The sequence below is a fragment of the Vibrio sp. YT-16 genome (assembly GCF_033337405.1).
Classification (GTDB): domain Bacteria; phylum Pseudomonadota; class Gammaproteobacteria; order Enterobacterales; family Vibrionaceae; genus Vibrio; species Vibrio alginolyticus.
The window spans coordinates 57,672-173,014 of record NZ_JAWOQQ010000009.1 but is presented as its reverse complement, the minus strand read 5'-3'; the positions used below and the strand labels follow the sequence as shown (position 1 = coordinate 173,014).

The window sequence follows — 115,343 nt, the reverse complement described above, 5'->3', positions numbered from 1 at the left end:
AACATCCCTGAAGAAAAAGCCAAGCGTCGTCTAACGGACATTATCCGTGCGACGATTCAGGTGACCGGTGTTGAAGCGAACAAAGTTGTACTGAAAGTTCGTGAGAAGCAGAAAGGTCGAAGCCAGTACCAAAAATTAGGTCAGGTATCAGAGACGCTCGAAGTAAACGAGTACGGTGTGAAGCTGATCGTGAACCTTCATGACTACCTAGACACAGGCCTGTTCTTGGATCATAAGATCACTCGTCGTCGTCTTGGCGAAATGGCACAGGGTAAAGATTTCCTTAACTTGTTTGCTTACACTGGTAGTGCAACAGTGCACGCTGCAGTTGGTGGTGCGCGTTCCACTACAACTGTCGATATGTCAAACACCTACTTGAACTGGGCGAAAGACAATATGCAGCTTAATGGCTGTGTAGGGCGCCAACATAAATATGAACAAGCGGACTGTTTGCAATGGCTAGAAAACGCAAAAGGTGAGTACGACTTGATCTTTATTGACCCACCTACGTTCTCTAACTCTAAGCGTATGGAAACATCATTCGATGTACAACGTGACCACATTAAGCTAATGAAGAACCTCAAACGTTTACTGAGAAGTGAAGGCACAATCGTATTTTCAAATAACAAACGTCACTTCAAGATGGATGAAGAATCACTCGCTGAATTGGGTTTGAAGGCTCAGAATATTTCTTCTCAAACGTTACCATTAGATTTTTCGCGTAATAAACAGATTCATAACTGTTGGCTAGTAACGCACGCGTAGTATAAACAAAAGGATTAATACGTGCTGATATTGTATAGCACGGAGGGATGCCATCTTTGTGAGATGGCATTTGCTCTAGTAGACCAAGTCGGTTTGGCCGAGCAAACAGATATCATTGATATTGCGTTCGATGATGTACTATTTTCTCGTTACGGCGTCATAATACCCGTATTAAAATATCAAGATTCTGAGTTGAACTGGCCGTTTGACTTAGAACAACTCACACATTGGTTGGATAATAATGGCATTACTTACCATTCATAACGCACAACTTGCATTTGGTGACCACCCATTGCTAGACAAAGCGGAGTTCGCTCTTCAAGAAAACGAACGCGTTTGTTTAGTTGGTCGTAACGGAGCAGGTAAGTCCACGTTAATGAAAGTGCTTGCCGGCGACATTTTGTTGGATGATGGCAAGATTCAAATAACTCAAGACGTAGTAGTTTCTCGGCTTGAACAAGATCCACCGCGCAATCAAGAGGGTACGGTTTACGAATACGTATCTGGCGGTTTGGCTGAAATCGGCGAACAATTGAAGATCTATCACGATCTTCTCGATCTTGTTGCTCAAGACCCAAGTGAGAAGAACATTAACCGTTTGGCGAAAGTTCAAGAGCAACTTGATCATTCTAACGCTTGGCGCTTTGATGACCGTGTTAAGAACGTACTTGGCGCTTTAAAACTAAGCCCAGAAACCAAACTGACCGATCTATCCGGTGGCTGGCAACGTAAAGCTGCTTTAGCTCGTGCGCTGGTTTGTGATCCTGATGTATTGCTTCTTGATGAACCAACAAACCATCTCGATGTGACAACGATCGAATGGTTAGAGAACTTCTTAAAAGACTTCAAAGGCTCGATCATCTTTATTTCTCACGACCGTGCATTCATCAAGTCGATGGCGACACGCATCGTTGACTTAGATCGCGGTCAATTAGCTTCTTTCCCTGGTAATTACGAACAGTATTTGAATGACAAAGAAGAAATGCTTCGCGTCGAAGAAATGCAAAATGCTGAGTTCGATAAGAAACTAGCGCAGGAAGAAGTGTGGATTCGTCAAGGCATTAAAGCACGTCGTACTCGTAATGAAGGCCGTGTTCGAGCCCTTAAAAAACTTCGTGAAGAGCGTCGTGACCGTCGTGAAGTTCAAGGTAAAGTTAACCTAAACATCGATGATGCTTCTCGTTCAGGTAAGATTGTATTTGAAGCAGAAAATGTATCTTTTGCTTACGAAGGCAAGACAATTGTCGACGACTTTAGCTTTAACATCATGCGTGGTGACCGTATTGCACTTATCGGACCAAATGGCTGCGGTAAGAGTACGGTACTTAAATTGCTACTAGGGCAATTGGAAGCGCAGTCTGGTCGTTTACACTGCGGAACAAAATTAGAAGTCGCGTACTTTGATCAGTACCGAGAGATTTTGGATCCAGAAAAGACAGTGATCGATAACTTAGCGGATGGGAAACAAGAAGTAATGGTTGGGGGACGTCAGCGTCATGCGCTGAGTTATCTTCAAGACTTCTTATTTGCACCTAAGCGCGCCAGAACCCCGGTTAAGGCACTTTCTGGTGGTGAGAAAAACCGATTATTGCTAGCCCGTATCTTGTTGAAACCAAACAACTTACTTATTCTTGATGAACCAACTAACGATTTGGATATCGAAACGTTGGAACTTTTAGAAGAAATGCTTGCCAATTATCAGGGTACATTATTGTTAGTGAGTCACGACCGTGAGTTCGTAGACAACACAGTAACAACCAGCTGGATTTTTGAGGGTAACGGTATAATCGAAGAGTTCGTTGGTGGTTATCATGATGCTAAACAGCAGCGTGACCAAGTTCTTGCTTCGCGCAGTCAGGTTGAAAAACCAACAAAGAAAGAGAAAGTGGTTGAGGAAACTCCCAAAACTACGCAACCTAAGAACAATTCGAAGAAGTTATCGTATAAGCTGCAAAGAGAATTAGAGGCTCTACCAGCTAAACTTGAACAATTAGAGTCGGATATCGAGAGCCTTCAGGAGCAAGTGAACGATCCAGAGTTCTTTGCTAAACCTGTAGAGCAAACTCAGCCGGTATTGGAACAGCTTGCTGCATTAGAGCAGGAGTTGGAAATCGCATTCGAGAGATGGGAAGAACTCGAAGCAATGCAACAGGATAGTTAAGAATTCAATGAATTGTAGTAATAAATTCAAATTGACCGCCATTGCAATGATGGTTGGTACCACAATGAACGCACAGGCGGCATTGTATCAAGTTGTTGAGGTTTCACCTCAGGATCATGGTTCAAACGGTGACTACCAAACGGCTTACGGGGTTGCAATTCAACAGGGCAATGCAGGTACAGATCCTTCAACAGGTTCACCTTTCGCTCTAGGCTGCTTTGATGCAGCAGCAAACTGCACGCCAGAGCAGTTTAAACTTGCAATGGAAACTCGCACTACACCGATTTCAGCGACACAAGCCGTGGATGGGAACAGCTATCGTGAAGAAATCCCATTCGGATTAGACGCTGGCTTTTATTACATCCAAGAACTCAAAGACTTTGAGCGTTACTGTTACAACCAGCTTCGCTATTCCACCTGTGACTCATGGGCTTCAGTAAACTGGACGCCGTGGAATAAAGAACGTAGTAAAGACTTTACTTCTAATGCGTTAGCGTTCATAGAAGAAGATTCTGCTGCTTATAAAAATGAATATAACAATGTTATCAACCAGCTTACCGAGGATGGTGCAGCTGTCGGTAATCAGAGTAAAGTTAGCACAGAAAATACTTCTACATTAGAAACACGAAATACCGTAGTTGCACCAGTAGAGCCAAATATTCTTACTGGCGATGGTGACGCAAGTGTTGTGCAAAGCCATGCTTGGAGCACAGACGGCAATTTTACTGTTGGCAGTGTTTCTCGAACAGCAAGCAATACCAATGGATCTCACCACACATCAAAAGCAGCGATTTGGGATCAAAGCGGAACCGTCAGTGAATTGGCTTGGCCAAGTGGCACATCTAAAGATGGAGAAAGGTTAGCTCAAGGGAGCATGCGTGACCTTGTCACTGATGGAACTACGGTCTATGGCGTAGGTTACAACACTTACAGTGATGATAACTACCTGAATGCGACTGTTTTTGTCGGAACTCTAGAAGCCGAAGGTAGCGTTGAAAACGCAACTTGGAAAAACAAAGTTGTTGTAGGAGCTAGACAGCGCGAGGGTGATGATACGGTTCATACAAACTCACGATTAACCGACGTTAACTCTAATTTTGTTGCTATTGGTGAAGCAAAACGTTCGGGCGGATACTTAATGCCAACGGGCTCTGCTCCGAATCGTCTCTTTATCGTAGATGATGTTCGTAAGGATTCTATTAGCGCTTTTTACCCAACTACTGGCATTTTCTTTAGCGGTGCGGGCGGTAAGATGGGCGGTATCAACTCTTACAATGAAATCGTCGGGCAACTTGATGCAGAAACGACTCGTGAAGACGATGGCAAGCCACGTCGTAAGCGCGGTTTTATCTATCCATATAGCCTAGGTGGCGAGACTAGTGAACGTGCTGCAACATTGTTTAATGGAAAAGCTTGGTTCCTAGACAGTTTGACTAATGGCGGTGATTACTCTGAACAAAACAATCAGTTCCGTATTATCGACGCAACTGATATCAATGATGCAGGTGTGATCTCTGGTACAGCTATGAAATGTGCAGGTGGTTATAGCACAACAGCAAACAATGCGACATGTAGCTCTGAAGAGCAAATTGTAGCAGTCAAACTAGTACCTATTGCTGACGCAACTAAGGACGACATCGTATCTCGAAGCATTGACTCAACGACGACAGAGCGTCAAGGTGCAGGCCTTGGTTGGTTAGCTTTGACCATGCTTGGATTGTTTGGGTTCCGTAGAAAATAGTTAAAAATCGTCAGTAATTTTTAAATCAAGCAGATGCTCACACATTTGAGTCTCTGCTTTTTTTATGCCTTGAGAAATTGCCTACTTTGATCGATTCTTATAAGTGGAGTCATAAAAACTCCATCAAAGTTTCACAATAACAGCTGTACGTTAGTAAATGGACCTGTATGAGGAATTAACTATGAAGAGACAAAAGCGTGATCGCCTAGAACGAGCTCAATCTCAAGGCTACAAAGCTGGGTTGAATGGAAGGTCTCAAGAGGCTTGCCCATATCAACAAGTTGATGCTCGGTCGTATTGGTTAGGTGGTTGGCGTGATGCCAGAGATGAAAGACAATCTGGTCTCTACAAATAAACTCTCCACATACAAAAAGAAGGATTCGAAAGGGCTCTACGGAGCCTTTTCTACATTATAGGGACATAGGGAAGTAGGTTAACACTCGACAACAAAAAGGCTCCTAAATAGGAGCCTTAATAAATCGATTAAAATCGTGATTAGAAGCTTGAAGTGTCTTGGAACAAGCCAACTTTCAAATCTTTTGCTACGTAGATTTCTTTGCCGTCCACACATACACGACCGTCGGCCAAACCCATCACAAGTTTACGGTTTACAACGCGTTTCATGTGGATTTCGTACGTCACTTTTTTCGCTGTTGGCAGGATCTGACCTGTAAACTTCACTTCGCCAACACCCAGAGCACGACCTTTTCCTTTGCCACCAACCCAGCCAAGGAAGAAACCAACAAGTTGCCACATCGCATCAAGGCCAAGACAACCCGGCATTACTGGGTCGCCAGGGAAGTGGCAGTCAAAGAACCACAAATCTGGAGTAATATCCAATTCCGCCAAGATCAAACCTTTACCAAAATCGCCTTCAGTCTCAGACATTTTAGTAACACGATCCATCATTAGCATGTTTGGCGCAGGAAGCTGAGGGTAACCAGGCCCAAACAGTTCGCCTTGGCTAGAAGCAAGTAGATCGTCACGGTTATAAGAATCACGTTTGTTTTGCATTATCAATTACTCCAATTTTTGATAGCTGCATCTTAGTGAACACGTGTACGCTAAACAACTCCGATCAGTACTAGACAAACCAGTTTTTGATGCGCTGCACAATTCCTTCTGGATGCTCATGTCTTTCAAAGTTTTCAATACGTTCCGCTATTTTGCCAATAATGCTATCGTCTTCACCTCTAAAAGGTTTATTCATTACAATCGGAATAGCTTCATCTACGGTAGAAACGGACCAAATATGGAACTCACCATTTTTAATGCTTTCTATTACATCTTTATGTAATGCAAGGTGTTTAAGGTTTGATTTTGGCATCACAACACCTTGATTTCCTGTAAAACCTTGATGTTTACAAACCTGATAAAAGCCTTCAATTTTTTCGTTCAAGCCACCGACGGCTTGCACTCGACCAAACTGATCAACAGCTCCTGTAACAGCAACTTGTTGATTAATTGGAGATTCAGATAAAGCACTCACCAAGCAACAAAGTTCTGCAAGAGATGCGCTGTCACCATCAACTTCACTATAAGACTGTTCAAATACGATGGAGGCAGAGTAAGGCAGTGGTTCATCCAGTTTCAGAGCAGAGCTCAAGAAAGCTTGCATAATCATCATGCCTTTTGCATGTAGATTGCCTCCAAGCTCAGCTTTGCGCTCAACATCGGAAACATCGCCATCACCAAAATGAATTACACAAGATATTCGTGCAGGCTCACCATAGCTGACAGGGTGCCCAGCCATATCAATAACGGTTAGGCCATTGATTTGACCAACTTGTTCCCCAGTTGTCTCAATGATGACTTGTCCATCTAAAATATCGTACACGGCACGCTGAGGAAGGTAAGATTCTCGGTAATACTTGTCGTCAATCGCTTTATCTAACGACTTGTAATCTAATGCGTGACCATCACTGAACTGGCTGGCAAGCGTTAGAAGTTGAGAGTGCCACATTACTCCTAAAGGCAGATAATGTTGATCTTCAGTAAATCTCATACCGGCTAGCAACAATCTTCTAAAACCACATTCAGTTAAGTGAGGCAGCTGATATTGAGAACATATCCAGTTCACTAAACCAAAGTAATCTGTCAAATTCTGCTCTGACAGATGAATATCTTCTTCAACTTCCGTATACATGGCAAAGCCAGAACAGAAGTCTTCATCGATGTATTCTAGCTCTGCTAACTGACTTCTTTCTCCTGTTACAATCAGTTTTACATCATAAGCTTTAGCTTGCGGTACTGAAGTAGGTAAACGAGTAGGGCTTAGGTTCAGTGGCTCGATAAGGTTTTGTTGAATTGCAGACTTTATATTTGGCCAAAGCCCTGGGTTAGCCAAAATTAGATTAGCCGGTACAATTAAGTAACCGTTATCTGCCTGTGAAATTAAACCAGGTTGGAAGGCAATATCACCACTTACATCAACACTGTAACGGTCAAATAAACGTTTGGCATCAAGTGATTCCGAAAAAACTATCGCAGCGTTAGACTGGCTCTGAAGAGCTTTACTGATGAACTCTCTATATACAGAATTATCTACGCAGTTAATGAGTAGTACTCGCGTCAATCCGGAAATTTTTGAAAAACGAGATATCGTTGCCGACATTCTCGGTTGGAGATCAGTAAAAGACTTCTTTGGTAACGAAGGTGCAGACTTTAAAAGTGCTTCGTACTGCTCAAGTGAAGGTGTTACGTCTTGCCAATTAAGTTGGTTCATTAAAATTCATCGTAATTCAATCTTGCCGACATTATAACGAAACGGACTATAACACCCTAGCACCAATTTGGTTTGCTCTCGGCATTCATCTCTCAATGAACAATACTTAGACAAATGAGTGATCAACATCGATACTTCTAAGAGTTTTATTTGCCCAAGTAAACCATCTGGGTTACGCTGTCACTAGGTTATGTTTATGGGTCGGAACAAATGAAATATCAGCAGCTTGAGAATCTAGAATGTGGGTGGAAATGGAAGTATCTCATCAAAAAATGGAAAGATGGTGAAGCGATTACCCGACATATTGATACAAGCGAAGCAGATGCAGCGGTCGCAGAACTAAAACGCCTTGAACACGAGCCTACACTTGTCTTAGCTTGGATAGAAAACCACATGTCAGAAGAGTTAGATAATAAACTCAAGCAGGCTATCCGAGCGAAACGGAAACGTCACTTCAATGCAGAGCAAGTCCATACAAAGAAGAAATCCATTGATTTAGATTACCGAGTTTGGGAAAAGCTTTCTAGTAGAGCGAATGAACTTGGTTGTACGTTATCTGACGCAATTGAATATTTGCTTTCCGAAGCGTCGAGAAGTGAAAAAGCGAGTCAAAAAGTTACCTCAATTAAAGAGGATTTGAGTAAATTGCTATCTAGCTAGGATAGGGAGTGCCAAATGTTATATGTAATCTTAATTGCAGCCATCGTGATCTTTTGGTTGATCGCAGTCGATAGGCCGGTGTTAAAAGTAAAGTTCGATAATGGCCATATTAGTAACGTAAAAGGGCATCTACCTCCTTCTTTCAAACACAACTTACAGGATATTAGTGAGCATAACCCGTTTACTGGTGAAATGAAGGTGTATAGCCAACGAACAGGAATGCGCTTAAGCTTTTCCAAAGGCATTCCCAAAAAAGTTCAACAGAGGATTCGTAACGTTTTTCCGCACCAGGGCTTCAAAGCAAACAAAGGCAAGAAGCGCGCTTAATTACATATCAGTTACTTCATCATGTTAAATGGGACGCAATGTGGCGTCCCATTTTCGTATCTACAGAAAAATTACTTATCATCGAACAATCAACAACATAAACGGACCAAAACGATGAGATACGTTGTAACTTTAATGGTATTGATCTTTGCAAGTAATTCAGTTTTTGCTGACGATTCAGAAACGAACCTGTTGGCTAAAAAGATTAAGACTAAGCTTCAAAAGAAAGTAGACAATAAGTTTGATGGCTATCAAGGTTATTGTGACGTCATGATAGAAATGGAGCACAAAAGTAAAAACGCAGTAATAAAAAGAGTAACCAGCAGTGGTGACCAAAAAGTGTGTAGGTACGTTAAGTCCAACTTGAAGAAAGGAAAACGCTATCGTTACAAATACCCCGAAAAGTACATTCGCCTCCATATAACCACAGGCTTATAAATGTTTCAGAACGCAACTGAGCTCGTGATTTTTGGCAGATTTCGTTGCGGAGCGATTAGAGCGTTTAGCTGATTTTTGCTGTTGTACGAGGCGAGTATGAAAGGCTTTTTTGTTTGGTAGCGCTTAAGTTAGTAATCGTGATGCCATTGAATGGCAAATTCAGTGAGTTGGCCATCATCACCATACATAGATTGATTCAGGTGCTTACGGAAGGACACGCCAGTAAGTCGGGGACTAAGCGCGCATCAATTTTCAATAAGAGATTTGATTTGCTTCGTAAGCATAACCACAAACCAAACTAGCGATTGCAAGTCCACAGGAGCCTCGGTTAAAGCCTCAAAAGCAAACAATGTTGTTAATCTTAGGATGACATTTTAAAGTAGCTAAAACCGGACATTATTGCTTTGAGTTTACACTCCTCTCAGTACGCATTATATGTGTTATGTTAAATTGTGTATTGCCGTACGCTAAATGCTGTCTGAGTATGCTCCTATTCCCCTGCAGATTTTAAATTTAAGGGCCTTACAGTGAGCATTAAACATAATCGTTATTTACCATAAAATACTTAATATAGATCTTAATAATCTATCGATTGTTAAGATCTATATTAACGCCTTTTTACTTATTGAAATGACTGTATAGCTTCAAAGATATCTTGTCTTCTAACTGGCTTGGAAATGAATCCGTCCATCCCTGCATCCAGGCATTTATCTCTATCGCTTTCTAGCGCATGTGCAGTTAACGCTATAATTGGAGTCTTGAGGCCTTTATCTCGAATAAGCCTTGTTGCAGTAATTCCATCCATCACCGGCATCGAGACATCCATGAGAATCAAATCGATTAAATCCTCATTCTCTTCTAAAAATGTTAATGCCTCTGCTCCATGGCTTGCGATATGAACATTATGGCCAAGCTTATTTAAGATAAGCTTTATTACGAACTGATTCGATTCGGTATCTTCTACGACGAGAAGTTCCATTGCTTTTGTCGGTTGATTGGTTTCGATTCTAACTGGACGATTTTGATTACAACGAGTCAAAACTGGAATCGAAATCGTAAAGGTTGAACCAACATGCTCATCACTTTTAACGGCAATCTTGCCACGCATCATTTCAACTAAATGCTTGGTTATTGCGAGCCCCAGTCCTGTACCACCGAAGCGTCTCGTGATGGAACGGTCTCCTTGATGAAATGCCGTAAACAAGTGCTCTTGCTTTGCTTTAGATATACCAATTCCAGTGTCAGATATTGAGATCACAAGTTCAGCATCTTGCTCAGATACAGAAACTTTTACTTCACCTTCGTCTGTAAACTTTATTGCATTCCCTATTAGATTAAACAGGATTTGAGATAACCGCGTGGAGTCAATCCAAAATTGTTTGTCATTAGTGACAGTACAGTTGAGTTTAAATTGGAGATTTTTCTTCTTAGCTATTTGTTTTTGCTGAGAAATGACAAAAGTGACAGTGTCTCTTAAATTAATCCATTGTTCATTGAGCTGAAAGCGACCTGACTCGATTTTAGAGAGATCAAGAATGTCACTGATTATCGCGAGAAGTAACTCTGCAGAGCACTCCATTTGGCTCAAAGCATCAATTTGTTCTTCTGACAAGGTTGATTGCTTCAGTATATCTAGCATTCCAAGAACGGAATTTAAAGGGGTTCTTATTTCATGACTCATCATCGCTAAGAACTCCGACTTAGACCGGTTCGCAAGCTCTGCTTCTTCTCTTGCTTTAGCGAGCTGAGTTGTTCTTACTTCAACGATACGTTGTAACTTCTCTTTGGTCTCGATATCAATGACCGCCCTTTCAATTAAGGGACGAAACCGCCTCAAGGTTTCCTTATTCTCTATGCTAAAGTGCCCTTTCTGAGCTCCAATAAGTAGGATTACGGTTTGCGTTACTTCTGAACGTATACCAGTTAAAACGACCGAGTTTACATGGCTTTTTATAAAGCTGTTTAAGTTAACAAACTCAGCGAGTTTATCTGGCTCGAACAGTAGAATGCATTCACCATTGAGAGCTCTTTGATAGGTGTTACCGTGTAACCAGGATACATTATCAAATACGCTATTAGTTGATATCAATGTCTTGAAGGGATATCGTTCACCATCACGAGTCAGTACAATAAAATCATCGAAGTTGATGTACTTTTTGAGGACATTGTTTAATCCCGTAAATATCTCATGCCGATTCTTTGCCTCACTCATCGCAGATATCGCGGAAAGAATGGCCTTGTTTTCATCGGCGAGTAGTCGTTCTCTTTGTCTAGCCTGCTTTAGCTCAACTAACGCTTCTTGAAGCGCTTCCTGTTGATATATGTCTAAGTATTTATCTTTCATAAGGTTTATGGAATATAGCCGATGAAATCATCAGGTTTCCATGTCCATTCTCACCACCAATAAATCTACCTTGCTCGCCGAAAGTAAAAGGGCAAATAAAAGGCAAATGTTCTAGTTCTTGGTTAATTTGTTCACAAACGCTATTCATGTCTTGCATTAAGTGCAACATGGGACCTGCGCAAAAGATATTTATCACTCCAATTTTTCGAGACTCTTCTAATTTTTGGTTAAAAGCGGCATTGACGACTTTTGCAGCGCGCGCAACGAGATGCTCACGACTTCCTTTCATTAATGTGAGCTCGTCACCCTCTTCTATTCGTGTAAACAACTCGATTCCACCATCTTGCGTCTCACGGATCGGATGGGATAACTTGTAATATGGGCGATCATAGAGATGACCTGCGATCCGCCCTAATGGATAAGCGCTCGAATTTGTAAACAGCATATTATCTTTACCTACTTGGTTATCCTGGTGATTTGTCAACCTTCTATAAACATTGAGCGCAGGTTCGTTATCAATTTCAAGTAAGCATCTATCGTTGGTCTTGGTTGCAACACCTTTGATATTAGTTGGTGTATGTCCAGCGCTAAAAGCGATATCAACAGGTTGAGAGGAGTAAAAGAGAGTTAAGCTTAAACCTGAAGTTTGAGAGCCTTGGGCGGTTATCACAGACCATTTCCCAGCGATGTTATTATCAGCGGCTGAACCACCAATAATTGGAATTAGAGTTCCAAATCTTTCATCTATAGACGCAATGATTGATTCCTCTTGCCCTGGTGTGGCATGAAGTAGAATTAAGTTTGGTACCTCTCCTACACGGTTAGCGCTCTCAAGGGCCATATCCAAAGCCTTGGTGACACTGTCACCTGAGTTATGATTAGAAATACCAGTACCATAAGCATGAGGGCCTGTATCATAAACAGCAAGTGCCGCAATTACTGGGCCTGTATGAAAGCCCTGATCTGTCATTACGGCTTGACATGAACTGGCGCCATGAAAAGGCACACAAGGAAAATGCGCAAGAAACGCTTCTCGAATCAACTCGAAATTGTATTCTTCCGTGTAGTAACACATCACGTAAGACAAGTTCTGTTGTGTCAATTCGGATCTGAGCGTTTTTATCGCTGAGTCTTCATCTTTAATATGAGTAAAAACTGATTGGCAATGCATACGATTTTATAATTGGATATCACTCTGCTGTTATACCATTCCAACCAATTTTCTCTAGGTAAGAAGGTGTTAATTTCATTAATAAGTTACGATTATCTCGTGATAGATCGTATTTATAATTGAACTACAACAATGTTTTCACCTTTTTTAAAGGTGATTTTTTTCGATTCAGGCATGATGTCCCATTCTACTGACTTATGCTTCTCGTTGAGATTGATAAAATTACCAGATTGATTTAGATCAATTTTTAGAGTGCTACTTTCTATCGTTTCGAGCGAAATTCCCATTGAGTCACGATTAATCGTGATTATTTCTCCTTCAATTGTTACATCGCATCGTTCTTTTTGTGAACAGTCAACGCTATTAACACTCTCGTGTGTAAAGGTACGCCAGAAAAATGCGCCTATTAAAACACTGAGCATGATTAAGATTTGTGCAAGTCGCGCCTTTGTTAACTTTTGTGCAGGCATAATTACTAATATCCTTGTTACAAACTTCAAACTTTTTAAATAAAAAATGATTTCCAGAGGTCCAGTAAGGTTACTACCCTGTCATTGAATTGTTAATTCAAGTATAGTGTCACGCTGAAAATGCCACTTTTTATTAAAGTCAGCAATGGAAATAAGGTGATGATAACACTTGAATTCTAGAGTTTACTTGGGTGGTGTTACGACGCAAGTCGTGTTGGAAGTAAAAGTGTAGTTAATTAGAAATTGGAAGCATGCAAATGAGCCAAGTAAAGCAGCTTGAACAAAACTACAACTATACAGTCGTTCGCCAATTTACCCTTGTGACCATTTTATGGGGCATAGTTGGTATGGCTGTTGGTGTTTTGATTGCCGCTCAATTAGTTTGGCCACAGCTAAACTTTGATACGCCGTGGTTGACGTACAGTCGCTTACGTCCACTGCATACTAATGCGGTAATTTTTGCGTTTGGTACCAGTGCTCTGTTCGCAACGTCTTATTATGTTGTACAGCGCACATGTCAAACACGTCTTTTTGGTGGCCCACTCGTTGCCTTCACCTTTTGGGGTTGGCAAGCAATCATCCTGGCAGCAGCCATTACTTTGCCTCTCGGTTTAACATCGGGTAAAGAGTATGCTGAGCTAGAATGGCCTATTGATATCGCAATTGCGCTAGTATGGGTATCATATGCGGTGGTGTTCTTCGGCACACTAGTGAAGCGAAACACGTCACATATTTATGTGGCAAACTGGTTCTTCGGTGCCTTTATTATCACAGTAGCAGTACTTCACATCGTGAACAGCATGGCTATTCCTGTGTCACTTGGTAAATCTTACTCGATTTACTCGGGCGCAGTGGATGCGATGGTTCAGTGGTGGTATGGACACAATGCGGTAGGTTTCCTACTGACCGCTGGTTTCCTAGGTATGATGTACTACTTCGTTCCTAAACAAGCTGAACGTCCTGTTTATTCTTACCGTCTATCTATCGTTCACTTCTGGGCACTTATTTCTCTATATATTTGGGCAGGCCCTCACCACCTTCATTATACAGCGCTACCAGACTGGACTCAGTCTCTAGGTATGGTTATGTCGCTGGTTCTATTTGCTCCTTCTTGGGGTGGTATGATCAACGGTATTATGACGTTATCTGGTGCATGGCATAAGCTTCGTTATGACCCTATCCTACGTTTCCTAATCGTTTCACTGTCGTTCTACGGTATGTCTACCTTTGAAGGCCCGATGATGTCGATTAAGACGGTTAACGCACTTTCTCACTACACAGACTGGACCATTGGTCACGTTCACTCTGGTGCGTTAGGTTGGGTTGCGATGGTTTCTATCGGCTCTGTATATCACTTGGTACCTCGCCTATTTGGCCAAGAGCGTATGTACTCTGTTGGTCTAGTTAATGTGCATTTCTGGCTAGCAACAATCGGTACCGTCCTTTACATCGTTGCGATGTGGATCTCTGGTGTAATGCAAGGTCTTATGTGGCGCGCGGTTAACTCTGACGGTACGCTAACTTACAGTTTTGTTGAATCTGTAGAAGCGTCTTATCCGTTCTACTTTGTACGTTTCCTAGGCGGATTTATCTTCCTATCTGGTATGTTCCTAATGGCATACAACACGTACAAAACGGTAAGTGCACCTAAAGAAAGCCTAAAAGCTATCCCACATCCGGCATAAGGAGATTTAAGAATGAGTAATAATTCTAATAATCGCCATGAAATCTTAGAACGTAATGTCGGTTTGTTGGCTATTTTTATCGTGTTTGCTATCAGTTGGGGTGCTCTTGTAGAGATCACTCCTCTGATTTTCCAAAAGCAAACGACTGAACCTGTAGAAAATCTGCGCGCTTACACTCCTTTGGAGATGGAAGGCCGTGATATCTACATCCGTGAAGGTTGTAACGTCTGTCACAGCCAGATGGTTCGTCCTTTCCGCTCAGAGACTGAACGCTACGGTCACTACTCTGTTGCTGGTGAGAGTGTTTGGGAACACCCATTCCTTTGGGGCTCTAAGCGTACAGGCCCGGATTTAGCTCGTGTTGGTGGTCGTTATTCTGACGAATGGCACCGTGTTCACCTGTTAGATCCTCGTGAGCTTGTACCCGAGTCAAACATGCCAGGTTTCCCATGGCTAGCTGAAAACGTTTTAGACGGTAAGCTAACTCAGAAGAAACTTGAGCTATTTCGTGATCAGTTCGGCGTTCCATACACTGATGAAGAGATCGCGAATTCGGCTAAAGAAGTAGAAGGTAAAACAGAGATGGATGCAATCATCGCTTACCTTCAGTCTCTTGGTCATGCAATGAAGTAAGGGGATCATATGGATTTCGGTACAATTCATAGTATTTATACCGTTGTACTCTTCGCTAGTTTTATTGGCATCGTATGGTGGGCATTTAGTAAAAAGCGTAAAGCACGCTTTGAAGAAGATGCCAACTTGGTGTTTGCTGACGAAGAACAAAAGACCCCTAATAACCAAGGAGTGAAGAAGTAATGACTACATTCTGGAGTCTCTGGATTATCGTGATTACTGTCGGTACGCTAGTAGGCTGTGCGATTCTCCTGACTTGGTGCGCTAAAGATAAAATGGGCGTCGAGGAAGGGGAAGACATGGGCCACGAGTACGATGGTATTCGCGAGCTAAACAACCCTCTACCAAAGTGGTGGACTTACCTGTTTGTAAGCACATTTGTGTTCGCAGCAGTTTACCTTGCCCTATTCCCAGGTCTAGGTAGCTTCAAGGGCTTTTTAAACTGGCAGAGTTCGGCTCAAACCGTTCGCTCACTAGAAGAGTCAAAAGAAGCCATCGCTGCAGCACAAGAGAACAAGCAACTAAACCAATATGCAAAAGAACTGGATGATGCCGACGCTTACTTCGGCGAAGCATTCCGTAAACTTGCGCACAATGACAGTGGTCTACGCCCAATTCCTGAAATTGCGCAAGATCCTGAAGCATTAAAAGTTGGTCAGCGTTTGTTTTTGCAAAACTGTTCTCAATGCCATGGCTCTGATGCACGTGGTCAGAAAGGCTTCCCTAACCTGACTGATGATGCATGGCTATATGGTGGCGAGCCAGCAGCGATCGTTACAACCATCATGCACGGCCGTATTGGTCAAATGCCAGCATGGAAAGATGCCCTTGGTGAGCAAGGTGTTCAAGAAGTTGTAAGTTACACACTTAGTTTATCTGGTCGTAAAGTAAATGCTCGTGAAGCCGCGGCAGGTAAAGCACGCTTCGTAGTGTGTGCAGCTTGTCATGGTACCGATGGTAAGGGTAACCCTGCAGTCGGTGCGCCTGACCTTACAGACCAAGACTGGTTATTTGGTGACTCTCGTGCAGCTGTAACAGAAACCGTAATGAACGGACGCTCAGGCGTAATGCCTGCGTGGAAAGACATTTTGGGTGAAGATAAAGTTCAGCTCGTTGCCTCATATGTCTGGAGTTTAAGTAACTCAGAGAGTAAGTAACTGAGATATTACGTAACATAGCAATAACAGCCCCTTTCATAGGGGCTGTCTTTCCTTTAAATTTAACGCCTTACATTTTTTCATTTAGCTGTTGAGAACTTTTTTATGGTAAAGCCTTGGTATAAACAATTTTGGCCGTGGTTCCTAATCATCCTTCCTCTTACTGTCGTAGTTTGGACTGTGATTACTGTGGTCGTTTTCTCGAACAACTCTGTTTCATTAGTCGCCGAGGATTACTATAAAAAAGGCAAAGGCATTAATATCGACATTAGTAAAATGAATGTCGCTCGTGACCTAGGTCTTAACGCTGAGATTTCCTCTGAAAATAACAATGTTGTGATTGTTTTCGCTAAAGGGAAGCTACCTCATTACCCTGCTCTAACGGCCACTTTCACTCATCGTACTCTTCCTGATCGTGACTTCACAAAGCTTGTAACAGCGGATGCATCTGGTAATTACCGACTAAAAGCTGAGGAATCTATTCAAGGACCATGGTTTGTTGAACTACAACCACACGACAAGCAATGGATGATCCAAGGTAAAGTTGAGTTTCCTGCCTCTTCAACACCGTTAATGAAGTAAGCATATGTGTAAATCCTGTTATCACTGCGGTGAAGATGTACCAGCCAACACGGATTTCAAAGTAGAAATATTGGGTGAAATTCGCGACATGTGTTGTCCGGGCTGCGAAACTGTGGCGCAGACTATTGTCGATAGTGGTCTTGTATCATATTACCAATACCGCACTGCGCCTGCAGAAAAGGCAGATCTAGTACCAGAGCAACTCCAAGCTTTAATTCATTATGACAATGCGGATGTACAATCTGAATTCGTACGAAATCGCGAAAATGTTTCTGAAGTAACCCTTTCTTTGGAAGGCGTTTCATGTGCCGCTTGTGCGTGGTTAATCGAAAAGCAAGTTTCTAATACGGCCGGGTTGGTATCTATCCGTGTTAATACAACCACCAATCGAGCGTTACTAGCCTGGGATAAAACTCAGGTACGGTTAAGCGAGCTCCTTTCCGTTATTCATAAACTTGGTTACAAAGCTGCACCTTTTGAAGCAGATAAGCAAGAAGCCTCTTACCATCGAATGATGAAGCAATATCTATATCGGCTAGGTATTGCAGGTTTAGCAACCATGCAGGTCATGATGCTCGCCGTTGCACTGTATCTCGAAGTCTTTGGTGATTTAGAGCCAGAGTTTAAAAGTTACTTTCGTTGGGTAAGTTTGATTTTTGCTACTCCTGTTTTGCTTTATTCCGCTCTTCCATTTTACTTAAACGCATGGCGCAGTATCAAAGGCCGAACCCTTGGTATGGATGTCCCGGTTTCTATTGCGTTGATCTTTGCCTATGTTGCAAGTTTAGTTGCAACAGTAACTGAACAAGGCGAAGTCTTCTTTGAATCTATCTCGATGTTTACCTTCTTTTTGTTAGTAGGTCGATTCTTAGAGATGCGCGCTCGTCGCAAAGCTGCTGCAGCGAGTGGTAACCTTCTTAAGTTGATTCCGGCAATTGCTACAACGCTGGACGGTGATCAGATACCCGTGAAGACGCTAAAAGTTGGCGTTCGTATTCGCGTTCTACCTGGTGAACATATCCCCGCTGACGGTAAAGTTATTTCAGGCCGTATTCATATTGATGAATCCATGCTAACGGGTGAGTCAGTGCATGTTGTGAAACGAGAAGGCGATATTGTTTATGCGGGAACGCTAAACGGAGACGAATCATTTGAACTTGAGGTAGTAAGCTCAAAGGCCGATTCAATGATTTCTAACATCGTGCGTTTACAAGATGAAGCTCAACACTCCAAACCTAAAATTGCGGAAATTGCAGACATTGTCGCCCGTTACTTTGTTGGTGTGATTCTTATTATCTCTGCTGGTACTTGGTTTTACTGGCATCAAACAAAACCAGATGATGCGTTTTGGATCATGCTGTCTGTGCTAGTCGCTACGTGTCCATGTGCGCTATCTCTGGCCACACCGACCGCACTCACTTGTGCTACCTCTAGAATGGGTAATTTTGGCATTTTACTTCGTAAAGGCCATGTGTTTGAGACACTATGTAAGATCAACCACTTAGTTGTAGATAAAACAGGCACTCTAACGAAAGGTGATATTGAGATCTGTGAAACAAAGATACTTAGTGATCTCCCACAGAAAGATTGTCTATCACTAGCTGCAGCTTTAGAGGCTCATGCAAACCACCCTATCGCTCGTTCTTTTGCAACTTACACCAATGATGACTTTATCGTGTCTGACGTGCAAAACGTGATTGGTTCAGGGATTGAGGGTATGTGGAATGGCAAAATCGTTAAGATAGGTAGTGCTGCTTTTGTTCAAGGCAAAGAAAGTGGTGAAAGCCAGGCGGTCTATCTGTCGGTTGATGGCAAGCATGTCGCTAGCTTTTACTACCGCGACCCTATCCGAAAAGAAAGCAAAGCCTTTATTCAACGTTTTGCTGACGCTGGAATTAAGACAACCCTGCTAACTGGTGATTCTCTCTCAAACGCCCAACCAGTGGCGAATGAAATTGGTATCGATCACATCGTCGCGTCAGCAAAGCCAGAAGATAAGCTTGCATACCTTAAGAGCTTGGACGAAAACAGTATCACTATGATGGTTGGTGATGGAATCAATGACGCGCCGACTCTCGCCGGAGCTCACCTTTCTGTCGCAATGGGCGGTGGTACAGATGTCGCTAAAGCTTCTGCAGATATGACGTTACTTGGGGATAATCTCGAAAAGCTACTAGAAGCACGTTTGCTTGCACTGCGTACAAGAAAGATTATTCGAGAAAACTTGGCTTGGTCTTTGGGTTACAACCTGTTAATTTTGCCTTTGGCGGTCGCAGGTTTAGTGGCTCCCTACATTGCAGTAGTTGGCATGTCTGCAAGCTCAATTATCGTTGTATCTAACTCTTTGCGCCTGCTCAAAGAGAAATAAGTAGAGAAAGCAAACATGGAAAGTCTTTATATATTGATTCCCATCGCTATCGTTCTCGTTTGTGTTGCTGTCGCCGTTTTTCTTTGGGCGGTAAGAAGCGATCAGTTTGAAGATCTTGAACGGCAAGGGCACAACATTCTTCTCGACGAAGAAGACCAATCTAATAGTGATAAAAAGTAGCGACCTTTATGACTCCTGATTTTATCGGTGCGTTGATGATCGGCTTAGTAGGAGCCGGTCATTGTATGGGTATGTGTGGTGGTATCGCGTCTCTACTTACCATGGGCTCTTCTGCTAAAAATAAAACTACCCCTCTTATCCCCCTCTTCTACAACCTCGGACGATTGATCAGTTATACCTTAATAGGTGCATTAGTGGGTGGTGCTATATCAGGTTTATCTGAGCTTAGTGGGTTAACGCACTCTCTTGCTTGGTTAAGGCTGATTGCTGCGTTATTCATGATCCTGGTCGCGCTGTATATTGCTAAATGGTGGCAAGGCTTACTTTTAATAGAAAAGCTAGGGCAGTATATCTGGCGCTTTATCTCGCCGGCAGGGAAGAATCTGTTGCCACTAAAGCATCCTCTTCACGCGTTGCCATTTGGCTTTATTTGGGGTTGGTTACCATGTGGCTTAGTTTATTCAGCGCTTACTTGGTCGGCGGTTTCTGGTAGTGCGATGAACGGCGGCCTAATTATGCTTGCGTTTGGGCTCGGAACGCTACCTGCAATGCTTATTATTGGATACGGTGCCAATCATTTTCAGAAATTACAAAAATCATTAATATTTAGAAATATTTCAGCATTAATCCTTATTGGCTATGGTACGTATACCGCTGTAGGAGCCTTAGCGTTACTCGGTTTCATATAACGTTAAACTCTATTGAGGTGACATTTTTGCTACCCTTTAGGATTAAGCGATGCTAAAATATTGATGTATATCAAATAGTGAAAGGTTGTTATGATTTCTGAAAAACCTGCAACAAAGCGTATCCAATCAGGCGGTTGCGCCATTCATTGCCAAGATTGTAGCATTAGTCAACTGTGTATCCCGTTCACTCTAAATGAGGCAGAACTTGATCAGCTTGACCAAATCATCGAACGTAAGAAGCCTATTCAAAAAGGACAAGAGCTTTTTAAGGCCGGTGATGAGCTAAAATCGCTATACGCTATCCGCTCTGGTACCATCAAGAGCTATACGATCACAGAGCAAGGTGATGAGCAAATCACAGCGTTTCACTTAGCTGGAGACTTAGTCGGTTTCGATGCTATCACTGGTGACTCCCACCCTAGCTTTGCTCAAGCACTCGAAACGTCGATGGTATGTGAAATCCCATACGAAATTTTAGACGATCTATCGGGTAAAATGCCTAAGCTTCGCCAGCAAATCATGCGTTTGATGAGTAACGAAATTAAAGGTGATCAGGAAATGATTTTGCTTCTTTCTAAAAAGAACGCAGAAGAGCGACTAGCTGCTTTCCTTTACAACCTATCAACGCGTTTTTCTCAGCGTGGCTTCAGCCCTAGAGAGTTTCGTTTAACTATGACTCGTGGTGATATTGGCAACTACCTTGGTCTTACAGTCGAAACGATCAGTCGTTTGTTAGGTCGTTTCCAGAAATCTGAGATCCTAAGCGTAAAAGGTAAATATATCACTATCTTAGACCACGATGCATTGATGGAACTTGCTGGTGTAACTAAAGAATAATACACCCTAATTATTGATGTAGCTCGAAAATGAGCTACATCATATTTCTCATAAATTCCTTTCGAAAGTCCTCAAAAAGTTCTCCAAACTAAGCTACAGTAAAAATGTACGGTGAGTACTCCAAAATACTGATTTAATTTACATTCAGTATCTGGTTTTGCAATAGAAGTGGGCTTAGTTATGAGTATATACAGTAAGATCCTTGTTGTAGCTGACATCAATAATGATGAGCAGCCCGCACTTGCAAGAGCTGTTCAATTAGCTCAGAAAAGTGTATCTAGAAGCCGAATCACTTTCTTTTTATCCATTTATGATTTCTCGTATGACATGACGTCAATGCTATCAGTGGATGAAAGAGATGCTATGCGTCGAGGTGTCATTCATCAGCGTGAGCAGTGGATGCGTAAAATTGCTCAACCATACCTAAACGATGGCTTCGACTTTGATGTTTGTGTTGTCTGGCACAACCGCCCTTATGAGGCGATTATTGCTGAAGTCTATGCAGGCAATCATGACCTAGTCATCAAAGGCACACGTAAGCATGATGTTTTAGAGTCTGTCATTTTCACACCGACAGATTGGCACTTGTTGCGAAAATGCCCTATTCCAGTGCTTCTTATTAAGAATGCTGCTTGGCCGGAACAAGCAAGTATCCTTGCCTCAGTACATGTGGGCTCAGAAAACCCGACTCATATTGATCTCAACGATACGATGGTCGAGCGATTAAAAGAAATCACCACTCGGCTTGAGGCCAAGCCATATCTTGTTAACGCCTACCCCGTTACACCGGCGAACATTACGATTGAACTTCCTGAATTTGACCCAACGACTTATACCGATGCAGTGCGAGGTCATCATTTAACGGCTATGAAAGCACTACGCCAAAAACATGGTCTTGATGAAGAACAAACGATAGTTGAGCAAGGTTTACCTGAAGATGTCATTCCGGCAGCTGCAGAGCGCTTGAACGCAGCAATGGTTATTTTAGGTACCACAGGGCGAACAGGGCTTTCTGCTGTCTTTATTGGTAATACAGCGGAGCACGTAATTGATAAAATAAATTGCGACGTGTTGGCTCTAAAACCAAAAGGCTACATTAGCCCTCTCGACCCAAATACAGCAACCTAATCTCTCTTTAGTATTGCTATGTATTGAGCGCTTTCAAATAAGCGCTAATAAATCCCCCGAATACAGGGGGATTTTTGTTTGGGAACAGTTAAAGCGTTGGGTACAAAAAAGGAGGTCTAATTGACCTCCTTTTTTACGAGTTAGATGTTCGTAACATCGATGAACATCGATTCATCAATATTCGTCGAAGAAACGACAGCCTCATTAAATTCATACTCTTCGCGGTTACCTTCACGATCTAGCGGTAAGTTAACAAAGTCGAACAATTCGCGGTCTGCTAGTTGGCTTGGGCTTACGTTTTGAATTGATTTAAAAATTGCTTCCACACGCCCTGGCGTCTTCTTATCCCATTCAATCAACATTGCTTTTATAGATTGACGCTGAAGGTTCTCTTGAGAGCCACAAAGGTTACACGGAATTATTGGGAAATCCTTGTGCTCAGCGTATTTGATCAAATCTTTTTCACGACAGTAAGTCAATGGACGAATGACCACGTTACGACCATCATCAGAGCGTAGCTTTGGTGGCATCGCTTTAAGGCGAGAGCCGTGGAACATGTTCAAGAACATTGTTTCGACGATGTCATCCATGTGATGACCTAGCGCAAGCTTAGTTGCACCAATCTTCTCTGCAAATGAATACAGCGTACCACGTCGCAGGCGTGAACAAAGACCACAAGTGGTTTTGCCTTCTGGTACCTTCTCTTTTACGACGGAATACGTGTCCTTATCGACAATATAGTAAGGGATATTCAGTGTTTCGAAATACTCTGGCAGAATGTGCTCAGGGAAGCCCGGTTGTTTTTGGTCTAGGTTTACTGCAACCACTTCAAATTTGATTGGCGCAGCTTTTTGAAGATTCAACAGGATATCAAGCATCGCGAATGAATCTTTACCACCGCTAATACATGCCATCACAACATCGCCTTCTTCGATCATGTTGTAATCAGTAATGGCATTTCCAACATGTCTTCTCAGGCGTTTCTGAAGCTTGTTGAATTCTAGGGTTTCTTTTCTTGTATCTATTTGGTTCATTGCGGGCTCTCACATCGCCGATAAATCGACTAGGACTTCCTAACATGGGTTTCTTTGGGGCGTGGATTATACGAGCTTTTTACACAGGATTAAATGCTTGTCTTATTGAGTCTTTAAGAAAAGAGTGTGAAAGATACTTTAGTTACGGTCACAAATGAAAAAAGAGCTGCGATTGCAGCCCTTTCTAAACGTTCAGTGTTCATTTCTTTGCGTTAGGTAGATAAGGTAACACTCGCATCGTCGGTTCTGGTAGTGTCATTGTGCCACCTTGCCCTATTTCACTTAGTGCGACTTGTATCTTGCCATTGACAATTGGCTTTTCGGTTCCGTTTGAGAAAATCACTTTATCATTCAGTTGATTTGCAAACTCCATCGTCACACCTTGAACCTCCGGTGTAAACCAACCCGCAAACATACCGCCTAAATCTTCCAGCATCGTCTGCATTTGAGGTAGAAGAGGCTTAAGTTGGTCGTAAGAAACGTTACCCTGTAATGGTTCTTTGGTCATCACGACAAGTGAGTAATCGCAACGTGTATCTTTTGGGGTATCGACAAAAACCAACGGATTCGCTGACTTTAAGTTTTTATCAACAGGTAAAGGCAACTCTTGTGAAGCAGGGATAACAAACTCTTCATAGTGCTCTTCTTTTTCCATCCAAGCTTTTTCTATCATACAAATTTGTTTAGTTTTTGCGTCCACAAAAAAGACACCAACTTTCACATCGTCATGCCCTTCTTTATTGTTGTTTTTTAGTTGAGTATATAACTTTGAGTACGTGAACATGTACTCTTGAGCTTGGGTTATCGGCGATGCAAGAATTAGCGCCGCACTTCCCAACAGACTTAGGCTTAACTTTTTCATTTTATCCGTTATTTTATTGCGTCCAGTAGGCGTTGTTATGACGAATCATAGCGCGAAGATCGTGTACATAGGCGATGCCACGTTCAGAATAGGCTAGCAACCCATGCGTTAACTCTGACGCGGTTGCGACCGTTAACAAGCCCTTGTTCTTTTCAGCCAGAGATGTTCTGATTTCACGCAGGTCTGCATACGCTGGGTTTCGATTAACGTTCATAAAGTAGCCATGAACAGACTGTTGTACAGAATCGAATTTTTCAACTTCATGAACTTTGTTAGCGCCACGTTGCGCTGGAACAATTCCACAGCCCTTTTTATAACACCATTGGCCGAACAAGTTGTTTGCTTGAGTAGCAAAACGAGAAGTGCCCCACGCAGATTCATTTGCCGCTTGAGTTAGAACCAAGGCTTCAGGTAAGACGTTCACTCGCACAAGCATCTCATCTAGCCACGTTTGATCAATCTTATCGTTACTCAAGGGCAACGAATACAGAGATGATAACCGCTGAGCATACTCTTGTTGTTCTTGCGTCACTTGTCCCACCTTTAAAGAGGTAAGAAAGGCCCGCTCATGACGAATTCGTTGATTCTCAAGAGCAATTTTAGGCCTTAAAAAATCAAAAAAAGCAGCTTTTTTCTCTTTCGTATCTTTTATTGAATTGAAGTCTGGGATATCACCGATGTATGGCAAGTGTGATAAATCGACATGCTTAATCTTGCCAGAGAGTACGTCAGGATTTTCCACATATTTAAACTGTTTCTCGTAGTGTAAATATGGGCCTATAGAAATAAAAGTGGCGGCTATACAGGTTGCCGCCACTCGTAAACTTATTGATTTCAAAGAATTAGGCATCAAACACCTGTGAGTTACCATCGTGATCATTATCGTTTTTCTGTGTTGTAACGATCTTAAGCTTAATTCCAAACATTTCGCGGTAGAGTATGCCTTTCAAATGGAAGAAGAATGGCAGCACAAAAATCAAGCCAATACCGTAGAACATTGCTGCAATAATAAACATTAACATCACGCCTAAGTAAAGCCCCGCGACCACAAAAATCTTCTTGTTGATTGCGCGAAGTGATAACAGCAACGCTTGCATTGGTGGCACCCTTTTCTCACAAATCAACAAAATAGAGTGACTAAATGCCAAGGAAAGATACAGCGACAGTAAAGGAAAAATCATACCAACCACACCTTGTAGCATTAAGCTCATGAGCGTTGCTAGAATAACAGGAATGGTGAACTGCAACCCCTTTCCAACATGGCGCAACTTAGTCTTTAAGCCAGCGACATGACTCATAGCCATCAAGCTGATCCCCGCATAAATTGGTGCGCTAATCACCTCATAACTGAAATTCGCGACATAAATAGAAGACACAATATCGTTTGTGAACGACTCTGGGTTCTCAAACGCATCAAGAATAACGGTCAAATCGCCCAACTGCAGTTTCAATGCAATATAGAAAATACCTAACTGGACAAAAAGCAATACAATAATGGCAGGAGAAAATGATAAAAAGTGCTGGATGGTTGCTCGCCAAGCTTCGTTAAAAACCGCGCCAGCTTTAAGCTCGTAGTTGCCAGACAAAGCTCGCTCTACACTCCCCCCAAGATTGAAATCTTTCTCAAAATCGTCGTTCATAGTTTATCCAAGACTAACTTGTAAAATTTTGACTGGAATTCCAGTCAATTAATGTAATCGTCATTATAAAGAAATCTTTCCACATCTAACATCACAACTCACCTACAATCCTTGCAATCTCAACTGTATGGTTGATAATTGGCCACTTTCAAGGTCATGAAATTGAAACAATTGTTGAACAAAGTTTAGTGCTATCAAACTGTGTCTAGATGCCAATTAATCTCATAAAAACAGTATGGTAAGGAATGATGGCTTTTTCCTGCAAAATTATTTCTGTTTCAAGATAAGAAAATGCTTTAATTTCACACTTTTGGTGATTATGATGCGCGCCTCAAAAGTGAATGGTTAGTGTCACATCAGCTGGGATAATCCCGGCTTGAACGTGGGGGAAATACAGACGTTGAACGCAAAACCGCAAGCAGGAAAGCCAGTTATTCGTTTATCTGGTATTAGTAAAAGTTTCGATGGTAAGGAAATCATCGGTAATTTAAATCTGGATGTTAATCATGGTGAATTTCTGACGATTCTCGGGCCTTCTGGTTGTGGTAAGACAACAGTTTTACGCATGATTGCAGGTTTTGAAACGGCAGATAACGGTCAAATTATTTTGGATGACCAGGATGTAACACAGGTTCCTGCAGAGCAAAGGCACGTCAACACGGTATTTCAAAGTTACGCATTGTTTCCACACATGACCGTATATGAGAATGTCGCTTTTGGTCTTCGTATGCAGAAAACGCCTACTGCGGACATTGAACCACGAGTAATGGAAGCGCTACGCATGGTGCGCCTAGAAAAAATGGCTCAGCGTAAGCCTCATCAGCTTTCTGGCGGTCAGCAACAACGTATCGCCATTGCGCGTGCGGTTGTTAACAAACCAAAAGTACTGCTGCTAGATGAATCTCTATCTGCACTTGATTACAAACTGCGTAAGCAAATGCAAATCGAGCTTAAACAGCTTCAGCGTCAACTTGGTATTACCTTTATCTTCGTTACGCACGATCAGGAAGAGGCCCTATCGATGTCTGACCGCATTATTGTTATGCGCGACGGTGTTATCGAGCAGGATGGTTCTCCACGTGAGATTTACGAAGAGCCGAAGAACCTATTTGTTGCTCGCTTTATCGGTGAGATCAACGTATTCAACGCAACCATGCTAGAGCGTATCGACGAGAAACGTATCCGTGCAGAAATCGAAGGTGTCGAGTCTGTTGTTTACTACGATCAGGAAGCGCAAGCAGGTGAAAAACTGCAAGTACTACTTCGCCCAGAAGACTTACGTATCGAAGAGATCAAAGAGTCTGAAGAAAAAGGCATCGTAGGTCACGTAACAGAGCGTACCTATAAAGGTATGACGCTTGATTCCGTTATCCAATTGGATTCAGGCATGCGTGTAATGGTTAGCGAATTCTTTAACGAAGATGATCCTGATGTGGACCACTCACTTGGCCAGAAAGTCGCTATCACTTGGGTTGAGAGTTGGGAGGTAGTCCTCAATGATAAGCAAGAAGATTAATCTTCAAAACGCGATCATTACCTTAATCGTCGGTTGGTTAACACTTTTCGTGTTGGTACCAAATGTGATGATTATCGGTACGAGTTTCTTAACGCGTGATGAAGCAAACTTAATCGAAATGACATTTACTTTCGACAACTACTTACGTCTACTCGACCCCTTGTATGCGAAAGTGCTGATGCACTCGTTCTACATGGCGATTGTGGCGACGTTGTTGTGTTTAGTAATTGGTTACCCATTTGCTTACATCATAGCGAAAATGCCAGAGAAATGGCGCCCATTCATGTTGTTCTTAGTTATCGTACCTTTTTGGACAAACTCTCTTATCCGTACTTACGGCCTGAAGATTGTTCTGGGTACACAAGGTATTTTGAACAAATCATTAATGGCGATGGAAATCATCGATAAGCCATTACGTATTATGTACACCGAAACAGCAGTAATGATTGGTCTTGTGTACATCCTGCTTCCATTTATGATTCTGCCGCTTTACTCGGCAATCGAGAAGTTGGACAACACTTATATCGAGGCGGCGAAAGATCTTGGTGCGAACAAGTTCCAAACCATTACGAAAGTGATTCTACCTCTTACAATGCCTGGCATTATCGGTGGTTGTTTGTTGGTTCTGCTACCAGCACTAGGTATGTTCTACATCTCTGACCTTCTTGGTGGTGCGAAGAACCTACTGATTGGTAACGTTATTAAGAGCCAAGTATTGAACGCTCGTGACTGGCCATTTGGTGCTGCGACCAGTATCGCCCTCACCTTCGCAATGGCTGTGATGCTTTACGCTTACTACAGAGCAGGCAAACTATTGAATAAGAAAGTGGAGCTAGACTAATGGGACGCACAGTTAGATTTAGCTTTATGGCGCTGGTGTATGCATTTTTGTATCTGCCAATCATCGTCTTAATTGTTAACTCATTTAATGCCAACAAATTTGGTATGAAATGGGGTGGTTTCACCACGAAATGGTACGAAACCTTAGTAAATAACGACAGCCTAATGCAAGCTGCATGGCATTCATTGAACGTAGCGGTATTCTCAGCGACAGCAGCAACCATCATTGGTAGCTTAACGGCCGTTGCCCTATTCCGTTACTCGTTCAAAGGTAAAGGTGCGGTAAACGGCATGCTGTTTGTCGTGATGATGTCTCCAGATATTGTTATGGCGATTTCATTGCTTGCTCTGTTCCTAGTATTAGGCGCGCAGCTTGGCTTCTTTACTCTATTGATTGCTCACATCACCTTCTGTCTACCATTCGTTGTGGTAACAGTGTACAGCCGCTTAAATGGCTTTGATGTGAAAATGTTGGAAGCTGCAAAAGACCTTGGTGCAAGCGAATGGGTAATCTTGAAACAGATCATCCTTCCTCTTGCTAAACCAGCGGTTGCTGCAGGTTGGCTACTGAGCTTTACCCTGTCTTTGGACGATGTGATCATCAGCTCGTTTGTAACGGGTCCAACATACGAAATCTTACCATTGAAGATTTACTCCATGGTTAAGGTGGGCATTTCACCGGAAGTGAACGCCCTAGCAACGGTGATGTTGATTGTTTCTTTGGTCTTGGTAGTAATTTCTCAGTTGCTAGCAAGAGAAAAAGTGAAGTAGAATCCGCACCTGTTAACATCACGAAACAGAATGGTTACATGCCATTCTGTTTTTCTATCTATCGTCCAAAATTGGACAACGTTTGGTTTGGAGCTAACGTCAATGAAAAAATGGGCTACTCTATTAGCTGGTAGTGCATGTGCGCTTTCTCTGTTCTCTGGTACAGCGACAGCGGATGATAAAGAACTAGTATTTATGAACTGGGGTCCTTACATCAACAGTAATATCCTAGAGCAATTTACTAAAGAAACTGGCATCAAAGTGATCTACTCGACTTACGAGTCGAACGAAACTTTGTATGCAAAGCTAAAAACCCATAACCAAGGTTATGACCTAGTAGTACCTTCAACGTACTTCGTGGCGAAGATGCGTGACGAAGGCATGCTACAAAAGATCGATAAGACTAAGCTGAAAAACTTCGGCAACCTAGATAAAAACTACCTAGACAAGCCTTACGATCCAAGTAACGACTACTCTATCCCACACGTTGTTGCGATTACAGGCCTAGCGGTTAACGCAGATATGTACGATCCAAACGACTTCCAAAGCTGGGCTGACCTATGGAAGCCTGAGCTTGAAGGTCAAGTAATGTTGATGGACGACACTCGTGAAGTGTTCCATATCGCTCTGCGTAAACTTGGCTACTCAGGTAACTCAAAAGACCCTAAGCAAATCGATGAAGCGTACGCTGAGCTACAAAAGTTGATGCCTAACGTTTTAGTTTTCAACTCTGACAACCCTGGCGCACCTTACATGTCTGGTGAAGTGGGCGTTGGTATGCTTTGGAACGGTAGCGCCGCAGCGGCACAAAGTGAAGGCCTGAACCTTAAACTCGTTTTTCCTAAAGAAGGCGGTATCGGCTGGGTTGATAACTTCGCTATCTCTTCCGGTGCGAAGAACGTAGAAGCCGCTCACAAGATGATTGACTTCCTACTGCGCCCAGAAATCGCAGAGCAAATCTCTCGTGATACTGGCTACCTAACGGCGGTGGAAGAATCGAATGCTAAGTTTAAAGACGTTGCCCCACTGTTCCCTTCTCAAGAAGACCTTGACCGCGTTGAATGGCAAGATGCGGTTGGTGATCTAACCGTTAAGTACGAAGATTATTTCCTCAAGCTGAAAGCGGGACAATAATCTAGCTTGTGTAACAAGTCATCAACCATAGGAAAATAGGCAGCAATACGCTGCCTATTTTTGTCTTAGGCTGATATAATCGCGCGTTGCTAGGTTTATTTGTCTTGGTATCATAGATTTATCGTCTCATAACAAGGAGACAACGATATTCAAGCTAAATGAACATATTTGTGCTTACTGCGATTTGGCTCAAATTGATAACTCCAACTAGTATTGACTTGTCCAATCGCGAAACAAAACGGAAAACAAATGAAAAGTAAATTCTACGCAAGCGCTCTATGTGCAGCGACGCTCATCGCTACCCCTGCAATGGCTGCTGATCAAGAACTGTATTTCTACAACTGGTCGGAATACATTCCAAACGAAGTTCTTGAAGACTTTACAAAAGAAACTGGAATCAAAGTTATTTACTCTACATACGAATCTAACGAGAGTATGTATGCAAAACTAAAAACTCAAGGTTCTGGTTACGACTTGGTAGTACCGTCTACCTATTTCGTCTCTAAAATGCGTAAAGAAGGCATGCTACAACAGATCGACAAAGAGAAATTATCTCATTTTGCCGATCTTGATACTAACTTCCTAAACAAACCGTTCGATCCGAACAACAACTACTCTATCCCATACATTTGGGGTGCGACCGGTATTGGTATCAATGCTGACATGCTAGACAAGTCATCGGTTTCTAAATGGGATGATTTCTGGGATAGCAAGTGGGAAGGTCAACTAATGCTGATGGATGATTCTCGCGAAGTATTCCACATTGCATTGACTAAGCTTGGTTACTCACCAAACACGACTAACCCAGAAGAAATCAAAGCCGCTTACGAAGAACTGAAAAAGCTAATGCCAAACGTATTAGTATTTAACTCAGATTTTCCTGCAAACCCTTACCTTGCGGGTGAAGTTTCACTAGGCATGCTTTGGAACGGTTCTGCATACATGGCTCGTCAAGAAGGTGCGAACATCGACATCATCTGGCCAGAAAAAGGCACTATCTTCTGGATGGACAGCCTAGCAATTCCAGCTGGTGCGAAGAACGTTGACGCAGCTCATAAGATGATCGATTTCCTACTACGTCCTGAGAACGCAGCTAAGATTGCACTAGAGATTGGTTATCCTACGCCAGTTAAAACGGCACACGATCTGCTACCGAAAGAATTTGCTAATGATCCAAGCATCTTCCCACCACAAGAAGTGATGGACAGCGGTACTTGGCAAGATGAAGTTGGCGAAGCGAGCGTAATGTACGATGAGTACTTCCAAAAGCTAAAAGTGAACAACTAATTCGTTAGTTTTAAAGATATGAAAAAGCGGCTCATGAGCCGCTTTTTTGTTCTTAATGACAAGACAAAAACTCTTCCTGTTGAAGTTATTACGCTCTTTCTTTTCCTTCTAGAGCCAGTATCTCGTCAACTAATTTTGGAACCTCAACGCTTGCTTTTCCGTAGCGTTTTTCCTCAAATTCACTTTCTACCGCACTAGGTTCTAGGTTAATTTCAATGGTATGTGCGCCGTGCATTTTTGCATCATGAACAAAACCTGCTGCGGGATACACAACGCCAGAAGTCCCAATAGAAATAAACAAATCTGCTTCTTCTAATGACGCGTAGATATCACCCATTCGCAGTGGCATTTCACCAAACCAAACAATATGTGGTCGCATTTGTGAAGGGATCTGACAACAGTGACAAAGTTCGCCTGTCTTAATGTCCTCATTGTGCTCTACTACTTGGTTAGATTCACTACAGCGCGCCTTGAGCAACTCACCATGCATGTGAATCACATTCTGACTGCCACCTCTTTCGTGAAGGTTGTCTATATTTTGAGTGATGACCGTCACTTTACCTTCTAACTCAGCCTCTAGCCGACCTAATGCTTCATGCGCTGCATTAGGCTTTATCGCATTATCTTGAAGTTTCTTGCGGCGTTGGTTGTAAAAGTCTTGAACAAGGTCCGGATCGCGAGCAAACCCTTCAGGCGTTGCTACATCTTCGATACGGTGATTCTCCCATAGGCCATCTTGCGCACGAAATGTTTGAATACCAGATTCGGCCGAGATACCTGCACCAGTAAGTACTACAATATTTCTATAAGGGAAATTCATAACTCATCCTTGCTGTTTTTTCATTAGCTTAACACTGAAAGAATAGCAACAGTAGTAATATGGATTAGACCATAGTCGTAATGGTCACTATTAGAATTACAATTTAAGAGGAACAGCAATGAGACAAGTATCTCTAACGTTTACATTGCTTCTGACTTTGGCAGGCTGTCAACTTACCAATGTTGAAGGCGAAGTCGATGATGTAAAGGTAAGAGTCAGCACCAATGATGATGACCATCGAGGTAATGGTAATTTCTGTCCTCCGGGCCAAGCCAAGAAAGACAATTGCTAAAAGAGCGGCTTTATGCCGCTCCCATATTGGCCTCAATCCTCGTTGGTCGAAGATATTTTATGAATGGCTAGGTCAGCGCCATTGAATTCGTCTTCTTCTGAAAGCCTTAGTCCCATACTGGTATTAATCGCGCCGTAGACTGCAAGCGCCCCAAGCACTGCGATGGAAAGGCCCAAAAGCGTTCCTAGAAGCTGAACGATAATGCTCACGCCACCTAGCCCACCCAATGCGCTTTGACCAAAAATCCCAGCGGCAATACCACCCCAAGCGCCACATACACCGTGTAAAGGCCAGACACCTAGCACATCATCAATCTTGGTTTTGTTTTGTAGGTGGGTAAAAAGATAAACAAATAGCACGCAAGCAATCGCACCTGTCACTAAAGCACCGATAGGATGCATTAAGTCTGAGCCCGCACATACAGCAACCAAGCCAGCTAGTGGGCCGTTATGAATAAAGCCAGGGTCATTCTTACCAGCCAACAGTGACGCGACAATGCCCCCGACCATTGCCATCAATGAGTTCATAGCCACCAAGCCACTTATGCCTGACACGGTTTGAGCTGACATGACGTTGAAGCCAAACCACCCCACACATAAGATCCAAGCTCCCAAAGCCAAAAACGGAATATTCGAAGGTGCAAAGTTGGTATGCTTTCCTGCTCGAACTCTGCCTTTTCTCATGCCCAAAAACACAACGGCAACCAACGCTATCCAGCCGCCAACACCATGTACAACAACTGAACCTGCAAAATCGTGGAAGCCATAACCAAAGGTATTTTCAAACCAAGCTTGAACACCAAAGTTTCCGTTCCAGATCATTCCCTCAAATAACGGGTATACGATGCCGACAGTGAAAAATGTTGCGATTAGAATCGGATAAAAACGAGCTCGCTCTGCGATACCACCAGAAACAATAGCAGGAATCGCTGCAGCGAAGGTCAGCAAGAAAAAGAACTTCACCAACTCGTAACCATTGCCTTGAGATAACGTCTCTGCATCAGCAAAGAAGGTGCCGCCATATGCGACCCAGTATCCAATGAAAAAATACGCAATGGCGGAAATACCGAAATCGGCCAATATCTTAACTAAAGCATTAACTTGGTTCTTTTGGCGCACGGTTCCTACTTCAAGGAAAGCGAAACCAGCATGCATCAAAAAAACCATGATTGCGCCAAGTAGTAAGAAAAGTGTGTCGGAACTTTGCGTGAGAGTTTGTACAGCGCCGTGTACCTGATTGGCAGTTACACTCATTATGATTGTCTCCGTTGATCTGTAGCGCACTTATCCTGTGCATCAAAGTTAGGTTCATCACCAATTTGGTGAACTTAATTTATAGAGCGTCTAACAGAGCAATTCTCATTCCATAATTTATATTTCTAACATTTACTTTTTAATCTTTTGTTTTATATTAACTTTAATAAAATTTGGCGTTCTTGAAATGGTGCTTAACACGCTAATAAATGCACCAATGTGGTTTTGGTGCACCAACATAATGCGCACTATATGGCTCAACAAACAGCAAACTTTATACGATAAACGTAAAAGCCACCCCATGAGAGGTGGCTTATATACGGAATTGCTAACTAAAGGAGTTTATCGAGAGATCTTCCCTGTTTTGTCAAAGTTAAGATTCTATCAGCTTTTCCAGAAAAGCTTCTAGGTTATCACCGTCTAATTCACAAGCACCAAAATCAAAGTCAAAATAAAATATTTTACCTTTGTTATCATTACCATAACCTATACAAATAACCGCTTCTCCTAACGTCCCCAAAAAAGGGAATATTAGGTATTCTTCCAAATACTTCTCATAGTTACTCCAAATATCTTCTAATTCATCTTTCGGGAATACCTCTTCAATGATAATAAACTTATCTGGTATTTTTTTACTTAACGTACCGTAAAGTGAGACCACCATCTTTTTTGAGGTAACATCAGAAAAAATAGGTTCCTCCCATATGTGTTGAATTAAATTTTCAATATCTGAAAGGCTAATCATATATCAACTCCTCATACGAGCTCTTCTGGAGACAAGTAATTTAACTTGTTGTTAGGATTTAGAAGATTATGCTGTATCACAGCTCTACCACCTGTATGAGCTACACCACCATTTCTAACTGAATGCACACTTTTAGGTATAAGCATCATAGTTTTACCATCTTGATGATGATGCCAAACATACTTTGATTTGTCGTATTTAGTTATTTTAGCTCTCGCCATAGCCAAAGGCACATCATTTGCCATATCTCCCGTTAGTCCTATAACACGCACTGTTTTCTTCGAGTAAGGTGTAAAATCTGGGAACCCGTCAGAGTCAAATCTAACATCCCCCCCCTTAGTCGTCACCGTTTTTCCAGCAAACTCAGAATTTATAATCTTACGTCCACCAACAGTTTTGCTCGTTTTAGTATTATATACTTGAGCTTCACATTTTTGAACATTAACGAAGTCATATATATCGACAAAACCTTCAATTCCAACAGTATATTGAATTTTTCGTTTACTACCATCTGAATAGTTAATATGACGATAAAAAGTAATTTCATTTTTCTCGCAATCAATATGGTCTAAATCGTATTCATATCGAATATGATTTTTACCTTTGGGTTTTCGGATTTTGACTTGCGAGCGAACGCCATCTTCTCCGACGGATGACTCTTTTGCTGCTTCTAAAATCTGATCGCAAACCTCTTGGGGGACATCGCTTTGCGCCTGATACTCTGCCAACATTTGACCCAAGCGTTTTAGCCCTTCTTCACATAGGAAACCTGTTGGGTCAATCCATTGAATTGGGTTGACTGCATATTGGTAATGATTAATACCACCAGCAATAGATATCGGATCTTGTTGGATAAAGCGTCCTAGCTTAGGATCGTAATACCGAGCGAGGTTGTAATGTAAGTTGGTTTCTTGATCGAAGTACTGTCCTTGAAAACGCAGTGGATTTGCTACATTTTCAATATGTACATGAGCAAAGCCGTTAGCATCGTAGCTGGCACTCCATACAACATTCCCTTCGCAATCGATTAGTCGCTCTGGTTTACCAACTTGATCGCACTGGTACCAATAAATAACGTCATTTTCTAGCAGTGCCACTGGCGTGTAAGTTTCGGGTTGATATAGGTACCAACGGAAAGCACCTGAAGAGCGTTCACCAATTAAACGTTCACCTTCCCACAGGAACTCCTTAACGCCTTTTTGTGTAATTTTTTTCGTTCTGCGCCCTAATGCATCATATTCATATTGACTGATACCATCGTCGGTGTGAACTTCAATGAGCTGATTTAACGCATCAAATACGCGAGTCTGAACGTGTCCTTGCCCCTCACGTTTTGTCTGGTTTCCTTGCGCGTCATATTTGAACCGTACATCATCGTGTACTTCAATACGATCAGCGAATACCTCTGAAGTTGGCAAAGTAGGATTGCCAAAACTATCGTATTCAAATTTAGTCACATCTCCGGAAGCATTGACTCGTTTAAGTTGCCCTAAGGTATCGTACTGATAGTGCGTTGCTCCTGCCGTATTATCAATGATTGATGAAATACGGTTTTGTGCGTTGTAAACGTACTTTTTCTCTCTATCTGGCCAATGCTGTTCAACCAAACGACCAACACCATCATAAATGATGTGCTCATTAAAATGTGCCGTTTCAATTTGGGAAACTCGTCCCATTTCATCGTAATGAAATTTGATTTGAGGTAAATCTAGGTTTCCAAATCGAATCGCTGAAAAACGCCCATATCGATCATAAGAGAAGTTCAGCTCCGTGTTATCTGGCAGTACCTGAGATACGCGTTGGCCAACTCTGTTAAACTCCTGCGCTATCTCAAACTGGCCTTGAATGCGCTTTGTTAAATGCCCGAATGAAGAGTATTGGTATTGCAATGTGTGATGGCGATTGGATGCGAAAGTAAGTCGCCCACCAAGCGTATAATTGAAGTGGTTCTCTACAATACTGCTACCATTTCCTGCTTTGACGTGCTTGAGATAACCCGCAGCGTCATAGCGATACAGCACCGTCCTATCGGCGACTTGCTTACGATGGATCCGCCCCATATGATCATAATCAAATTGGCTTTGTAGATTATCAAACCCGACAGTTCCTGACAGGTGGCCTTCATCGTCATACAGGAATTCGAACTCTAAGCCGTCACTCCGAACTAATTTAGTCAGGTTACGTTGTTGATCGTATTCGTAAGAAATATGGCTGCCATCGGGAAAGATGACTGCTTCTTGTTGCGCGAGTGCTCCCCACTGATAAGAGGTAATGCCTGCCGGCGTTCGAATCTGAGCAACACGGCTGTGCTCATCGTAAGAATATTCTTCGCTATAACCGACTTTGTCTTCGTCGTTAAAATAACGAACTGATGTACGCCTGCCAAATTGATCATAAGCGAGTTGAGCAATACACCCATCGGGATAAGCGACGCCATTCACTAGATCTTCTTCGTTGTAGCTGTAACGAAGTAATGTACCGTCTATTTCATTCGCGATAAGTCTTTGTTGTTCATCCCACCACCACTGACTTTTCTTACCATCTTCAGACTCTTTTTTGACGACTTGACCGTGTTTATCGTAATCATATTCCGTGACACAGCCAAACTGATCGGTATCCCAAACTCTTTGACCGAGGCTATTGTAGTAAGCCTTCTCGATATCCCCGTCAGGTGAAACCGTTTTAACTAACTTACCTAAGCCGTCATAACCATATTGAATTTCTTTTCCAGAGGAATGAAACTTAGAAACTAATTGACCATGCTGATTATATTGATAATTGACCGTTGACTGATCAGGATATATAGCTTGTGCTTTTCGTCCTAGTTCATCATATTGCCATCGCCAAGTTTTACCTGTGGGGCTTATTTTCTCGAGTAAGTTACCCTGCTCGTCATGCAAGAAAGACCATTGATGATCTAACGAGTCAGAATAAGAAGAGTGATTTCCTTGATAATGGAAGCGATAGTCATAAATTCCTGCGTCCCCAACGTTTCTGATGCATTTCGCTTTTGCACCTTCGCCATCCCATGCAAAATAATGAGTAAAGCCAGTTGGTCGTATACGCTTAACAATTAAATGACCGCTATATTGATATTGTTCCTTTAAGCCCAAATGATTAGTTGCACTGACCAAATCATCGTGCTCATCATAGGTATAAGTTGTCAGAACTTTTTGGGACTTTGCATTAAGCAGTTCTACAAGGCGTCCTTGCTTATCATATTGACATTCAAGAACCGAACGCTTGTTATATGCGATCTCGATCAATCGATGGTTTCGAGAATACTGCAGTTGAAACGTTGAAAACGTGCCATTTCTGACTTGTTTAACAAGCCAACGATCATCTTTCTGTTCAAATCGATATTGATGCCCATTAGCGAGCGTCACGATCCGAGTTGCTGAATTTAGGAAGTAACAGCTCGCACCAGCGTATATCTGGTAACTTGTTGCTCCAATATCTACTGGCTCAAATTCTGTGATATCGGCCTTATCGTCAACAAACTCCCAAGCGATAACATTGTCTTTCTCGTTCGTCTTTTCGCGTAATTCAAACTGAAATGCATGTCGCCAACCAAAGCCCATTCCATGATTTACATCCGACTGCGAAGAGCGGTAAGTACGCTGCCAAGTAGTACCTTGTTGTAGCTCGATATCATAGAGTTCGAGAATTTCTTCACCCGTCACAAGTGAAACAGGATCACCGGCTTTCTCATGTTTTTCGCTGCTTTGTTGCTGAGGCTTGGCGGATGCGGCACTTCTGCCACTCTTTTTATTCGACTTCCCCTTTCCCTTCGATGGTTTTGCATTGACGGTATTTTGAGTCGGTGGAGGCGTAACCGCTGACGAGAGTGCGTAGTTTTCGCCGGTAGGTACAATTCGAGCGACACGCAAGTCACCGTTCACCAAAGCATTGGCAAACGTTGAATTATAGTGTTGGGAAGTAAGCTCACCGTCAGGTATGTTTGGCTTGAATTGACCAATCGTATAGAACAAGTCCTCGACAGAGCGAAGGTCAAGCTCACCAAAGCTCTCAAGAAACTCTATTGCCTCTTGTTTGGTCACGAATGTTTTAGGTTCGCCGCTAGTAAGTAACTGACCAGAGAAGTGATAACTTTCGCCAAAGCGATTCGTGATAGGAATGACGAATTGAGGGATCATAGCCGTAACGTGTTTGTCCTTTTCTTACCTTGCCGCATCATTTAATGCTCGTTTCGCTCTTTTTATTTGTGAGAGCAAGATGCCTTAATCAAACATCCTCCGATAGAGATTCCTCTGTATGCGTAGACTGAATGTATTGATGGCAATTTTCACGTATGCAACTCTTTGAATTTCTGAGCGCAGCGTACTTTAACGGGACGATGAATCCTGAGTAAATGAACAATAGCGTGAGTGAGACTAATGTCTCATCGTGACGCGATTTTTTTACATGTTTCTTACTTAACTATGATTTTCTGCCCAGTTACGTAAATTCACTCAATAAGTTGCATCAAGTATCACCACTGCGACGCAACGCTTCATATTTGAGACAAAACAGCAACAAAAAAACCGCCTATTACGGCGGTTTTGCTTAAAGAATACTGATTAAAGGTTTGGACCTGTCGATGGTCTGTGTGGTTGGTTATTGAGCAGTTGCTGCATCCCTTGAAACATTCGCATAAACCACACCAAGATGGCTAATGCAGCAAACACCATCCCTACCCAAGGAATAAAGTAAGCGATGGTTTCAAGCAAAGTACTATGCAACCAATAATCACTCACGCCAACGAGTACACCGTTAGAAGTCGCGACGGTGACGATCAACACAACAAAAAACGTCAGGTAGAGAAAGAAGGTGCGAATTAAACCGTAGTAATGAGAAATCACTACGTCGCTGTCTTCTCCCTTATCTAATCGGTAACCCGCATAGATAATTGCGATAACGCCTGAGATCAGAAACGTAAACGGGGTCAGACAGCTCAGGATGTACGCAACCCAAATCCCGTTATGAGGTTTGTTCATTCGCTTTCGCTCCTTTTACTTCCGTTTGTGCCGTATCTGTTTCGCCCATTGCTTCTTTGGATTTCACTTCTTCATACCAAAGATCGTGATGCTCTTTCGCCCATGTTTCATCAACTTCACCTGTCACCATGCCTTCTAGCGCACCTTCCATACCGAATAGACCAATATAGATGTGGAAGATAAAGCCACAGATTAGAATCAGCGCCGAAATCGCATGAACTAAGTTAGAAAGCTCCATGTCACGGCGAGTTTGGCCAAAGATAGGAAAGTCCAGAACTAAGCCACTCACTGCCGCGATAGCACCAAAGAAGATTAACAACCAATAGATTGCCTTCTCACCACCGTTTGAGAAACCAGCTGACGGATGTGTGCCTTTGTGTTTACCAACCATGCCGCCCATTTTCATAAACCAACGAACATCTATCATGTTTGGAATCGACTTGCGCCACCATTTAAAGAGCACGAGCATCAGTAAAATGAAGAACAATGGTCCCATGTAATTGTGGTACTGCTTCGCCAACATGACGATAAAGCCCCAGAACTCAGTAGGAACGTACGGTTTTAAGAAGTGCTTACCGTAAACCAGCATCAGACCACTGAATGCCAACGTTAAGAATGTAAACGCCATACTCCAGTGAAGCGCGCGGTCTAAACGAGACCAACGCTTCATCTTTTTACCAGTACGCGGCTTGCTAAGCATCAAAGGGCCAACAAATACGTAAGCCATGATAACCATCGCTATACTGCCGAAAATCGCGACAGCACCAGCAGGAGACATCCATTTCTCTTTTAGAATGTACCAAGTCTCACCGGGTTTACTGATCAATACGCCATGTTCTGGCGATTGAGACGTGGTGTAGCCTTCTTGCCCCTCTCTGACTTCGCGCCAATAGTCTGCCCCGGCGAGTTGCGTGATCTCCTGTTGAATAACTTTAGAAGATTGTTCCTCTGCTGAAGCAGGCATTGCAAAAGTCAGCAGCAATGCCGTCATCATTGACAGCATTGCTAGAGATGCACGTTTAAGCGTGTTTAACATGTGCCTCTCCTTACTTAGCTTTTCGTCGCATCGTAAGAAAGATCGTTTCCGTCTGTCCAACCTGCGTTTTTCGCGCCGCGTTCTACCACACGTTGACGGAAAATGTCAGAGACTTTCTCTGCGTCACCCGCAAGCAGCGCTTTGGTTGAACAAAGCGATGCACACATCGGTAACTTGCCTTCTGCGATACGGTTCGCACCGTATTTTTGGCGCTCTTCCTCAGAGCCAGGCTCTGTTTCTGGGCCGCCTGCACAGAAAGTACATTTATCCATTTTGCCACGTTCGCCAAACGCTTCTTGTTTAGGGAACTGAGGTGCGCCAAACGGACAAGCAAACAAACAGTAACCACAACCGATACACAGATCTTTATTGTGAAGAACGATGCCGTCTTCGGTATGCTCGAAACAATCAGCTGGACAAACTGCCATACAAGGCGCATCGGTACAGTGCATACAAGCAACAGAGATAGAGTTTTCACCAGCTTCACCGTCGTTTAGTGTTACCACGCGGCGACGTTGAATGCCCCATTCAAGCGCATCGTCGTTTTCGTTCTTACATGCAGTAACACAGCCGTTACACTCGATACAGCGTTTGGTGTCACATAGAAATTTCATTCGTGCCATTGTCTGACTCCTTACGCTTTACGAATGTTACATAGGGTTACTTTGGTTTCCTGCATCAAGGTAACCGGGTCGTAACCGTAAGTGGTTGCCGTGTTAGCCGATTCGCCAACAACGTAAGGCTGTGTACCTTCTGGGTATTTAGGACGTAGGTCTTCACCTTCGAACTTACCGCCAAAGTGGAATGGAATGAACGCCAAGCCAGGTTTCACACGACGTGTAACCATCGCTTTCACCTTGATTCGTCCCTTCTCTGCACCTTCAACCCAAACATCATCACCATCTCTAAAGCCAAGATCGTTCGCGTCTTTCGGGTTTACTTCAACAAACATTTCTTGTTGAAGCTCGGCAAGCCAAGGGTTTGAACGCGTCTCTTCACCACCACCTTCGTATTCGACCAGACGGCCAGAAGTCAGAACGATTGGGTACTCGCCCGATTTGTCTTGCTCTTGAATTGATTTATACAACGTAGGAACACGGAAGATTGCATCTTTGTCATCCCAAGTTGGGTAATCCGTTACAAGGTCACGACGTGGTGTGTACAGTGGTTCACGATGCAGTGGTACGCGGTCTGGGAACGTCCAAACAATCGCACGCGCTTTCGCGTTACCAAATGGGATACAACCGTGCTTGATCGCGACACGCTGAATACCGCCAGAAAGGTCAGTCTTCCAGTTTTTACCCTCTGCTGCCACTTTCTCTTCAGCAGTTAGGTCGTCCCACCAACCAAGTTGTTTCAACAACTTGTCAGTGAACTCTGGGTAACCGTCTTTGATTTCACAGCCTTTCGAATAACTGTCTTCTGCAAGAAGGCTCTTGCCTTCGAATTCCACACCAAAGCGCGTACGGAAGTTACCGCCACCTTCTGCAACCGTCTTAGACGTATCGTACAGAATGTGTGTGCCTGGGTGTTTCATTTCCGGTGTACCCCAACATGGCCAAGGTAGACCGTAGGTTTCACCGTTGACAGGGCCACCTTCCGCTTCTAATGTGGTTTTGTGGAACGTATGCCAGTTTTGTTGGTGCGCTTTCAAACGCTCTGGGCTTTGGCCTGTGTAACCAATCGTCCACATGCCTTTGTTGAATTCACGCGTTAGGTCTTCAATCACCGGCTGGTTGTTTTCAACACGGATGTTTTTGAACAGAAGATCGGAATAGCCCAGTTTCTTCGAAAGCAGGTACATGATTTCATGGTCTGGTTTTGATTCGAACAAAGGTTCAATCACCTGATCACGCCATTGTAGAGAGCGGTTAGAAGCGGTAACACTGCCGTATGTTTCAAACTGCGTTGTTGCAGGAAGCAAGTAAACGCCGTCGGTACGGTCGTTCATTACCGCAGCAACAGTTGGGTATGGGTCCACAATCACCATCATGTCCAACTTCTGCATCGCTTTTTTCATCTCAACACCACGTGTTTGAGAGTTCACTGCATGACCCCAGTAGAACATTGCACGGATGTTTTCGCGTTGACGAATGTTGTCTTTGTTTTCCAGTACGCCATCCACCCAACGAGATACAGGAATACCTGCACTATTCATTGGTTTTTGACCACCGTAAGCGTTGTCATCGAAACGACCTTTAATCCATTCGTAATCGATTTCCCACACTTTTGACCAGTGACGCCAAGCACCTTCAGAAAGGCCGTAGTAACCCGGTAGCGTGTCAGAAAGTACGCCTAGGTCGGTCGCGCCTTGTACGTTATCGTGACCACGGAAGATGTTTGCGCCGCCGCCTGATTTACCAATGTTACCAAGCGCTAGCTCAAGCACACAGTAAGCACGTGTGTTGTTGTTACCAGTAGTATGCTGAGTACCACCCATACACCAAACAATACAGCCTGGGCGATTTTCAGAAAGCAGTTTTGCTGTTTGGTAAACGTCTTCTTCGCTTACGCCTGTTACACGCTCAACTTCTGCTGGCGTCCACTTCGCTACTTCAGCACGGATTTCATCCATACCGAATACACGTTGACGGATGAATTCTTTATCTTCCCATTGGTTTTCGAAGATGTGCCACAACACACCCCAAATGAATGCTACGTCAGAACCAGGACGAAGTGAGACATAGTGATCCGATTTTGCTGCCGTACGCGTACGACGAGGATCCGCTACGACGATCTTACAGTTGTTCTTCTCTTTCGCGATCAGAATGTGCTGCATCGCTACTGGGTGTGCTTCAGCTGGGTTTGAACCAATGAACAGCATCGACTTACAGTTGTGCATGTCATTGAAAGAGTTGGTCATCGCACCGTAACCCCAAGTGTTCGCTACACCCGCCACGGTTGTTGAGTGACAAATACGCGCTTGGTGGTCAACGTTGTTAGTGCCCCAAAGTGATGCCATTTTGCGGAACAAGTACGCTTGTTCGTTGCTGTGCTTTGCGCTTCCCAAGAAGTAAACCGAATCAGGGCCAGACTCTTTGCGGATGTCCATCACCTTGTTACCGATTTCTTCGATCGCTTGATCCCAAGAAAGCTTTTTCCACTTACCGTTTTCAAGCTTCATTGGGTATTTAAGACGGCGCTCACCGTGACCATGTTCACGCAATGCTGCGCCTTTTGCACAGTGACCACCGGCGTTAAATGGGTGGTCGAATGCAGGCTCTTGCCCCGTCCAAACACCATTTTGAACTTCTGCGTAAATACCACAACCCACTGAACAGTGAGAACAGATAGTACGTTTTACTTCTGTTTTCGCTTCTGGATCGACTGATTTTGCTTGCGCTTTTTTCATCATTCCCGGTGCGAATAGACTAGCACCAACCACTGCGCCACCAGCGGCAAGCGAAGTGTTTTTCATGAATGCACGACGAGATACGCCAAGCTGGTTCGTTTCTTTGCTCACACTGTCGGAGCGTTTGACAAGTTTCATCCGTTATCTCCTAAAGTGTGTCGTAGTAATCGCGAATGTGTTGAGTTTCACGATACCCTTTCTTCTTCACGTCGTTTTCAGAAGGCTCAACCGTTTCTGAAGCAACGGCCACTTTCGTGGTTCCCGCAACAACAGCACCGGCAACGGCAGCGGTTGTGAAGCCTTTTAGGAGATCCCTACGGCTTGTGTTTATTTCTTTATTATCTTTCATCATTGCTTCCTTACCTTACGGTAGATCTTTGGAGACTCATGCCTCTCTATCGATATGACCAAGTACTGCTCGATTACTCGTAATCAGTGACGTTTTTCACATCAATTTTTAATTTGTTCTTACTGCTTTTGGTGTTCACGCTAAAGCGCACTTGCTCTAACGTTAAAAACGCATCGCAAAGCTGTGCAGCTGGCTTGTAGAAATTCACGCTTTCTGCGCTCTCTAGTTGGCGCGTAAAAGATTGGAACCAAGGGGCGATGTGTTTGTTAAACACCGCTTGTTGAAGTTCTTCCTCTTCACCTGTCAGCATTGCCATCACTTCGCACAGTGCAGAAATATGGTCTTCAGGCTCTTTCACGTTCTCTTCTCGTTCGATGCCTAAAAGATCCAAATCGCGACGAATTTCCGCTAACGGTTTTTCCATCATCGAGCCAGTGCGATGCCAAGATCCGAATGGCACAACTTCACCACGTCCAATGCCAATAAACAGATCTTGATATTCTTCTTCTAACGCTTCTCGCTGCGCTTCGTTCGCGGCTTGTTGCAGTGCGAGCCAAGCTTTTTGCATCGCGCTCTCAGACGGTTCAATTTCTAGCGACTTCAGGAACGCCAGCATTTCATCACTAGGCGCACTACGAAAAAGTGCAGATAGTACGAGATAAATGTCTGTTCTCAGTGTTTGTTCTTGTTGTGTGTCCACTGCGAGCTCCTAGTATTTCAGTTGTTTCATTGGGTCTTCTGCCATCGACTCAAACATGTCGATCACACGGCAGTCTTCACACATCGCGATACGATTGATCGCCGCTTCATCAGAGAAATGAGAGTGACCGCGTAACTTGTTTTGTAGCATGTCGATCATCGATTGCGGAGCAAAAGGCTTGTGACAACGAATGCACTCGGCTGCCTTTTCTTCATGAATCACAACCGCTTTCTGGCGTTCTTCTTTCACCCAGTTCATACGAGGAGTAAGCGTCAGCACTTTCTCTGGACACGCTTTCTCGCACAGCCCACATTGAATGCAGTCTTGCTCGACGAATTTAAGTGACGGAGATCGACCGTCCGTATGCAATGCACGTGTTGGACACACCGCCACACAGCTCATACACAACGTACAACCTTTACTTTCACAAGAGACTGTGCCGTAAGGTGCGTTCGCTGGAAGTTCAACAATGTTCTCAACTGGAATACGTGATGCGGACAACGCATCCAACGCCGTAAATAGACGCTGACGTTTGTTACCTTGCAAATCACCTAATGCCAAATCAAAAGACTCAGTACAAAGTGTCGGAGCACCTTCACGTAGTGACTCTAGATACAGAATGTCGATGGTTTCTTTGGCGATACCAAGCTGACCGAGCAGCTCTTGAGCAATACCTACTTCGCTATTAAGCACACGAATAATGGTTTGAGGCATAAAACGTGAAGCCGCAAACAGCACCTGAGTAGCACCATTCACAAGCGCGGCGAACCAAGTATCAATACCAACCGAAGGCAGTTCTTCCACCACAATTGGAATCACATTATCTGGCAGTGCTTTTAGTGCCATCACGTTGTAGCTCTCGTGGCGAGAACTACAAATCAATACGATAGGATCTAAACCACCCGCTTGCTCATAGTTGGCGAGCGTACGTTCAATAAACTTTTGCGTATCTTCAGGGTTTGGCAGTGCGTAATGAATCGCTTCTGTCGGACACGCTGTAGCACAAGTACCCACGCCTTGACATAGGTATGGGTTGATCTCGATGCGATGGCCCGTTCTGTCGCTGCCTTCACTCGATAGTGCCCCTGCCGGACAAGCATCCACACACCGTTCGCAACCTTTTACGCCACGAGAGCTGTGTGCACATAAATCGGTATCTAAACGGAAGAATTTCGGTTTATCGAACGTCCCCATTAAGGTTGGAATCTCTTCCAACGCTTCAGCCAGTTTCGGATAGCCACGACCTACTGGGTAGTAGCCCGGTACTGGGACTTCTTCCGACATGCAGCTGTTAAGGCAAAGATCGAGTACGATATCGAAACAATCGCTATTGGTCGCGACCTTGGCAAGGTTGTTGGTCAAACCATGATTTTCAATCAGAACTTCAAACGTACCTAAGAACCCTGAAACCTGAACCGAATTGGCGTAATAAAGCTCGGGATTTGTGCCCTTTTCGCCATCGGTAGAAAGCAGCGTTAGGCTGTTCATTTGCGACAATTGCGCTGCCGCACTTTCGATGATTGCTGTTGGGCCCACAATCAAAGTATTACCGCCGCTTTCATAGCTTACGGTTGGTGGAATAAGATTGGTCAACTCTACGGTATTTTCGAAAGCGTACAGCCTCGCTTTACCGTTATTGGAAGTTGCTTGTTCTAATAATTGTTTCAGCATTGCTCAATTCCATTTATGAACATGGATAGTCTTTTCCATCTCTTAGTGTAGTTAGCGCCGGAGATTCTGCTGATTAACTTATCAATGAGAATTCTTATTCCGCCATCTATAGGCGATGAATACTACGCAGTGCGTCCGTACTAACTTCAACCAGATTGGTATTGAGCAACAAATAGCAAGTGTCATGCCAATAAAATATCAACTTAAAATCAATAGGTTATCAATTTTACTGACAAATAGTAGGGATAAAAAAACCGGTTGAGACATTTTGTCTCAGCCGGCTCATTGAGTGTTTAGTCAAAATGTACCTATTATTTATGTGGTATATTTTGTCTCACCTCGTTAGGCTGTGATTCTTCAGCAAAAGTATCACTTTCGCCAGATACTGTATTTATATACAGTTTATTTTCATCTTGAGTAATTTGGCCACTTTTGTCGGTGTTTGACTCTGCGTCTTCAACTACCTCAGATGCGATATCGTTAGCGTTAAGCTCAGACCCTTGCGCAGTTTCAGCGTCTGGTTCGTCTTCCACTTTATCTTTAACCCAATCACGCAGCGTCTCAGCGACGTCTTGAGAAAGTGACTTTAAGTTACTGTAATCATCATCGTAATCGTCTAGGCCGTCACGCACGTTAAATTCTTCGGACAAGAACATTTTGCGCAGCGCAGCTTTCTTAACGCTTTCTGAAGCTTCAGAAACCAGCAGTTGCGCCACAGACATTTCTTCGGTTTTTTCAGTCTCTACACTCGCGGTAATGTCTGGAGCCTGACTATCCTCATTGACGTTCAAAGTATCTAAGCTTTCGTCAGCGTTTGAAAGCGCTGTGACACTATCTTCGGATTGTTCCGTCTCTGCTATCGGCGTGATCTCTTCAGCATGTTGGGAAGATTCTTCTAGTTTACGTTTCGACCAACGGCTTAAAAAACTAGTTGCCATTTGCTCTGCCTGCTCCTTTGCGTTTCTTGCGTCTTACTTCTAACAACTCACCGTGACGACCAATAAAGGCTTCCATCCAAGCCTGAACGGCTAACGGCATATCGTTAGATAGTACAAGGTTATCACCATCCATATATTGCGCCGCAACAGATTGTGAGGCCGTCAGTAGCTGTATCGCTGGTTTTTCACCAGACTCGACGTTATCCATCACTAAAAAGAGTTTAGGTTGCTGAGAGCTTAAGTTAAAACGGTAGTCTGTACGCTCGTCTTTATGTAATTGCAACAGACAAACATCTGGAGTCTCTTCCGTCGGATTCAGCGCAAATCCTGTCAACTGCCATTGGGTTGTCACCCAAATCCCTGTACTGATCTCATGCTCAACAAGCTCTACGCCGATTGGCCATGTATCCTCAGTCTTTTCGTAATTTTTTTCGAAATCTTTCTTATCCGACATAACTCACCCAGTCTTTCTATTTTTGGTCTGAAAACACACAGGACATTTTGCCCCCGTTTTCGACCATTTTTATTGTCTTCGAAGCAATAAACGCGCCAAGCTGATATAACTTAGTCTATATACTCCCTCAGGCTATAAGTACCAAACTAGACGAAACTCAAATGTATTGATGTGTCATTACTGCGAACTCGCAGTTTTAATGCATTGTTGACATAAAACCTCGCAATTTCTGTGGGAACCGCTATTTTGGAATGAGATTTGCTAGCCACTTAAAGAGCTAAAATGCGTAGCAACCTAACGCTCTTAATCACTAGGACACGACTGTGCTGAAACCAAACATTATTAAAACCAGTGAAAATCCCCTGCAAACCATTGAAGTCGATGTGTACGACGAGTACGGCGAAAAACTGACAAAGCAAATCGCTTGCGAGCGTCCTCTTACGGTCATGCTGAACTGGAAAGAAGTGGTCACGCTCATGACGCTGGGTTCGCGTCCAGAAGCACTAGTACTGGGTTATTTAAAAAACCAAAGCTTCCTGTCCGATCCAGCCGCGATTGAATCCGTTATTATTGACTGGGAAACGCATTCCGCAGCGGTGATTACTAAAGAAAACACTGAGCACTTAGAAGGCGCCCTGAAAAAGAAAACCGTCACCTCAGGTTGTGGCCAAGGCACTATGTATGGCAACGTGATGAAGCAGCTTGAAAATTATCAAGTGCCTCAAGTTCCTCTTAAGCAGTCAGAAATTTATTCTGCGCTGGAAGCGTTAACCCATTACAACGACACCTACAAAAAAGCGGGCGCAGTACACGGCTGTGCGGTTTGCAAAGGTAATGAGGTGTTATCATTTGTGGAAGATGTCGGCCGTCACAACGCAGTGGATACACTTGCAGGTGAGATGTGGCTCAAAGAAGAAACAGGTGAAGATAAAATTTTCTACACAACAGGTCGCCTTACATCAGAGATGGTGATTAAAGTGGCTCAAATGGGCATTCCTGTTCTGCTTTCTCGCTCTGGCGTTACTCAAATGGGGTTAGATCTAGCGAAGCAATTTGGTATTACAACCATTGCGCGTGCGAAAGGTTTGCGCTTCCAAGTGTTTACAGGAGCCGACAAGGTTGAATTTGATGTAAAAGGCAACCAATAACACCTTTTCAGTGTAAACTAAAACCAATAATGCGGATTCACAGAGGATGTGGACTATGAATAATGACCAATTGTGGAATTTTCTGCTTACGCCCAGCGGTATCATGCTTTCTATGATTATTACCTTTGGCGTAGTCGGGCTCTATGCGTATATAACAGGTCAGTTTAAGGATTAAGGCCAAATATCAAAAAAGCCTCGCTAAATAGCGAGGCTTTTGCTTTTTAAACGCTTTGCGAGTAATTACGCGTCAACACCACGAGATTTTAGGAACTCAGAGTAAGTGCCTTTAAAGTCTGTGATTTTACCATCGCGGATTTCGATAATACGCGTTGCTAGTGAGTCTACGAATACACGGTCGTGAGAGACGAAGAACAACGTGCCTTTGTATTGCTCAAGCGCCGTGTTCAAAGATTCGATCGATTCCATGTCCATGTGGTTGGTTGGTTCGTCCATTAGCAGCATGTTTGGCTTGTGCATCATTAGCTTACCAAGCAGCATACGACCTTGCTCACCACCAGACAGTACTTTTACTGACTTCTTAATGTCATCTTGACCAAACAGCATACGACCAAGGAAACCACGAACGACTTGCTCGTCATCACCTTCTTGACGCCATTGACCCATCCAATCCGTTAGGTTCATGTCTTCTGCAAAGTCATGCGCGTGGTCTTGCGCGTAGTAACCGATGTTTGCATTTTCAGACCATTTGTACTCACCCGCACGCGGTTCAAGCACACCAGCAAGCGTGTTTAGAAGTGTTGTTTTACCCACACCGTTCTCACCGATGATCGCAACGCGCTCACCCACTTCAAAAATTGCATTGAAGTCTGAGAACAAGTCCTCTTCGAATCCTTGGCTTAGGTTTTCAACAATCAGAGCGTTACGGAACAGCTCTTTCGACTGTTCGAAACGAATGAATGGGTTTTGACGGCTAGACGCTTTAACTTCATCCAGTTTGATCTTGTCGATTTGCTTAGCACGAGATGTCGCTTGTTTTGCTTTCGATGCGTTTGCAGAGAAACGAGCAACGAACGTTTGTAGCTCAGCGATTTGTGCTTTCTTCTTCGCGTTGTCGTTTAGTAGACGTTCGCGAGCTTGAGAAGCCGCCGTCATGTACTCATCGTAGTTACCTGGGTAAACACGTAGCTCACCGTAATCCAAATCAGCCATGTGCGTACATACTGAGTTTAGGAAGTGACGGTCGTGCGAGATGATGATCATTGTGCAGTTACGTGCGTTTAGCGTGTCTTCCAACCAACGGATAGTGTCCATATCCAAGTTGTTGGTTGGTTCGTCAAGAAGCATCACATCTGGGTCTGCGAATAGAACCTGAGCTAGAAGCACACGAAGTTTCCAACCCGGTGCAACTTCACTCATTAGACCGAAGTGTTGTTCCATTGGAATACCTACAGCAAGAAGAAGCTCACCCGCTTTGGCTTCTGCCATGTAGCCGTCCATTTCAGCAAACTGAACTTCTAAGTCAGCCACTTTCATGCCGTCTTCTTCGCTCATTTCAGCAAGTGAGTAAATGCGGTCACGCTCTTTCTTCACTTCCCATAGCTCTTTATGACCCATGATGACGGTATCGATTACCGTAAATTCTTCGTAAGCGAACTGGTCCTGGTTCAGTTTTGCAACGCGCTCGTTTGGATCGTAGCTTACGTTACCGCTGGTTTGCTCAAGCTCGCCGCTGAGGATCTTCATAAAGGTTGATTTACCACAACCGTTAGCTCCAATTAAGCCGTAGCGATTGCCTTCGCCGAACTTAACTGAAATGTTTTCGAATAGCGGCTTAGCGCCGAATTGTTGAGTAATATTCGCTGTGGAGATCAAAACCTTTACCTTAGCAATTGGGGTGTATTTAGAAAAACCGGGCAACGGTACTTGTTCATGCTACATACTGCAAGTGTTGTTTTTATTAATTCACTCCAAGTGAAATCATTGTAAGGTTTCTAAGAAGCAAAAGCGTAAACATAAATGCGTCATTAAATACAAAAAAGAGCCACTATTGTCAGTGGCTCTTTTTCCATTAATACTTCAAAAAAGTGACTAAGCGATGTTCGTCACCTCTAGGATCAGTTCGGCTTTTTTAGGTAAATAAATACTGAATTTACTGCCTTTTCCCCATTCAGACTCTGCTTTTAACTCACCACCCGTTTGGCTGAGAATACTTTGGGAGACCGATAGCCCTAACCCTGTGCCTTCTCGTTTCGTTGTGTAAAATGGCGAGAAGATTCGACCCAAGTTTTCTGGTTTAATACCGCAGCCCTCATCGATAACATGAATCGCGGCTCCTTTCACTTCGCCCTCTTCAATCCAGTCTTCACTGACTACTGTTAATGTTCCTTTACCGCTCATTGCGTGAATGGCGTTCATTTGCAAATTAACTAAGATTTGTAGCAAGTGGTGACGGTTTATCTCAACGGACGTATGCGCTTGTAGGTCAGTCACAAACTCAACGTCGCGTTTCTTGGTGCCAGTTTTAACCAAGGTGATGCTTTCATCAATGATAGGATTGACATGTTGCCAAGTGATTTCATCTTGAACACCGCCTTGGCGACTGTATTGCAATAAACTGCGTGTGATATTGCGGATACGATCAATTTGCGCGTGAATCGCATCAATCTCCTCTTGTACTCGACTTGCATCGTCACCCAATTCAAAATGGATCAATTCTACGTTGCCAAGAATCACGGCGGTTGGGTTATTAATTTCGTGAGCAATCCCCGCGGTGAGTTCTCCCAATGCTGCCAGTTTTTCATGAACAACGAGTTTGTCGCGGGTTTGGTTGAGCAATTGAATATGCAGTTCAAGATCTTGGGTTTTTTCTCTCAGGCTTGCCGTACGCTCTTGAACTTTGCATTCAAGTTGAGCTGCGGAGTTTTTCAGTTCAATTTTGCGCTCTTCTAGCGCGTCTAACATATCATCAAACTGTCTGGCTAACTGCGCAAGTTCATGATCGGCATCTAATCCTAACGGGCCAATCCGTTTTTCTTTACCTTGTTGGACCTGCTTCACCACTTTATGAATGCGTTCGATCGGTCGAAACAGATCATAAGAACCGCGATATACCATCACGCCGGAAACCAGCAATAACATAACCGTAATCAAGCTGATTTCGGCAATGTTCGTCATGTAGGCTTTAACGAATGGCCACATGAGGTAACCCGTATAAAGCATACCAATAACATTGTCGTATTGGTCTTTGATTGGTTGATACGCCGTAATATACCAAGCGTCATACACATAAGCGCGATCAACCCACTGTTCACCCTTCGAAAGTACTTGGTTATACACTTCTGCACTCACGCGAGTGCCTATGGCGCGCCCTAGCCTATGATCGCTGTCTAAAGGAACGTTGGTGCTCACACGCAAATCATCGAGAAATACCGTCAACGTACCCACAGGGCGAAGGCAGTCATTATCACTTAAGTAAATGAGATCGCGGATTTGATCCACCAGCACTGTGCTGTTGTTAAGGAGCAAACCACCATCAAGAAAGCCGATCAAATCGTTCGCTTGGCTGTATACCGGAATCACGGTCCGACTGACTAACCCACGCACCTCCCTGTCACCATCAGCAAGAATAGGCACTTCTGCTCGTTTGGCGAGTTCAGGATCGAGGCGTTCGAGTTCTTCTTTATTGAGTACATCAAAAAACGATTCGCGCTTGGTGAGATCCATAAAGCGGAATTTGTTTTCCATGGAATTAACGCGTTGGAAAGAGAGAAAATCTAAAGCATATCTTTTCTTCTGCTCTGTGACCCACTTTTGCAGGTCACCTTGTGGCGTTCCTTGATTAATGCGAATACGGAAATCGTACGAATCGGCAAACGCCCGCACGTAATTGGCTTGCTTTTGCTGTAACAACGTTACGCTGTTATTTGCAACACCAAGACGTTCCGAGACATCAAGCAGCGCATTTTGCCACGTGTAATGAATAGACCAATAAATGGTAATGCCGATCAGAGCTAACAACGTGAGGAAAATCGGCGCAGAGGTTAAGAATAACAAGCGATAACGCACCATGGTTTTAAAACGGTGCGTCCATTTTGACAATCCTTTGTGCTGTGGGCCGTTAGTCGGCATATTCCTCACCCTCAGAATCCCATTCTTTGTACTTACGTTCTAAGGTCTTGCGAGCTACGCCCAAGTCACGAGCAGCAGCAGACTTATTGCCTTCATGCAAGTTAACGACTTGTTTAATATGTGCTTTCTCGACTTCTTTTAACGTCCAGCTGTTTGGATAGCCTTCGCCAGTAAATTCTTTGCCTTCTCTAAAGGTTGGTAACTCAGCAGAGTGAGAAACAGTAATCGATACATTAGGCAGTGAATGCCCGCCATTCAGCTCTCGCCAATAGTGTGCAGGTGGTTTGCCAAGCAAGATACAACGCTCAATCAAGTTTTTCAGCTCACGAATGTTTCCCGGCCAATCGTACTCACTCATGGCTTCCATGTCCTCGTGCGCCCATTTGGGCGCGGGCATACCTAGCTCGCGCGTCAGCATGTTGCTGAAAAATGGCACCAACTCAAATAAGTCGGTTTTGCGCTCTCGCAGCGGACACACTTCAATTTTCAGAACGTTTAAACGGTAATAGAGGTCACTGCGGAAATTACCTTGATTGACCTCTTCTTGCAGGTTTCGGTTGGTTGCCGCTACGATACGGACATCAATACTGATCTCTCTTTCTGAACCGACAGGGCGAATCGTACGCTGCTCTAACACACGTAATAATGATGCCTGCATTGCAAGTGGCATCTCCCCGATTTCGTCAAGAAATAAGGTGCCACCGTTCGCAACACGGAACAAACCTTCACGCGATTTTTTTGCACCGGTAAACGCGCCCGATGTATGACCAAATAACTCACTTTCTAAAAGCTCTGGTGCAATCGCACCGCAGTTGATTGGCACAAACGGGCCCGTTCGCCCACTCGCCTGGTGGATACCTCGTGCAACTAGCTCTTTACCCGTACCCGACTCACCTTCCACCAAAACAGAAGCACGTGATGGTGCAAATTGGTTAATAAGTTGCTTAAGCAGACGCGTTTTTTCTGAGCCGCCGATGATCTCTGAGGTATTGTGACGTTGGTAATCGCGTGTCATGGCGTACTGCATGCGTTCGTTCAAACGGCGATCCATACAGCGACTGACCGCTTTTAACATCTGCTCAAGGTTGAATGGTTTGAGGATAAAGTCGGAAGCACCGAGCTGTAGCGCTCGAATGGCAATTTCTAAATCCGCATAACCCGTCATAAAAATCACATCGGCACGTTTGTCATCATCTTCAAACGCTTCTTCCCACTCAATTCCAGAACGCCCTGGCAGATTAATATCCAGTAAGATCAGATCATAATGTCGAGAATTACGCAGTTGTTCTGCTTCTTCGATGCTACCAGCTGTATCGACATGTGAAAAAAGCTTACCCAATGCCTTTTTCAAGATGGCTTGCATGCCTAATTCATCATCGACGACCAGTACGGAAAAGGCGCTATATTGTTGGTTTGTACTAAGATGGGATTGAGTAGACATATTTACCCCAGATGGATTTCGATGGGACAGAGTGTACCAAGTTTAAACAGAGATACCCTACAAAAAGTGCGACATTTTGTACCAACGCAAACTTTTATGCAAATAACCCCATGATTTAGTGCATAAACCAAGCACTTTAAGCTTGTAAAAGGTTGGCATCTTGTTTGCTATATCTTGTTTGCTATAAGGTGGATACGGAGCGCATTTAAGTGATCTCAGGATGTTGATGTTTGCTTATTCCAACACCCTAAGACAACTTGCGTATTACGCTAATCGCTCTCGTCCAAAAAGGCTTCTCCCTAAAACCTGGAGAGATTCCAAAGAATCATTGGAAAGGAACACATAAAAATGAAAAAAATTGCGCTAACTCTGGCTGCAACATCAATCACGCTTGTAAGTTACTCTGCGTTTTCTGCTCAAGACGGAGAACACGTTCGCCTTGCAACCACAACCAGTACTTACCATTCAGGTTTACTTGATTACCTACTTCCACAATTTGAAAAAGACACGGGCTACAAAGTCGATGTTATTGCTGCAGGTACGGGTAAAGCCTTAAAAATGGGCGAAAACGGTGACGTAGATTTGGTGATGACACATGCACCAAAAGCTGAAGGCGCATTTGTCGAGAAAGGCTACGGCGTTTTACCTCGCAAGCTAATGTACAACGACTTTGTGATTGTAGGCCCGAAAGCTGACCCAGCAACAATCAAAAATGACGAAGGCGTGTTAGATGTATTCAAAGAGATCGCAAACAAAAACGCAACGTTCATCTCTCGCGGCGATGATTCTGGTACGCACAAAAAAGAAATGGGCTTCTGGGCTCAAACTAAAATCGAACCGAACTTTGGTGGCTACCATAGCGTAGGTCAAGGTATGGGCCCAACTCTAAACATGGCGTCTGAAATGCAAGGCTACACCATGACGGACCGCGGCACATGGCTGGCTTACCAAAACAAATTGGATCTAGAAATTCTGTTCCAAGGCGATGAAAAACTGTTTAACCCGTACCAAGTTATTCTTGTTAACCCTGAGCGTTACCCAACGATCAACTACCAAGGTGCGAAGGCATTCAGTGATTGGTTGGTAAACCCTCGCGGACAGGAACTTATCAATGGTTTCCGCCTAAACGGTAAACAACTGTTTGTTGCGAATGCTGAGAGCAAATAACGCAATATGAATCTTGCTGATACAACACTGGAAGCGCTTCGCTTACTGGTGAATTTTGATGCAGACCTATGGGAGATCGTTGCGGTCTCCTTTAGTGTTTCTATTACGGCAATATCCCTAGTGGTATTGCCGGCTATTTTGATGTCCTTTGTACTGGCGTACACCGACTTTCGCGGTAAATGGTTTTTGTTGTCGATCGTAAATACGCTGCAAGCGGTCCCTACTGTGGTGATTGGCCTGTTGCTGTACATGTTGCTGTCGCGTGCTGGCCCTTGGGGAGACTGGCAAATGCTGTTCACTCAGAAGGCAATGATCTTCGGCCAAATGGTGATCTGCTTCCCTGTTTTGGTATCGATGATGCATGGTGCATTACAATCTAGCGACCGTCGTGCAGTGGAAACTGCCATCACGCTGGGCGTCTCCATTCCGCGCTTGGCAGCTACGATGATTTGGGAAACCCGCTTTCCTCTACTTGCGGCTATCATTGCAGGGTTTTCACGTATCGTGACCGAGGTGGGCTGCTCAATGATGGTTGGTGGGAACATTATGGGCGTGACGCGAAATATTCCCACGGCTATCGCAATGGAAAGCAGTAAAGGTGCTTTTGCGCAAGGAGTTGCATTAGGAATTGTATTACTATCTTTAGCGTTGGCTCTAAACTTCTTCTTATCAAGTATGAGAGGCAAAGGCTACCTCAGAACATAGAACATGAAGCAAACAAACGACTCACCATTAACCCCATGTCGAGGCGAATTATGACTATAAAAATCACCGCCGAACAGTTATCCATGCGCTTTAAAGAGCGTGTGCTTTTCCACATCCCTGAGTTAGCCATCGGCCCAAATGATGCCATTTATCTCAAGGGTGACAATGGTGTGGGCAAAACTACCCTACTCAAAATCCTTGCTGGCTTGCTCAAACCCTCTACTGGCGATGTTGTTGCGCCAAAAGATACGTGGCTGAAAAGACTGACGCGTCGCAATGGTCGTGTCGATGTGATTTATCTCCATCAATCCCCTTACCTTTTTGACGGCACTGTATATGAAAACGTAGTCTATGGAGTGAAATATCAACAAGATACGCAAAAAGATAAGCGAGCTCAAGTTATTCACGCGCTGCGCATGGTAGGTTTAGAAACCTTAGCGGACGAACATATTTCCGTGTTGTCCGGCGGTGAAAAACAGCGCGTTGCCATGGCAAGGGCTTGGATCTTAAAGCCGTCGATTTTATTGATGGATGAGCCAAGTGCGTCTTTAGACCAAGAATCCATTGAACGATTGGTAGTGATGGCGAAAGATCTTTTGGATCGTGGTTCCAGTATCGTGGTGACAAGCCATCAGGCCAACGCACTGACCGACTTATGTAAAAAACAGTGGTGGATTAAAGACAAGACTTTGATAGAGTCTCCTCTGTTGTATGTCATACCAAAAGAAACATCCCAAGAGAATGCATATGCTTCAACCAACACAAACTAGTTGGGTCATTTTGGCTGGTGGCCAAGCCAGCCGTATGGGTGGAAAAGATAAAGGTCTGATTGAGTTAAATCAGAAGCCACTCATCGAACACGTTATTGAACGTTTATCTCCACAAACTCCACGCATTTTAATTAATGCCAACCGAAACCAAGATGCGTACAGCAAATTTGGTTTCGTATTTAGTGATCAATTCAAAGATTTCCCTGGGCCTATGGGCGGTATTCACGCGGGTTTGATGCATGCTGAAACTGACTGGGTCGGATTTGTACCTTGCGATAGTCCACAAATTAACACCGACCTTGTCGAGCGTTTCTGCCAGTTTGTCAAAGAAGACAGCGATATTTTGGTCGCGCATGATGGTGACCATCAGCAACCTGTTTTTACGCTCTACAACAAGCGCGTACTGCCAAAACTCACCGCGTTTTTAGAACGTGGCGACCGCAAAATCATTCTGCTCTACAAAGAGTGCAACACCAGTTACGTTGACTTTAGCGACTCACCAAACTGTTTCGTCAACTTGAACACTCCGGAAGAACTGGCGCAATTTGGACAATTAGAATCATGAAACACACGCTAAACATTCCTATTCTTGGTTTTGCAGCTTATTCAGGCACAGGCAAAACCACGCTACTTGAAGCCCTATTGCCAAAGCTGACCGAAGCAGGTTTACGCATTGGCATGCTAAAACATGCGCACCACAACTTCGATGTCGATAAGCCGGGTAAAGACAGCTACCGTTTACGCAAAGCTGGCGCATCTCAAATGCTGATTGCTTCTCGCAACCGTTTTGCGTTAATGACAGAAACGCCAGAAGCCGAAGCGGAGTTTGAATTCCTATTAACACGTTTTGATGAAGACATGCTTGATGTGGTTTTGGTCGAAGGCTGCAAAAACATCGCGTTTCCTAAAATCGAATTGCACCGTGAAGAAGTCGGCAAGCCTTGGCTTTATCCAAACGATGAAAACATCATCGCTATCGCTTCAGACGGCGGCGAGTTGGACTCTGAACTGCCACAAATGAACATCAATGATCTTGAAGCGATTGCTCAGTTCGTTATTCAGTATGTTCAAGAAGCGAAAGCACCAAAAAACAAAGAGAAAGAAGCCGCATGTTGCGACACACTTTCTCCTGCTTTCCTTTCTGTGGTTCAAGGCCAAGAGAAAATCCTTTCTTTGGTGAACACGGTTTCGGAAATAGAAGCATGCAAGATTGAAAACGCCTATGGCCGCGTTCTTGCGGAACATATCGTTTCACCAGTAAATGTGCCGCAATACACCAACTCCGCGATGGACGGTTATGCCATCCGCAGTGATGATGTTGACCGTGATAGCTACCAAGTGGTTGCTGAAGTGATGGCGGGCCATGCTTACGATCAGCCTCTGGAAGTTGGTCAAGCAGTTAAGATCATGACTGGCGTACCAACACCACGTAACGGCGATACAGTGGTCATGCGTGAGCAAGCCACTCAAGAAGGTGACAAGGTCACTTTTAACGGTGCGAATATCAAAGCAGGCCAAAACGTTCGTCAAGCAGGTGAAGATCTCGCTATCGGCAGTGACGTCTTTACCGCAGGCACTCGCCTCGCCTCTCCAGAAATGGGCATGATCGCTTCGCTTGGCTTTGGTGAAGCGAATGTATTCCGAAAATTGAAAGTTGCCGTGTTCTCCACCGGTGACGAAGTACAAGCGCCGGGAACAGAGCAAAAAGCGAATTCTATCTACGATTCCAACCGTTTTACCATCATGGGCATGCTTGAAAAGCTCGGCTGCGAGATCTTGGACTTCGGTATTCTGGAAGACAACGAACAGTTAATGATTGAAGCATTGGAAAACGCATCGGCGCAAGCGGACGTGGTTATGACTTCTGGTGGCGTATCCGTTGGTGATGCGGATTACATCAAACTTGCCTTGGATAAACTTGGTCAAATCGATTTTTGGCGAATCAACATGCGTCCGGGACGTCCATTAGCGTTTGGTCAAATCAACAACAAGCCGTTCTTTGGTCTGCCGGGCAACCCTGTTGCCGTGATGGTTTCATTCATCAACTTTGTCGAGCCTGCACTGCGTAAGATGCAAGGCGAACAAGGCTGGAAGCCTCTGAAAGTGAATGCCATCGCGACTGAAAACCTTCGCTCTCGCCAAGGTCGTACCGAGTTTAGTCGAGGAATCTATGAACTGGATAACACTGGCCGTTTAACCGTTCGTACAACAGGCAAGCAAGGCTCTGGTATTTTACGCTCAATGAGTGAGGCAAACTGTTTGATCGAAATCTCCCCAGCTATTGATACAGTAAAAGCGGGAGAAAGCGTGACAATTATCCCACTTCAAGGCAGAATCTAGCTCAAACTAGAAATTCAAAGGTCAGCGAGTCTGGCCTTTTTGTTTAATATACAGAAACCTTTTCAGAGAGACAGCTATGGCTCGCACCATTCTTTACACTTACAAAGACCAAGACAAAGAACTGACGTTCTCATACCAGCAACACCGCAACATTCAAGAAGCAGTTGCAGAAGCCGAAGGTATCGATATCACTGAGTTCCTAAAGATGGAGCAACAAATCGAAGCAGTGTCTGACACTAAAGCGGTGCGAAACTACCGCGACAACTACTTCAGAAAATTAGGCTTTAGCAAAATCACCCTAGCTCAAAAAGAAAACCTGGGCGTAGGCAAAAAGAACAAATAAGCTTAGCTGCAAACAGAAAACTCACGATTCGTCGTGAGTTTTTTATGCATGCTACTTTTGTTCATGATCCATACCCGAGCATACCGAAATTACTTAGGTATATGAGTTACTTGGGTATACAAGTTACTTCGGTATATAAGTAAAAGCCCCGTTTAACCTTGAAAGTCTAAACGGGGCTTTAAATTTCTTCTTACTTTATATCGAGTAAGGTTTAAGTCATTACTTGATGTTTAAGAACGCAGCGCCGCGTACACCACCTGAATCACCGTGTTTTGCTTTGATGATCTTAGGACACTTAGCCACAGACAATAAGTGTTTAGGGATGCGTTTTGGCATCTCTTCGTAAATCAATTCGAAGTTAGATAAGCCGCCACCAAGTACAACGGTGTGTGGGTCTGTTGCAGTAAACAGGTTTGCAAAGCAGATCGCTAACAGCTCCATAAAGCGCTCGACGTGCTCTACTGCTTTCTCTTCACCCTCTGCGTGCGCTTTAATAATGTCGATCGCTTTCTTCTCTTCGCCGTAGTAATGCGCGTAAAGAAGCTCGAAACCACGACCAGATAGGTAACTATCTAAACAGCCTTTGTTGCCACAGCCACAGCCAAGTAATGGTGCGTTTTCGCCCAGGTGGAACCATGCGTCGATAGGAAGACGTGTGTGACCCACCTCACCCGCTACGTGGTTGCGGCCAGAGAATACTTTGCCTTCGTAGATAAAGCCGCCACCAAAACCAGTACCAAGGATCAAACCTAGTACAGATGGTTCATCTTGAAGATCTTCATCCCAGGCTTCAGAAAGCGCGAAACAGTTTGCATCGTTTTCAATTTTTACGCTGCGACCGATTTTAGCTTCTAGATCAGCACGAAGTGGTTTGCCTTTTGCCGCAGGAACGTTAACTGTTAGTACCGTTGCATCATCGGCGTCTTCCATACCTGGTAGGCCAAGACCAATCGTACCTTCGCAGCCAAACTCTGTATCGTATTTATTCACCAATTCCGCAATGGTATCAACCAGCAGCTCGTAGTTGTCTGTTGGTGTAGGTACACGTTCCGTCGCTACACGCTCAAGCTTCTCGTTAAATGCACCAAATTCAATTTTAGTGCCACCGACATCAAAGCCGTAATACATGTATTTCTCTCCTAAAAAATGCTTCAAACGACTCTCAAAAATGGCTAGAGTCAAAAGTATAAACTGATGGCATTATCCATATCTGTACGCCTGCAAACCGTGACCGAATGCAGATTTATCCCCTCACCGAAGCCAGTTGAACAACATACCATCAACAAAAGCTCATTCCTTAGAGTCAGCTCTCGGTTTTCATCCACTCTTTGAAACGTTTCAAGTGTGGCTGGTTAGGGTCGCTTTTGACTCGAGTCTTGCTCAGCATGTAAGTTTCTCTGAAGGCTTCAAACCACAATTGAAGGCATTCCGCAGCTTTAGGCTCACCAGCTTGTTTTAAAACTAATGTCGCGACTTCGGCGGTTGAAAGATGCTGATCATTCTCGGAGCGGCGCATGATGTATTCAGACAGAGATTCCGGCTCAATGGAAAGCACAGGCAAAGATTTAAGAAAATCAGAACGACGGAATATCTTTCGTGCCTCACGCCAGCTACCATCAATAAAGATCAGCAACCATTTTTTGTTCTCGACATCTTCTTTTACCAATCGCCCTGGCTCTAGATCTTCAATTAAACGAGAGGGATCATCCACATAGTCTGCAGGAAATACAATCACCGGTTGGTAACTGTCATCCTGTAGTAGCGCTAGCATCTCTTCAGACGGTTCTGTTCGGTTCCATTGATACACGTAAGTCTCTTGAATCGTATCAGCGATTAGACGACCGGTATTACTTGGCTTAAATACTTCGTTTTCAGAAACAATCAACATACATGCAATATTAGCCTTAATGTTTGGCTGAAGGTCGCACAAACAGTGTTGCTCAGAAACCTGGCAATATTGGCAACGAACCACTTTACATCCACGCGCGTTGAAAGGCTTGGTTGAGATAGATTGTCGGTACTGATATAAACGGTGGAAAGCGTGAATTCTCATGGTAAGTAATGCCAAGTAAAAAGTAGAGCGCGATTCTACTGATATTATGGTTTCGCCTCAAGATAAGCCCATCAGCAGTGTGTTGAAATAATTTCACACTTATCTCGGTCATAGATAAAGAAATAAATAAGGGAATGACAGTGACAGAAACGACATTTCAAGAACCCTCATGGCTCAGATTAGGCTTTTTCCTTGGCGTATTATTGCTTTGTGCCATTTGGGAGAACAAATTGCCTAGAAAAACACTGACCGCTTCGCGCAGGTTTCGCTGGGTCAATAACTTGTCATTGGTTGCTTTTAACAGCCTAGTTATTGCTTTAATCATGCCTATCGCCGCCTTTCAAGCTGCGGTCATAGCTCAGGAGCAACAATGGGGGCTGCTGAATATTCTGTCCCTCCCCGATTGGTTAAACATTTTCCTAACCGTCATTTTGCTTGATTTCGTCATTTACGCTCAGCATGTTGTCTTTCATCATGTAAAACCGCTGTGGAAGATTCACCGAATGCATCACGCCGATCTCGACATAGACGTCACTACAGGCGCACGCTTTCATCCCTTCGAAATAATCATTTCAATGGGAGTAAAAATTGCAGCCGTGTTTATCTTAGGTGTTTCACCTATCGGAATTGTGGTATTTGAAATTGTGCTTAATGCGAGCGCGATGTTTAATCACAGTAATGCAAAACTGGCTTTATCTATGGACCAAAAACTGCGAAACGTCATCGTTACACCAGACATGCATCGCGTGCACCATTCAGTGATAGTAAAAGAGACCCACTCAAACTTTGGTTTTTTCCTTTCAGTTTGGGACCGCTTTTTTGGGACATACCGAGCTCAGCCTAAGTTGGGTCATGAAGATGTTGTTATTGGTGTGCCGGAAATTAGAGACGAAGAAGAGCAAAGATTAGATAAGCTGTTAACGCAGCCCTTTCGCTACAATAAAGAGAAGAAGTAATGGTTGAAAAAATATTGTTGGATGAAGTATGTCAACAAAACGAATAGACCAAGCCTAAACCCCAGTTAAACACTACTTCATCCTCATGATGTGTAAGAGCAGATTAGTTTTCTGCTAGCTGACGCTTTTTGTTTAGCTGAGTAATACCAACAAATAAACCAACAACACCAAGCACTGCACATGCCAAAGCATTGATGTTCATTACTTGCTGTGCCTCTATTGAGCTGTATAGAAAAGCAAGGCTGAAGAAAGTGGTGGCAAAGCTCAAACCTGTCAGTACGCTGAAACCAGCAAAACTGGCCAAGTCTTTAAAATCGTTCATAACGAGTCCCTGTTTACAATCCTTAATCGAGTGTTGTGAAAATAATAATTAACGAAATATTTGGCGCGATTGACTATGTTTTCGCGCATTCCATAACCAGATAGATACCCCAAATGAGAACCCTAAAAACAGTGTCTTCATTTGTAGGGCGACGTTGTTATCTAATATTTCTAATGTATAGTGAGCGTGGGAACTAAAGATAACATTGGTTATAAGAATCAATAACATAACGACTATGCCAGAGCGGTGATGCTTGACCAATAGATACGCTGCTAATAAGTCCAATAGTCCCAAAGCGCTCCAATACATATTCAACCAGCGTGGCGCAAAATCGTAAGGTAAAAAGCCACCAACAATGTTGTCATAAAGATGAACCACTCCGCCAACTGTCATAAAAAGGCATAAGAGAAACAAGACGAATTTATCCATTACCGTTTCCTTATCTGAATGAATGAGCAAAGCATATAGAAGTCACTTAAACATTTGTAATCTCATCGCCATTTTTGAGATCGACAGTGCCATTATCAACACGATGAGAACAGTAACGGCTACTCTACCTTCTTTATTTGCTTCTAGTAGAAGCATAGTGTTTGCTTTGTCATTGTCCCAAATCCGCCAATGCAACGACAGAATCCTCCTTTAAATCACGCCTTGGTTTAGCAACTCTCGTACCTTTTCCAGCCCGCGCTGAAACACAGTATGTGCATTCGCGGGAAGGCCGCTCTCGACATCGTGCCAGAAGAACGCGAAATCATGTCCACCATCGTCTTGCGTATGAAACAGCCATGAATTAGCGAGATCAGCACACTCACACAAAACAAAATGCCATGCTTGATTTTGAAAGCCACTGTCCCATGAGCATAAATATCGTGCGGAACGAACATGTGTGATACCAGACTCCTCAGCGAGCTCCCGCTTGGCCGCTATGATGTAACTTTCATCAAACACTTCAACAGTGCCCTTGACGAGCTGAACACCCGCCAACGGATGTTTAAAAAGTAGGATCTCTTGATTTTGATTACGTAGAACGACGGGGCAAACTTTATCGATCACAAAACCACTCCTTCTTATGGCTTTAGCTTTCTCTGGATATAAAAAAATCGCATGAAGCTGCATGATTCATTCCTTTGAATTCTGGCGACATTCTAGTCAACGAGTCCCTCGAACAAAGCATTAACATCACGTTGTGATAACTAAACCCTTTAGAAATGAACGAGATGAGATGTAACTCACTCTTGCAATGCAAATTGGAGCCATTGAATGGGTAGCCGTAACAAAAAAGCAGAACCGAGGTTCTGCTTTTAGTCGGTGGAAACATCTCATTTACTTGGTCTGATGAAGCTCATACTTGTGCAGCATTGCTTGCTGGTGCCCGGCAATTTCCGCCACTTGCTCAGAACTCTCAACCATAGACTCAAGCTGCAGCTTTGTGCGTTCGCCAAGATCAGAAATATGCGTGATGGATTGAGATACATCTGCCGTCGCTCGTTCTTGTTCTTCTGTAGCAACTGAGATTTGTTCAACACGTTCTTGAATGTGCTTAACCGCGAGGTTGATATCAGAGAATGTCGATTTCACTTCATTGCTGGACTGTAGCGCGTGGGTCATTTCTTCTCTTGAATCATTAACTGCTTGGCGCGAACGCTCTGCGGCAGTAATAAGCTCGCTCATCATTTCTCGGATGTTCGTAGTTTGTTGAGAGGTATCACTTGCAAGTTTGCGAACTTCATCAGCGACAACCGCAAATCCACGCCCTTGCTCACCAGCACGGGCAGCCTCTATTGCCGCGTTGAGAGCAAGTAAGTTGGTGTTATCCGCGATCCCACTGATCATATCCACCATTTCACGAATCTGTTTAACACGCTGGTCTAGCTCTAACATTGACTGTTCATTTACATCCAAAGAGCTTTCTAATGACTCCAAACGTTCGCGGTTTTTTTCCACGACTTGAACCCCTTTTTCAGTGTGTTGGGTTGCAAGGAGCGAGTCCTGTGAAGATGCATTTGTCACCATTGCTATTTCACGAATAGAGGCTTCAAGTTGCGTTATGGTCGTGATCATACTCGACAACGCTTCATTTTGTGTTGCCAACCCATCACTTGTTTGTTCGGCTGCACTGTGACTTACTTCTGCCGTCTGATAAAGCGTTTCACAATTGCGCGTCACCGTTTGAATGGAGTCATGTGTGGAATCGATTACTTGATTCAACTTTCGTGCTACTTCTTTCAGCTCATAGGGGCCGACTTCTTCTGCCTTGTCACGAAAATCATGTTCGGTAAGTGCTGAAAGACGCGTTAGTACATTCCTTAACCCTCGGTTTGTCCATGACTTGAGACTAAACCAAGTAACTAGAATAATAAAAGAAATCACACACGCCGCAAACACGAGCACAACGCTCACCGATTCAATGGTCTCGTTGACCACCCGCTCTTTTTCATCAATCAACTGACCAGCGGTTTGGGAGATTTGATCAAGTAACCGCATGGTTTCATCCGCAAGCATCGAAGCCTGTTTAAACTCTGAACGTTGCAATTCCCCTTGTTCTAGTTTGGCGAGGATCAAACGCAGCACGCCCTTTTCACTAAAGCCTTGTTTCACCATCTCATATGGTGCGGTTAAGCTTGCATATTCACTTACTTCAGGATGGAAAGATTGGAAGTCTTCATAGGCGAGTTTAATACCTGCTATGCGATTTCGCATTTCTCGGTATTCTTTTTCGGCTTTGTTTAATTCTGAGTGCATCATCATGACTAAGAACGTACTTTCCATTGAGCTTGCAGAAGCAATGAAACGGTTAGCGGCATCGCTCGACTCAGGATTATCAGCACTAAGAAACGAACTGATTCGATTCATTTCCGGACCGATAGAGCTAAGCCCATAGCGAAACCCACCAACAGCGGCATCAATATCCATTTGAATTTGTATCACCGAAGATTGCTTCAACAAAATGGACTGCGTGATGTTATGTAAACGCGCTAGTTTGGTGTCTAACTCCTCCGAGAGTTGCTGAGCTACACCAGACGCTTCCACAACCAAAGTTGTGCTTTGAGTTGCAAGAGAGTCGATTTGCTCTTTTATGAGAGGCAACTCTTTCGGCTCAGTAATCTGCATACCATGGTTGAGTAGCTTAACCATCTCCAATACATTCCTGGTTAACTTTGCGTTTGCCATCGCGATTGGTAATGCTTTTTGCGACAAGTCTTCAAATTGTTCCCCTACCTGTTCCATTCCTTTGAAACTTGAGACAGAAAGGGCTATAACAAGAACAATGATAGTTAAAAATGTTGCACTGACAGCCTGAATCAGTGAAAGTGATGTGCGTGAGCGTTTTCGCTTTGCCATAATCAATTTTTATTCTTTCTTAAGGTTGAATCGGTTCTGCAGTGATTCCGTCACATTTGTGAGACAAAACCGTGATTTGCAGCCCATACTATGGATTGGTTATGACACTAATATTTCAGTTGTGAGTCATAGAGATGACAGGTGGTGATTTGCGTCGAGTATATTTTCCTTTGATAATCAGTGTGCTACTAAGCGCCTGCTCTTCTGGGCCTGAGCCTAGTGAGCAAGCACAGGTGACAACACCTACAAATCAGCTATTGTCGGACAACCCTGACTTGTTCGACTTTTACTCAGAGTGGCACGGCACGCCTTATCGCTTAGGCGGGACACAGAAATCTGGAATTGATTGCTCAGCATTTGTACAAAAAGCGTTTGTTGAGGCTTATCAGCTCTCGTTACCAAGGACAACGAAGCAGCAATCAAAGCAAGGTGTGGAGTTAAGTTGGACGGATGCCAAGCAAGGGGATCTAGTGTTTTTTAAAACAAGACGTACAACCTATCATGTCGGAATTTACTTGGGTAACAAGCAGTTCATGCATGCATCGACGTCTAGAGGTGTGATTATTTCAAGAATCGACAACCCATACTGGGCATCTAAGTTTTGGCAAATAAGAAGAGTTACAATGTAACTCCTCTCACTCTTTAACCGGACATTGCTGTAAGTTAAAACAATATCAGTCGTAAGTCGCAACAGCATTATCGAACAGATTTTTGACCAGAGCGATGTATTCATCAAGGAACGTGATCTGTTCATTGGTCGCTTTTTTATGCCATACCCCAGCCAATATCTCACCAAGATCTTCAACAACTGCATCAGCCTCTTTCAACAATTTGAAGCGTACGCTCGAGTGAAGTTCTGGATTTTGCTCAAAAATCGCCATGATGTTTGAAGCCACCATATCGGTGACAACATCTTCGATGCTTTCGGATCCAGTGTCGCCAATTTCGGTCGTAAAAATATCTAGATTTAGAGACAAGTGCTCGATAAGAGCGAGATATCCATCGGTTTCTAAAACCACTGTTTTTCTCCGTTTATTGCAAGCCTTCGAAGCTGAAAGCAGAATAGTTTCAATAGTAAGACATGCCGAGAAAATTTCATTAACTTATTTCATATTAACAAACATTCACGAACCAACTGGATGATTTTCAAACAATTGAGCTTTGCTTCACTGAATTCGGATACAGGGTTTCTTCAAACCTTTTTATATTTCAGCCATTTTCATGCAAACAGGTTTGGTTACGACCATTTTCTTTTGCACGATACAGCGCAGCATCGGCACTCTTTAACCATTGAGTGTGAGTTTCAAAATAAGGCTTATACTCGCAAACACCAATACTTATCGTGTAATTAATCAAAAAATCTTCCACTTTCACGATCTCTTGCTCAATTCTTTTGCGCAAACGCTCTGCGAAATAGCAAGCTTGCTCCTGGTTTGTGTGAGGAAGTAGTACGGTAAACTCTTCACCACCAAAACGACCGCAGATGTCACTGCTTCTTGCTGTTTTTCTCAACAAGGCAGAGGTTCGACGAATGACTTCGTCCCCTGTCGGGTGACCATAAGTATCATTCACCTTCTTAAAGTGGTCGATATCGAATATTACTAATGAGCATGGTCCGTCGATAACTTTTAAGTGAGCAAACTCATCTTTCAATGATTGCTCCCAATAAGCGCGATTAAATAAACCTGTTAAACCATCTTTGCGACTGATTTCCGACAAATGTTGATTTGTTTCTTTCAAATGAATGCGATTTCTCGCAGTTTCAGAAACATCATTGACTTGAATCGCTATGTGGCTGACCTCTCCTGAGAGCCCAATTAACGGCGTGATCACGATATCTTGATACATAAAATCACTGCTGTTTGAAACCGGAGAAAAATTGTTGAACTTAAAAAGATACGGTCGGTTTTCCCAGCTAGAAAAAGAACGAGTTTCCAGATCGGCGGCAGCTTTTATCTTGGTTTCTAGCCAAGTTCTTGGCAGCTCTTCAAAATGCTCAAATAAACATTCACCAAGAATTTCTTGTGATAGAATGCCACTGTATGACTGCATAAAACTGTTCCACACACACACTTTATACTCTTGATCCAAAACAATAAGCCCTGAATCCATCGTATCGAGAATTTGTGTGACCCAATGAAAGTCTGCTATGTCCAGCGTGATATCGGACATTAGATTAGCTCCATGATTTCATAGATTATTTCTACGGATGGCTTATCAATTAAAAACAGTACCTCGCACTCGAAATCGAGCGCTTCTGCCATGTAGGTGTATTCGATAGTAAAGAGCTCACCCAACTCGCCTTGCTCTTCACAATAAGGTGTTAAGGTATCCACAATGCCTGGCTGACGAAGTGAGAACTGCTTGTCGAGTTGATCGCCCAATGATGTGAGAAATGACGAAACCAGTAGGTTAGAGATATTCAAGATGATTTCATTATGAGGCGTAAACTCAAGGAGGTAACCTAATTTTTCCCCAATCTGATTGATATCCCTACCACGTAAGCACACCAGTGCCTCTCCGTGAATACCACCACCGACAAACCTCTGCGCTACCGCAACGGAACTGTCACGCCCAACCACATCAACCAGTGTCATATGAAGCTCGCCGTAGGACAACGGTCCAACATGAGGAACAGGAAGTTGTATGAACTCATGTAAATGGTCGGCCATAATCGCAGCCCCTTTACCAAGGGCAATGTTCGCAATTTCACGGAATTTGGCTAGTAAGGAAAGCTCTTCGCAACCCTGGTTTTTAGAATCAACCGAATGACTAGGTTTGAACGCATAATGCAGTCCTAATTGTTCGTATAGTGGGAGCACCTGCTCTTCTGTCAGAGGCTTAGCGATAAAAGCTTGAGCACCAAGATCGAGACAGCGCTGTTTTGCCTCTTGTTGAACATCTCCAGAAATAATGACGATGTTGGTCGGGTACTGACTAACAGGTAATGATTCGAGGACCTCAAAACCATCCATTATGGGCATCGTTAAATCGAGAAACAAAATATCGATATTTTGCTCAGCAAGAATATTAAGCGCCTCATAACCATCTTGCGCTTCAATAAGATGCAATGATGTATCTTGTACGATAGAACGCGCAATAAGCTTTCTTGCAACAGCTGAGTCATCACATATCAGTATTTTCATGCCACCAATGGAACTAACGTCAAAAAAATCATAATACCTGTTGTAAACGTTCATCTCCATATGCTAAGCCAACAAATCAGAGGCTTATAAGCGATTTGATTCACATTTATACAAATTGACTACACTAAGAGGAAGGTTTCTTTACTAAGTATGCTCAACATAGCGCCAACTCCCTGCTATTTATCCTAAACTATTGGTGGTCAAATAGATTCGCGAGGTTTTGTATGTGGCAAGCAATATCGCAACAGCTTTCTGATACTTTATTGTTCGATTACCAGATCACGGAAAAAGTAAGGCTGTCTGGTGGGGATATCAGTGAAAGCTACATGATCAATGATGGCGAGCAACGTTATTTTGTGAAAATTAACGATCGCGAGTTTTTGTCTAAATTTGAGGTAGAAGCTGAAAGCCTGCATCTTTTGCGTGAAACATCAACCCTATTTGTACCTGAGGTGGTATTGGTTGGTAAAACCAAAAATGCCTCATTCCTAATTCTTAACTACCTTCCAACGAAACCATTAGAAGATGGTCCCAACAGCTTTAAATTTGGGCAGCAATTAGCTCACCTACACCAGTGGGGCGAGCAAAAAGAGTTTGGTTTTGATACCGACAACTATCTCGGTTCGACTCTACAGCCCAACAAATGGCACAAGAAATGGTGTGTATTCTTTGCTGAGCAACGCATAGGTTGGCAATTACAGCTCCTTAAAGAAAAAGGCGTCACCTTGGTTGATATCGATGACTTTATCGACGTCGTAAAACAGCGGCTAGCAAACCATGCTCCGAAACCTTCTTTGTTGCATGGCGATTTATGGAATGGAAATGCGGCACTCACTGCATTCGGTCCTATCTGTTACGATCCTGCGTGCTATTGGGGGGACAGGGAGTGTGATATTGCGATGACAGAGCTTTTTGGTGGATTTCAGCCAGAATTTTATCAAGGCTACGAATCGGTTATGCCACTTTCTTCAAGCTATGAGGAACGTAAAGATATCTATAACCTTTACCATGTTCTCAACCATTGTAATTTGTTTGGCGGCCATTACTTGGAACAGGCTCAACTGGTTATTAATAAAATCATTTCTTATTAATTTGGAAGCCACTGCATATTTCAAGATGTAAAATCTCGAGGCACATCACTACAGAAAATCACCCTAAGCTCAAGGTTGAGTTTGGGGTCAAGTTTTGTACTTATTTCGACTCAATTAGCAACAACTCTGCCTAATATCAAAGGAGACTTAACTTTGGATTGTGCCTATTTTCCTTGTAGGCAAAGTAAGTAAAGGGCTGTACTTCATTGATGAATAGTGTGTTTAAAAGCCCTGCGAGATTAGGAGTTGTTGTATGAAAAATTATACCGAAAGGTATGTAAAGTGCCCGCATTGCGGACACTCTATCGGCATTACATTAGATGCAAGTAATGGTGACCAAGAGTTTTATGATGATTGCCCAGCTTGTTGCCACGCTATCCACCTAAATATGCGAGTGGATGAGTTACAAGATAAGGTCGAACTATTTATCGATGACAATTACGAATAACAGCTCGAGCATGTGAACATCAGAAATATAAAAACGCTTAAATGAAAAAGGAGCACTAGGCTCCTTTTTCTCATTCTAAAGCTGTTTTGCTGCAAGAACGCGCTCAACAGTATCAACAATTGCTTGAGTCTGAGGATCAAACTCAATATTAACACGCTCCCCTACTTGTCTCACTCCGAAAAGCGTTCGCTGCAAGGTTTCTGGAATTAGGTGTACCGAAAAACGACACGCTTCAACTTCACCAATAGTTAGCGAGCAGCCATCTAAACCAATGTAACCTTTCGCTAATACATATTTCATTGATTCTTGCGGCAGTTGGAACCAAATCGTGCGGTTATTGGGCGTATCGATGATATCGACAATATCTGCCGTTAAACTAATATGACCAGACATACTATGCCCGCCTATTTCGTCACCAAACTTAGCCGCGCGCTCAATGTTTACGCTATCCCCTTCCACCAGCCGACCTAAATTAGTAAGAGCCAATGTCGCTTGCATTAAATCAAAACTGATAAGGTTGCCTTCGATCTTAGTCACAGTTAGACAACATCCGTTGTGTGCAACGGATGCACCAATTTCTAACCCTTTACAAAGTTCATCGCTTAACTCGACAACGTGCGTTTGAAAGCGTTCTTTTTTATCAATTTTAACGACCTTCGCCGTACCCTGAACTATTCCTGTAAACATTTCTTTTTACCTATTGATTTAATACCAACTGTAGTCGAAGACTAAGCCCTAAACACTGCGCTACAGGTCGGAAATAAAGACCGCAGACGATAAAGCCATGGCTTAATGAACACTGGTTTGTTCTCATGCATGCTTCAACATTACCATGATTCGCTGCTGTTCTCAGTAAAAGCGTATCCTTAGCGTGGAGAGCGTCCAGTCAGTGTTATCGACTATTCGCTACCTAGCTATGGAATATAAACATACAATTGTTTATCATTTGCGCGGAGTTTCTCCGAGGCATTTTTTCACCTTATCGTGACTAAAATCAACCATCAGATCCGTTCACCACATCTTTTGCCCTCGAGTACTCTCATTCTTTCAACTTATTGTTCCGCTCTGGAGTATTTTTCGTGCATCGCTATAAAGAAGAAGCATCAAGTCTTATCAAATTGGCGACCCCGGTATTGATCGCATCTGTCGCTCAAACTGGTATGGGGTTTGTTGATACCGTAATGGCTGGCGGCGTTAGCGCCACCGACATGGCTGCGGTTTCTGTCGCTTCAAGTATTTGGCTACCATCCATTTTGTTTGGGGTGGGTTTATTAATGGCATTGGTCCCTGTTGTCGCACAGTTAAATGGCTCTGGTCGTCGAGTGAAAATCCCGTTTGAAATTCAGCAAGGCGTCGTTTTGGCATTGCTGATCAGTGTGCCGATAATTGCAGTCCTGCTTCAAACCCAGTTTATTCTCGGACTGATGGATGTTGAAGCACTGATGGCTGAAAAAACGGTGGGATACATTCATGCCGTTATATTAGCAGTACCCGCTTTTTTACTTTTCCAAACGCTTAGAAGCTTTACGGATGGTATGTCATTGACGAAGCCGGCAATGGTTATTGGCTTTATCGGTTTGCTGCTCAACATTCCTCTAAACTGGATTTTCGTGTACGGCAAGTTTGGTGCACCTGAATTAGGCGGTGTTGGCTGTGGTGTAGCAACCACGATTGTTTACTGGGTCATGTTTGCCATGCTATTGCTGTATGTGATGACATCAGAGCGATTGAAAAGCATCAACCTATTTGGAGAATGGCATCGCCCACAATGGAAAGCGCAAGTTCGTCTATTCAAGCTCGGCTTTCCTGTTGCAGCAGCGCTGTTTTTTGAAGTGACATTGTTTGCTGTTGTTGCACTGCTCGTTTCACCACTGGGTCCTATCATTGTGGCAGCGCATCAAGTCGCGATTAACTTCTCCTCGTTGGTATTTATGCTACCAATGAGTATTGGTGCAGCAGTAAGCATTCGTGTCGGCCATCGACTTGGTGAAGAAAACGTAGATGGCGCGCGCGTAGCGTCACGAGTCGGCATTATGGTTGGTCTAGCATTGTCCGTTCTCACAGCGATTTTAACCGTCTTGTCTCGTGAGTGGATCGCCGAGCTTTATACTAGCAACCCAGAGGTAATCACTCTAGCGATGCACCTGCTCGTGTTTGCCGCTGTTTATCAATGTACGGATGCGGTTCAAGTGATCGCAGCTGGTGCATTACGCGGCTATAAAGACATGCGAGCCATCTTCAACCGTACTTTTATTGCTTATTGGATTCTTGGGCTGCCAATTGGTTACGTCCTTGGCCGTACAGACTGGATTGTCGAGCCAATGGGAGCACAAGGCTTCTGGCTTGGTTTTATCATCGGCCTATCTTCTGCGGCCTTTATGTTAGGCGTCAGAATGCGTTGGATGCATCGCCAAGAGCCAGAAGTGCAATTGAACTTTTCAGTTCAATAAAAAGTAAAAAAAGCCAGCATCCGCTGGCTTTTTTGATCGAATAATCACACGGTTGAGTATACTTATAACAAGATTGCGAAGTGGTTGATTTTGCTCTCTAGACAACGGATACGAAGTTATAAAAAAGGATATTTGTGCGGTCTATTTTATTGTTCTTAATCTTGATTCTTAATGGTTGTGATAACTGGTTCAATCCAGAGAACGCCATGTTTGATAAGTATCATCAACGTGTAGCCAATGTATTGGACGTTCCTGCTATTCCAATAGAATTACAGTCTACGGTAACGATTCCTGCGAAACGCGTTTTGTTCGAGCCATTGCCAAGGCTATCTATTGGCCTGCTAGAGAGCTATCAATTACGACAATGCGGACTCTTTAATTTACTTGCCGAGAAAAACTCACAACTTGGAAAGGTGCAGGATGCCTTTCATGATTTTGATTATCAAACTGCCCTTTTAAGAGTCATAAATCGATGTTTATCCGAATTTCCACTTAGCGATGAAGAACGCGCGACATTGACAGAGCTTTACTCAACCAAGTGGCAACATCTAGACATTCATCTCGACAACTTACTACTCGTAAGTGATGCCATGCAAAAGCAACTAACAGCCTCTGATTGGCTATCTCAAAATACGACGAATGATATTGCACGCATTAACGATGTCTATCGTATTTTCAGCGAAATGTATGATTTACCCCACCGCGCGGTCTCACGTCTACCCGATGTGGAAGTTACTCAATATCAAGAAGAGTTAGAGAAATCTCGTTTACTCGGACGACTTTACTATTCAATGGTTAACACATCCCTTTGGTTAAAAGCGACAACTCAGCTACTTGAGCAGAACCAGAGCAATGTATTGTGCGGGCCGAACAGAGACACCACTCAGTTCCGCTACTTAAGAAATGTCTTTCAATCCATTTACGTTGAAGAAGTGCAACCTTATTTGGCTTATTTAGACAGTACCTATCAACAACTTAATGATGGTGCCACTTTGGTGGAGAACCGTATGCAACTCCATGGTCACCAGTATGGCATAATTGAGGCACATAGGACATTTAGGCAAGAAACCCTAAACCACGTTCAGTTTTGGCAGGGTCTCTTCAAACGATGTGGTGTAACCGTTGGCAACTAGTAAGTGCAGAGCGTTCTATTCCTTCAACCTTTCACGCAAGAATCGAGCAAAACGCGGTTTACCAGTATGTGTAAAACCGTTATATCTAAATGTAATGGTTGAACCAATTTTCGGAGGCTGGCGACGCACTTCATCGGTAAATCCGCTACCGATGTAAAACTCAATGCCATTTGGTAAGCGAACTAACATTGCTCCCATCATACCTAATAAGCGCCCTGTTCCTGGCTTATAACCCACAACTAACGCTTCATCATCTGCGTATCGTTTTAGTTTAAGCAAATCACTACCGCGTCCAGCCTGATAGCGGCTTGATACCTTCCGCAACATCACCCCTTCACCGTCGGATATTGAAATTTTATCCAACTGTGTAAACAGATGAGCTTCATTTTGAATCGCTCGGTGCTCGACATATTTGATATGAGGCTGGTCGACTTCAAGCACTAAATCTTTGATGTTGTAATAACGCTTCCGATAATCACCAGCGGAATATGGCATATCAAAGATCATAAAGTCGATGTGTCGCCAAGCAGACTCTACAGGAGTTTTATCTAATACCGTTTGCTGAACAAGATGGAAGTTACCTCTCCCAGCCCAAAGTTCACCGTCCAACGGATAATCAGGCAAAGGTCCTGTAAACCAGTCTGGGGCGTAGATTCGATTACCATTTCTCGTCACGAGATGTTGCCCAGTCCAATAAGCGCGAACACCATCAAGTTTTTCGCTATACCAATATTCAGACACATCAATGCCATCCTGATAGCTTTGTGCAAGAGAAACTGGTGGTGCGAGAGACGTATCCGCTTGAGGCTGTGAAGACGCTGCCATAACAGCCAGCGCAATTAATGTCATTTTTAATGGCATAAGAAGACCTTGTACAAAAAATCGCCTTTATTGAAACGTAAGTCCTCTCGATGACCTATTTATTACTAGTTATTCTTCGACTCATAACAATCAACATTAGTAATAATTTGCAAAGATAATCATAAACTTTAGACAGGTTTTGCATTTAGTCGTTACACGTTATTCACTTAAGGCGGATGGTTCGTCAATCGAGTTGGAATCTAATCATGACGAGATCCCTCGGTCTAACGACTTCTTTCGGCTCAAAACCTCTTATAAGCAAACCATTTCTCTGTGCGTTTTTGATTCTCAATTTGAGAATCAGTCCTTTCTCAAATTGAACAATATCATTAACAATATTTAACTGTTTGATTTTTCATTAATTTCAAATTGGCACGTTACCTGCTCTATATCCAATTAGAAAAACAAACGGAGACAGAGTCATGGAACTACGCAAACTAGAAATCAATCAAGACAAGTTAGCCATTGAGTTTTTTGGTGACTTAGATGCAAGCGGCTGTCGACAAGCACAACATCACATTGATGAGGTAATTCACAACAATCATCACAAAGAAGTCGAAATTAACCTACAGCACGTCCAATTTCTTGATTCTTCAGGGATTGGTGCCATTGTTTACTTATATAAGCGTCTAGTTGAACGTGAAAGAAGCATGAGTATTGAAAACGTATCAGGCCAACCTTTAGAAATCATGAGCTTGCTTCGTATCAACCATGCCATTCCCGTTAACTCAAAAGGACACTAAAAATACCGGTTTAAACGGAGGTTGGCATGGTAAATCTTATACGACGATATGCATTAAGCGGTCTTGTTGTCGGCATGTTTGGTTGTTCGTCGTTTGACTACCCAGAACACGGGAAAGGTGGCTTGGCGGAAAGCTATCAAGATATCTCGATCGAGAATTATCAGTTTTCCCCAGTGATGCCTGACGAGCCTTTAGGTCCAGAACATGGGTTAAGGTTTGATTGGCAACTGACCAAGTTACATCTAGACGCACTAATCCAAGAGGGCGCGCGCTGGTGTTTTCCTGCGGCAGTTGTTCAGGCCCTTGAAAAACAAAATAGAATTGCGCGCGAGTTAGAAGGTGGGCTTTTACTCGACGCTGCCAACGACCTTGTGATTCAGCGTCGACGCTTAAACCAGCTCGAACAACAACTCGACTACGTACTGAGCCAAACCACTTGCACACCGCCCGATGATATTGAAGCACTACGTAGCGACCTAAACATAGTCTCGGATATCTATGCACTACTTAATATCGACAACCAGTTTGCTGTCGATTCAGCAGAAATCAACCCGAAGTACATGGGACATTTGGCAGAAGCAGCCTACATTTTACGTGACCACCCCAACCTATCTCTTGTAGTAACGGGGCATGCGGATGCAACTGGAACCCCCGATTACAACCAGAAACTTGCTCAAGCGCGTGCGGAACAAGTAAAGCGTTACCTAACCGTATTTGGTATCACTTCAGAGAGAGTCACTACCAAATCTGTCGGAGATAACCTGCCACTCTATGAAGGTGAAACATCCGCCGTGCGTTTAACTAATCGTCGAGTAAGCATCGAGGTTATTAGCCCTAATTCAGATAGCGATAGCTCAATAAACCGCAACCCAACGGCAGGAGGCGCGCTATGAACACGATGAAACCATTTATCCTCTTAATGTTGTTGTGTCTGGTCGCGTGGGTACCTTCTTCCATAGCGGATGAGAGCAATACTGTTAAGGTCGGTGATTTAATACAGATTAACTTACCTGGAGAGGCGTCGTTAAACCAAGGGTTTCAGGTTGATCGTCGTGGACGAATTAATTTGCCAGAAGTCGGCCCTGTATTAGTGGCCGGCTACAATGAACAACAACTCCAAGACGTGATTATCGACAGGCTAAAGACCGTGTATCGTGACGTTAACAACGCTCGAGTTTTTATTAAACAGCAACAGTTGTTAGTGTCCGTTCAAGGCTACGTGGTCAAACCCGGTGAATATACCTTACCTTCTGGGTCCAACATTCAAATGTTTGTGTACGAAGCTGGCGGCCTGCGCGCTGGGGCTCAGCTTGATAAAATGATCGTGAAACGTGGAAATAAAAACATTGAATTTGACTACAAACGCTTCCTTGATACGGGTGACAATAGCCAACTGCCAAAACTAGAATCACTGGATGTCTTATTTGTCCCCGCTTCCCCACTCGTAGGGAATATTGAGCAAGAGTTTGATGCAGCAAAACTCGCGAATTCAGGTGACAGCGCAGATTCCGCTCGTGCAATCAAAGTCTTTGGTGAAGTCAACGCACCTGGCTCGTTCTCATACAAGCCCAACACCACGCTAGTTGATGTCGTAATGCGAGCTGGCGGCGTGACACGATATGCCAGTGTTGAGCAAATTCGAGTGATAACAAACAATAACCCAACCATGTTTAACCTGAAAAAGTACCTTGATACTGGAGACCAAAGCCTACTGCCGGAGATCCTGCCAGGTGCCACCATCTTTGTCCCAAAACAGGAAGAAGAAATCAAAGCAGGTGCAAATGTGGTTTACGTGATGGGTGAAGTCGCCCATCCTGGGGCATACGAAGGCAAGCAAGGCGCTAGCTTCATGGATATCCTCGCCAACGCTGGCGGCCCACTCGCTACGCAGAATCTCGCCAAATTCGCGTTATAAAAGCCGATGGCAAAGTCATCAAATTCGATCTTACCGCGCATACAGAAGGACTATCTTCAGCCAGACCACCAAATGTTGGACCAGGAGACGCGATTTTCGTACCGGAGAAAACCGATTTCAATGAGAAGTCTTGGTTAAAAGTAGCACCTAGTCGAGCGGTCGCAGTGATGGGAGAAGTTGTTCGCCCTGGACGCATCGAGTGGTCAGACGAAATGGATTTGATTGACCTGCTTGCACACGTTGGAGGCCCAACTCGACGAGCTGATACCACCAAAATTGAAGTCGCCAATAACGGTCAAATGACACAATTTGACTTAGACCAATACATTCTGGATGGCTCACCAACATCAAGCCTACCTCAAGTTTCCGCTGGTACAGTCGTAAGGGTACATGCATTGCCTGACGACCCATCCGATAATAAGTCGCAATGGGTAAGCCAAAGCTCTGACGCATCGATATACGTTTTCGGGCAAATCAATGCACCTGGGCGCTATCGTTTCACCGAAGATATGCATTTTCTGGATATTTTGTCTGCCGCCGATGGACCGACAATGGATGCAGATATTCACAACATCCGTGTCACACACCGAGGCCTAGGTTATGCCAAAGTGAGTAAATTGAATTTATCGATGTACTTTGAAACAGGCGATGAGTCAATTCTGCCCCACGTTCGTCCCGGTGATACCATTTACATTCCAGAAAAAAACAAAAACTGGTTAGATCGTTCAAAAGAGTCCACGGTACGCGTATTAGGTGAAGTAAGAGACCCAGGGCGGTACGTATTCAATGACAACATGACTGTGCTTGATCTCTTAGCGGAAGCAGGAGGACCAACTGATAATGCCTACCTTGAAAAGATCAGTGTGGTCAATATGTCTTGCTGCCAAGGCCAAGCCCGAACATTTGATTTGGTGAACTTTAGTAAAACAGCCAACATTTATGAGCTGCCAGTCATTCGCGCAGGCGACACAATTTACATTCCCCATAAAGACGAAAGCTTTGTTGAAAAAGCGAGGGCCGGACTAAGAGATATTTTACAAATCACCACAACCATCGTGTTAATAGGAGCGTTGTAATGACTATTCCTGCAACTCACGCTGAGATTGAGCAAATTTATCTTCAGAGTGAACAGAAAGGCCACAAAACGATTTGTGTTGTGGGTTGTAAATCTGAAGATGGTGTCACTTCCGTGGCTTCATCTCTTGCAGAGCGCTTGGTTTTAGCAGGCCACAATACTTTGTATGTAGACCTTAACTTATTCAAACCCGCTTATCACACTGTTCACGAATTTGATGATGACGAGAAGGTTGGCCATTTGATCACACGAGAGAATACACACCAAACTTTAGTCGGCCTCCCAGCTCCATCTCTCGCCAGTACTCAGTTAGCGTACCGAGACCCAACAACGCTGAAACAAAACATTGCACAATGGTTAACGCAGTACGAGCGCGTCGTGATAGATACATCACCACTTCTCAGTGTCAACCGAAGCAATATTGCGCCTCAAGTGATTGCTGGCGTATGTGATGCTACTTTGTTAGTAGCGCATTATGGCTCTACGACTGCAACCCAGCTCGAGCAAGCCAAAAAGCTACTCGATGCTAGCGATGCGAACTTGATTGGTTCTGTACTGAACATGAAGCACACTCCAAGCCTGAAAGATGAGTTAATCCGCCAAGTTTCCAAGCTGCGTTTCTTACCAAAAAAGTGGAAAGAAAAACTGTCTCAGCAAATTAAAAAAAGCGAACTGTTTATGTTATAGGGAGCGCTATTATGACGATAAATAACACATTGACTATCGAGCAAGAATTAGTGGATGAGCATATTCTTCAGCAAATGATCAAAGATACGTGCGCCGAAATCATCCCTACCTTGATTGATCACTATGTCGAAGAGTCACGCGATCGCATGGAGAAAATAGAGCAAGCATTAAGCACAAAAGACCTTCAAACATTAGAGTTCGAGGTTCACACACTGGGCAGTTCTGCTCTCGCTCTAGGCAATCGAACGCTTTCAAGACAAGCAAGAATGATTGAGAAGTACTGTGTCGAAGGAAAAATACCAAAAGCATTGGAGCTTTGTGAAACACTTCCTCAACTCGCCAATGAATCGTTTGATGCGTTAGAAAAGCGAAAAGCTCAAGGGTTTGAGTAGTATCAGTGTCTTACTCCCTAGCGAAGCATCGCGTTTGATAAAGCGCGATGCCGACATCATCTCAGAAATTTAGGCTCCAAATTCAGTCACCCTCGCCAAGCCACACACCTTGAAATTATTTGGGTATACTTAATCAATTAAAAAGTATGGATTTTTCGCAAATTTCCTACCTTGTGCTAATACTTAAATAACGCTTTTCTCAAATTGAGAATTTTCAGCACTAGAGAGCTATAAACCACTCATAATGCCAAATAGTAGTGCTGACAAAAATCATAAAAAATGAAACAAACTACGTTGGGATGGGACTATGAGACCAAGGGTGTTACTGGTAGAGGACTCTACTTCACTAGCCATACTTTATAAGCAGTATGTGAAAGACGAACCTTATGACATTTTTCATGTCGAGACAGGTCGCGAAGCGATTCAATTTATTGAAAGAAGCAAACCTCAGCTCATCATTCTCGATTTGAAACTGCCCGACATGTCTGGCGAAGACGTGCTGGATTGGATCAACCAGAATGACATTCCTACGTCCGTTATTATTGCTACGGCGCACGGCAGCGTCGACTTAGCCGTTAATCTAATTCAAAAAGGTGCGGAAGATTTCTTAGAAAAGCCCATAAACGCTGATCGCCTAAAAACGTCAGTTGCATTGCACCTTAAACGCGCCAAATTGGAAGATTTGGTGGAAAATATTCAATCCAAGTTTGATCGCCACAACTATCACGGATTCATCGGTTCAAGCCTCCCGATGCAGGCGGTATACAAGACCATTGATGCTGTTGCGCCAACTTCTGCCAGTGTGTTTATTGTGGGAGAAAGCGGCACAGGTAAAGAAGTTTGTGCTGAAGCCGTCCACCGCCAGAGTGACCGTAAAGACAAGCCTTTTATTGCAATTAACTGTGGGGCTATTCCACGAGATTTGATGGAAAGTGAGATTTTTGGTCACGTTAAAGGGGCCTTTACTGGAGCAACAACAGATCGAAAAGGTGCGGCGACGCTGGCACATGGTGGCACGCTTTTTCTTGATGAGCTGTGTGAAATGGAACTTGAGATGCAAAAGAAGTTGCTCCGCTTTCTACAAACGGGCACTTACACCCCTCTTGGTGGCACTCGAGAAATGAAAGTGGATGTGAGAATCATTTGTGCCACTAACCGAAATCCATTAACAGAAGTAGAAGAAGGTCGTTTTCGTGAAGACTTATACTACCGTGTGCACGTTATACCTATCGATATGCCCCCATTACGTGAACGAGGAAGTGACATCGTCACGCTTGCCAAGCACTTCTTGACCACTTACGCCAAACAGGACAAAAAGAAATTCTCAACAATCGACAGTGAAGCTCAACATATCATCAAGCATTACGAATGGCCGGGTAATGTAAGGCAACTACAAAACATCATACGTAACATTGTGGTGCTCAATAACGACGAAAAAGTCACGGTGAGCCACCTACCCGCTCAACTCACTAAAAAGTCTAAAGTTACGAAAACAACGACACCTGCGCATGTTGCTCAAGAGTCAGCAAACATTGCACCAATCACACCACCACCTGTTTATACTGAGGAACCTTCACCTTCTGCGGTCGAACCGTCGATTACCGCAGCGGAGCTGCCTGGTACACCGTCCTCTGCTGCTACCTCACCGTACTTTAACTCTGATGGAACCATTCGCCCTATGTGGCAAGTAGAGCGTGAAGCAATTCAAAACGCAATTGCGTACTGTGATGGCAACGTCCTCAACGCCGCTGTCATGCTGGAGTTAAGCCCATCTACGGTTTACCGAAAAAAACAAGCGTGGGAAGCGGATGAAATTAATCTCGAACAATCTTGATAAACCTGCCATTGGTGAAATTTGGATCTTGCTTGATAGCCGTCTATTCGGCGGCATTGAAAGTCACGTTATCGAGCTAGCTCGGGGATTAATCGCCTTTGGACACAAAGCTCGAGTTGTGCTAACCACTGAGTATTCACCAGCTGCTCAGATTGTACAGAAGGCAAAAGAAGCCGCGATCCCTGTGAGTTACTTAAACTATTTGTCTGGCGAGCCCAATAAAGCTTTAAAAATTAAACACCTAACAAGCGCCGTCGCCAATCACCAACCCTCAGTGGTTCACTCCCATGGTTATAAAGCGTCGATTTTGTCGCGCTGCGCCAAACTGCTCACCCGTACGTTTCCTCGTTTGATTTCAACTTATCATGCTGGTGAATCGTCCTCAGGGAAACTATGGCTATACGATTGGCTTGATAGAAGCTCAGGCAGCCTATCTGACCATTGCTTTGCTGTCAGTCCAAGTATTCAGCGCAAAGTTTTTTGTTCTTCAGAACTGCTGAATAACTTTGTTTCGATTCCCAACAGTCAACTCAACTATCAGGAGATCGCTTTTGTCGGCCGATTGAGTCAGGAAAAAGGCGCCGATCAATTTATTGAGGTAGCGAGGCTCTGTCCAACATTACAGTTTAGTGTGTACGGTGATGGCCCAGAAAAAGAGTCGCTTAATCAAACTGCCCCTCCAAACGTGACTTTCTTCGGCCATCAAACCGATATGGAAGGTGTTTGGGAAAATATCAGCGTACTTATCATCTCTTCTCGTTATGAGGGTCTTCCAATGGCGGCGCTGGAAGCCATGTCGAGAGGCATTGCCGTGATGAGCTTACGTGTAGGTCGTCTTCCAGATATTATCCAAACGGGTAAAAATGGTTTTATCGTCGAAGACATTCCCTCTCTTGCTAAATGTCTTCATGACTGGATATCGATTGGTGAAGCGCAACAATCACTCATTCGCCAGAATGCTCGACAAACCATCATTGATGATTTCTCAGCGCAAAGTGTGATTCCCGTATTGCTACAAAAATATCAAATTGAAACGGATCACTAATCCATATTGGTTCTCAATATGAGAATGATGAGTTCCAAACATAAATATCATATAAGATTCAATCACATAAACTAATGGCATATTTTGGCATCTCTATTGCAGCTCAGCAGTTAACGCAGATTAATGATGAGACAGAGGTGACTTATGACTACGCCAAAACGCATTCTATATGTTCATTATGGTGATAATTGGATTCGCGGCAGTGAAGTAGTGCTTCTGGATCTCATTTCTGGAATCGACCGCAATAAGTTTGAGCCATTCGTATGGTCAAACTGCCAACCACTAATCGATAAGTGCCAATCGCTCGGAATTGAAGCGGAACATTCATCCTTCAATTTGGTTGGTGGTTGGAGCGCTCCACGCTGGGATATTAGCGGGTGGAATAGCCTTATCAAACAAGGCTCAGCTTTGATCGAAAAGCACAGCATCGACTTGGTACACGTCAATAGCGGCGGCCCTTGTCAATGGATGTGTTTGGCTGCTCGCATGAATCATATACCACTTGTCACGCAACTTCATTGCCATTATACATTGCGCGATCGCTTCTCTCTCGGACTTCACCTCTCTCCAAAATTGATTTGCGTTAGCAAAGATGTTGGACGCGAAATTCTTCAGGACGGCTACCCGCAAAACCAACTTCATGTCGTACACAACGGCGTGTCACTTCAAGGCGTGGATACACCCATCGACATTAAAGATCGCCTCGGAATCCCATCACAGGCCTTTACCTTTCTGTCGGTGGGTTCGCTGATTAAGCGCAAAGGGTTTGACCGCCTTATTCGGGCAATGCGCATGCACAACTACCACCACCACAACCCTCACCTTGTTATTGTTGGTGACGGCGAAGAAAGAGAAGCATTGCAACAGCTTGCCGCAGATCTTGGTATCCAAGAACGAGTGCACTTTGTCGGAGAGCAACACAATGCTGGAGCGTGGATGTGTGGTAATGCAGACGCTTTTATTAGCGGCGCCTATGAAGAGGCCTTTGGTCTCGTGCTCGGGGAAGCGGCTTTAGCTCAACTGCCTATCGTGGCTCCTAAAACGGGAGGCATTCCTGAGTTGTTCGAGCATAATCACTCTGCATTGCTGTACCAGAACAGTGGAATGGCGAGCCTGTTAAACGCGATTCAACAAGTCATGCAAGACGCGGCATTAAGAAACAAGCTGGCGGAAAACGCTTACCTACATGCTAGCCAGCACTTAACGACGACTGCATCTATCAACGCTATTGAACGTATTTACGAAGGTGAACTTAATAACAACGCCATTACACCAATGCCAATGACTCACTGCATGAAGCCTCTTTCACGCTGGTTGAGCATCAATTGAGGAGCCCGGTCATGAAACGTGTATTGATGTTCGACGCCATCCCAATGCAAGGTGGATCCAAAATCGCGAATGCAGAGCTCCTTAAGCAGTGCGATAAGCTGAACGTGATTGGTTATCTACTCACTACAAATCCAGAGCATTGGGCGTCACTGCTTAGTGGTACACCGCATGTGCAAGTTATAAAAATAAAACCGTCACCATTTAACTCGACTCATGGCCTGACCTACTGGTTGATGAACGCTTACTACTTTCTCCAACTTCTCTACGCGTGCATGAAGCTTCCAAAGATAGATAGCTTTTTGGGCCTATCTTGCCCAAGTAATGATATGCCTTTGTACTTACTACGATTAATTAGCAAAAAGCCTGTGGTACAGATGGTTCATGGCCCTATTGGACGATCGAGATCTGCTGGCTACTGCTTAGTAAAAGCATCGGCAATTTACTACTTGGCAAACACCCGCGAATCAATGGTAGAAGCATTACAGGCCTACCTCAAAACAGAGAAGCCAGCCACCGAACGCTATTGGTGTGGTTTGAATACATCTACGTTTGTTAATGGATTATCGAAAGATCGCTGGCCAAAACAAGCGAATCCGATTTCAAGCCGCGTTTTCTGGGCAGCTAGCTTACTAAAATGGAAGAACATCGATCTTTTGCTTGATGCTTTAACACTTGATGAGTCGAAAAAGATCAAATCCACCGTGTGTTACATCAAACCTAACGTGGCAGGTGTGGAATATTCAACACCGGACTTCAACACACAAGGTGTTGAATGGCATGAGTGCCCAAACAACTTAGATGAATTGCGTTCACAGTGTGGTGTGTTTGTTTCCACCAGTATCAACGAACCTTTTGGGTTATCTATTTTGGAGGCTCTCGCTGCAGGTATGTGTGTCGTCATTCCACATGATGATAGTTATTGGGACCGCGTGTTAACTCACGGCCGAAATTGTATTAAATACACGCCTAACAATGTGGCTTCGCTACACAACGCAATTCGCCTTTTGAATGAATCGCCGTGGATGAAAGTAACGATGGGTATCGAAGCACTCAATGTTTCTCAACTATACACAGCCGAACGTTGTTATTTGCCAATCGCCCAGCACCTTGCTGCCGAAATTGCTACCAACAATGATTGCACACTCAAGACACCGCGAGACATCAAAGGATATGATCATGTCTAAAGCAATGACCAACATGACGCTATTTGCTATCGCCTTAGTGATCAATAAAAGCATCAGCCTAATCATGCTGCCTGTATTGCCCCACTTTCTCTCACCAGAGCAAATGGGCAAGCTTGAGCTTCTAACAACCTTTGGTGTTGTTACGACCTTGTTTGTCAGTTTCGCTTTGCATGAAGCGCTTTATCGATTCGTCGGCGTTGAAAAGGATCAAAATACGCGCACAAGCCTACTAAACCAGCTGTACTCACTTGCTTTACTCATCGCTGGCGTCGTCGCTCTTAGCTTGCTCACTATCATTTTAATCGCCCCCATTCCCGCGCCTTTTACGCGAGTCGAATTTGCTATTGTTATGTTTGCCATCGTTCTAGAGGGCAGTATTGCAATCGGCACTGCCTGGTTAAGAACACAAGACGACAAAGCAAGAACACTGCTTAACGTCATGGTCACTACCACCATTTTTCAGGTCATTTTTATCGTCGCGGCGCTGTCTGTTCATCCCCATGTTATTTCTGTTTTGTGGGGGGGCTTGTTGGCTGCTATTACTCAATTTGTTTGGCTGCACATCGTTAACCGTTACAATGTCACCCTTCCTAAGCTGACATTGGCAAAACAATACCTAAACTACTGCCTACCAATGATGATGGCTGGATTGGTTGCGTTCTGCCTCAATGGCGCTGAGCGCTGGTTCATTGGTGCCAACACTTCTCTTGCGACGTTAGGGATTTACGCGATAGCGGTAAAATTTGCAGTGGGCATGTGTATTTTAGTGCAGCCATTTGGCATGTGGTGGATGCCACGTCGATTTAATTACTTAGAAGGGCGCAAGAACACTGAAGCAGTGCGCATCACACACTTAGGTATGATTTACATTACAGGTTTGAGTGTAGTGGTCGGCACATTAGCAATGGTGATGATCACCTACTTACTGCCAGAAACCTATCATGAGGCGGTACTATTCAGCTTATTCTTGCTGCCTATCGCCATGTTAAAAGAATGGAGCGAACTCATTAATATTTCCATTTTGTACAAGCGTCGTACTCGCTGGCTACTGGGTATAAATGTCGTCTCTGCGTGCGTTGCGATTGCTTTGCTGTTTGGCTTATCTTCTCTGGGTATTTATGGGGTGTTCATTGCGCTTTATTACGCACAACTGTGTAAGCTGGGCCTGACTTATGTAGTAGGCCAACAATGTATGGCGTTGCCTTTCCACCTAAGTCTGATGGTTTTATTACAGATTATATCCGGTGTGGCACTGTTCCTGCTTCACTCTTCACAATCAATAGGCATCGCCATCGCAATTTGCATTTTGACATGCAGTTTGCTGGCAGGGATAGCCACTCGCTACATGAGTAAAGAGACGCTAAATGCTCTCACTCGATACATAGTGAAAAGGCGTGGACAGGTGAAGAGATACTCGTTATGAATGAAACCAAGGTGAGAACAAAACAGTCCATCGCAGCACTGACGATTACAGTCTGTATCGGCCTGCTTTGGATTGTTATGCCTCATCCCATTTTGATTGTTGCGTTGTGTTTCGCACCACTCGCGTTACTGTTTGTTCTCAATCAAACGTTTTGGCTTGTCACACTGTTCGTTATTTTTTCATTCTTTCGTATTCACGAAGCCTTTCCTGTTATCTATAACTTCAAGATCCCATTACTGTTATCACTGGGGGCACTCGCCGCACTCGCCTTTCACCTTCTTATAAGCCGCCAGATTACAGCTTTTTGGCACCCTTCATTAAAGTGGCTGTGTATATTTTGGGGTCTGGTGATCATCGGAATCATATTCGCTTCCAGTCGTGATATCGCAATAACGGTGTTCAAAAATACCTATTGGAAAATCATCATTATGACGTTGGCCATCACCTGGCTTATTACTAAACCTTCACAGCTCGCTCAGATGTCAAAAGCAATTATTTTCGCCGGATTATTGATTGGCTTAGTGGCATTACAAAACGCTGCGAATGGCATTGATTTAGTCGAAGGGACGCGCGTGTCGATAGGACGCTCCATAGGTTCAGTACTTGGCGATCCTAACGATTTGGCACTAGTGCTGATGTTTCCCCTTGCCTTTACCGTTAGTCAATTGATGGAGAAGCATTCCCCCAAGCATCTCAGGCTCTTTGCCCTTATCACCTGTTTGGTTTTGTTCTTTGCGATCATTGAGACGCAGAGCCGCGGGGGGTTACTAGGTTCACTGTCTGTATTTGCCTACTTTGCTTTTAAACATATCAAAAGCAAAACATTAGTCTTGGTATTAGGCGCTATCGCAGCGATCGTACTCTACGCATTCGCTGGTATTTCAGGACGAGAATCGGGGGGAGCCGCTGAGGATGGTATAGATGCCTCTGCGATGGGGCGACTTTATGCGTGGGAAGCGGCATTTAAAATGGCGCTGCATCACCCGTTGACTGGCGTAGGTCTAGATAACTTCTACTTTAATTACTATTTCTACAGCCCACACTGGGATGGTATCAACCACGCCGTCCATAGCACTTGGTTTGGCGTGTTAGCAGAAACGGGTTTTGTCGGGCTCGCTGTGTTCATTACTTTAATTGTGTCATTGATCCGCACCTCTTTGCATTCCATCTCATTGTTGACACCAAAATCAGATTACACCCTCTCTGTTGGAGCAAACGCCGTGTTAAGTGGGCTTATCGGTACCATCGTATCAGGCACTTTTCTGACTCAAGGTTTCACTTGGCCAATTTACATTCTAGCGGCATTAACAGTTGTCGTTAGCCGAATTGTTCAAAGTGACTGTCAAAATGAGAAATCCTAGTTTCAAACATAAACAAAACCCATAACTCACTGTTTTAAAATGGCTAATTCCTTGGCACGCATTGTGATTACTCACTTAATTAGTAATCAAATAACCAAGACTCAAGGAGAGCCACATGACAGACATCGTAGTATTTGGAGAAGATTTTGGTGGGTTACCCTCTTCCACTCAGCATATTGTCAAGCGACTAGCAGCGAACCATCGCATCCTTTGGGTTAACTCCATTGGCCTTCGTCAACCTAAGCTGGATTCTAAAGACATACAGCGTGCGTTAAACAAACTCACTCGTGTATTTCATAACGTAGGCTCACACAAGCCAACATTGGACTCTGAAACAAGCCCAAACATTCACATCATCAACTTGCTCACCATTCCTGCCCCTAGCTCTGCATTAGCAAGAAAAGTGGCCGCTAAGATGATGAAACACCAACTCAATAAACAATTACAAGCTCTTGGTTTTGATAAGCCTGTATTTTGGACGTCGCTCCCGACTGCTGCCGATCTTTGTGCAGAAATGAACCCACGTGGACTGATTTACTATTGTGGCGATGACTTTAGCGCTTTAGCTGGTGTTGACCACGACACGGTGGCCAAGCACGAACGTACTCTTGTTAATGCGGCCAGCGTTATCTTTACGGCAAGCGAAACACTCTCCACCAAATTTCCATCTGGTAAAACCGTCACTTTGCCTCACGGTGTCAACTTTAGTCTGTTTTCTGAGCCAGCACCTAAGGCTGAAGATTTTCCTAATAATGGTCGCAAAGTGCTGGGCTTTTATGGCAGTTTGTCGGAATGGTTAGACTACGACTTAATTGCCCAAGTCGCAGACCAAGCGCCTGACTGGGATCTCGTGTTCATCGGCCCTAACGAGTTCAGTGATAATCCACTTCCACAAAGATGCAACGTATACTACCTGGGCCCGAGAGCGCATCACACTCTGCCACGTTACTCCCAACACTGGGATGCCAGTTGGTTGCCCTTTGTTGATAACGCTCAAATCAAGGCATGTAATCCGCTTAAACTTCTTGAGTACTTGGCAACAGGAACCCCTGTTATCAGCACACCGTTTCCTGCATTAATGCCCTACAAACATATGCTTCATGTGGTTCAAGATGTCGAAGACGTGCGTGCCAGTCTCGATCACCTCCTACCGCCACCGACAGATTCAAAGTCATTTGTTCAACAGCAAAGCTGGGAAGCAAGAGCCAACCAAGTTGAGAAATTAGTGAGGACGCTATGAACGATTTGAGAGAGAACCTTAGTGTATTACTACATGGCGCTTGGCGACGTCGTTACATGATCGTTATCCCTATGCTTGTCTTGCCGGTGCTGGGCTTCATCGTAAGTAAGCTGGTTCCGACGACTTATGTTGCTCATACCAGCATGCTTATTCAAGAGACAGCGAAAATGAACCCGTTCCTTCAAGACCTTGCCGTCTCAACAATGCTTAAAGACCGATTGAGCGCACTCAGTACTCTGCTAAAAAGCCGACACGTTTTGTATTCTGTCGCAAAAGAACAATCGTTGATCAATGATGAGATGAGTGCAAAAGAGCAAGAGTTCATCATAAAAGATCTCGCGTCGCGCCTGTCTGTTCAGCCACTCGGTAAAGACTTCATTCAAATTCAATTGCAAAGTGGTAAATCAGAAGGAATGGAGTCGATGCTGCTGTCTGTCAGAGAGCATTTTGTCGAACAGCTTTTGGCTCCTGAGCGTTCTTCGATTAAAGATTCGAGCCATTTTTTGACTATCCATATCAACAAACGCAGGGAAGAACTAGACAAGGCAGAGCAAGCCTTTGCAGAGTATAAAAATACTTACTCAGACGCGACGCCCGAAATGCAAGCTCAAAGCCTTACTCGCCTTGCTAGCCTCAAACAAACGCTAGCCGAAAAGGAGGCGGAGCTTGCTGGTGTTTCACGAAGTCTAGGCAGTTTGGATCAACAACTATCCAAAACGAACCCGGTTATCGGTAAACTGGAAGAGCAAATCATCGACATTCGTAGTGAACTTACCCTGCTTCGCGCTAAATACACAGAGGCGCATAGTTTAGTGCAAGGTAAGTTGCGAGAATTAAACCGGTTGGAGCAGGAACGCTCGGTACTCTTGAACTCTAAACAACCAGAACTAAACAGTGCTCAACTATGGGATATCGCGAGCAATACCACAGTAAACAGTCTTGGCGAAGCACAGCCTCTACTTGTCTCCCAACTACATCAATTACAAATGATGCGCGGACGTTTTGAAGCACTTACGGAAGAAACCAACAGCTTGCGAGACATGATCCAAGAATTAGAGCGAAATGCGCACCAATTTGGGAGCACGGCAACAGAAATCAACCGCTTAGCTCGTGACGTCGCAGTGAAGAGAGAAATGTATGACGAACTCGTCGAACGCTATGAGATGGCCCAACTAACAGGCTCTTTGGGAGAGTTTGAAGAGAATAAGCGCGTAAAAATCATTGATGAACCGTTCACGCCAACGATTCCAACTAACTTACCTAGTTTTGTATTTGTCATTTTAGGATTTATTGGTGGCGCTGGTTTAGGCATTGGATTAGCGACGATACTTGAGTTAGCCGATAACTCTATCCGCTCTAAAAGAGCATTAGAAAAACACCTTGGTGTTCCTGTCATCACCACTTTACCTAACGTAGTGTACGGAAACTAACCGCCATAAGAACTCATTTACAAGCACTCGGTCTGCGAGTGCTTTTCTTTTACTACTGCCTTATACAGCCTCATAGCATGTCCACTAATATGAATCTCAAATTGAGAATAAACATAAAGTCTCACAAGCATCAATATTAACTTATTGTTTTTAAATGATTAATTTTTTGGCACGCAGTCTGCAACTCCTAAATAAACAAAGAACTCAACGAGGGTTTGAAAATGGAATTCAGACAAAAACACAATAACACTAAGCACAGCAAAAAAGTGATATTACACGTCGTGCAACACTTAGCTCCTGGTGGTTTAGAAACGCTCGTACTAGAAATGCTTCGTTTTGCGCAGCCAAACCATTCCGTTTTTGTCGTGAGCTTAGAAGGAAGCAAAGAACATGCACTACAAGGCTGGCAAAAACTATTGCCCTACCAAGGCCAACTGCACTTTCTTAATAAGAAACCTGGATTCAGCGGAAAAACCATCAGTACGCTGACTTCCATGCTCAAAGGACTTAAGCCTGACGTGGTCCACACCCATCATATCGGCCCACTTCTGTATGGTGGTATTGCTGCACGTTTAGCGCACGTACCTGTAGTGATTCATACCGAGCACGACGCATGGCACCTTAATAACAAAAAATCAGCTCGACTGCAGTCCCTACTGCTAAAAATGATTCGCCCGCAAGTAGTTGCCGATGCTAACTTTGTCGCCCATCAAATACAGACTAAGTTAAAGTATCGCAAAGTTTGTACTATCCATAACGGGATTGACTGTCAGAAGTTTAAAAGCGGTGACCAAACGGCAACAAGACACTTGTTTGAACTTCCAACCGACAAAATCGTGATTGGCGTTGCCGGGCGTCTAGAAGCAGTTAAAGGCCATAAAGTGCTTATCGAAGCATTCTCTCATCTTACGCCAAACACACACCTAGCCATTGCTGGAGATGGTTCTCAGCGAGCTCAATTGGAAGCACAAGTTAGAACGTTAAAACTTGAAGATCGAGTAACCTTTTTAGGCTTGGTCGACGATATGCCCAGCTTTTACCAAAGCCTAGACTTGTTTTGCTTACCATCACTTCAAGAGGGATTTCCTCTCTCAACCCTCGAGGCTCAAGCATGTGACATTCCTTGCGTCGCGACGGATGTTGGCGGCGTGAAAGAGACGCTCTGTCCGAACAACAGCACACTGGTTGAAGCAAATCGCGTGTTTTCGTTGGCCGAAGCGTTATCACAGCAACTGGAATCATCACACCGCTCTCCTCGAACTTTTATTCTCAAACACTTTGATATCATAGACATGGTGAGTCGCTACTCACGTTTGGCCAAGGAGGCTAGCTATGAATGATTTACTTTGGATTATAGGGTTTGGTTTATCCGCGTTTTTGATTGTCTATCATCACGTTGGGTACCCACTGCTCCTTAAGTGGCTTCCTTTAAAACAGCAAGACGAAACCAAAGCACCATTTGTAGAGCGAGCTTACAAAGCCTCCAAAACAGACAGCCAGCTACCCTCTATTACTGTCATCGTGCCCGCCTACAATGAAGAACAATGGATAGCAGAGAAGATCCGTAACCTTGCGAGCCTAGACTACCCGAGGGATAAATTAAGAGTAGTGATCGCATGTGATGGCTGCACAGATAACACAGCCGAGATTGCTCAAGCGACAATTCAAGAAGCAATCTGCTCTGATACTCTGTTCATTATTAATGATCACCAAGTCAATCGCGGTAAAGTTGCCCTACTCAACGAAGAAATGCGTCATGTTAGCTCGGACATTACCGCACTGAGTGACACGTCGGCATTGATTTCTTGCGATTCTCTATTGCTAGCTAGTCAGCATTATCAAAATGAGAACGTTGGAGTGGTTAACGCAACATATCAAATAATGAGCACTGATAACCAAGGTGAAGCGGCGTATTGGCAATACCAGTCTCGAGTAAAGCACCAAGAATCTTTGTTAGGTTCAACGATTGGTTCCCACGGTGCGTTTTACACTTTCAGAACTCACTTATTTGAACCACTGGAAGTTAGCACCATTAATGACGACTTTATTCTCCCTATGAGAATCGTTTTGCGAGGCTATAGCGCTATTTACGAGCCAAACATGCTGGCTCTTGAACTAGAACAGAGCTCAGACAACGCAGATTTCAAGCGGCGCCTAAGAATTTCAGCGGGTAACATGCAGCAGCTCATGCAATTAAAGAAATTACTGCTACCTCGTTATCGTGGCACTGCCTTTGCATTTCTATCGGGAAAGGTTCTGCGCTTAGCAACACCCTATTTGATGATTGTTTGCTTTATTTGCTCACTACTACTGGCACACAATCCGCTGTTTCAAGTAATGCTGTCCGCACAAGTTGGTATTTATAGCATCGCGCTTATCACTTACTTGATGCCAGCACTTAACACAATTAAACCTTTTAAGCTGATTAGCTACATCGTCATTGGTCATCTCGCCAACTTTATCGGCGGTATGAAGTATTTACTCGGAATGGAAAATGGACGTTGGAAACGCGTCAACCAATAAGGAAAGCATCATGAAAAACTCACGCTACGATTCAAATGTATGCCACGCGAAAAGAACGTTTGATGTACTGGTTGCAATGCTTATTTTGGTCGTCACTGCACCACTATTCCCATTTATCGCGCTAGCGATCAAAACCACATCGAAAGGCCCTGTGATTTATCGCCAATTGCGAGTAGGACGCTGCACACCAGAAAAAATGGATCTTTTTCAAATCATGAAGTTTCGCACCATGTATATTGATGCAGAGCAACGCTCTGGCGCAGTATGGGCAACTGAAAATGATCCCCGCATCACGCCAGTAGGACGCTTTTTACGCAAAACGCGTTTAGATGAACTACCTCAACTGTTTAATGTGTTGAGAGGTGAAATGTCGATGATTGGGCCGCGCCCAGAACGCCCAGCTTTCTACCAGAAATTGGAAGATGAAATCCCCTATTTTGTAGAGCGCACATATGGCGTGTTACCAGGTATCACAGGCTTAGCTCAGGTTAACCAAGGCTATGATGCATGCATTGAAGATGTAAGACGCAAAGTTGGGTTTGACCACAGTTACGCACTAAGCTTAGGTTCGTTTTACTCTTGGATTTCAATGGACCTTTCAATCATGAGCAAAACATTCGTTGTGATGATTGACGGACGAGGTCAATAACTTCCGGTTCTGGTAACGGTCATTCTTGCCACTGGCGTCGCATCTTTTCTATCGTCGCTGGTGGTACATCATGAATGCTTTGATACGCTCCGTGGCACACTTTAATTTCCACCTCGATGCGCTTCTTCATGCAGTAGTCCATGTAACGCTTCATCTCCCAATGTCGAACAAACGTATTGCTCACAATCACGACTCTCCCTTTGTTCAACCACTTTCTAGTTTGCTGAAAACACCACTCATGCGCTTGAGGTAATTGAACTGGTTCAAAGTGATAATCACCTTCATCATTTTCAAAATACATGTCAGCTTCAAAATGCTTAGCACCAAGCTCTATCGCTAGTTGTTTTGCTAAGGTTGTTTTACCTGAACCCGGAAGTCCACGAATAAGAATGAGTTTAGCCAGTGACATAATGCAGTTTAATGAGGTGGGAATAAGCCTAAACTGTAACGAAATTATTGGAAAAGAAAAGTAGAAATAAAAAATGCCGAGCACATTAGGCTCGGCATTTAAACTCAATCATGGATCGTGTTGTATTTATTTGTAAGCTGGCAGTTCTGTTCTTAACCCTTTCACCAAACTTACGCACATCAACAGCAGAACAAAAGTAAACGGTAATCCTGTTGCAACAACACCCGATTGCAATGCTTGCAGGGCTTCTTTACCACCAACCCAAAGCATTACGGCTGCAATTGCGCCTTCAATACACGCCCAGAAAATGCGTTGCGGTACTGGTGCATCAATCTTACCACCGGCGGTAATACTATCGATAACCAGCGAGCCAGAGTCTGACGATGTAATAAAGAATACCAGAATCAGCACGATAGAAAGCATTGAAATCACTGAGCTATACGGAAGCGCATCGTAAACATGGAACAGAGTCAATGAAATATCAGTTAGGCCATTTGCACCTAGCTCACCAACTTTATTCACCACTTGGTCAAGCGCGATACCACCAAACACAGACATCCAAATCAAAGTAACAACTGTAGGAATAACGATGACTGCGAATAAGAATTCTCGAACCGTACGACCTTTAGACACACGCGCGATAAACATACCAACAAACGGTGACCAAGATACCCACCAAGCCCAGTAGAATACCGTCCAGCCGTGCATCCAAGTTTCATCTTCACGACCGTGAGGGTTACTCAATGGAATAATATTTTCAATGTAAGCCATTGTTGTGTCGCGTAGCGAGCTCCACGCCGTATCAAACGTGATGAAGGTAATGAAAATAAGCAGCGCAAACGCAACCACCATATTGACGTTACTCAGTAGCTTAACACCACCATCAATACCACGAATCACTGATAGCACCGCGATAAAGGTAACGAAGGTGATCACAATCATTTGTGTACCAATGCCGCCTTCTAGACCAAAGACATGGTTAATACCACTGGTCGCCTGCTGAGCACCCAGACCTAGCGACGTTGCAAGACCAAATAGCGTCGACAAAACGGCAAGGATATCAATAACGTGACCTAACCAGCCCCATGCACGGTCACCAAAAATTGGATAGAACGCCGCGCGCAATGAAAGTGGTAAACCTTTGTTAAATGCAAAAAACGCTAATGCTAGTGCAACGAGTGCGTAAATACTCCAACCATGCACACCCCAGTGGAACATAGTGGCACCCATCGCGAGGGATTTTGCTTCTTCGGTGTATGGTACTGCGTTAAGTGGCATTCCCCACCAATCAGTGAAATACGCGGTCGGCTCAGCCACACTCCAGAACAGAAGACCAATACCCATACCCGCGGCGAAAAGCATCGACAACCAAGAAACGGTTGAGTGATCCGGCGTTGCTTCTTTGCCACCTAAGCGGATTTTACCTAGCGGAGAAAAAAGAAGAGCAACGGCGAACAATAAGAAGAAGTTTGTCGACCACATAAAAAACGCATCAAACTGTTCGATAATTCCGTTTTTTAGACCGTTTAATACGTCACGAGCAGTGGTTGGCTCAACAAGAAGAAGTGAAATCAGACAGAAAACAACGAGCCCCGCACTAATGCCAAAAACCGGATTATGTATATCGAATCCCCACTTTTGAACGTTATCCTGTCCAACCTGATAATCGGTTGTATCAATACTATATTTTTTAAATGCATTATCCATAAATACAAATTTAACGTGAATTTGAAACGCCCCTCAGGTGAGAAGAACTCCAATACCGCCCTCCATTAATTTGAACTCTAAAGTTTTAAAGCGGAACGAATTTTAGCAGCAATCACATATTTTTGCAAAAAGTCGTGATTTATTGCATTTTAAGCTCAATTCGAGACAGATGAAGGGGAAATAATATCAACACAAAAATTATGAGGTCTAACGATTGATTTTGTCGTAGGTTGTAGACTAGAAAAGGCACAAGAAATACTTAAGTTCATAGCCAGTCACTGCGCAAATAGAGAAGACCTGCGATGATTTGGTTTCACAATTAACGACGAAACCAAATCAGCAAACCTTTCATCCAGCGAGCGTTATAAGAAATGGAAGGTGATGTTCCCTGTTACGCTGCTAACGGTATCGCTATCGCCTTCAATATCCACGCCAAACGCTTGATAACTCGCGCCCACAGACACATTGTCAAGCAAGAAGTATTCGGCACCAACACCATACATGTAAGAGACGCCATCATCTTTGTCTAAGTTTCTAAGTCCGCCGTCATAATCAACGTTGAATGCATTGATGCCGCCTTTTGCGTAAACGTGTAACGGGCCGAAGTCGATACTAGGTTTCGCCGCTAAATAGAATGAATCAAAATCAGCACTACCCCTGCTGCCACTCAAAGATAAATCCACTTTGCCGTGGTTAAAGTAGCCTGCTTCAATGCCAATGAACGGCAAAATACCAGTACCAACATGAATACCGTAGGTTGTATCATTTTCGCTGTCGATATCGGACTGACCAATTTGGCCACCAGCGTAAATCCAAGAGTCAGCCATTGCTGACGTTGAGCACAACGTTAGAGCGAATAACGAGAGTGTTTTTTTCATACTATCCCTTCCTGATCGATTCCTAAGCGAAACATTACGCAAATATGCGCATTTAATCGCCACTATATATTGGAAAGCATAGGCATTTTAAGACTCTAAAAGTGAATAATTTATGTTCAACTTTTGTTTTGTGACTTCCAGACAAAAAAACACCGACATAAAGCCGGTGTGTTTCATATGGTGTTAGAAAGCTTGACGCTTATAGGAAATGTAGTGTTGCGTTAACAGAGAACGTGCTGATATCGTCTTTACCAGCAGTGTAGTTCATGTAGCTAGCACCAACAGACATTGGGCCAAAAATGAAGTACTCAGCACCCACACCGTACATTAGGTCCAAATCGTCATCGTCTTTGCCGCCTTTCACTTTTTTGTCCCACTGATGGAAACCACCTTTTGCATACACGTGTAGCGGACCGAAGTCGATGCTTGGCTTAAGTGCTGCGTAGTAAGAAGTTAGCTTAGTGTCTTGACCATTTACGTTGAACTCACCGTGCTGTGTTACACCAGCTTCAACACCAATGATAGGTAGAATGCCTGTACCAACGTGAACAGAGTATGATGTGTCCGTCTCACCTTTGTAGTCAGACTGACCTACTGTTGCACCACCGTAAATCCAAGAATCCGCCATTGCCGCAGAAGATGCGCCAAGTAGCGCCACTGCTAATAGAGTTTTTTTCATCATCTACCTTTACTCTTTATTATTCCCACGTCTGCATAACTCAGTCGTTGGTACTACAAATAAAGGGAGGCGAACTATTGCCTCCCAGAACTAAAAAATAATGCTTATTGAGTTACTAGCAATTAGTGTACCAGCAACTTCTTAAGCGATAATTACAAATCTGACACTATTTTACTGGTTGATTAGCAAGCATCAATCGCGTTTTTGACTCGTTTATCAGAAACAGGATAAGGAGTGCCTAATTGTTGAGCAAAGTAACTCACGCGAAGTTCTTCAATCATCCAACGCACTTCTTTTACATTTTCAGGAATAGCCACACCTTTCGGGATCTTGTTCAGCAACTCTTTATAGTCTTGAGTCACAGATTCAATCTTCAGCATATGTAAACGATCTTTGTTTGGATCGATAGGCAACTTCTCCATACGGCGCTCTATCGCACGCATGTAGCGAAGAATATCCGGCAAGCGTTTCCAGCCACATTCCGTTGCAAAGCCTTTGAAGATCAAGCCTTCAATTTGTGCTTTGATATCGGACAGAGCAAACGCCATTGTGAAGTCGATCTTGCCTTTTAGCTTCTTATTGATGCTAAACGCCGTGGTCAGAATAGTCTCAACCTGTTGAGCGATCTCTACAACGGTGTCACCCAATTCAGCACGAACGTGTTCTTTCAACGCTTCGAACTTCTCTGGCCCCCAAACTAAACCACCCTGCTCTTCAATAAGCTTATCGACACCGCAGGCAATGCAGTCATCTATCAGATCAAGCACTTTGCCGTAAGGGTTAAAATACAACCCCAACTTCGATTTGTTCGGTAAGTTAGCGTGCAAATATTTAATTGGCGACGGTACGTTCAATAAAATTAGGCGACGCTGACCAGCACGCATTGCCGTTATCTGCTCGTACTCCGTTTCGTAGAGTTTGATTTCAACGCTGTCTTTGGTATCAACAAGCGCCGGATACGCTTTTACATCGTAGCCGCCACGTTTTTGTTGATACACTTTCGGCAATTCGCCAAAACTCCACGTATGCAGACCTTGCTGTTCGATATCGTCATCCGCAACTTTGGAAAGCGTTTCTTGAACTTTGTCTTTCAAACTTTCTTTCAGTTCATGAAGGTCTTTGTTTTCCTTCAGTTTACGATTTCGATGATCAACCGCGCGGAACGTGACTTTCAAGTGCTCAGGTACTTGTTCCAAGTTCCAGTCTTCACGCAGCACTTCTACGCCCGTCATGCGTCGCAACTCTTTCTCCAATGAATCTAACAGCGGCGCTTCCATTGGCGTAACGCGCGCTAAGAATGCATCGGCATAGTTCGGCGCAGGTACAAAGTTCTTACGAATTGTCTTTGGCAACGATTTAATCAAGCTAACCACAAGCTCATGGCGTAAACCTGGGATCTGCCAATCAAAGCCCGCTGGTTCAACTTGGTTTAAAATCGGCAACGGCAAATGCACTGTGACACCGTCACTATCATCGCCTGGTTCAAATTGGTAACTCAATTTGAGCTTCAAACCATTTTGATGCCAGAAGTTCGGGTAATCCAAATCGGTCACATGGCTAGCATCACCCTTCAACAGCATCTCTTTTTCAAAGTTCAGCAGTTCCGGGTTTTCTTTAGATGCTTTTTTCCACCACGTATCGAAATGCTTACCAGACACCACTTCGGTGCCAACGCGTTGGTCATAGAAATCAAACAGCTCATCATCATCCACCAAGATGTCACGACGACGAGATTTGTGTTCAAGCTCTTCCACTTCTTGCAGAAGCTTACGGTTTTGCTTAAAGAACGCGTGTTTGGTTTCCCATTCACCCTCAACCAATGCACTACGAATGAAGATTTCGCGACTTACGGTTGAATCGATACTGCCGTAGTTGACCAAGCGTTTCGGTACGATTGGTACACCGTAAAGCATGACTTTCTCGTGCGCCATCACCGCAGCGCGTTTCTTCGACCAATGCGGTTCGCTGTAACTGCGCTTAATAAGGTGTTTAGCTAACGGCTCAATCCATTCTGGTTGAATCTTTGCGATGATACGACCCCAAAGCTTTGAGGTTTCCACCAGCTCGGCTGACATAATCCATTTAGGTTGTTTCTTGAATAACCCCGATGCTGGGAAGATATGAAAGCGAGCGTTACGCGCGCCTTGATATTCATTCTTTTCTTGGTCTTTCATGCCGATGTGCGACAGCAAACCAACCAAAATGGCACTGTGTACGCCATGGTAAGAAGCGGGCTCATCGTTAAGCTTGAACTCCATCTCACGCATCGACTGATGAATTTGGAAGTACACGTCTTGCCACTCGCGAACGCGCAAGTAGTTCAAATAGTCTTGCTTACACTGTTTGCGGAACTGATTGCTAGACAGGGCTTTTTGCTGCTTTTGGATGTATTCCCACAAATTCACAAATGTCAGGAAGTCCGATTCTTCATGGAAGAAACGACGATGCTTATCGTCTGACGATTGTTGTTTATCTGAAGGACGTTCGCGTGGATCTTGAATCGACAAGGCCGCTGCAATGATCATCACTTCTTTAAGCGCACCATATTTTGGCGCTTCCAATACCATACGCGCCAAGCGCGGATCGATTGGCAAACGCGCTAATTGGCGACCAATGGAAGTCAGGCGTTTTTTCGGGTCTTTTACCTCAGAGTTAATAGCACCAAGCTCTTCCAGCAAACGTACGCCGTCTTGGATGTTACGTTTATCCGGTGCTTCCACAAACGGAAACGCTTGAATATCACCCAAACCAAGTGCCGTCATTTGCAAGATAACCGACGCTAGATTGGTACGCAGGATTTCAGGATCAGTAAACTCTGGGCGTGACTCAAAATCTTCCTCTGAGTACAGACGAATACAGATACCCTCTTCCACACGACCACAACGACCTTTACGCTGGTTCGCACTCGCCTGAGAAACTGGCTCGATTGGAAGACGCTGAACCTTAGTACGGTAACTGTATCGACTGATACGCGCCGTACCCGGGTCGATAACGTACTTAATGCCCGGAACAGTTAGCGAGGTTTCTGCCACGTTGGTTGCCAGTACAATTCGGCGACCAGTGTGAGGTTGGAAAATCTTATTCTGCTCACCTGCCGACAAACGCGCGTAAAGCGGCACAATTTCCGTGCTCTTCAGATTACGTTTGGACAATGCATCTGCGGTATCACGGATTTCACGTTCACCGTTCATGAAAATCAGGATGTCACCTAAACCTTCATCGCACAGTTCATCTACCGCTTCGAAGATGCCTTCAAGCTGGTCACGATCATTGTCGTCATCACCGCTTAGTGGGCGGTAACGTGTTTCTACTGGGTAAGTACGACCCGATACTTCAATGATTGGTGCATTGTTGAAGTGTTTTGAGAAGCGTTCTGGGTCGATGGTTGCGGACGTGATGATCACTTTCAAATCAGGACGACGTGGCAGCAACTCTTTCAAGTAACCCAAGATGAAATCGATGTTAAGGCTGCGCTCGTGCGCTTCATCGATAATGATGGTGTCGTATTGATTCAAGAAACGGTCATGCTGAATTTCAGCCAACAAGATACCATCCGTCATCAATTTGATTTGGGTATTTTCAGAGATCTGATCGTTGAATCGAACCTTGTAACCAACAAACTCACCAAGCTTGGTTTCCATCTCTTCGGCAATACGGTTAGCAACCGAACGCGCTGCAAGACGACGAGGCTGAGTATGACCAATCAGACCAAATTTACCGCGACCAAGCTCAGCACAGATTTTTGGTAGCTGAGTGGTTTTACCAGAACCGGTTTCACCCGCGACGATAACCACTTGGTTTTCTTCGATCGCTTTCGCAATATCGTCGCGTTTTTGGCTTACAGGCAGGATTTCTGGGTATTCAATCGTTGGTTTGTAGTTGCTGCGCTGCTCTGCAACCATCATGGATTTTGCGATGTCTAATGCGATTTCGTCGAACACAGCATTACGCGCTGCGTCCTTCTTAATTTTGCTTGCACCAGAAATACGTTTACTCAAGCGGAAACGGTCGCGCATCATGCACTGATTCAGCGCTTTACGCAGAGATGCCGCGCTATTCACTTGAGCCTGAGGTGTTTGAGCTTGTTTCGCTGTCGCTTTTTGCGCACCATTTGACGGTGTCGCTTGCTCTTCAGCTAGATTCTTTTTTGGGGGCTGTGACGAAGTCAAAGCGTTTCCTATTCTTTTCATTACAAAAACTGCGCGGATTGTATCACACAAGATCTGTAACAAGATAACCGAAAGCTCATTCAATTTTTTCGAACATGTTCAGCGAATCGCTAGGCTTTTGAACTCACTTACGTTGCTTATAATGGCTCCCATAGTCGAAAGCACTTATTTAAGGAATAACCATTATGTCTCGTGTACTAGCTCTAAAATCAAGCATCCTTGGCGATTACTCTCAATCAAACAAATTGGTTGAAGACTTCATCAAAAATGTAGACCAAGACAAGCTTACTGTTCGTGATTTGGCTGCAAACCCGCTACCTGTTTTGGACTTCGCCGTTGCGACTGCACTGCGCGCTACGGAAGATCTTTCACAAGAACAGCAAGCGGTGGTCGACTTGTCTGACACCCTTATTGAAGAAGTAAAGGCCGCAGACACTTTGGTTATTGCCGCTCCAATGTACAACTTTACCATCCCGACTCAGCTTAAAAACTGGATTGATTTGATTGCTCGTGCAGGCGTGACATTCAAATACACAGAAAACGGCGTTCAAGGTTTGATTGAAGGTAAAAAGGCGATTGTAATAACGACTCGTGGTGGTATTCATAAAGATTCACCAACTGACAACGTTACGCCATACCTACGCACTGTGCTGGGTTTTGTAGGAATCACTGATGTGGAATTTGTTTACGCAGAAGCGCTAAACATGGGTGAAGATGCGGCTGCAAAAGGCATTTCAGAAGCGCAAAGCCAACTTGCAACAATGGCGTAAGTTAGAATAAACCAGAATACAAAAGGGATTGGTTCGCGCCAATCCCTTTTTGGATCCTGATGCCTTGATCGTATTTATAGGGTCTCTAACATCGTCAAAAACGATTCACTTTCTCCAAGTTGCGTATTGCATCGAGGTAGACTTTTTCTAAAGACCGCTCAGCTTCGCTTATCATATTCTCGATCATCGCATTAAACGCGACATCGCTACGGATTTCTATATTGTCTCCCGCCTTAACGTCAAGAGAGTTGACGTACAACACCAACCATTCATCGCCCTCCAAGTGCCCTTCTCCGTGAATGGCAAAAAAGCGTTTGGCAAATTCAGCGTTGGTACAATTTATCGCTTCAATTTGAAGATTGAATGAGGAGTCGATACTCATGGTGCTTATGCCATCCGATTCATCAGATGCATCACAAACAGCCTTAACTCTGGCACGATATACGAAATTTCTCGTTGAAAGCAGCATAGTATTATTCATCATTACTCATAATGGGCGATAAATAAGTCAGTTGCAAATCCGACCTATATGCATCTCGCGATGCGCTAAAACTCGAACTGGAAATAAATAGTATTGTAGTTGCTCCCACCTTTAATTCGCCCAAACTGGGAAGCGCTTTCAAAAATCGCCGAGCGGTGATGCAATGAATAGCCCACCCACATATTGTTCCAGCTCTTTTGGTTGAAGAGATCGCCTACATTGACATCAAACGAGAAATCTAGGTAGTTGAGCAACTTGCTTGGTGTATAACCCTTGTCTTCCATTTCTGTGCCTTCAATATAGGTAATGCTATCAATGTATGACACACCTTCCGCTACACCAAATCGCCAAGTCGTAGGCCAATTAACCGTATAATAAGCCTTAATCGCCATGACGTATTCTGTGCTCGCAGACTGAACACTGGACGACCAGTGATGAACCAACCCTGGCGTTAAATAAATATCAAGAGGAAAACCAAACAGCTCATCCGTTAATGGATGCCCATAAAACAATGAAGTAAGTTGATTGTCGTATGGGTCTTTTTCTCTCTCAAAGCTAAATATTTCACCGATGTTCGAAGGCGTCGCCCAACCATGCGCAATACGTAGATATGCTTTATTGCTCAGTGTCGGTTTCGGAACTTTGCTTTTATCGTTGAAAAAGCCAAAACCGACAAACACTTCTCCCTGATATCGATCTTCTACAAGCTGACTGTTGTAGGCGTTATCATCTAAGCGAGTAACACTCGTCTCACCCAGTAAATACAAATTTGAAGTTACATGGTAACGCGCTTTAATACCAAGATTGGTGTCAAGTCCAGCTCCAATTCTCTCGCCAGTAATATCCTTAAAGGAATAATATTCACTATTGAAATCAGCGTCTTTGTATCGAATCGTAATCGATGGCTCTAATTCCCAATCCCCAAATACATAATTGGCAGCAAGGCGGTAATTAGAGTGAAACTGGAGTTCGTCGTCCGTCATCAACTCTACTTCTGCGCGCCAATTGTCGTTAATGCTATAACGCACTTGCCCACCGAAATCGACTCTGTCCCCTTCATTAGCATTTTGTAGCGACATGGGAATATCGACAAATCTCAATCGCATGAGTGCGCTCGCGCGCCAGTCGGAATCACTCTCGTTATACAAAAAAGCGCCACCTTCAATGCCATTGATATACACATGTTCGTTTTCAAAGAACATCATTGGTACAAATGTACTCACCGTAGAGTCATTATCGGCGGTATAAAACGGAATCGATGCTGTACGATACATCGCAGCAATCCCCCACATTTGTTCTTCTGCACCATGCGCAGAAGAAACTGCCGCAGCCAAAGGTAAAGCGAGTGTTGTTAGAATTAATCTCTTCATGAGTTCGAAAAATGTTGGTTGAGAAGCAGGCAAACATCAATGATTTGCCATTAAAAGCTTATGTTCTGCTGATGATAGCCGTTACAATGGCAAATGTTGTCATCCTCGTGACAGTTTGAGTCCCAAGATCATATTAATATTGCACGACTAGGTGAGCTTGTTTGCGAATATTTTACCATTACAACAAGCGCTTAAACTCTAGCTTAGTTCTAAATCAAACATAATGAAGTAAAAAGTGAAAGCATCAGAACTCATCTCTACCTTGAATCATTTACCCGCAGACACAGACCCAGACATTGTGATGGGAGAAGCATGGCTGCCAGAGAGGTTGATAGGGACTCAACTCGATGGTGACATGTTGTTTTTGCACTTTGATAATGCACCAGAAGATGGTCAAGGTGACGAAGAAGGGCGTGGCTTCGTCGAACACGAAATCGACCTAATTAGAACTCGGCTTCAGCAAATTTTGGATGAAGACAGTAATAACGCGTCAAAAGCCGATGCGATGCTTGGTTTGTTCCTTATGGGACATGAACTTAGTAGCTCGCAAGTTATCGAAATATTAGAAGAAGAAGCTGACACATAAGGAGCCGTTTTGCCAGCATTGATGAACACGACTGAAATTTCTTCACTTCCTCTTGTCGTTGCAGGTCCGATCCTACGTAAAGTGACCGCAACTGAAATCAATATTTGGCTAGTCACCACCCAACGCTTGGAGGGTATGGTGCAAATTACGGATGAAAATGCCTCCATCCTTTATCAAGCCCCTTTAAGTGAACAAAAAGAACAGCTTCAAATCGGCCTCAATGCGTGGTGTTGCTTACTTAAATTAGAAGGCGAGTTTCCAACCCATCAAGCGTTACGCTATCAAATAAAAACGCAATATGGATTAGTGACGGAACTGCTCCCTCACCTGACTTATGAGCGAGATAATACGCCAAACTTGGGTATTGAGTTCCTCGTTAGTGAAAAAGCGGATTATCTCCTACATGGCTCTTGCCGTAATCCCCATCACTTCAGTGATGATACATTGGTCGCTGCGGATCATAAAATCGCGTCTCAATCCATTGAAGAAAGACCGGATATGCTCATCATGAGTGGTGATCAAATCTATGCAGACCATGTTGCAGGCCCCACTCTCGATGCCATTGAGCAAGTCATAGCTTTATTGGGTTTGCCAGGCGAAGAATTCGATCAAGCTCCGATAAAAAATACCAATGACCTCTACCAACACCCTGCTTGCTATTATGGTCGAGATAAATTGTTGCCTCATTATGTGAGTGATGACAGTTTACTAAGTAAGTTTTTTCCACACCGAGGGACACCAATATTCAGCGCCAAAGAGTGTGAGAATCACCTAATAAGCTTTGCTGAGTGCTTTGCAATGTACTTATTGGTTTGGTCTCCGACCTTGTGGAAGCTTGTTCGAACGGATCGTTTATTAGAAAACGAATTTACTGTCGGCGGAGAAGTTCTTGAACCCAAATGGCAGCAGCAATGGCGCGAAGAAAAAAAACAAATTGATAAATTCGTCGCAGGTCTGGACAAGGTTCAACGCTTACTCGCTCACATTCCAACCTATATGATTTTTGATGATCACGATGTCACCGACGATTGGAATCTCACCATAGGCTGGGAACAAGCCGCATACAGCAACACGTTTGCAAAACGCATTATCGGTAATAGCTTGATTGCTTACTGGCTTTGCCAAGGTTGGGGAAATGCGCCAGAAAAATTCAATGATGAATTTATGAGCCTCGCTCAACGCTTTATCGATGAGCGAACCTCGCAAACCCAAGATGCATTTATTCAATATTTGTATCGCTTTGAGAATTGGCACTACACCATTCCTACGACACCAAAAGTTGTCGTGCTAGATACACGAACCAGACGCTGGCGTTCTGAGTCTAAAATGAACAAACCTTCTGGCTTAATGGACTGGGAAGCGATGATTGAGTTCCACCAAGAGCTCGTGCACCAAGACAAAGTTGTTATTGTTTCTGCCGCGCCAATGTTTGGTGTGAAATTTATCGAAGCACTACAACGTGTAGTGACCATGCTTGGTAAACCATTGATGGTTGATGCTGAAAACTGGATGGCTCACCCCGGAAGTGCGAATACTCTTATTAGTATTTTCACACACACAAAGACACCAACTAACTTTGTTATTCTCTCTGGCGACGTACACTACTCTTTTGCATACGATATTAAGCTCCGCTATCGAAAAAACAGTCCGAATATCTATCAAATCACCTGTAGTGGAATTAAAAATCAGTTCCCTACACAACTGCTCAATATTTGTGATGGCCTAGATAGACTGCTATACAGCCCTCGCTCACCTTTAAACTGGTTCACAAAACGTAAACGACTCAAGATTTACAAACGCGCACCAAGTACGCACAACTTTTATCGCTTGGTTAACCATAGTGCCATTGGTGAGCTACGCCTTGATGATGAAGGCAAACCAATTCAAATTAGTATTCTGACGAGTGATGGTGACGAAGTTCATTTTCCACCGACACGTGCTGAAAGCTGAGTATCAATCCCCAAATGACTTGCCCTTTGTAAGAGGCCAGTCACCTTGAACTAACTCAGGAGTTTAGGTTTTTTGGTGAGAAAGTGGCCATGCTTAAATGTCAACGGCGTGCTAAATTTGGTATCGCACCTTGAGATCTTCCGTATTTATTACCATGTTAACCAAATAAACAATAGCTCGGTGTTCATTATGTTTAATTCTCTCACATCATTATTTAAACAACTCATTGATGGCTCTGATTTAAGCCAAACCAACACACTTTCCCCTAACATGGCTATCGCGTGTTTGCTTTGTGAAGTTTCTGGCGCAGACCATAGTGTCGATGATAGAGAACAAGAAACAAAGCGCTCTTTATTGATGAAACTGCTTTCGTTAAATGAAGAAGAATCAAATACTTTGTTAGAGCAAGCGCAACAGAAAATAAAAGATTCCGCTTCGCTGTACGACTTTACCTCTCAACTAAGAGAACTGACTCAAGAAACTCGTTACAACTTAATCAAAAGCATGTGGGAAGTCGCTTATGCAGACGGCGAAATTGACCCGCTAGAAGACGCGGTGATCCGTAAAACAGCAGAGCTACTCTATGTTGATCACAGCGAGTTCATTCGAGCGAAGTTACAGTCTCAGTAAAGTGACGAGATGAGTATATAAGTCGCTGGCTAACTCTAAGCTACCCCTAGAATGACAACAGATATCGCTTCTGTAGCCATAAAAAACGCGCACTCTGCGCGTTTTTCAATAAGCCAACGACATTGTTATTAAAATACTGGTCAAGGTATGTGTTTAGCTCTTTCCACACTAAACAGACTGCATGACAAAACAACAATGGTTGGATGATTATTTAATTACAAGCTAGCTAGGTTCGAATAACTAAAACATGGTCAAAGCAAGCTTAGCTAAGTTGTACGCATCCACATAACCAGAATGTTGGCGCCCTTCCCAATCAATGCCTTTTGCTTCTTGAGCTGCTCGGTGACCAATACGCTTATCCTTAAGACGATTTTGAATACGGTAGAGTGTCGCTAAGTTGATGAACTCTGTGAATGGTGCTTCAATACCTTTTTGCTTACACTCTTCTAGAAGAATGAGGTCATCTCGCCCCCAAGATGCAAAGATTTTGTTGCGACCACCGAAGTTCTTAACCATAGATTTAAGCACTTCTTCTAGTGGGCGTCCTTGTTTTTCAATCTTACGTGGTGTGATGCCCGTTAACTCAGCGCAAAACAGAGACACTTCATCGTGTTCTGGTTTCACGTAGTATTGAGCACGCTTGACTATCTCACCTTTAGACAAATCTATTTCAGCTAACCCCACTTCGATAATTTCACCCGTGCTGCCGACGCCATTTTCGTTCCAGCAACACATTTCTAAATCGAAGCATACAATACGGTTATGGTTCATAGTTTGCCTTGGTTCCTAACATAAAAATTTAAAGCGTGCGATTCTATCGTAACACGGCGTAAAACTCGAATTTGTGCGCCCATTTAATCGCCGATCGACACATTATTACGGCCGTTTTTTTTACTCAAATAGAGTTGACTGTCCATTTTGTGATACAAGCTCTCAGGATCTTCTTCTTTATGGATAACCGCACCGATACTCAACGTACAGATGATTGACGCATCACCATAATCAAAAGCCGTACTTGCCACAACACTCCGTAACTTTTCTAGGTAAGCTTCTAGCACTGCTCTATCAATGACTTTAGAAATAATACAAAACTCGTCACCACCAGCGCGGTAAAACTTATCTCCCGGTTTTAAATTAGCACTGACCAGCTTAGTGACATGTTGTAACGCTTCATCTCCACCTAAATGGCCGTGCTTGTCATTAATTACTTTGAAATGGTCGATATCAAAACCAACCAAGGCAAAGTTAACACCTTTGTTTATCTGATTGAGCAAATGATCGTTGAATGCTCGGCGATTAAGTAGTTGAGTTAGAGGGTCTCGCTCTGCCATTCTTTTTAATTCAACGGTTTTGAGCTCCAACATGACCGCTAAGCGCTCTTTTTCTCGAGACTGTAAATTCACAATCCAACTGATCAAAAAGGCGATTACCAATCCGGCTAGTGTCGTGCCCGCTAAAATAGAACGTTCCCAAGCTGAGACTGCGTCAGAAAGCTTAAAGTCAATACGCCATTCACGGTTAGGCAGTTGAATGGTCCGGCTTATAACCGTTCCTCGAATGTTGTCCCAGCTCGCACTTTGAAAGAGAACAGGGTCATCTGCTGCGTCGAATCCCAAATCTTCTACGCGCACCGACATATCGAGCTCCGTCGCGGTTTTCGTAATCAAATCCTCAAAGTAAACCGTACTTCGGATAACACCGGTCACTACTCCTAATAAATATTTGTTCTCGAAGTCGAACACTGGATGGAACACCAACAACCCAGTCTTAGGTATGGACTTGTCATAACCATCTTGCAGTAAGCGAACTTTATCCGAGACATTCGCTCGCCCATTTTCGGAAATATCATCCAAGATTAAATCGAAGCGTTTGCGCGAAAAATAGAAACCCAATAGAGAAAGGTTTTCCGGTGTTCTTGGGTAGATATCCGACGCGATGAAAATTGGCTCATTGTGTTCAAAAATGTACCCGTAGGTTTTGGGACCATCTTTAGGAACGGTAAACGGTTGGAAGTTTGGAAATTTTTGACGGGTCTTTAAAATATGTTCATCAAGATCTTCAAATTCGACCTTTTGCATCCATTGAAGTCCAATGAGACTTCGCGAGCTGTTAATCACTTGTTCCGCATACATCGGAAACGATGGCCAATAGCTTCGCTCAATCGAATGGAAAAAGTTTGCGCCCGCACCAATGAACTTTAGATCATTCTCGACGTTTGCTTTAAGTGATTCTGCTTGTCGGTCGGCTAAAGTATCAAACGTCGTCTGTGTATACCGTTGCTGCATTGTATAAGCAGCACCTACTACACCAGCAGTGACACATAAAGTCGCCAAAAAAGCTAAAATAGAGTCTGAATGTCGTTTTATAAAGCTCTTATGAGCGGTGCTTTGTGTCATATCGTAATTTTTGATACTTCCGTAAGTTAAACTTCGGGATCTATTGAAATACTGCGTTAGCAATGCACAAACATCAAGCAACAACCTATATTGGGGAGTCTGATCGTCGATTTTTCACGCTGTTCGTACGGTATAGTCACGAATTATTACAGCCTTAAGCCTTGAATATGCTACCATCCGTCATCATTTTAATGTCTAAACTTGGTGCAAGATCGCAAAGACGATCGTTTTAGTGAACAAATATGAGCCAATACTGAGCACCAATAAATCAATAGAAAGAGAAAAAACGTCATGAACATTGATTTGAACCTAATTCCTCAAACGTTCGATATGCTTCACGCTGGCCTAACCGCATCGAGCGTTTTGCTTCTTCTAGTTGCAGTGTCGCGCAAATCAAAAGTGGTCGAGAAAGTGGTAGAAAAACCAGTCGAGAAAATCGTCGAGGTTGAGAAACCAGTTGAGAAGATCGTTGAAGTAGAAAAAGTAGTGGAAGTAGAGAAAGTCGTCGAAAAAGTGGTGGAAGTTGAATCAAAACTTGCAACCGCGTCAACGGACTCTGCAATGCAGCTGCTTTCTATCATGCAACAAGAAGCTCGCCTGATTGACTTCCTAAAAGAAGACCTAACGTCATTCTCTGATGAAGAAGTAGGCGCAGCCGCTCGCGTAATCCACACTGGCGGTCAGAAAGTACTGAACGACTACGTGACGCTAGCGCACGTTCGTAACGAAGACGAAGAAACTCGCATTACGGTTGAAGAAGGCTTCAACCCACAAGAAATCCGCCTAACTGGCAACGTAACAGGCAGCGCGCCATTCAACGGCACGCTAGTTCACAAAGGCTGGAAAGCAACATCAATGACGTTGCCTAAACTGGCTGAGAACTACGATGCTTCTGTGATCGCTCCAGCTGAGGTTGAGCTGTAATGGAACACATGAACCAAGAAAACCATTCTCAAGAAGCGTCTGTTGAAACTCAACAGACACCTAAATTCAGTGTTGGTATCGACTTAGGTACAACACACTGTGTCATGTCTTTTGTTGATACACACAACGAAGACGCTCGCGTTGAAGTGATGCCAATCCCGCAGTTAACTGCGCCGGGTACGGTAGAGACTCGTAGCCAATTAGGCTCTTTCCTTTACCAACCACACGAACACGAAATGAACCCGCAATCACGCGTTCTTCCGTGGTCGAGCGAGCCAAAAGCTCTGGTTGGTGCGATTGCACGTAACCTAGGTTCGAAAACGCCAATTCGTCTTGTTGCCAGTGCGAAATCTTGGCTTTGTCACTCAGGTGTGAACCGTCGTGATGCATTCCTACCAGCAGGTAGCCCAGAAGAAGTGGAAAAAATATCCCCTCTTCGCGCGACAGAACTTTACCTAGAACACCTAAAAGACGCTTGGAATCACGCGAATCCAAATCACAACCTTGCCGATCAAGACGTGACTATTACGGTTCCTGCTTCTTTTGATCCTGCTGCTCGAGACCTAACTGCAGAAGCAGCACGCAACGTTGGTTTTGTGCACCTAACGCTTCTAGAAGAGCCACAAGCTGCGCTTTACAACTGGATCGATAACAGCAACGACAAATGGCGCGACCAAGTTGAAGTTGGCGACATCGTACTTGTGGTCGATATCGGTGGTGGTACCACTGACCTTTCTTTGGTGGAAGTCACTGAAGACGGCGGTAACCTAACTCTGAACCGTATCGCGGTAGGTGAACACATCCTACTTGGCGGTGACAACATGGACCTTGCACTTGCGTACCGCTTGAAGATGAAGCTAGCGCAAGAAGGCAAAGAGCTACAGCCATGGCAAGTTCAGGCAATGACGCACGCATGTCGTGACGCGAAAGAAGCACTATTGAACGACAGCGAGCTTCAGTCAGTGCCAATCGTAGTACCAAGCCGCGGTTCTAAACTGCTTGGCGCAACGTTGAAAACAGAACTGACTCAAGAAGAAGTACAGCAAACACTGGTTGACGGTTTCTTCCCTCAAGTTGCGATTACGGACCATCCTGTTCAACGTAACCGTGGTGCACTAACGCAAATGGGTCTACCTTACGCACAAGATGCAGGCATTACTCGTCACATCGCTGCGTTCCTGTCTAAACAAGCTAATGCCCTTTCTACCTCAGGAAATGGTGGCACAGAAGCAACTCAAGATTTCAACCCATTCGCTAACATGCCGGGTATGCTAGGTACTGATACAGCGCAATCAGCTGACTTCATCAAGCCCACCGCAATCCTATTCAACGGTGGTGTTCTGAAATCGAAACTTCTAGCAACTCGTCTAGAAGACACGATCAACGAGTGGCTAATTGAAGCAGATGCTGAAATGGCAAAACGCCTAACAGGTGTGGATCTAGACCTTGCAGTTGCTAGCGGTGCGGCTTACTACGGCTCTGTACGTCGTGGTCAAGGCGTTCGTATCCGTGGTGGTATTGCTTCGGCGTACTACGTGGGTATCGAAAGTGCGATGCCTGCGATTCCTGGCATCGCGCCTCCAATGGAAGCACTTTGCGTTGCACCATTTGGTATGGAAGAAGGTTCCAGCGTTGACGTACCAAGCCAAGAGTTTGGTTTGATCATCGGTCAGCCGGTTAACTTCCAATTCTTTGGCTCAACGGTTCGTCGTGATGACCTAGCAGGTACTCACCTAGACTACTGGGCACCAGAAGAGCTTGAAGAGCTTCCAGAGATCCAAGTAACGCTGCCTGTATCTGAAGGTCGTCGTGAAGGCGAAGTGGTTCCAGTAACCCTAGCCTCTCGCGTCACTGAGCTTGGTACGCTTTACTTAGAAGCCATTGCCGCTGATAACGGTCAAAAATGGCATGTTGAGTTCGATGTGCGCGAAGACGCGAAAAGCAACTCAAACGAAGAAGAATAAATAGAAATCAAACGGCATCCAATCGGGTGCCGTTTTTAAATACACGAAGGTTTGTATGGCATCTCCTCGTTTTCTTGTTGGTATTGACCTTGGCACCACAAACACTGTGGTGGCGTATTGTGAAATTACCGACAACCTTGAACAATCCGAAGTATCCCTATTCGACATCGACCAATTGATTGGTCCGGGTGAAGTGGTTCGTAAGCCATTGTTGCCCTCTTTCCGCTATCACCCAGCGGTTGGTCAAATCTCCCCTTCTGACCTAACACTTCCTTGGGAAAACGAACCTGTATCTGGCGACATTAGTAATGTGATCGTGGGTGAATGGGCTCGTGAATTAGGCGCTAAGGTGGAAGGACGTCAAGTATCCAGTGCTAAAAGCTGGCTATCGCACCAAGCAGTGGATCGTAGTTCAGACATTCTTCCTTGGGCGGGCGCGCAAGACGTAGATAAAGTCTCACCCGTTATTGCCAGCGCAAGCTACCTCAACCACATTCGTCAAGCATGGAACTACCGTCACCCTAGCAATAAGATAGAAGACCAAAATGTGGTTGTGACCGTTCCAGCGTCGTTCGATGAAACCGCTCGTAAACTCACGCTTGAAGCTGCACAGCTGGCTGGTTTAAAGAAAATCGTCCTGCTCGAAGAGCCACAAGCCGTATGTTACGACTGGTACGCACGCCACCAGCAAACCGCAGCTGATGAACTCAAAGAGTTGCCGCTGATTCTGGTGTGTGATGTGGGCGGTGGTACTACCGACTTGAGCTTGATTGAAGCAAGTTTCTCTTCTCAAGATGAACTAGCCCTTGATCGTATTGGTGTTGGCGAGCACTTGATGCTTGGTGGTGATAACCTCGACTTAGCATTAGCGCACCTTGCGGAGAGCCGCCTTTCTCAAAATAAAGGGGAACAAAGTAAGAAGCTCACTGCCGCAAGCCTGACTAAGTTGATTCAGCAAACGCGTAAAGCGAAAGAAAACCTGCTTTCAGCGAGTGCACCTGAAGAAGTAAAAATCACCATGCTGGGCAGCGGCTCAAAACTTCTTGGCGGAACAAAGAGTATTGGGCTGAGCAAACAAGAAGTGCACCAAATCGCTTTAGATGGCTTCTTCCCGCTTTCTGATTTCAGTGAAGTGCCGGACAAACGCCGCAGCGCGGTTGTCGAGTTTGGTCTTCCATACGTTGCTGACCCAGCGGTGAGCAAGCACGTAGCCGAGTTCTTAACTCAGCACCAACAAGTTGCTCGTGCCGCTCTTCGCATTGAAGACGACAAACAAAATGCCATTCCGGTAGGTTTGCTACTCAACGGTGGTGTGTTCAATAGTGAACTTGTGACTGAGCGAGTGACTACCCTACTGTCCGATTGGCGCGGTGCTCCGGTTACGGTATTAGACAACCCACATCCAGATTGGTCTGTTGCACTAGGTGCTGTTGCATTTGGTAAAGCACGTCGTGGAGCACAGCTAAAAATTGGTGGCGGTGCGGCGCGTTCTTACTTCTTGCACCTTCAAGAGAAGAACAAGATGGGCAAAGCGCTCTGTTTGCTTGCAAAAGGTACAGAAGAAGGACACGAGATCCGCTTAAGTGGTCGTCGTTTCTCGCTTACCCTAGGTGAACCTGTTCGCTTTAACCTGCTGACTTCTACACACGACACCTTAACCAATAACACCGTTATTCAAAACGGTGTGATGGTGGACGTCGATCCTGACTTGTTTGCTCCTCTTCCACCTTATATCACTACCCTTGAAGGTGAAGGCGCTGAACTGCAAGCCAACCAGAAAGAGCGTGTAGAAGTACAACTGGCGTGTCAGTTGACTGAAGTCGGCACGCTTAAGATGGAATGTGTCAGCGCAGAAGATGACAGCAAACGTTGGGAGCTGGAATTCGAAGTTCGTAACAAGCAAACCGACGACAGTGAACAAGTTAAACTTCACCCTAAGTTGAACGAATGTAAGGAGCTGATCGCTCGCCTTTACAGCGGTAACAAGAAAAGCGCAGAAGGCAAAGAGATCAAAACCTTAGCCAAAGACCTTGAGAAGAAGCT

The 115,343-nt window shown here is 44.0% G+C and carries 104 protein-coding genes and 1 pseudogene (2 of these 105 cut by a window edge); 60 read left to right on the top strand and 45 right to left on the bottom strand.

All coding sequences use genetic code 11. From position 1 onward, the window contains the following. The 5 genes from rlmKL to rmf all read left to right on the top strand — a co-directional run. Positions 1–765, top strand: partial view of a bifunctional 23S rRNA (guanine(2069)-N(7))-methyltransferase RlmK/23S rRNA (guanine(2445)-N(2))-methyltransferase RlmL gene (gene rlmKL / locus R7F07_RS15970; RefSeq protein ID WP_025766615.1) — the 3' end only. Its footprint begins 1,356 nt before the window's first position; 765 of the gene's 2,121 nt are visible here — the last part of the coding sequence; the start codon falls outside the window, past its left edge; it ends in the stop codon at positions 763–765. Positions 766–786: 21 nt separating this feature from the next. Beyond that, on the top strand, positions 787–1,029 hold the full coding sequence (locus R7F07_RS15965) for a glutaredoxin family protein (protein WP_080276907.1): 243 nt from the start codon (positions 787–789) through the stop codon (positions 1,027–1,029). After that, positions 1,007–2,926 carry an ABC transporter ATP-binding protein gene (locus tag R7F07_RS15960; RefSeq protein WP_005377449.1) on the top strand — a complete coding sequence of 640 codons (1,920 nt, stop codon included), beginning with the start codon at positions 1,007–1,009 and terminating at the stop codon, positions 2,924–2,926. Before R7F07_RS15965 ends, R7F07_RS15960 begins: the two co-directional genes overlap by 23 nt. Before the next feature lie 7 nt (positions 2,927–2,933). Continuing rightward, entirely contained in the window at positions 2,934–4,667 is a 1,734-nt protein-coding gene (locus tag R7F07_RS15955) for a DUF3466 family protein (protein ID WP_025766617.1), read from the top strand. A 181-nt stretch (positions 4,668–4,848) separates the two neighbouring features. Then, positions 4,849–5,022, top strand: coding sequence for a ribosome modulation factor (gene rmf, locus R7F07_RS15950; protein ID WP_005377453.1), 174 nt, complete (start codon positions 4,849–4,851; stop codon positions 5,020–5,022). A 140-nt stretch (positions 5,023–5,162) separates the two neighbouring features. Here the strand turns inward: rmf and fabA are convergent, their stop codons facing one another. Continuing rightward, positions 5,163–5,681, bottom strand: coding sequence for a bifunctional 3-hydroxydecanoyl-ACP dehydratase/trans-2-decenoyl-ACP isomerase (gene fabA, locus R7F07_RS15945; protein WP_005390081.1), 519 nt, complete (start codon positions 5,679–5,681; stop codon positions 5,163–5,165). A gap of 70 nt (positions 5,682–5,751) precedes the next feature. Next, positions 5,752–7,392, bottom strand: a complete 1,641-nt coding sequence (locus R7F07_RS15940; RefSeq protein WP_005377458.1) for an AAA family ATPase — start codon at positions 7,390–7,392, stop codon at positions 5,752–5,754. A gap of 210 nt (positions 7,393–7,602) precedes the next feature. On the opposite strand from R7F07_RS15940, the gene matP reads away from it, so the two are divergent. The 3 genes from matP to R7F07_RS15925 all read left to right on the top strand — a co-directional run bounded on the left by matP (position 7,603) and on the right by R7F07_RS15925 (position 8,817). Next, a complete protein-coding gene (matP, locus tag R7F07_RS15935; protein ID WP_005396497.1) occupies positions 7,603–8,052 on the top strand; it encodes a macrodomain Ter protein MatP in 450 nt (149 codons plus the stop codon). A 15-nt stretch (positions 8,053–8,067) separates the two neighbouring features. Next, positions 8,068–8,379: a DUF3634 family protein gene (locus R7F07_RS15930; RefSeq protein ID WP_005377468.1), complete on the top strand. Its 312-nt coding sequence runs from the start codon at positions 8,068–8,070 to the stop codon at positions 8,377–8,379. Between the two features lie 114 nt (positions 8,380–8,493). Then, positions 8,494–8,817, top strand: coding sequence for a hypothetical protein (locus R7F07_RS15925; protein WP_025766620.1), 324 nt, complete (start codon positions 8,494–8,496; stop codon positions 8,815–8,817). Between the two features lie 622 nt (positions 8,818–9,439). Here R7F07_RS15925 and R7F07_RS15920 read toward each other — a convergent pair. From R7F07_RS15920 to R7F07_RS15910, 3 genes are all read right to left on the bottom strand, one after another. Next, on the bottom strand, positions 9,440–11,161 hold the full coding sequence (locus tag R7F07_RS15920) for an ATP-binding protein (protein WP_171342955.1): 1,722 nt from the start codon (positions 11,159–11,161) through the stop codon (positions 9,440–9,442). Beyond that, positions 11,151–12,332 (bottom strand): FIST signal transduction protein, encoded by a 1,182-nt coding sequence (locus tag R7F07_RS15915; RefSeq protein WP_318110535.1) that lies wholly within the window; start codon positions 12,330–12,332, stop codon positions 11,151–11,153. Before R7F07_RS15915 ends, R7F07_RS15920 begins: the two co-directional genes overlap by 11 nt. A gap of 113 nt (positions 12,333–12,445) precedes the next feature. Next, a complete protein-coding gene (locus R7F07_RS15910) occupies positions 12,446–12,802 on the bottom strand; it encodes a hypothetical protein (protein ID WP_171342957.1) in 357 nt (118 codons plus the stop codon). A gap of 257 nt (positions 12,803–13,059) precedes the next feature. On the opposite strand from R7F07_RS15910, the gene ccoN reads away from it, so the two are divergent. The 10 genes from ccoN to uspE all read left to right on the top strand — a co-directional run bounded on the left by ccoN (position 13,060) and on the right by uspE (position 22,061). After that, positions 13,060–14,487: a cytochrome-c oxidase, cbb3-type subunit I gene (ccoN, locus tag R7F07_RS15905; RefSeq protein WP_005396488.1), complete on the top strand. Its 1,428-nt coding sequence runs from the start codon at positions 13,060–13,062 to the stop codon at positions 14,485–14,487. Between the two features lie 12 nt (positions 14,488–14,499). Next, positions 14,500–15,120 carry a cytochrome-c oxidase, cbb3-type subunit II gene (gene ccoO / locus R7F07_RS15900; protein WP_005377475.1) on the top strand — a complete coding sequence of 207 codons (621 nt, stop codon included), beginning with the start codon at positions 14,500–14,502 and terminating at the stop codon, positions 15,118–15,120. Positions 15,121–15,129: 9 nt separating this feature from the next. Then, entirely contained in the window at positions 15,130–15,303 is a 174-nt protein-coding gene (locus R7F07_RS15895; RefSeq protein WP_005377485.1) for a cbb3-type cytochrome oxidase subunit 3, read from the top strand. Continuing rightward, on the top strand, positions 15,303–16,277 hold the full coding sequence (ccoP, locus tag R7F07_RS15890) for a cytochrome-c oxidase, cbb3-type subunit III (RefSeq protein WP_005377487.1): 975 nt from the start codon (positions 15,303–15,305) through the stop codon (positions 16,275–16,277). The genes R7F07_RS15895 and ccoP overlap by 1 nt, the downstream gene beginning before the upstream one ends. Before the next feature lie 105 nt (positions 16,278–16,382). Next, complete coding sequence (locus R7F07_RS15885) at positions 16,383–16,859, top strand: FixH family protein (protein WP_005377489.1); 477 nt, start codon at positions 16,383–16,385, stop codon at positions 16,857–16,859. Positions 16,860–16,863: 4 nt separating this feature from the next. Continuing rightward, positions 16,864–19,227 carry a heavy metal translocating P-type ATPase gene (locus R7F07_RS15880; protein ID WP_042522977.1) on the top strand — a complete coding sequence of 788 codons (2,364 nt, stop codon included), beginning with the start codon at positions 16,864–16,866 and terminating at the stop codon, positions 19,225–19,227. 15 nt (positions 19,228–19,242) lie between these two features. Continuing rightward, the gene (gene ccoS, locus R7F07_RS15875) at positions 19,243–19,407 is read left to right on the top strand and encodes a cbb3-type cytochrome oxidase assembly protein CcoS (RefSeq protein ID WP_005377493.1); all 165 of its coding nucleotides are present in this window, start codon (positions 19,243–19,245) and stop codon (positions 19,405–19,407) included. Positions 19,408–19,415: 8 nt separating this feature from the next. Continuing rightward, complete coding sequence (locus tag R7F07_RS15870) at positions 19,416–20,096, top strand: sulfite exporter TauE/SafE family protein (RefSeq protein WP_017634899.1); 681 nt, start codon at positions 19,416–19,418, stop codon at positions 20,094–20,096. A 90-nt stretch (positions 20,097–20,186) separates the two neighbouring features. Next, positions 20,187–20,933 (top strand): FNR family transcription factor, encoded by a 747-nt coding sequence (locus tag R7F07_RS15865; RefSeq protein ID WP_005377497.1) that lies wholly within the window; start codon positions 20,187–20,189, stop codon positions 20,931–20,933. Between the two features lie 180 nt (positions 20,934–21,113). Then, the gene (gene uspE, locus R7F07_RS15860) at positions 21,114–22,061 is read left to right on the top strand and encodes a universal stress protein UspE (protein ID WP_005377500.1); all 948 of its coding nucleotides are present in this window, start codon (positions 21,114–21,116) and stop codon (positions 22,059–22,061) included. A 140-nt stretch (positions 22,062–22,201) separates the two neighbouring features. Here the strand turns inward: uspE and ttcA are convergent, their stop codons facing one another. From ttcA to R7F07_RS15840, 4 genes are all read right to left on the bottom strand, one after another. Continuing rightward, entirely contained in the window at positions 22,202–23,095 is an 894-nt protein-coding gene (gene ttcA / locus R7F07_RS15855) for a tRNA 2-thiocytidine(32) synthetase TtcA (RefSeq protein WP_005377502.1), read from the bottom strand. A 199-nt stretch (positions 23,096–23,294) separates the two neighbouring features. Further along, positions 23,295–23,957 carry a DUF2987 domain-containing protein gene (locus R7F07_RS15850; RefSeq protein WP_025766641.1) on the bottom strand — a complete coding sequence of 221 codons (663 nt, stop codon included), beginning with the start codon at positions 23,955–23,957 and terminating at the stop codon, positions 23,295–23,297. Positions 23,958–23,970: 13 nt separating this feature from the next. After that, entirely contained in the window at positions 23,971–24,807 is an 837-nt protein-coding gene (locus R7F07_RS15845) for a glucosaminidase domain-containing protein (RefSeq protein WP_025766642.1), read from the bottom strand. Then, positions 24,800–25,597: a hypothetical protein gene (locus tag R7F07_RS15840; RefSeq protein ID WP_005377508.1), complete on the bottom strand. Its 798-nt coding sequence runs from the start codon at positions 25,595–25,597 to the stop codon at positions 24,800–24,802. Before R7F07_RS15840 ends, R7F07_RS15845 begins: the two co-directional genes overlap by 8 nt. A gap of 400 nt (positions 25,598–25,997) precedes the next feature. Here R7F07_RS15840 and potA point away from each other — a divergent pair, with 400 nt between their 5' ends. The 5 genes from potA to R7F07_RS15815 all read left to right on the top strand — a co-directional run bounded on the left by potA (position 25,998) and on the right by R7F07_RS15815 (position 31,145). Beyond that, positions 25,998–27,113, top strand: coding sequence for a spermidine/putrescine ABC transporter ATP-binding protein PotA (potA, locus tag R7F07_RS15835; protein ID WP_017634901.1), 1,116 nt, complete (start codon positions 25,998–26,000; stop codon positions 27,111–27,113). Continuing rightward, complete coding sequence (gene potB / locus R7F07_RS15830; RefSeq protein WP_005377512.1) at positions 27,094–27,954, top strand: spermidine/putrescine ABC transporter permease PotB; 861 nt, start codon at positions 27,094–27,096, stop codon at positions 27,952–27,954. Before potA ends, potB begins: the two co-directional genes overlap by 20 nt. Next, on the top strand, positions 27,954–28,724 hold the full coding sequence (gene potC / locus R7F07_RS15825) for a spermidine/putrescine ABC transporter permease PotC (RefSeq protein WP_005389180.1): 771 nt from the start codon (positions 27,954–27,956) through the stop codon (positions 28,722–28,724). The genes potB and potC overlap by 1 nt, the downstream gene beginning before the upstream one ends. 102 nt (positions 28,725–28,826) lie before the next feature. Next, entirely contained in the window at positions 28,827–29,858 is a 1,032-nt protein-coding gene (locus R7F07_RS15820) for an extracellular solute-binding protein (protein ID WP_017634902.1), read from the top strand. Positions 29,859–30,107: 249 nt separating this feature from the next. Continuing rightward, positions 30,108–31,145: an extracellular solute-binding protein gene (locus tag R7F07_RS15815; RefSeq protein ID WP_005377521.1), complete on the top strand. Its 1,038-nt coding sequence runs from the start codon at positions 30,108–30,110 to the stop codon at positions 31,143–31,145. 88 nt (positions 31,146–31,233) lie between these two features. Here R7F07_RS15815 and cobB read toward each other — a convergent pair whose 3' ends face one another. Next, positions 31,234–31,965 (bottom strand): Sir2 family NAD+-dependent deacetylase, encoded by a 732-nt coding sequence (gene cobB / locus R7F07_RS15810; protein ID WP_005377522.1) that lies wholly within the window; start codon positions 31,963–31,965, stop codon positions 31,234–31,236. Positions 31,966–32,083: 118 nt separating this feature from the next. Between cobB and R7F07_RS15805 the strand changes: the two genes are divergently transcribed. Then, positions 32,084–32,257, top strand: a complete 174-nt coding sequence (locus R7F07_RS15805; protein WP_005377524.1) for a hypothetical protein — start codon at positions 32,084–32,086, stop codon at positions 32,255–32,257. A 32-nt stretch (positions 32,258–32,289) separates the two neighbouring features. Here the strand turns inward: R7F07_RS15805 and R7F07_RS15800 are convergent, their stop codons facing one another. From R7F07_RS15800 to R7F07_RS15745, 12 genes are all read right to left on the bottom strand, one after another. Further along, positions 32,290–33,510 (bottom strand): ammonium transporter, encoded by a 1,221-nt coding sequence (locus R7F07_RS15800; protein WP_171342959.1) that lies wholly within the window; start codon positions 33,508–33,510, stop codon positions 32,290–32,292. 373 nt (positions 33,511–33,883) lie between these two features. After that, complete coding sequence (locus tag R7F07_RS15795; protein ID WP_171342960.1) at positions 33,884–34,255, bottom strand: SMI1/KNR4 family protein; 372 nt, start codon at positions 34,253–34,255, stop codon at positions 33,884–33,886. An 11-nt stretch (positions 34,256–34,266) separates the two neighbouring features. Continuing rightward, positions 34,267–38,412 carry an RHS repeat-associated core domain-containing protein gene (locus R7F07_RS15790; RefSeq protein WP_171342961.1) on the bottom strand — a complete coding sequence of 1,382 codons (4,146 nt, stop codon included), beginning with the start codon at positions 38,410–38,412 and terminating at the stop codon, positions 34,267–34,269. A gap of 423 nt (positions 38,413–38,835) precedes the next feature. Continuing rightward, on the bottom strand, positions 38,836–39,252 hold the full coding sequence (locus R7F07_RS15785; RefSeq protein WP_005377532.1) for a membrane protein: 417 nt from the start codon (positions 39,250–39,252) through the stop codon (positions 38,836–38,838). Further along, positions 39,236–40,288 (bottom strand): formate dehydrogenase subunit gamma, encoded by a 1,053-nt coding sequence (locus tag R7F07_RS15780; RefSeq protein WP_171342962.1) that lies wholly within the window; start codon positions 40,286–40,288, stop codon positions 39,236–39,238. The genes R7F07_RS15785 and R7F07_RS15780 overlap by 17 nt, the downstream gene beginning before the upstream one ends. A gap of 14 nt (positions 40,289–40,302) precedes the next feature. Further along, complete coding sequence (fdh3B, locus tag R7F07_RS15775) at positions 40,303–40,911, bottom strand: formate dehydrogenase FDH3 subunit beta (RefSeq protein ID WP_005377536.1); 609 nt, start codon at positions 40,909–40,911, stop codon at positions 40,303–40,305. A gap of 11 nt (positions 40,912–40,922) precedes the next feature. Beyond that, positions 40,923–43,778, bottom strand: coding sequence for a formate dehydrogenase subunit alpha (locus R7F07_RS15770; RefSeq protein ID WP_171342963.1), 2,856 nt, complete (start codon positions 43,776–43,778; stop codon positions 40,923–40,925). A gap of 10 nt (positions 43,779–43,788) precedes the next feature. Further along, positions 43,789–43,989 (bottom strand): twin-arginine translocation signal domain-containing protein, encoded by a 201-nt coding sequence (locus R7F07_RS15765; protein ID WP_005377542.1) that lies wholly within the window; start codon positions 43,987–43,989, stop codon positions 43,789–43,791. A gap of 73 nt (positions 43,990–44,062) precedes the next feature. Next, positions 44,063–44,689, bottom strand: coding sequence for a molecular chaperone (locus tag R7F07_RS15760; RefSeq protein WP_017820684.1), 627 nt, complete (start codon positions 44,687–44,689; stop codon positions 44,063–44,065). 9 nt (positions 44,690–44,698) lie between these two features. Beyond that, positions 44,699–46,360, bottom strand: a complete 1,662-nt coding sequence (locus tag R7F07_RS15755) for a 4Fe-4S dicluster domain-containing protein (RefSeq protein WP_005377546.1) — start codon at positions 46,358–46,360, stop codon at positions 44,699–44,701. 311 nt (positions 46,361–46,671) lie between these two features. Beyond that, positions 46,672–47,298 carry a DUF3306 domain-containing protein gene (locus R7F07_RS15750; RefSeq protein ID WP_171342964.1) on the bottom strand — a complete coding sequence of 209 codons (627 nt, stop codon included), beginning with the start codon at positions 47,296–47,298 and terminating at the stop codon, positions 46,672–46,674. Further along, positions 47,288–47,752 carry a DUF3305 domain-containing protein gene (locus R7F07_RS15745; protein WP_005389514.1) on the bottom strand — a complete coding sequence of 155 codons (465 nt, stop codon included), beginning with the start codon at positions 47,750–47,752 and terminating at the stop codon, positions 47,288–47,290. The genes R7F07_RS15750 and R7F07_RS15745 overlap by 11 nt, the downstream gene beginning before the upstream one ends. A gap of 323 nt (positions 47,753–48,075) precedes the next feature. On the opposite strand from R7F07_RS15745, the gene R7F07_RS15740 reads away from it, so the two are divergent. Next, positions 48,076–48,900, top strand: a complete 825-nt coding sequence (locus tag R7F07_RS15740) for a formate dehydrogenase accessory sulfurtransferase FdhD (RefSeq protein WP_017820681.1) — start codon at positions 48,076–48,078, stop codon at positions 48,898–48,900. A gap of 240 nt (positions 48,901–49,140) precedes the next feature. On the opposite strand, the gene R7F07_RS15735 is transcribed toward R7F07_RS15740, so the two are convergent. From R7F07_RS15735 to R7F07_RS15725, 3 genes are all read right to left on the bottom strand, one after another. Then, positions 49,141–50,733 carry an ABC-F family ATPase gene (locus R7F07_RS15735; RefSeq protein WP_064368415.1) on the bottom strand — a complete coding sequence of 531 codons (1,593 nt, stop codon included), beginning with the start codon at positions 50,731–50,733 and terminating at the stop codon, positions 49,141–49,143. A gap of 216 nt (positions 50,734–50,949) precedes the next feature. After that, positions 50,950–52,989, bottom strand: a complete 2,040-nt coding sequence (locus tag R7F07_RS15730; protein ID WP_171342965.1) for a cache domain-containing protein — start codon at positions 52,987–52,989, stop codon at positions 50,950–50,952. Continuing rightward, positions 52,979–54,430, bottom strand: a complete 1,452-nt coding sequence (locus R7F07_RS15725; RefSeq protein WP_064353911.1) for a sigma-54-dependent transcriptional regulator — start codon at positions 54,428–54,430, stop codon at positions 52,979–52,981. The genes R7F07_RS15730 and R7F07_RS15725 overlap by 11 nt, the downstream gene beginning before the upstream one ends. 348 nt (positions 54,431–54,778) lie before the next feature. Here R7F07_RS15725 and R7F07_RS15720 point away from each other — a divergent pair, with 348 nt between their 5' ends. The 6 genes from R7F07_RS15720 to R7F07_RS15695 all read left to right on the top strand — a co-directional run bounded on the left by R7F07_RS15720 (position 54,779) and on the right by R7F07_RS15695 (position 59,755). Further along, positions 54,779–55,597, top strand: a complete 819-nt coding sequence (locus R7F07_RS15720) for a substrate-binding domain-containing protein (RefSeq protein WP_171342966.1) — start codon at positions 54,779–54,781, stop codon at positions 55,595–55,597. A 6-nt stretch (positions 55,598–55,603) separates the two neighbouring features. Further along, entirely contained in the window at positions 55,604–56,302 is a 699-nt protein-coding gene (locus R7F07_RS15715; protein ID WP_005389524.1) for an ABC transporter permease, read from the top strand. Between the two features lie 50 nt (positions 56,303–56,352). Then, complete coding sequence (locus R7F07_RS15710) at positions 56,353–57,072, top strand: energy-coupling factor ABC transporter ATP-binding protein (protein ID WP_025766658.1); 720 nt, start codon at positions 56,353–56,355, stop codon at positions 57,070–57,072. Next, the gene (mobA, locus tag R7F07_RS15705; protein WP_171342967.1) at positions 57,050–57,637 is read left to right on the top strand and encodes a molybdenum cofactor guanylyltransferase MobA; all 588 of its coding nucleotides are present in this window, start codon (positions 57,050–57,052) and stop codon (positions 57,635–57,637) included. The genes R7F07_RS15710 and mobA overlap by 23 nt, the downstream gene beginning before the upstream one ends. Continuing rightward, entirely contained in the window at positions 57,634–59,412 is a 1,779-nt protein-coding gene (locus tag R7F07_RS15700) for a bifunctional molybdopterin-guanine dinucleotide biosynthesis adaptor protein MobB/molybdopterin molybdotransferase MoeA (protein ID WP_171342968.1), read from the top strand. The genes mobA and R7F07_RS15700 overlap by 4 nt, the downstream gene beginning before the upstream one ends. A gap of 76 nt (positions 59,413–59,488) precedes the next feature. Further along, on the top strand, positions 59,489–59,755 hold the full coding sequence (locus tag R7F07_RS15695) for a DUF2960 domain-containing protein (protein WP_005377584.1): 267 nt from the start codon (positions 59,489–59,491) through the stop codon (positions 59,753–59,755). Between the two features lie 219 nt (positions 59,756–59,974). Here the strand turns inward: R7F07_RS15695 and nagK are convergent, their stop codons facing one another. Both nagK and R7F07_RS15685 read right to left on the bottom strand, forming a co-directional pair. Next, complete coding sequence (nagK, locus tag R7F07_RS15690) at positions 59,975–60,883, bottom strand: N-acetylglucosamine kinase (protein WP_005377586.1); 909 nt, start codon at positions 60,881–60,883, stop codon at positions 59,975–59,977. A gap of 175 nt (positions 60,884–61,058) precedes the next feature. Then, a complete protein-coding gene (locus tag R7F07_RS15685; protein WP_005389532.1) occupies positions 61,059–61,808 on the bottom strand; it encodes a tRNA-uridine aminocarboxypropyltransferase in 750 nt (249 codons plus the stop codon). A 140-nt stretch (positions 61,809–61,948) separates the two neighbouring features. Here R7F07_RS15685 and R7F07_RS15680 point away from each other — a divergent pair, with 140 nt between their 5' ends. Next, positions 61,949–62,764: a sterol desaturase family protein gene (locus tag R7F07_RS15680; protein WP_025766660.1), complete on the top strand. Its 816-nt coding sequence runs from the start codon at positions 61,949–61,951 to the stop codon at positions 62,762–62,764. 103 nt (positions 62,765–62,867) lie between these two features. Here R7F07_RS15680 and R7F07_RS15675 read toward each other — a convergent pair whose 3' ends face one another. The 4 genes from R7F07_RS15675 to R7F07_RS15660 form a co-directional block, all read right to left on the bottom strand. Then, on the bottom strand, positions 62,868–63,086 hold the full coding sequence (locus tag R7F07_RS15675; protein WP_171342969.1) for a hypothetical protein: 219 nt from the start codon (positions 63,084–63,086) through the stop codon (positions 62,868–62,870). Positions 63,087–63,134: 48 nt separating this feature from the next. Then, entirely contained in the window at positions 63,135–63,515 is a 381-nt protein-coding gene (locus tag R7F07_RS15670; RefSeq protein ID WP_053303078.1) for a hypothetical protein, read from the bottom strand. 210 nt (positions 63,516–63,725) lie between these two features. Next, complete coding sequence (locus R7F07_RS15665; protein ID WP_025766662.1) at positions 63,726–64,139, bottom strand: NUDIX hydrolase; 414 nt, start codon at positions 64,137–64,139, stop codon at positions 63,726–63,728. Between the two features lie 270 nt (positions 64,140–64,409). Continuing rightward, positions 64,410–66,428 carry a methyl-accepting chemotaxis protein gene (locus R7F07_RS15660; protein WP_171342970.1) on the bottom strand — a complete coding sequence of 673 codons (2,019 nt, stop codon included), beginning with the start codon at positions 66,426–66,428 and terminating at the stop codon, positions 64,410–64,412. Positions 66,429–66,562: 134 nt separating this feature from the next. Here R7F07_RS15660 and R7F07_RS15655 point away from each other — a divergent pair, with 134 nt between their 5' ends. Continuing rightward, the gene (locus tag R7F07_RS15655) at positions 66,563–67,057 is read left to right on the top strand and encodes an NlpC/P60 family protein (protein WP_171342971.1); all 495 of its coding nucleotides are present in this window, start codon (positions 66,563–66,565) and stop codon (positions 67,055–67,057) included. Positions 67,058–67,102: 45 nt separating this feature from the next. On the opposite strand, the gene R7F07_RS15650 is transcribed toward R7F07_RS15655, so the two are convergent. The 3 genes from R7F07_RS15650 to R7F07_RS15640 form a co-directional block, all read right to left on the bottom strand. Further along, positions 67,103–67,447, bottom strand: a complete 345-nt coding sequence (locus R7F07_RS15650) for a DUF3802 family protein (RefSeq protein WP_005377620.1) — start codon at positions 67,445–67,447, stop codon at positions 67,103–67,105. Positions 67,448–67,637: 190 nt separating this feature from the next. Beyond that, positions 67,638–68,600 (bottom strand): GGDEF domain-containing protein, encoded by a 963-nt coding sequence (locus R7F07_RS15645; protein WP_005377621.1) that lies wholly within the window; start codon positions 68,598–68,600, stop codon positions 67,638–67,640. Continuing rightward, positions 68,600–69,574, bottom strand: coding sequence for a response regulator (locus R7F07_RS15640; protein WP_042523017.1), 975 nt, complete (start codon positions 69,572–69,574; stop codon positions 68,600–68,602). Before R7F07_RS15640 ends, R7F07_RS15645 begins: the two co-directional genes overlap by 1 nt. A 224-nt stretch (positions 69,575–69,798) precedes the next feature. Here R7F07_RS15640 and R7F07_RS15635 point away from each other — a divergent pair, with 224 nt between their 5' ends. Together R7F07_RS15635 and R7F07_RS15630 are read left to right on the top strand one after the other, a co-directional pair. Next, positions 69,799–70,665 carry a fructosamine kinase family protein gene (locus R7F07_RS15635; RefSeq protein ID WP_042522943.1) on the top strand — a complete coding sequence of 289 codons (867 nt, stop codon included), beginning with the start codon at positions 69,799–69,801 and terminating at the stop codon, positions 70,663–70,665. Between the two features lie 253 nt (positions 70,666–70,918). Continuing rightward, positions 70,919–71,113, top strand: coding sequence for a CPXCG motif-containing cysteine-rich protein (locus R7F07_RS15630; RefSeq protein WP_017634925.1), 195 nt, complete (start codon positions 70,919–70,921; stop codon positions 71,111–71,113). A 75-nt stretch (positions 71,114–71,188) separates the two neighbouring features. Here the strand turns inward: R7F07_RS15630 and R7F07_RS15625 are convergent, their stop codons facing one another. Then, positions 71,189–71,800: a riboflavin synthase gene (locus tag R7F07_RS15625; protein WP_005377625.1), complete on the bottom strand. Its 612-nt coding sequence runs from the start codon at positions 71,798–71,800 to the stop codon at positions 71,189–71,191. Positions 71,801–72,192: 392 nt separating this feature from the next. Here R7F07_RS15625 and R7F07_RS15620 point away from each other — a divergent pair, with 392 nt between their 5' ends. Next, on the top strand, positions 72,193–73,563 hold the full coding sequence (locus R7F07_RS15620; protein ID WP_005377626.1) for an MATE family efflux transporter: 1,371 nt from the start codon (positions 72,193–72,195) through the stop codon (positions 73,561–73,563). A 134-nt stretch (positions 73,564–73,697) separates the two neighbouring features. Next, on the top strand, positions 73,698–74,696 hold the full coding sequence (locus R7F07_RS15615; RefSeq protein ID WP_042522941.1) for a DUF3080 domain-containing protein: 999 nt from the start codon (positions 73,698–73,700) through the stop codon (positions 74,694–74,696). Positions 74,697–74,711: 15 nt separating this feature from the next. On the opposite strand, the gene R7F07_RS15610 is transcribed toward R7F07_RS15615, so the two are convergent. Continuing rightward, the gene (locus R7F07_RS15610; protein WP_017634928.1) at positions 74,712–75,557 is read right to left on the bottom strand and encodes a DNA ligase; all 846 of its coding nucleotides are present in this window, start codon (positions 75,555–75,557) and stop codon (positions 74,712–74,714) included. A 422-nt stretch (positions 75,558–75,979) separates the two neighbouring features. Here R7F07_RS15610 and R7F07_RS15605 point away from each other — a divergent pair, with 422 nt between their 5' ends. The 16 genes and pseudogenes from R7F07_RS15605 to R7F07_RS15530 all read left to right on the top strand — a co-directional run bounded on the left by R7F07_RS15605 (position 75,980) and on the right by R7F07_RS15530 (position 94,387). After that, on the top strand, positions 75,980–76,300 hold the full coding sequence (locus tag R7F07_RS15605; RefSeq protein ID WP_017634929.1) for an STAS domain-containing protein: 321 nt from the start codon (positions 75,980–75,982) through the stop codon (positions 76,298–76,300). 26 nt (positions 76,301–76,326) lie between these two features. After that, on the top strand, positions 76,327–77,193 hold the full coding sequence (locus R7F07_RS15600; RefSeq protein WP_042522939.1) for an OmpA family protein: 867 nt from the start codon (positions 76,327–76,329) through the stop codon (positions 77,191–77,193). Then, positions 77,190–79,291 (top strand): annotated as a pseudogene (locus R7F07_RS15595) (SLBB domain-containing protein). The gene R7F07_RS15600 and the pseudogene R7F07_RS15595 overlap by 4 nt, the downstream one beginning before the upstream one ends. Then, a complete protein-coding gene (locus R7F07_RS15590) occupies positions 79,291–79,977 on the top strand; it encodes an AAA family ATPase (protein WP_005377635.1) in 687 nt (228 codons plus the stop codon). Before R7F07_RS15595 ends, R7F07_RS15590 begins: the two are co-directional and overlap by 1 nt. Positions 79,978–79,988: 11 nt before the next feature. Then, complete coding sequence (locus tag R7F07_RS15585; protein WP_005377636.1) at positions 79,989–80,369, top strand: Hpt domain-containing protein; 381 nt, start codon at positions 79,989–79,991, stop codon at positions 80,367–80,369. Between the two features lie 307 nt (positions 80,370–80,676). Beyond that, positions 80,677–82,203 (top strand): sigma-54-dependent transcriptional regulator, encoded by a 1,527-nt coding sequence (locus R7F07_RS15580; RefSeq protein WP_042522937.1) that lies wholly within the window; start codon positions 80,677–80,679, stop codon positions 82,201–82,203. Continuing rightward, complete coding sequence (locus tag R7F07_RS15575; protein WP_042522936.1) at positions 82,178–83,248, top strand: glycosyltransferase family 4 protein; 1,071 nt, start codon at positions 82,178–82,180, stop codon at positions 83,246–83,248. Before R7F07_RS15580 ends, R7F07_RS15575 begins: the two co-directional genes overlap by 26 nt. Positions 83,249–83,392: 144 nt before the next feature. Continuing rightward, positions 83,393–84,577, top strand: coding sequence for a glycosyltransferase (locus R7F07_RS15570; RefSeq protein ID WP_042522934.1), 1,185 nt, complete (start codon positions 83,393–83,395; stop codon positions 84,575–84,577). 11 nt (positions 84,578–84,588) lie between these two features. Beyond that, the gene (locus R7F07_RS15565) at positions 84,589–85,761 is read left to right on the top strand and encodes a glycosyltransferase (RefSeq protein ID WP_042522932.1); all 1,173 of its coding nucleotides are present in this window, start codon (positions 84,589–84,591) and stop codon (positions 85,759–85,761) included. Next, a complete protein-coding gene (locus tag R7F07_RS15560; RefSeq protein ID WP_042522930.1) occupies positions 85,754–87,184 on the top strand; it encodes a lipopolysaccharide biosynthesis protein in 1,431 nt (476 codons plus the stop codon). The genes R7F07_RS15565 and R7F07_RS15560 overlap by 8 nt, the downstream gene beginning before the upstream one ends. Then, positions 87,181–88,545, top strand: coding sequence for an O-antigen ligase family protein (locus R7F07_RS15555; RefSeq protein WP_005377645.1), 1,365 nt, complete (start codon positions 87,181–87,183; stop codon positions 88,543–88,545). Before R7F07_RS15560 ends, R7F07_RS15555 begins: the two co-directional genes overlap by 4 nt. A 115-nt stretch (positions 88,546–88,660) precedes the next feature. Continuing rightward, complete coding sequence (locus tag R7F07_RS15550) at positions 88,661–89,785, top strand: glycosyltransferase (RefSeq protein WP_042522928.1); 1,125 nt, start codon at positions 88,661–88,663, stop codon at positions 89,783–89,785. Beyond that, on the top strand, positions 89,782–91,215 hold the full coding sequence (locus tag R7F07_RS15545) for a GumC family protein (RefSeq protein WP_005377649.1): 1,434 nt from the start codon (positions 89,782–89,784) through the stop codon (positions 91,213–91,215). Before R7F07_RS15550 ends, R7F07_RS15545 begins: the two co-directional genes overlap by 4 nt. A 221-nt stretch (positions 91,216–91,436) precedes the next feature. Further along, entirely contained in the window at positions 91,437–92,555 is a 1,119-nt protein-coding gene (locus R7F07_RS15540; protein WP_042522926.1) for a glycosyltransferase, read from the top strand. Beyond that, positions 92,548–93,738, top strand: coding sequence for a glycosyltransferase family 2 protein (locus R7F07_RS15535; RefSeq protein ID WP_042522924.1), 1,191 nt, complete (start codon positions 92,548–92,550; stop codon positions 93,736–93,738). The genes R7F07_RS15540 and R7F07_RS15535 overlap by 8 nt, the downstream gene beginning before the upstream one ends. Before the next feature lie 10 nt (positions 93,739–93,748). Further along, positions 93,749–94,387, top strand: coding sequence for a sugar transferase (locus R7F07_RS15530; protein WP_005377654.1), 639 nt, complete (start codon positions 93,749–93,751; stop codon positions 94,385–94,387). A gap of 19 nt (positions 94,388–94,406) precedes the next feature. On the opposite strand, the gene R7F07_RS15525 is transcribed toward R7F07_RS15530, so the two are convergent. The 5 genes from R7F07_RS15525 to hrpA all read right to left on the bottom strand — a co-directional run bounded on the left by R7F07_RS15525 (position 94,407) and on the right by hrpA (position 102,229). After that, a complete protein-coding gene (locus R7F07_RS15525; protein ID WP_005377656.1) occupies positions 94,407–94,796 on the bottom strand; it encodes an ATP-binding protein in 390 nt (129 codons plus the stop codon). 126 nt (positions 94,797–94,922) lie between these two features. After that, positions 94,923–96,503 carry a BCCT family transporter gene (locus R7F07_RS15520; RefSeq protein ID WP_005377659.1) on the bottom strand — a complete coding sequence of 527 codons (1,581 nt, stop codon included), beginning with the start codon at positions 96,501–96,503 and terminating at the stop codon, positions 94,923–94,925. Between the two features lie 362 nt (positions 96,504–96,865). After that, on the bottom strand, positions 96,866–97,381 hold the full coding sequence (locus R7F07_RS15515; protein WP_005377661.1) for an outer membrane beta-barrel protein: 516 nt from the start codon (positions 97,379–97,381) through the stop codon (positions 96,866–96,868). A 199-nt stretch (positions 97,382–97,580) separates the two neighbouring features. Continuing rightward, positions 97,581–98,060: an outer membrane beta-barrel protein gene (locus tag R7F07_RS15510; RefSeq protein WP_021033871.1), complete on the bottom strand. Its 480-nt coding sequence runs from the start codon at positions 98,058–98,060 to the stop codon at positions 97,581–97,583. A 182-nt stretch (positions 98,061–98,242) separates the two neighbouring features. Beyond that, complete coding sequence (hrpA, locus tag R7F07_RS15505) at positions 98,243–102,229, bottom strand: ATP-dependent RNA helicase HrpA (protein ID WP_171342972.1); 3,987 nt, start codon at positions 102,227–102,229, stop codon at positions 98,243–98,245. A gap of 185 nt (positions 102,230–102,414) precedes the next feature. On the opposite strand from hrpA, the gene R7F07_RS15500 reads away from it, so the two are divergent. Further along, positions 102,415–102,999, top strand: a complete 585-nt coding sequence (locus R7F07_RS15500) for an FMN-dependent NADH-azoreductase (protein WP_025766683.1) — start codon at positions 102,415–102,417, stop codon at positions 102,997–102,999. A gap of 94 nt (positions 103,000–103,093) precedes the next feature. Here R7F07_RS15500 and R7F07_RS15495 read toward each other — a convergent pair whose 3' ends face one another. Beyond that, a complete protein-coding gene (locus R7F07_RS15495) occupies positions 103,094–103,480 on the bottom strand; it encodes a hypothetical protein (protein ID WP_080960090.1) in 387 nt (128 codons plus the stop codon). Between the two features lie 65 nt (positions 103,481–103,545). Next, positions 103,546–104,850 carry a MipA/OmpV family protein gene (locus R7F07_RS15490; RefSeq protein WP_171342973.1) on the bottom strand — a complete coding sequence of 435 codons (1,305 nt, stop codon included), beginning with the start codon at positions 104,848–104,850 and terminating at the stop codon, positions 103,546–103,548. 235 nt (positions 104,851–105,085) lie between these two features. On the opposite strand from R7F07_RS15490, the gene R7F07_RS15485 reads away from it, so the two are divergent. The 3 genes from R7F07_RS15485 (at position 105,086) to R7F07_RS15475 (ending at position 108,016) form a co-directional block, all read left to right on the top strand. Then, entirely contained in the window at positions 105,086–105,436 is a 351-nt protein-coding gene (locus tag R7F07_RS15485) for a hypothetical protein (protein WP_017634942.1), read from the top strand. Positions 105,437–105,445: 9 nt separating this feature from the next. After that, complete coding sequence (locus R7F07_RS15480; RefSeq protein WP_171342974.1) at positions 105,446–107,386, top strand: alkaline phosphatase D family protein; 1,941 nt, start codon at positions 105,446–105,448, stop codon at positions 107,384–107,386. Positions 107,387–107,575: 189 nt separating this feature from the next. Continuing rightward, positions 107,576–108,016, top strand: coding sequence for a TerB family tellurite resistance protein (locus tag R7F07_RS15475; RefSeq protein WP_017820644.1), 441 nt, complete (start codon positions 107,576–107,578; stop codon positions 108,014–108,016). A 240-nt stretch (positions 108,017–108,256) separates the two neighbouring features. Here the strand turns inward: R7F07_RS15475 and R7F07_RS15470 are convergent, their stop codons facing one another. Next, positions 108,257–108,787 (bottom strand): 3'-5' exonuclease, encoded by a 531-nt coding sequence (locus R7F07_RS15470; RefSeq protein ID WP_005377684.1) that lies wholly within the window; start codon positions 108,785–108,787, stop codon positions 108,257–108,259. 83 nt (positions 108,788–108,870) lie between these two features. Beyond that, positions 108,871–110,412, bottom strand: coding sequence for a sensor domain-containing diguanylate cyclase (locus R7F07_RS15465; protein ID WP_005377686.1), 1,542 nt, complete (start codon positions 110,410–110,412; stop codon positions 108,871–108,873). 291 nt (positions 110,413–110,703) lie between these two features. Here R7F07_RS15465 and R7F07_RS15460 point away from each other — a divergent pair, with 291 nt between their 5' ends. The 3 genes in view from R7F07_RS15460 to R7F07_RS15450 are tightly spaced (at most 55 nt apart) and all read left to right on the top strand, a layout consistent with a single transcriptional unit that may run on beyond the window. Further along, positions 110,704–111,336, top strand: a complete 633-nt coding sequence (locus R7F07_RS15460) for a DUF2760 domain-containing protein (protein ID WP_005389474.1) — start codon at positions 110,704–110,706, stop codon at positions 111,334–111,336. Then, positions 111,336–113,300, top strand: coding sequence for an Hsp70 family protein (locus tag R7F07_RS15455; protein ID WP_171342975.1), 1,965 nt, complete (start codon positions 111,336–111,338; stop codon positions 113,298–113,300). The genes R7F07_RS15460 and R7F07_RS15455 overlap by 1 nt, the downstream gene beginning before the upstream one ends. A gap of 55 nt (positions 113,301–113,355) precedes the next feature. Continuing rightward, positions 113,356–115,343, top strand: partial view of an Hsp70 family protein gene (locus R7F07_RS15450; RefSeq protein WP_171342976.1) — the 5' portion only. It continues 838 nt past the right edge of the window; 1,988 of the gene's 2,826 nt are visible here — the first part of the coding sequence; the start codon lies at positions 113,356–113,358; its stop codon lies off the right edge, out of view.

What these genes read in the sequence shown, in the direction of transcription:
- R7F07_RS15960 (WP_005377449.1), top strand. Translation starts at nt 1,007, where the DNA reads ATGGCATTACTTACCATTCATAACGCACAACTTGCATTTGGTGACCAC.
- R7F07_RS15955 (WP_025766617.1), top strand. Translation starts at nt 2,934, where the DNA reads ATGAATTGTAGTAATAAATTCAAATTGACCGCCATTGCAATGATGGTT.
- rmf (WP_005377453.1), top strand. Translation starts at nt 4,849, where the DNA reads ATGAAGAGACAAAAGCGTGATCGCCTAGAACGAGCTCAATCTCAAGGC.
- fabA (WP_005390081.1), bottom strand. Translation starts at nt 5,681, where the DNA reads ATGCAAAACAAACGTGATTCTTATAACCGTGACGATCTACTTGCTTCT.
- R7F07_RS15940 (WP_005377458.1), bottom strand. Translation starts at nt 7,392, where the DNA reads ATGAACCAACTTAATTGGCAAGACGTAACACCTTCACTTGAGCAGTAC.
- matP (WP_005396497.1), top strand. Translation starts at nt 7,603, where the DNA reads ATGAAATATCAGCAGCTTGAGAATCTAGAATGTGGGTGGAAATGGAAG.
- R7F07_RS15930 (WP_005377468.1), top strand. Translation starts at nt 8,068, where the DNA reads ATGTTATATGTAATCTTAATTGCAGCCATCGTGATCTTTTGGTTGATC.
- R7F07_RS15925 (WP_025766620.1), top strand. Translation starts at nt 8,494, where the DNA reads ATGAGATACGTTGTAACTTTAATGGTATTGATCTTTGCAAGTAATTCA.
- R7F07_RS15920 (WP_171342955.1), bottom strand. Translation starts at nt 11,161, where the DNA reads ATGAAAGATAAATACTTAGACATATATCAACAGGAAGCGCTTCAAGAA.
- R7F07_RS15915 (WP_318110535.1), bottom strand. Translation starts at nt 12,332, where the DNA reads ATGCATTGCCAATCAGTTTTTACTCATATTAAAGATGAAGACTCAGCG.
- R7F07_RS15910 (WP_171342957.1), bottom strand. Translation starts at nt 12,802, where the DNA reads ATGCCTGCACAAAAGTTAACAAAGGCGCGACTTGCACAAATCTTAATC.
- ccoN (WP_005396488.1), top strand. Translation starts at nt 13,060, where the DNA reads ATGAGCCAAGTAAAGCAGCTTGAACAAAACTACAACTATACAGTCGTT.
- ccoO (WP_005377475.1), top strand. Translation starts at nt 14,500, where the DNA reads ATGAGTAATAATTCTAATAATCGCCATGAAATCTTAGAACGTAATGTC.
- R7F07_RS15895 (WP_005377485.1), top strand. Translation starts at nt 15,130, where the DNA reads ATGGATTTCGGTACAATTCATAGTATTTATACCGTTGTACTCTTCGCT.
- ccoP (WP_005377487.1), top strand. Translation starts at nt 15,303, where the DNA reads ATGACTACATTCTGGAGTCTCTGGATTATCGTGATTACTGTCGGTACG.
- R7F07_RS15885 (WP_005377489.1), top strand. Translation starts at nt 16,383, where the DNA reads ATGGTAAAGCCTTGGTATAAACAATTTTGGCCGTGGTTCCTAATCATC.
- R7F07_RS15880 (WP_042522977.1), top strand. Translation starts at nt 16,864, where the DNA reads ATGTGTAAATCCTGTTATCACTGCGGTGAAGATGTACCAGCCAACACG.
- ccoS (WP_005377493.1), top strand. Translation starts at nt 19,243, where the DNA reads ATGGAAAGTCTTTATATATTGATTCCCATCGCTATCGTTCTCGTTTGT.
- R7F07_RS15870 (WP_017634899.1), top strand. Translation starts at nt 19,416, where the DNA reads ATGACTCCTGATTTTATCGGTGCGTTGATGATCGGCTTAGTAGGAGCC.
- R7F07_RS15865 (WP_005377497.1), top strand. Translation starts at nt 20,187, where the DNA reads ATGATTTCTGAAAAACCTGCAACAAAGCGTATCCAATCAGGCGGTTGC.
- uspE (WP_005377500.1), top strand. Translation starts at nt 21,114, where the DNA reads ATGAGTATATACAGTAAGATCCTTGTTGTAGCTGACATCAATAATGAT.
- ttcA (WP_005377502.1), bottom strand. Translation starts at nt 23,095, where the DNA reads ATGAACCAAATAGATACAAGAAAAGAAACCCTAGAATTCAACAAGCTT.
- R7F07_RS15850 (WP_025766641.1), bottom strand. Translation starts at nt 23,957, where the DNA reads ATGAAAAAGTTAAGCCTAAGTCTGTTGGGAAGTGCGGCGCTAATTCTT.
- R7F07_RS15845 (WP_025766642.1), bottom strand. Translation starts at nt 24,807, where the DNA reads ATGCCTAATTCTTTGAAATCAATAAGTTTACGAGTGGCGGCAACCTGT.
- R7F07_RS15840 (WP_005377508.1), bottom strand. Translation starts at nt 25,597, where the DNA reads ATGAACGACGATTTTGAGAAAGATTTCAATCTTGGGGGGAGTGTAGAG.
- potB (WP_005377512.1), top strand. Translation starts at nt 27,094, where the DNA reads ATGATAAGCAAGAAGATTAATCTTCAAAACGCGATCATTACCTTAATC.
- potC (WP_005389180.1), top strand. Translation starts at nt 27,954, where the DNA reads ATGGGACGCACAGTTAGATTTAGCTTTATGGCGCTGGTGTATGCATTT.
- R7F07_RS15820 (WP_017634902.1), top strand. Translation starts at nt 28,827, where the DNA reads ATGAAAAAATGGGCTACTCTATTAGCTGGTAGTGCATGTGCGCTTTCT.
- R7F07_RS15815 (WP_005377521.1), top strand. Translation starts at nt 30,108, where the DNA reads ATGAAAAGTAAATTCTACGCAAGCGCTCTATGTGCAGCGACGCTCATC.
- cobB (WP_005377522.1), bottom strand. Translation starts at nt 31,965, where the DNA reads ATGAATTTCCCTTATAGAAATATTGTAGTACTTACTGGTGCAGGTATC.
- R7F07_RS15805 (WP_005377524.1), top strand. Translation starts at nt 32,084, where the DNA reads ATGAGACAAGTATCTCTAACGTTTACATTGCTTCTGACTTTGGCAGGC.
- R7F07_RS15800 (WP_171342959.1), bottom strand. Translation starts at nt 33,510, where the DNA reads ATGAGTGTAACTGCCAATCAGGTACACGGCGCTGTACAAACTCTCACG.
- R7F07_RS15795 (WP_171342960.1), bottom strand. Translation starts at nt 34,255, where the DNA reads ATGATTAGCCTTTCAGATATTGAAAATTTAATTCAACACATATGGGAG.
- R7F07_RS15790 (WP_171342961.1), bottom strand. Translation starts at nt 38,412, where the DNA reads ATGATCCCTCAATTCGTCATTCCTATCACGAATCGCTTTGGCGAAAGT.
- R7F07_RS15785 (WP_005377532.1), bottom strand. Translation starts at nt 39,252, where the DNA reads ATGAACAAACCTCATAACGGGATTTGGGTTGCGTACATCCTGAGCTGT.
- R7F07_RS15780 (WP_171342962.1), bottom strand. Translation starts at nt 40,288, where the DNA reads ATGTTAAACACGCTTAAACGTGCATCTCTAGCAATGCTGTCAATGATG.
- fdh3B (WP_005377536.1), bottom strand. Translation starts at nt 40,911, where the DNA reads ATGGCACGAATGAAATTTCTATGTGACACCAAACGCTGTATCGAGTGT.
- R7F07_RS15770 (WP_171342963.1), bottom strand. Translation starts at nt 43,778, where the DNA reads ATGAAACTTGTCAAACGCTCCGACAGTGTGAGCAAAGAAACGAACCAG.
- R7F07_RS15765 (WP_005377542.1), bottom strand. Translation starts at nt 43,989, where the DNA reads ATGAAAGATAATAAAGAAATAAACACAAGCCGTAGGGATCTCCTAAAA.
- R7F07_RS15755 (WP_005377546.1), bottom strand. Translation starts at nt 46,360, where the DNA reads ATGCTGAAACAATTATTAGAACAAGCAACTTCCAATAACGGTAAAGCG.
- R7F07_RS15750 (WP_171342964.1), bottom strand. Translation starts at nt 47,298, where the DNA reads ATGGCAACTAGTTTTTTAAGCCGTTGGTCGAAACGTAAACTAGAAGAA.
- R7F07_RS15745 (WP_005389514.1), bottom strand. Translation starts at nt 47,752, where the DNA reads ATGTCGGATAAGAAAGATTTCGAAAAAAATTACGAAAAGACTGAGGAT.
- R7F07_RS15730 (WP_171342965.1), bottom strand. Translation starts at nt 52,989, where the DNA reads ATGCCGACTAACGGCCCACAGCACAAAGGATTGTCAAAATGGACGCAC.
- R7F07_RS15725 (WP_064353911.1), bottom strand. Translation starts at nt 54,430, where the DNA reads ATGTCTACTCAATCCCATCTTAGTACAAACCAACAATATAGCGCCTTT.
- R7F07_RS15720 (WP_171342966.1), top strand. Translation starts at nt 54,779, where the DNA reads ATGAAAAAAATTGCGCTAACTCTGGCTGCAACATCAATCACGCTTGTA.
- R7F07_RS15715 (WP_005389524.1), top strand. Translation starts at nt 55,604, where the DNA reads ATGAATCTTGCTGATACAACACTGGAAGCGCTTCGCTTACTGGTGAAT.
- R7F07_RS15710 (WP_025766658.1), top strand. Translation starts at nt 56,353, where the DNA reads ATGACTATAAAAATCACCGCCGAACAGTTATCCATGCGCTTTAAAGAG.
- mobA (WP_171342967.1), top strand. Translation starts at nt 57,050, where the DNA reads ATGCTTCAACCAACACAAACTAGTTGGGTCATTTTGGCTGGTGGCCAA.
- R7F07_RS15700 (WP_171342968.1), top strand. Translation starts at nt 57,634, where the DNA reads ATGAAACACACGCTAAACATTCCTATTCTTGGTTTTGCAGCTTATTCA.
- R7F07_RS15695 (WP_005377584.1), top strand. Translation starts at nt 59,489, where the DNA reads ATGGCTCGCACCATTCTTTACACTTACAAAGACCAAGACAAAGAACTG.
- nagK (WP_005377586.1), bottom strand. Translation starts at nt 60,883, where the DNA reads ATGTATTACGGCTTTGATGTCGGTGGCACTAAAATTGAATTTGGTGCA.
- R7F07_RS15685 (WP_005389532.1), bottom strand. Translation starts at nt 61,808, where the DNA reads ATGAGAATTCACGCTTTCCACCGTTTATATCAGTACCGACAATCTATC.
- R7F07_RS15675 (WP_171342969.1), bottom strand. Translation starts at nt 63,086, where the DNA reads ATGAACGATTTTAAAGACTTGGCCAGTTTTGCTGGTTTCAGCGTACTG.
- R7F07_RS15670 (WP_053303078.1), bottom strand. Translation starts at nt 63,515, where the DNA reads ATGGATAAATTCGTCTTGTTTCTCTTATGCCTTTTTATGACAGTTGGC.
- R7F07_RS15660 (WP_171342970.1), bottom strand. Translation starts at nt 66,428, where the DNA reads ATGGCAAAGCGAAAACGCTCACGCACATCACTTTCACTGATTCAGGCT.
- R7F07_RS15655 (WP_171342971.1), top strand. Translation starts at nt 66,563, where the DNA reads ATGACAGGTGGTGATTTGCGTCGAGTATATTTTCCTTTGATAATCAGT.
- R7F07_RS15645 (WP_005377621.1), bottom strand. Translation starts at nt 68,600, where the DNA reads ATGTCCGATATCACGCTGGACATAGCAGACTTTCATTGGGTCACACAA.
- R7F07_RS15640 (WP_042523017.1), bottom strand. Translation starts at nt 69,574, where the DNA reads ATGAAAATACTGATATGTGATGACTCAGCTGTTGCAAGAAAGCTTATT.
- R7F07_RS15635 (WP_042522943.1), top strand. Translation starts at nt 69,799, where the DNA reads ATGTGGCAAGCAATATCGCAACAGCTTTCTGATACTTTATTGTTCGAT.
- R7F07_RS15630 (WP_017634925.1), top strand. Translation starts at nt 70,919, where the DNA reads ATGAAAAATTATACCGAAAGGTATGTAAAGTGCCCGCATTGCGGACAC.
- R7F07_RS15625 (WP_005377625.1), bottom strand. Translation starts at nt 71,800, where the DNA reads ATGTTTACAGGAATAGTTCAGGGTACGGCGAAGGTCGTTAAAATTGAT.
- R7F07_RS15610 (WP_017634928.1), bottom strand. Translation starts at nt 75,557, where the DNA reads ATGCCATTAAAAATGACATTAATTGCGCTGGCTGTTATGGCAGCGTCT.
- R7F07_RS15605 (WP_017634929.1), top strand. Translation starts at nt 75,980, where the DNA reads ATGGAACTACGCAAACTAGAAATCAATCAAGACAAGTTAGCCATTGAG.
- R7F07_RS15600 (WP_042522939.1), top strand. Translation starts at nt 76,327, where the DNA reads ATGGTAAATCTTATACGACGATATGCATTAAGCGGTCTTGTTGTCGGC.
- R7F07_RS15590 (WP_005377635.1), top strand. Translation starts at nt 79,291, where the DNA reads ATGACTATTCCTGCAACTCACGCTGAGATTGAGCAAATTTATCTTCAG.
- R7F07_RS15585 (WP_005377636.1), top strand. Translation starts at nt 79,989, where the DNA reads ATGACGATAAATAACACATTGACTATCGAGCAAGAATTAGTGGATGAG.
- R7F07_RS15580 (WP_042522937.1), top strand. Translation starts at nt 80,677, where the DNA reads ATGAGACCAAGGGTGTTACTGGTAGAGGACTCTACTTCACTAGCCATA.
- R7F07_RS15575 (WP_042522936.1), top strand. Translation starts at nt 82,178, where the DNA reads ATGAAATTAATCTCGAACAATCTTGATAAACCTGCCATTGGTGAAATT.
- R7F07_RS15570 (WP_042522934.1), top strand. Translation starts at nt 83,393, where the DNA reads ATGACTACGCCAAAACGCATTCTATATGTTCATTATGGTGATAATTGG.
- R7F07_RS15565 (WP_042522932.1), top strand. Translation starts at nt 84,589, where the DNA reads ATGAAACGTGTATTGATGTTCGACGCCATCCCAATGCAAGGTGGATCC.
- R7F07_RS15560 (WP_042522930.1), top strand. Translation starts at nt 85,754, where the DNA reads ATGTCTAAAGCAATGACCAACATGACGCTATTTGCTATCGCCTTAGTG.
- R7F07_RS15555 (WP_005377645.1), top strand. Translation starts at nt 87,181, where the DNA reads ATGAATGAAACCAAGGTGAGAACAAAACAGTCCATCGCAGCACTGACG.
- R7F07_RS15550 (WP_042522928.1), top strand. Translation starts at nt 88,661, where the DNA reads ATGACAGACATCGTAGTATTTGGAGAAGATTTTGGTGGGTTACCCTCT.
- R7F07_RS15545 (WP_005377649.1), top strand. Translation starts at nt 89,782, where the DNA reads ATGAACGATTTGAGAGAGAACCTTAGTGTATTACTACATGGCGCTTGG.
- R7F07_RS15540 (WP_042522926.1), top strand. Translation starts at nt 91,437, where the DNA reads ATGGAATTCAGACAAAAACACAATAACACTAAGCACAGCAAAAAAGTG.
- R7F07_RS15535 (WP_042522924.1), top strand. Translation starts at nt 92,548, where the DNA reads ATGAATGATTTACTTTGGATTATAGGGTTTGGTTTATCCGCGTTTTTG.
- R7F07_RS15530 (WP_005377654.1), top strand. Translation starts at nt 93,749, where the DNA reads ATGAAAAACTCACGCTACGATTCAAATGTATGCCACGCGAAAAGAACG.
- R7F07_RS15525 (WP_005377656.1), bottom strand. Translation starts at nt 94,796, where the DNA reads ATGTCACTGGCTAAACTCATTCTTATTCGTGGACTTCCGGGTTCAGGT.
- R7F07_RS15520 (WP_005377659.1), bottom strand. Translation starts at nt 96,503, where the DNA reads ATGGATAATGCATTTAAAAAATATAGTATTGATACAACCGATTATCAG.
- R7F07_RS15515 (WP_005377661.1), bottom strand. Translation starts at nt 97,381, where the DNA reads ATGAAAAAAACACTCTCGTTATTCGCTCTAACGTTGTGCTCAACGTCA.
- R7F07_RS15510 (WP_021033871.1), bottom strand. Translation starts at nt 98,060, where the DNA reads ATGAAAAAAACTCTATTAGCAGTGGCGCTACTTGGCGCATCTTCTGCG.
- R7F07_RS15500 (WP_025766683.1), top strand. Translation starts at nt 102,415, where the DNA reads ATGTCTCGTGTACTAGCTCTAAAATCAAGCATCCTTGGCGATTACTCT.
- R7F07_RS15495 (WP_080960090.1), bottom strand. Translation starts at nt 103,480, where the DNA reads ATGAATAATACTATGCTGCTTTCAACGAGAAATTTCGTATATCGTGCC.
- R7F07_RS15490 (WP_171342973.1), bottom strand. Translation starts at nt 104,850, where the DNA reads ATGAAGAGATTAATTCTAACAACACTCGCTTTACCTTTGGCTGCGGCA.
- R7F07_RS15475 (WP_017820644.1), top strand. Translation starts at nt 107,576, where the DNA reads ATGTTTAATTCTCTCACATCATTATTTAAACAACTCATTGATGGCTCT.
- R7F07_RS15470 (WP_005377684.1), bottom strand. Translation starts at nt 108,787, where the DNA reads ATGAACCATAACCGTATTGTATGCTTCGATTTAGAAATGTGTTGCTGG.
- R7F07_RS15465 (WP_005377686.1), bottom strand. Translation starts at nt 110,412, where the DNA reads ATGACACAAAGCACCGCTCATAAGAGCTTTATAAAACGACATTCAGAC.
- R7F07_RS15460 (WP_005389474.1), top strand. Translation starts at nt 110,704, where the DNA reads ATGAACATTGATTTGAACCTAATTCCTCAAACGTTCGATATGCTTCAC.
- R7F07_RS15455 (WP_171342975.1), top strand. Translation starts at nt 111,336, where the DNA reads ATGGAACACATGAACCAAGAAAACCATTCTCAAGAAGCGTCTGTTGAA.